81 protein-coding genes are annotated in these 94,291 nt (G+C 71.5%); 37 read left to right on the top strand and 44 right to left on the bottom strand.

What is annotated here, in order from left to right:
• Positions 1-297: 297 nt before the first annotated feature.
• Both I2501_RS35510 and ahcY read right to left on the bottom strand, forming a co-directional pair.
• Positions 298-918 (bottom strand): hypothetical protein, encoded by a 621-nt coding sequence (locus I2501_RS35510; RefSeq protein ID WP_196198307.1) that lies wholly within the window; start codon positions 916-918, stop codon positions 298-300.
• A gap of 81 nt (positions 919-999) precedes the next feature.
• Complete coding sequence (ahcY, locus tag I2501_RS35505; RefSeq protein WP_196198306.1) at positions 1,000-2,448, bottom strand: adenosylhomocysteinase; 1,449 nt, start codon at positions 2,446-2,448, stop codon at positions 1,000-1,002.
• A 316-nt stretch (positions 2,449-2,764) separates the two neighbouring features.
• On the opposite strand from ahcY, the gene I2501_RS35500 reads away from it, so the two are divergent.
• The 3 genes from I2501_RS35500 to I2501_RS35490 all read left to right on the top strand — a co-directional run bounded on the left by I2501_RS35500 (position 2,765) and on the right by I2501_RS35490 (position 5,161).
• Entirely contained in the window at positions 2,765-3,790 is a 1,026-nt protein-coding gene (locus I2501_RS35500; RefSeq protein WP_196198305.1) for a heavy metal-binding domain-containing protein, read from the top strand.
• A gap of 94 nt (positions 3,791-3,884) precedes the next feature.
• On the top strand, positions 3,885-4,715 hold the full coding sequence (locus I2501_RS35495) for a heavy metal-binding domain-containing protein (protein ID WP_215910262.1): 831 nt from the start codon (positions 3,885-3,887) through the stop codon (positions 4,713-4,715).
• A 53-nt stretch (positions 4,716-4,768) separates the two neighbouring features.
• The gene (locus I2501_RS35490; protein WP_196198304.1) at positions 4,769-5,161 is read left to right on the top strand and encodes a hypothetical protein; all 393 of its coding nucleotides are present in this window, start codon (positions 4,769-4,771) and stop codon (positions 5,159-5,161) included.
• Positions 5,162-5,311: 150 nt separating this feature from the next.
• On the opposite strand, the gene manA is transcribed toward I2501_RS35490, so the two are convergent.
• The 5 genes from manA to I2501_RS35465 all read right to left on the bottom strand — a co-directional run bounded on the left by manA (position 5,312) and on the right by I2501_RS35465 (position 10,238).
• Positions 5,312-6,520 carry a mannose-6-phosphate isomerase, class I gene (gene manA / locus I2501_RS35485; RefSeq protein ID WP_196198303.1) on the bottom strand — a complete coding sequence of 403 codons (1,209 nt, stop codon included), beginning with the start codon at positions 6,518-6,520 and terminating at the stop codon, positions 5,312-5,314.
• A 5-nt stretch (positions 6,521-6,525) separates the two neighbouring features.
• Complete coding sequence (locus I2501_RS35480; RefSeq protein ID WP_196198302.1) at positions 6,526-7,827, bottom strand: SIS domain-containing protein; 1,302 nt, start codon at positions 7,825-7,827, stop codon at positions 6,526-6,528.
• Positions 7,824-8,000, bottom strand: a complete 177-nt coding sequence (locus I2501_RS35475) for a Trm112 family protein (RefSeq protein ID WP_196198301.1) — start codon at positions 7,998-8,000, stop codon at positions 7,824-7,826. The genes I2501_RS35480 and I2501_RS35475 overlap by 4 nt, the downstream gene beginning before the upstream one ends.
• A gap of 270 nt (positions 8,001-8,270) precedes the next feature.
• On the bottom strand, positions 8,271-9,662 hold the full coding sequence (locus I2501_RS35470) for a phosphomannomutase/phosphoglucomutase (protein ID WP_196198300.1): 1,392 nt from the start codon (positions 9,660-9,662) through the stop codon (positions 8,271-8,273).
• A 210-nt stretch (positions 9,663-9,872) separates the two neighbouring features.
• Entirely contained in the window at positions 9,873-10,238 is a 366-nt protein-coding gene (locus I2501_RS35465; protein ID WP_196198299.1) for a DUF3499 domain-containing protein, read from the bottom strand.
• Between the two features lie 211 nt (positions 10,239-10,449).
• Here I2501_RS35465 and I2501_RS35460 point away from each other — a divergent pair, with 211 nt between their 5' ends.
• Positions 10,450-10,926 carry a metallopeptidase family protein gene (locus I2501_RS35460; RefSeq protein WP_196198298.1) on the top strand — a complete coding sequence of 159 codons (477 nt, stop codon included), beginning with the start codon at positions 10,450-10,452 and terminating at the stop codon, positions 10,924-10,926.
• 101 nt (positions 10,927-11,027) lie between these two features.
• Here the strand turns inward: I2501_RS35460 and I2501_RS35455 are convergent, their stop codons facing one another.
• From I2501_RS35455 to I2501_RS35445, 3 genes are all read right to left on the bottom strand, one after another.
• Entirely contained in the window at positions 11,028-12,653 is a 1,626-nt protein-coding gene (locus I2501_RS35455) for a DUF5719 family protein (protein WP_196198297.1), read from the bottom strand.
• Positions 12,654-12,656: 3 nt separating this feature from the next.
• Positions 12,657-16,730 (bottom strand): glycosyltransferase family 2 protein, encoded by a 4,074-nt coding sequence (locus tag I2501_RS35450; protein ID WP_196198296.1) that lies wholly within the window; start codon positions 16,728-16,730, stop codon positions 12,657-12,659.
• Positions 16,731-17,068: 338 nt separating this feature from the next.
• Positions 17,069-17,341 carry a WhiB family transcriptional regulator gene (locus I2501_RS35445; RefSeq protein WP_196198295.1) on the bottom strand — a complete coding sequence of 91 codons (273 nt, stop codon included), beginning with the start codon at positions 17,339-17,341 and terminating at the stop codon, positions 17,069-17,071.
• A 631-nt stretch (positions 17,342-17,972) separates the two neighbouring features.
• On the opposite strand from I2501_RS35445, the gene I2501_RS35440 reads away from it, so the two are divergent.
• The 6 genes from I2501_RS35440 (at position 17,973) to I2501_RS35415 (ending at position 23,417) form a co-directional block, all read left to right on the top strand.
• The gene (locus tag I2501_RS35440; RefSeq protein ID WP_196198326.1) at positions 17,973-18,452 is read left to right on the top strand and encodes a cysteine dioxygenase; all 480 of its coding nucleotides are present in this window, start codon (positions 17,973-17,975) and stop codon (positions 18,450-18,452) included.
• 160 nt (positions 18,453-18,612) lie between these two features.
• Positions 18,613-19,410, top strand: coding sequence for a response regulator transcription factor (locus I2501_RS35435; RefSeq protein ID WP_196198294.1), 798 nt, complete (start codon positions 18,613-18,615; stop codon positions 19,408-19,410).
• On the top strand, positions 19,397-20,572 hold the full coding sequence (locus I2501_RS35430) for a sensor histidine kinase (RefSeq protein WP_196198293.1): 1,176 nt from the start codon (positions 19,397-19,399) through the stop codon (positions 20,570-20,572). Before I2501_RS35435 ends, I2501_RS35430 begins: the two co-directional genes overlap by 14 nt.
• Before the next feature lies 1 nt (position 20,573).
• A complete protein-coding gene (locus tag I2501_RS35425; protein ID WP_236047836.1) occupies positions 20,574-21,047 on the top strand; it encodes a cupin domain-containing protein in 474 nt (157 codons plus the stop codon).
• Between the two features lie 46 nt (positions 21,048-21,093).
• Complete coding sequence (gene cofD, locus I2501_RS35420; RefSeq protein WP_196198292.1) at positions 21,094-22,077, top strand: 2-phospho-L-lactate transferase; 984 nt, start codon at positions 21,094-21,096, stop codon at positions 22,075-22,077.
• A complete protein-coding gene (locus I2501_RS35415; RefSeq protein WP_236047833.1) occupies positions 22,074-23,417 on the top strand; it encodes a coenzyme F420-0:L-glutamate ligase in 1,344 nt (447 codons plus the stop codon). The genes cofD and I2501_RS35415 overlap by 4 nt, the downstream gene beginning before the upstream one ends.
• A gap of 203 nt (positions 23,418-23,620) precedes the next feature.
• On the opposite strand, the gene I2501_RS35410 is transcribed toward I2501_RS35415, so the two are convergent.
• Complete coding sequence (locus tag I2501_RS35410; protein ID WP_408022813.1) at positions 23,621-24,619, bottom strand: DNA-3-methyladenine glycosylase family protein; 999 nt, start codon at positions 24,617-24,619, stop codon at positions 23,621-23,623.
• 74 nt (positions 24,620-24,693) lie between these two features.
• Between I2501_RS35410 and I2501_RS35405 the strand changes: the two genes are divergently transcribed.
• The 3 genes from I2501_RS35405 (at position 24,694) to I2501_RS35395 (ending at position 27,505) form a co-directional block, all read left to right on the top strand.
• On the top strand, positions 24,694-25,458 hold the full coding sequence (locus tag I2501_RS35405) for a TIGR03089 family protein (protein ID WP_196198291.1): 765 nt from the start codon (positions 24,694-24,696) through the stop codon (positions 25,456-25,458).
• Between the two features lie 150 nt (positions 25,459-25,608).
• Positions 25,609-26,721 (top strand): LCP family protein, encoded by a 1,113-nt coding sequence (locus tag I2501_RS35400; RefSeq protein WP_328806848.1) that lies wholly within the window; start codon positions 25,609-25,611, stop codon positions 26,719-26,721.
• A gap of 145 nt (positions 26,722-26,866) precedes the next feature.
• Positions 26,867-27,505 carry a LytR C-terminal domain-containing protein gene (locus I2501_RS35395; protein WP_196198289.1) on the top strand — a complete coding sequence of 213 codons (639 nt, stop codon included), beginning with the start codon at positions 26,867-26,869 and terminating at the stop codon, positions 27,503-27,505.
• Positions 27,506-27,553: 48 nt separating this feature from the next.
• On the opposite strand, the gene I2501_RS35390 is transcribed toward I2501_RS35395, so the two are convergent.
• The 3 genes from I2501_RS35390 to I2501_RS35380 all read right to left on the bottom strand — a co-directional run bounded on the left by I2501_RS35390 (position 27,554) and on the right by I2501_RS35380 (position 30,449).
• Positions 27,554-28,576, bottom strand: coding sequence for a glycosyltransferase family 2 protein (locus tag I2501_RS35390; protein ID WP_196198288.1), 1,023 nt, complete (start codon positions 28,574-28,576; stop codon positions 27,554-27,556).
• A 57-nt stretch (positions 28,577-28,633) separates the two neighbouring features.
• Positions 28,634-29,434: a ZIP family metal transporter gene (locus tag I2501_RS35385; protein WP_196198287.1), complete on the bottom strand. Its 801-nt coding sequence runs from the start codon at positions 29,432-29,434 to the stop codon at positions 28,634-28,636.
• Positions 29,435-29,705: 271 nt separating this feature from the next.
• Positions 29,706-30,449, bottom strand: a complete 744-nt coding sequence (locus I2501_RS35380) for a GntR family transcriptional regulator (protein ID WP_196198286.1) — start codon at positions 30,447-30,449, stop codon at positions 29,706-29,708.
• 244 nt (positions 30,450-30,693) lie between these two features.
• Here I2501_RS35380 and I2501_RS35375 point away from each other — a divergent pair, with 244 nt between their 5' ends.
• From I2501_RS35375 to I2501_RS35335, 9 genes are all read left to right on the top strand, one after another.
• Positions 30,694-31,857, top strand: coding sequence for an ABC transporter substrate-binding protein (locus I2501_RS35375; protein WP_196198285.1), 1,164 nt, complete (start codon positions 30,694-30,696; stop codon positions 31,855-31,857).
• On the top strand, positions 31,854-32,738 hold the full coding sequence (locus I2501_RS35370; protein WP_196198284.1) for an ABC transporter permease: 885 nt from the start codon (positions 31,854-31,856) through the stop codon (positions 32,736-32,738). The genes I2501_RS35375 and I2501_RS35370 overlap by 4 nt, the downstream gene beginning before the upstream one ends.
• A complete protein-coding gene (locus I2501_RS35365; protein ID WP_196198283.1) occupies positions 32,726-33,649 on the top strand; it encodes an ABC transporter permease in 924 nt (307 codons plus the stop codon). Before I2501_RS35370 ends, I2501_RS35365 begins: the two co-directional genes overlap by 13 nt.
• 87 nt (positions 33,650-33,736) lie before the next feature.
• Entirely contained in the window at positions 33,737-34,906 is a 1,170-nt protein-coding gene (locus I2501_RS35360) for an ABC transporter ATP-binding protein (RefSeq protein ID WP_196198282.1), read from the top strand.
• 185 nt (positions 34,907-35,091) lie between these two features.
• Positions 35,092-35,766 carry an HAD family hydrolase gene (locus I2501_RS35355; protein WP_328806847.1) on the top strand — a complete coding sequence of 225 codons (675 nt, stop codon included), beginning with the start codon at positions 35,092-35,094 and terminating at the stop codon, positions 35,764-35,766.
• Between the two features lie 33 nt (positions 35,767-35,799).
• Positions 35,800-36,126 (top strand): DMT family transporter, encoded by a 327-nt coding sequence (locus I2501_RS35350; RefSeq protein WP_196198280.1) that lies wholly within the window; start codon positions 35,800-35,802, stop codon positions 36,124-36,126.
• A gap of 206 nt (positions 36,127-36,332) precedes the next feature.
• On the top strand, positions 36,333-37,757 hold the full coding sequence (locus tag I2501_RS35345) for a nucleobase:cation symporter-2 family protein (protein ID WP_328806846.1): 1,425 nt from the start codon (positions 36,333-36,335) through the stop codon (positions 37,755-37,757).
• 11 nt (positions 37,758-37,768) lie between these two features.
• Positions 37,769-39,094, top strand: coding sequence for a UDP-glucose dehydrogenase family protein (locus I2501_RS35340; protein ID WP_196198279.1), 1,326 nt, complete (start codon positions 37,769-37,771; stop codon positions 39,092-39,094).
• 59 nt (positions 39,095-39,153) lie between these two features.
• Positions 39,154-39,564 carry a CoA-binding protein gene (locus I2501_RS35335; protein WP_196198278.1) on the top strand — a complete coding sequence of 137 codons (411 nt, stop codon included), beginning with the start codon at positions 39,154-39,156 and terminating at the stop codon, positions 39,562-39,564.
• 107 nt (positions 39,565-39,671) lie between these two features.
• Here I2501_RS35335 and I2501_RS35330 read toward each other — a convergent pair whose 3' ends face one another.
• The 7 genes from I2501_RS35330 to hemA are packed head-to-tail and all read right to left on the bottom strand — an operon-like array spanning position 39,672 to position 50,880.
• Positions 39,672-41,015, bottom strand: a complete 1,344-nt coding sequence (locus I2501_RS35330) for an MFS transporter (RefSeq protein ID WP_196198277.1) — start codon at positions 41,013-41,015, stop codon at positions 39,672-39,674.
• 58 nt (positions 41,016-41,073) lie between these two features.
• On the bottom strand, positions 41,074-44,493 hold the full coding sequence (locus tag I2501_RS35325; RefSeq protein WP_196198276.1) for a S41 family peptidase: 3,420 nt from the start codon (positions 44,491-44,493) through the stop codon (positions 41,074-41,076).
• Positions 44,490-46,478 carry a phenylacetate--CoA ligase family protein gene (locus tag I2501_RS35320; RefSeq protein WP_196198275.1) on the bottom strand — a complete coding sequence of 663 codons (1,989 nt, stop codon included), beginning with the start codon at positions 46,476-46,478 and terminating at the stop codon, positions 44,490-44,492. Before I2501_RS35320 ends, I2501_RS35325 begins: the two co-directional genes overlap by 4 nt.
• 27 nt (positions 46,479-46,505) lie before the next feature.
• On the bottom strand, positions 46,506-47,810 hold the full coding sequence (locus tag I2501_RS35315) for an ATP-grasp domain-containing protein (protein WP_196198274.1): 1,305 nt from the start codon (positions 47,808-47,810) through the stop codon (positions 46,506-46,508).
• The gene (locus I2501_RS35310; RefSeq protein ID WP_196198273.1) at positions 47,807-48,769 is read right to left on the bottom strand and encodes a 3-oxoacyl-ACP synthase III family protein; all 963 of its coding nucleotides are present in this window, start codon (positions 48,767-48,769) and stop codon (positions 47,807-47,809) included. Before I2501_RS35310 ends, I2501_RS35315 begins: the two co-directional genes overlap by 4 nt.
• Entirely contained in the window at positions 48,766-49,611 is an 846-nt protein-coding gene (locus tag I2501_RS35305) for a TauD/TfdA dioxygenase family protein (RefSeq protein ID WP_196198272.1), read from the bottom strand. The genes I2501_RS35310 and I2501_RS35305 overlap by 4 nt, the downstream gene beginning before the upstream one ends.
• 60 nt (positions 49,612-49,671) lie before the next feature.
• On the bottom strand, positions 49,672-50,880 hold the full coding sequence (gene hemA, locus I2501_RS35300) for a 5-aminolevulinate synthase (protein WP_196198271.1): 1,209 nt from the start codon (positions 50,878-50,880) through the stop codon (positions 49,672-49,674).
• Positions 50,881-51,348: 468 nt separating this feature from the next.
• Between hemA and I2501_RS35295 the strand changes: the two genes are divergently transcribed.
• On the top strand, positions 51,349-51,852 hold the full coding sequence (locus I2501_RS35295) for a luciferase domain-containing protein (protein ID WP_215910261.1): 504 nt from the start codon (positions 51,349-51,351) through the stop codon (positions 51,850-51,852).
• A gap of 181 nt (positions 51,853-52,033) precedes the next feature.
• A complete protein-coding gene (locus I2501_RS35290; protein WP_196198270.1) occupies positions 52,034-52,201 on the top strand; it encodes a hypothetical protein in 168 nt (55 codons plus the stop codon).
• 44 nt (positions 52,202-52,245) lie between these two features.
• Here I2501_RS35290 and I2501_RS35285 read toward each other — a convergent pair whose 3' ends face one another.
• Positions 52,246-55,194 carry an AfsR/SARP family transcriptional regulator gene (locus I2501_RS35285; RefSeq protein ID WP_328806845.1) on the bottom strand — a complete coding sequence of 983 codons (2,949 nt, stop codon included), beginning with the start codon at positions 55,192-55,194 and terminating at the stop codon, positions 52,246-52,248.
• 288 nt (positions 55,195-55,482) lie between these two features.
• Here I2501_RS35285 and I2501_RS35280 point away from each other — a divergent pair, with 288 nt between their 5' ends.
• On the top strand, positions 55,483-56,466 hold the full coding sequence (locus I2501_RS35280) for a LuxR C-terminal-related transcriptional regulator (protein ID WP_196198268.1): 984 nt from the start codon (positions 55,483-55,485) through the stop codon (positions 56,464-56,466).
• Between the two features lie 22 nt (positions 56,467-56,488).
• Here the strand turns inward: I2501_RS35280 and I2501_RS35275 are convergent, their stop codons facing one another.
• Positions 56,489-57,163, bottom strand: coding sequence for a monooxygenase family protein (locus I2501_RS35275; protein WP_236047832.1), 675 nt, complete (start codon positions 57,161-57,163; stop codon positions 56,489-56,491).
• 83 nt (positions 57,164-57,246) lie between these two features.
• On the opposite strand from I2501_RS35275, the gene I2501_RS35270 reads away from it, so the two are divergent.
• Entirely contained in the window at positions 57,247-57,921 is a 675-nt protein-coding gene (locus tag I2501_RS35270) for a MerR family transcriptional regulator (protein ID WP_196198267.1), read from the top strand.
• A 7-nt stretch (positions 57,922-57,928) separates the two neighbouring features.
• On the opposite strand, the gene I2501_RS35265 is transcribed toward I2501_RS35270, so the two are convergent.
• The 4 genes from I2501_RS35265 to I2501_RS35250 form a co-directional block, all read right to left on the bottom strand.
• On the bottom strand, positions 57,929-59,566 hold the full coding sequence (locus I2501_RS35265) for an amidohydrolase (protein ID WP_196198266.1): 1,638 nt from the start codon (positions 59,564-59,566) through the stop codon (positions 57,929-57,931).
• Between the two features lie 177 nt (positions 59,567-59,743).
• Positions 59,744-60,934, bottom strand: a complete 1,191-nt coding sequence (locus I2501_RS35260) for a dipeptidase (protein ID WP_196198265.1) — start codon at positions 60,932-60,934, stop codon at positions 59,744-59,746.
• 5 nt (positions 60,935-60,939) lie between these two features.
• Entirely contained in the window at positions 60,940-61,479 is a 540-nt protein-coding gene (gene purE / locus I2501_RS35255; RefSeq protein ID WP_236047830.1) for a 5-(carboxyamino)imidazole ribonucleotide mutase, read from the bottom strand.
• Positions 61,476-62,645, bottom strand: coding sequence for a 5-(carboxyamino)imidazole ribonucleotide synthase (locus tag I2501_RS35250; RefSeq protein WP_236047870.1), 1,170 nt, complete (start codon positions 62,643-62,645; stop codon positions 61,476-61,478). The genes purE and I2501_RS35250 overlap by 4 nt, the downstream gene beginning before the upstream one ends.
• Before the next feature lie 232 nt (positions 62,646-62,877).
• Between I2501_RS35250 and I2501_RS35245 the strand changes: the two genes are divergently transcribed.
• A complete protein-coding gene (locus I2501_RS35245) occupies positions 62,878-63,393 on the top strand; it encodes a GtrA family protein (RefSeq protein ID WP_196198263.1) in 516 nt (171 codons plus the stop codon).
• 252 nt (positions 63,394-63,645) lie between these two features.
• Here the strand turns inward: I2501_RS35245 and I2501_RS35240 are convergent, their stop codons facing one another.
• Positions 63,646-64,896, bottom strand: a complete 1,251-nt coding sequence (locus tag I2501_RS35240) for an ATP-binding protein (protein ID WP_196198262.1) — start codon at positions 64,894-64,896, stop codon at positions 63,646-63,648.
• A 14-nt stretch (positions 64,897-64,910) separates the two neighbouring features.
• Positions 64,911-65,585: a response regulator transcription factor gene (locus tag I2501_RS35235; RefSeq protein WP_196198261.1), complete on the bottom strand. Its 675-nt coding sequence runs from the start codon at positions 65,583-65,585 to the stop codon at positions 64,911-64,913.
• Positions 65,586-65,749: 164 nt separating this feature from the next.
• Between I2501_RS35235 and I2501_RS35230 the strand changes: the two genes are divergently transcribed.
• Positions 65,750-67,243 carry a peptide MFS transporter gene (locus I2501_RS35230; protein ID WP_196198260.1) on the top strand — a complete coding sequence of 498 codons (1,494 nt, stop codon included), beginning with the start codon at positions 65,750-65,752 and terminating at the stop codon, positions 67,241-67,243.
• Between the two features lie 281 nt (positions 67,244-67,524).
• Positions 67,525-69,045, top strand: a complete 1,521-nt coding sequence (locus I2501_RS35225; RefSeq protein WP_196198259.1) for a peptide MFS transporter — start codon at positions 67,525-67,527, stop codon at positions 69,043-69,045.
• Between the two features lie 117 nt (positions 69,046-69,162).
• Here the strand turns inward: I2501_RS35225 and I2501_RS35220 are convergent, their stop codons facing one another.
• From I2501_RS35220 to hutU, 8 genes are all read right to left on the bottom strand, one after another.
• Complete coding sequence (locus I2501_RS35220; protein WP_328806844.1) at positions 69,163-70,602, bottom strand: hypothetical protein; 1,440 nt, start codon at positions 70,600-70,602, stop codon at positions 69,163-69,165.
• A 3-nt stretch (positions 70,603-70,605) separates the two neighbouring features.
• Entirely contained in the window at positions 70,606-71,916 is a 1,311-nt protein-coding gene (locus tag I2501_RS35215) for a neocarzinostatin apoprotein domain-containing protein (RefSeq protein WP_196198258.1), read from the bottom strand.
• Positions 71,913-72,905 carry a COG1470 family protein gene (locus I2501_RS35210; RefSeq protein WP_196198257.1) on the bottom strand — a complete coding sequence of 331 codons (993 nt, stop codon included), beginning with the start codon at positions 72,903-72,905 and terminating at the stop codon, positions 71,913-71,915. Before I2501_RS35210 ends, I2501_RS35215 begins: the two co-directional genes overlap by 4 nt.
• A gap of 90 nt (positions 72,906-72,995) precedes the next feature.
• Entirely contained in the window at positions 72,996-73,793 is a 798-nt protein-coding gene (locus tag I2501_RS35205) for an LPXTG cell wall anchor domain-containing protein (protein ID WP_328806843.1), read from the bottom strand.
• Between the two features lie 159 nt (positions 73,794-73,952).
• Entirely contained in the window at positions 73,953-75,110 is a 1,158-nt protein-coding gene (gene hutI, locus I2501_RS35200; protein WP_196198256.1) for an imidazolonepropionase, read from the bottom strand.
• 143 nt (positions 75,111-75,253) lie between these two features.
• Positions 75,254-76,648 carry a formimidoylglutamate deiminase gene (locus tag I2501_RS35195; RefSeq protein WP_196198255.1) on the bottom strand — a complete coding sequence of 465 codons (1,395 nt, stop codon included), beginning with the start codon at positions 76,646-76,648 and terminating at the stop codon, positions 75,254-75,256.
• The gene (locus I2501_RS35190) at positions 76,639-77,883 is read right to left on the bottom strand and encodes an allantoate amidohydrolase (protein ID WP_408022812.1); all 1,245 of its coding nucleotides are present in this window, start codon (positions 77,881-77,883) and stop codon (positions 76,639-76,641) included. The genes I2501_RS35195 and I2501_RS35190 overlap by 10 nt, the downstream gene beginning before the upstream one ends.
• 7 nt (positions 77,884-77,890) lie before the next feature.
• Positions 77,891-79,561 (bottom strand): urocanate hydratase, encoded by a 1,671-nt coding sequence (gene hutU / locus I2501_RS35185; protein ID WP_196198254.1) that lies wholly within the window; start codon positions 79,559-79,561, stop codon positions 77,891-77,893.
• A gap of 176 nt (positions 79,562-79,737) precedes the next feature.
• Here hutU and I2501_RS35180 point away from each other — a divergent pair, with 176 nt between their 5' ends.
• The gene (locus I2501_RS35180) at positions 79,738-80,175 is read left to right on the top strand and encodes a DUF6325 family protein (protein WP_196198253.1); all 438 of its coding nucleotides are present in this window, start codon (positions 79,738-79,740) and stop codon (positions 80,173-80,175) included.
• Between the two features lie 20 nt (positions 80,176-80,195).
• Complete coding sequence (locus tag I2501_RS35175) at positions 80,196-80,507, top strand: SHOCT domain-containing protein (protein WP_196198252.1); 312 nt, start codon at positions 80,196-80,198, stop codon at positions 80,505-80,507.
• A gap of 25 nt (positions 80,508-80,532) precedes the next feature.
• Here I2501_RS35175 and I2501_RS35170 read toward each other — a convergent pair whose 3' ends face one another.
• From I2501_RS35170 to hutH, 4 genes are all read right to left on the bottom strand, one after another.
• Complete coding sequence (locus tag I2501_RS35170) at positions 80,533-81,507, bottom strand: hypothetical protein (RefSeq protein ID WP_196198251.1); 975 nt, start codon at positions 81,505-81,507, stop codon at positions 80,533-80,535.
• Positions 81,508-81,572: 65 nt separating this feature from the next.
• Positions 81,573-82,319: a GNAT family N-acetyltransferase gene (locus I2501_RS40870; RefSeq protein ID WP_196198250.1), complete on the bottom strand. Its 747-nt coding sequence runs from the start codon at positions 82,317-82,319 to the stop codon at positions 81,573-81,575.
• Positions 82,320-82,330: 11 nt separating this feature from the next.
• Positions 82,331-83,326 carry a MurR/RpiR family transcriptional regulator gene (locus I2501_RS35160; protein ID WP_196198249.1) on the bottom strand — a complete coding sequence of 332 codons (996 nt, stop codon included), beginning with the start codon at positions 83,324-83,326 and terminating at the stop codon, positions 82,331-82,333.
• Positions 83,327-83,489: 163 nt separating this feature from the next.
• The gene (gene hutH, locus I2501_RS35155; RefSeq protein ID WP_236047828.1) at positions 83,490-85,076 is read right to left on the bottom strand and encodes a histidine ammonia-lyase; all 1,587 of its coding nucleotides are present in this window, start codon (positions 85,074-85,076) and stop codon (positions 83,490-83,492) included.
• A 137-nt stretch (positions 85,077-85,213) separates the two neighbouring features.
• On the opposite strand from hutH, the gene fdhD reads away from it, so the two are divergent.
• Entirely contained in the window at positions 85,214-86,032 is an 819-nt protein-coding gene (gene fdhD, locus I2501_RS35150) for a formate dehydrogenase accessory sulfurtransferase FdhD (protein ID WP_196198314.1), read from the top strand.
• A 320-nt stretch (positions 86,033-86,352) separates the two neighbouring features.
• On the opposite strand, the gene I2501_RS40865 is transcribed toward fdhD, so the two are convergent.
• Positions 86,353-88,083: a GGDEF domain-containing protein gene (locus tag I2501_RS40865; RefSeq protein WP_328806842.1), complete on the bottom strand. Its 1,731-nt coding sequence runs from the start codon at positions 88,081-88,083 to the stop codon at positions 86,353-86,355.
• A gap of 214 nt (positions 88,084-88,297) precedes the next feature.
• Here I2501_RS40865 and I2501_RS35140 point away from each other — a divergent pair, with 214 nt between their 5' ends.
• Positions 88,298-89,020 (top strand): WXG100-like domain-containing protein, encoded by a 723-nt coding sequence (locus tag I2501_RS35140; RefSeq protein WP_196198247.1) that lies wholly within the window; start codon positions 88,298-88,300, stop codon positions 89,018-89,020.
• A gap of 89 nt (positions 89,021-89,109) precedes the next feature.
• Positions 89,110-89,718, top strand: a complete 609-nt coding sequence (locus I2501_RS35135) for a DUF4291 domain-containing protein (RefSeq protein ID WP_196198246.1) — start codon at positions 89,110-89,112, stop codon at positions 89,716-89,718.
• Positions 89,719-89,761: 43 nt separating this feature from the next.
• On the opposite strand, the gene I2501_RS35130 is transcribed toward I2501_RS35135, so the two are convergent.
• Positions 89,762-90,922, bottom strand: coding sequence for an adenylate/guanylate cyclase domain-containing protein (locus tag I2501_RS35130; RefSeq protein WP_196198245.1), 1,161 nt, complete (start codon positions 90,920-90,922; stop codon positions 89,762-89,764).
• A gap of 157 nt (positions 90,923-91,079) precedes the next feature.
• Entirely contained in the window at positions 91,080-91,940 is an 861-nt protein-coding gene (locus I2501_RS35125; RefSeq protein WP_196198244.1) for a biotin--[acetyl-CoA-carboxylase] ligase, read from the bottom strand.
• Positions 91,941-92,088: 148 nt separating this feature from the next.
• Between I2501_RS35125 and I2501_RS35120 the strand changes: the two genes are divergently transcribed.
• The 3 genes from I2501_RS35120 to mmpB all read left to right on the top strand — a co-directional run bounded on the left by I2501_RS35120 (position 92,089) and on the right by mmpB (position 94,275).
• Entirely contained in the window at positions 92,089-93,684 is a 1,596-nt protein-coding gene (locus I2501_RS35120; protein ID WP_196198243.1) for an acyl-CoA carboxylase subunit beta, read from the top strand.
• A 41-nt stretch (positions 93,685-93,725) separates the two neighbouring features.
• Positions 93,726-93,932, top strand: coding sequence for an acyl-CoA carboxylase subunit epsilon (locus I2501_RS35115; protein ID WP_196198242.1), 207 nt, complete (start codon positions 93,726-93,728; stop codon positions 93,930-93,932).
• 217 nt (positions 93,933-94,149) lie between these two features.
• Positions 94,150-94,275 (top strand): morphogenic membrane protein MmpB, encoded by a 126-nt coding sequence (gene mmpB, locus I2501_RS40415; protein ID WP_268927034.1) that lies wholly within the window; start codon positions 94,150-94,152, stop codon positions 94,273-94,275.
• The last annotated feature ends 16 nt before the right edge of the window (positions 94,276-94,291 follow it).

Here is a 94,291-nt window from a genome sequence, read left to right as displayed (position 1 = left end):
GAGCGGCACAGCATCCGCCGGAATGAGCGGACCCGTGCACAGCGTCCTCGCTGAAAATTTGTTCTCAAAAGTAACTGGCGTTGACTTTTGGCACGCTGTTGAGTTCTCAAGGAACGGACGCTTCCTTTGAATTCCCTCTCGGGCTTTCTCCGGGCGCTTCCTTCGTTTTCTACTCTATCAGAACTTTTCAGTCCCGATTTCGCAGTCCCCGTCAATCGGATTTCCGATTCTCTGGGGGGTTTGCCGCCCCGCTCAGCGGGGCAACTCGAAGAACGTTACGTGGCCGTACGGCCCGAGTCAAATCCAGGGACCCGGAGGGGTGTCCAGCTCCTCCAGCTCGACGCCGGGCGCTGCCAGGACGACGTCGCCGCCCAGGTGGACCAGGCCCTCCTCCCCCGTCTCCAGGTCCGCGACGCGGAAGCGACGGACCGTCAGCGGCCCGCTGTCGGTGGTGTGTGCTTCGATGCTTTCCAGGGTCCAGCCCTGGTCCAGCGTGCGGGGGGCCAGCACGGGTTCGGTGAAGGAGACGACGCGGACGCGTGCGGAGGAGCCCTCCGACAGCGCCAGCATCCGTGCCGTCGCGATGAGGAACGCCGGCGAGCGGCCGGTGAAGGCGTGGGCCTTTTCGTTGCCCTCGCTCGTGAACGAGAGATCCCGGTCGTCAGGGTGCGTACGCACCCAGGTCAGCCCGGCGAGGGCACCGCCGCGCACCTGCCAGCCGTTGCGGCGCAGTTCCAGTCGGGCCGGGCGGGATCGGGAGTCGAGAGTCAGGTCGACGGAGCCGTCCAGCGTGCCATCCGTCGTGAAGGTCTGAGCTGTGTAGCGCCAGCCGGAGGGTCCGGCGGCGCAGCTGAAGCGCTCGTCACCGAGGGGGGTGTCGTCGTGCGTGTCGTGGAACGAGTAACGGCCGCTGGGCATGGGACGAGCCTATGCGCCAGCGGCCGCTGGAAGATCCTCGCTACCGCCTATCGGGATGCGGTACGTCGAGTGGTGCGCCGATCAGTAGCGGTAGTGGTCCGCCTTGTACGGGCCCTCGACCTTGACGCCGATGTAGTCGGCCTGGTCCTGGGACAGCGTGGTGAGCCTGACGCCGAGCGCGTCCAGGTGGAGGCGGGCGACCTTCTCGTCGAGGTGCTTGGGCAGCGTGTAGACGCCGACCGGGTACTCCTCGGGCTTGGTGAACAGCTCGATCTGGGCCAGGGTCTGGTCCGCGAACGAGTTGGACATCACGAAGGACGGGTGGCCGGTCGCGTTGCCCAGGTTCAGCAGGCGGCCCTCGGACAGCACGATGAGCTTCTTGCCGTCCGGGAAGGTCCAGGTGTGGACCTGCGGCTTGACCTCGTCCTTGACGATGCCGGGGATCTTCGCCAGGCCGGCCATGTCGATCTCGTTGTCGAAGTGGCCGATGTTGCCGACGATGGCCTGGTGCTTCATCTTGGCCATGTCCTTGGCCATGATGATGTCCTTGTTGCCGGTTGTGGTGACGAAGATGTCCGCGATCTCGACGACGTCGTCCAGCGTGGCGACCTGGTAGCCGTCCATCGCCGCCTGCAGCGCGCAGATCGGGTCGATCTCGGTGACGATGACCCGGGCGCCCTGGCCGCGCAGCGACTCCGCGCAGCCCTTGCCGACGTCGCCGTAGCCGCAGACGACCGCGACCTTGCCGCCGATCAGCACGTCGGTGGCCCGGTTGATGCCGTCGATCAGCGAGTGGCGGCAGCCGTACTTGTTGTCGAACTTCGACTTGGTCACCGCGTCGTTGACGTTGATCGCCGGGAACAGCAGGTCACCGTCACGGTGCATCTCGTACAGACGGTGGACACCGGTGGTGGTCTCCTCGGTCACTCCCTTGATCTCGGAGGCGACCTCGGTCCACTTCTTCGGAGTCTCCTTGAGGGTGCGGTTGAGCAGCTCCAGGATGATCCGGAACTCGTCGCTGTCCGCGGTGGACGGGTCCGGCGCGGCACCCGCCTTCTCGAACTCGACACCCTTGTGGACCAGCAGCGTCGCGTCGCCGCCGTCGTCCAGGATCATGTTCGGGCCGGAGTGGCCCGGCCAGGTCAGCGCCTGCTCGGTGCACCACCAGTACTCCTCCAGCGTCTCGCCCTTCCAGGCGAAGACGGGGATGCCCTGGGGGTTCTCCGGGGTGCCGTTCGGGCCGACCGCGATGGCGGCGGCCGCGTGGTCCTGGGTCGAGAAGATGTTGCAGGAGCACCAGCGCACGTCGGCGCCCAGCGCAGCCAGGGTCTCGATCAGGACGGCGGTCTGCACGGTCATGTGCAGGGAGCCGGTGATGCGGGCGCCGGCCAGCGGCTGCGCGTCGGCGTACTCCTTGCGGATCGCCATCAGACCGGGCATCTCGTGCTCGGCCAGCTCGATCTCCTTGCGACCGAACGCGGCAAGCGAAAGGTCGGCAACCTTGAAGTCACCGGCGTTGAGGGACGTCACGCTGTATCTCCATCACGTCGAGGTAGTGGGAGGCGACGGTCCGGAACCCAGGCGCGGCCCGATGCGCGGGCACACCAACACGGACATACCGAAGGGGCCGCCGGATCCGGGAACCCGAATGCGTGCCTCAACCGTATGACCGTTTGTTCCGGACCAGTGCGTCGGAGGCCCTCTCTCCCTCGGCGTGCCCGAGCCTGGAGCCCGGGACCTGCCGACCGCCATCAGCAGCGACGTCTGGTTCTTGAGACGAATCTACACCGTGCGTACATTCCGAGGGGCGCAAAGTGTTCGCGAGGTCGGGCAGGAGTGGGACGGGATGACGGTTCCCTGGAACGGCGGCGGGCTACCACCCGCTGCGGCCGAGCGAATGGCCGAGGTGAGAGGCAGCGGGACGTGGACGTCCGCCCTCTCCACCGGCGAGTTCGCCTCGGTGAAGTCGGTCGGCTTCGAGCCGGTCGGGCAGGTGATGGGGTCGGCGGTGTTCCAGATCGCACGCAGCGGTCGGTACTGGGGCTACCACGACTGTCTCTACAGCGGCGCAGGGTTCGGCTTCAGCTACGGCAACCGCGGCGACGCGCCGGTCGCCCTGTCGGGGCAGGGAGCTCCCTCCCGGCAGCTGGTCGGCGTCTTCGACCAGGCCCGCCGTACCGCGCTGGGCCGGATGACGGCCGAGTGCTCGGCGCTGGGCGGTGACGGGGTGGTGGCGGCGGAGCTCACCATGGCGCCGTTCCCGAACGCGCCCAACTGCCTGGAGTTCAAGGTGATCGGCACCGCGGTGCGGGCGCAGGGCAATGTCCGGCCGCGACACCCTTTCACCTGCCACCTGGACGGCCAGGGGTTCGCCAAGCTGGTGAGTGCAGGGTGGGTCCCGGCCGAACTGCTCGTCGGCATGTCGATCGGGGTCCGACACGACGACTACCGCACACAGTCTCAGCAGTATTCGTGGCAGAACACGGAGATGACCGGTTGGAGCCGACTGATCCACGCGATCCGCGCCGACGCGCGCCAGCAGTTGCAGCTGCAGGCGTCCCGGATGGGCGGTGACGGTGTGATCATGGCTGCCGGTGATCTACGGGTCTGGCGGGAGTCCTGCATCCGTGCGGCCAACCGCAACAACTCCGAGCAGGAGGACCACGTGGCCGAGGCCACGATGATCGGCACCAGCATCGCCCGGTTCCGCACCGGCGACCAAAAGCCGCGCACCCTCTCGGTCATGCCGCTGGGCAAGCGTGGCGACCGGCTGCGCCAGCGGCTCGCCGCAGTCGCGTCGAGCCCGTACGGGGACCCGAACGAGTACCGGCGGCTGGCCGACGAGCTGAGCGAACTGGGGGACCAGGGATGATCCCCACCGCGTTCGGCAGCAAGAGCAAGCGCGTCTCCGACAGCAGCGTTTTCAGTTCCGGCAACACTTCCAGTAACCCGTGGGGAGCCGTCCGATGAGCACGACCGATCCGACCGCGCAGGGCGTGCCCGCCGACGCGATGCGCCGTCTTGCCGAGCTTCAGCCGGGCAAGGCGGGCTCGATCTTCACCAGCGACCTCTCGGTGAACGAGTTCCTGTTGGTACGCGAGGCCGGCTTCAAGCCGATCGGCCTGGTGCTCGGCAGCTCGATCTACCACGTCGGCATCCAGTTCGGCCGCTGGGGCAAGAACCAGGAGCTGGAGACGCTGAGCCAGGCCATGTACCACGCTCGTGAGCTCGCCATGACCCGTATGGAGGCCGAGGCCGCCGCGCTGGGTGCGGACGGCATCGTCGGCGTCCGGCTCTCCGTCGAGGCGCGCGAGTTCGGCAACGACATCGCCGAGTTCATCGCCATCGGCACGGCGGTCAAGGCGGACCACGCGCCCCCCGGCGGCGGCACCTGGCGCAACAACAAGAACCAGCCCTTCACCTCGGACCTCTCCGGCCAGGACTTCTGGACGCTGATCCGGGCCGGCTACGCCCCGCTGGGCATGGTCATGGGCACCTGCGTCTACCACATCGCACACCAGCGGATGGGCGCGGTCTTCTCCAACATCGGCAAGAATGTGGAGATCGAGCAGTTCACCCAGGCTCTGTACGACGCGCGTGAATTGGCGATGGCGCGGATGCAGTCCGAGGCCGAGGCGCTGCACGCCGAAGGCGTGGTCGGGGTTCAGCTGAACGCCCACAACCACCGCTGGGGCGGGCACACCACGGAGTTCTTCTCGATCGGCACGGCGGTCCGCCCGCTGCGTCCGGACCACGAGATCGAGCGGCCCACCATGGTGCTCAGCCTCGACGGCTGACGCCTCGGGCGAGAACGGGCCACGGTGACGAGAAGCGAAGAGGGACGAGACATATGAGTGAGATCGAGCTGCTGGCGGCGGCGCTGCGCCGGGACGCGGCGGATCTGGACATCTATGCCCAGGTGCTGACGGGCTCCCTGGCGGACGCGCTGCCGCCCGGCTCGGTCGAGCTGAGCCACAAGCGATCCATGTCGGACCGGATGTCCGGCCGCCCCGGGAAGGTGGAGAAGTTGGAGGTCTCCCTGGACGACCGCCGGCTCATCCTCACCCTGGCCCACGGCCGCCCGGTGGGCGAGGTGGCGACGATCGTCCGGGGTGTGGTGCTGTCGCGTAAGCAGGTTGCGCTGGACGAGTGGGTCCACGAGCTGGCCACGGCGGTGGCCGCGAGGGCGCAGTCGGACGCGCGGGCGAAGGCAGCGCTGGAGAAGCTGGTCCTCGGGCTCTGAGTCTTCGGTGGACGGGGCGTTGCAGACGTCCCGGGGCGCGGGGAACTGCGGGAGACGCCACCCGCAAGCGGATGGCCCTGAACGTTCGGGGCTCTACCTGCGTGGGTGGCTTGTCGCGCAGTTCCCCGCGCCCCGGGGGTTGCAACTACCTCACAGGGTGACGGTCGCGCGGAAGATCGTCGTCGCGGAGCCGGTCGCTGTGACGGCCGGGTTGTCCGCGGGGATGAAGCAGGACTGGCCCGGGGAGAGGGTCAGGCGCTGGCCCGCCGCGTCGGTGAGGGTGGCCTCGCCCGACGTGCAGAGCACGATCTGCGGGGTGCCCGTCGGCAGCGGCCACTCGCCCAGCTCGTAGCGGGAGAGGCGGAACTCGTCTATCGGGACCGGGTACAGCTGCTCGCCCGGGTTGCCGGGCACGCTCTCGGACGGGACCACGCTCGGATCGGTCGCCTCGAAGCGGACGACCGCGAGCAGCTCCGGCACGTCGATGTGCTTCGGCGTGAGACCGGCGCGCAGCACGTTGTCCGAGTTGGCCATCAGCTCCACGCCCAGGCCGCGGAAGTACGCGTGCGGCACGCCCGCACCCAGGTAGATCGCCTGGCCGGGGCGGAGTACGACGTGGTTGAGCAGCAGCGCCGACAGCAGGCCCGGGTCGTTCGGGTAGTAGTCGGCCAGGGCGGCGTAGTCGGCGAATGCCACGGCTTCGGCTTCGTCGGACGCGGCCTCCGCCGCCAGGCGGCGCAGGGCCTCGGCGGTCTCGGCGACGAGCGCCGGGACGGAGGCCTGATCGAGCGTCAGCACCAGGGTGAGCGCCTCGCGCAGAGCCTCCGGCTCGGGCTTGGCGCGCAGGACATCGGCCACGGGCCGGAGGCCTGGGACGCCGAGACGGTCCAGGAGCGCAGCCGTCCGCTCCGGGCGGCGGAAGCCGCAGACGCCGGTGAACTCGTCGAGCGCGCACAGCATTTCGGGCTTGTGGTTCGCGTCCCGGTAGTTGCGCTCCCGGGCGCTCAGCGGGATGCCTCGGGCCTCCTCGGCGGCGAAGCCCGCCTGCGCCTGCGCCAGGTCCGGGTGGACCTGGACGGAGAGGGGTTCTCCGGCGGCGAGGACCTTGAACAGGAACGGCAGCGTCGGACCGAAGCGGCGCACCGTCGCCGCGCCCAGCTCGCGCTCCGGGTCGGCCGCGATGACCTGGTCCAAGGTCTGCGCGCCGTGACCGCGATCGACGCCGGAGGGCGCGCCGGAGTGGGCGCCCATCCACAGTTCCGCCTGCGGGTCCTCGGTCGGCTCCGCCCCCAGCAGCGCCGGCAGGGCGGTGCGCGAACCCCAGGCGTACGGACGGATGGTGGTGGCGAGGCGGTCCATGCGGGTCAGTTACCTTCGGTCTCTGCGGCCAGTCCCAGGTAGACGGCGGCGAAGTCGGTGAGGGCGATGAGTTCGGCCAGGGCCTCGATCGGATCGGCCCGGGTCGAGGTGAGTTCGCGCAGCCCGACCTGGTGGTCGGCGGCCAGTCGGTGCGCCCGCGCCACGGTATGCCCGGCCGCCGGTGAGCCGCTGTCCGGGAGGTGATCGGCGAATGGATCCTCGGTGACGTCCCAGGATCCTTCCGCCTCGGGTGCGGACGCGGAGTCCGCGCTGCCGTTACCGGCGCGTGGGGTGCGGCGGAGCAGGAGCACCTCAAGGCGCAGCGCGCTCTCGTCCTCGACGCGGTCACGGAAGAAGTCGTCAGGGCCACCGCCTGCGCCCAAGGTGCCCGTGAACAGGCCGCGCTGGGTGGTGAGCGCCTCCGGCAGGGCTCCGGTCAGCGCCGGGCGGGCGGCGTGGTCGGCGAGCATCGCCGCGAAGCGGCGCGCGGCTGCGGCGGCGCAGTCCCCGTCGCTCCACAGCAGCGGCAGTGCGGTGGCGAGCCGTGCGGCCAGCGCCTTGGCGGGGTTGCCGTAGGTCTCGGCGGCGGGTCGGCAGCGCACGGCGACCTCGTCGAGCCGGTTCGCTGCGGCCTGGAGCGCGTCGGACGCGATCGGCACGACGCCGGTCCGCTGCGCCAGGGCGAGGAGCGGGGCCAGCAGGCCCCAGAAGTCCGACGGGTCCTCACGCGGGAGGTCGTCGTCCGGGCCGTCGCCGTAACCGTCGAGGGCCGCCGCCAGACCGGGCGTGTAGGGCAGCGGCATTCCGCGCGCCTGCACGGCCGCCTCGGCGAGCCGGGACCCGGCGGGCGCGATCGAGACGATCGAGCAGCCGCGCTGGTACGCGCGCTCGACCAGGGTGATGAGCCCGGGGACGCTGCCGACCGACGCGGCGACGACCAACAGGTCGGACGGGCCGACCCAGCCCGGCAGCGCCCAGTCCAGCCCGAGGGTGAAGTCGTCGCTGCGGGTGACCGGGTACATCATCGCCGGGTCCGGCTCGGCCGGTCCGGGGCGCAGCACCAGCACCGGGCAGGCGCTCCCGCCCAACCCGGCCAGCACGTCGCCCGCGAGGGCTGCGGCGCCGTGTCCGGCGACCAGGACGGCCCGTGGCCGCCCCTCCGGGCGCAGCCCGGCCAGACCCGCCTCCTCGGCGAGCCGAAGGCCGGTACGCACCCGCGCACCGGCGGACGCCAACGCGAGCAAGGCGCCGCGCGTGTCCACGCGGGCGAGCTCGTCTGCGTCGTCGAGCAGCCGCTCGTCGATCATGCGGGTCGTCGGGCCTCGTCCACGAGGAGCACCGGGATGCCGTCCCGCACCGGGTAGGCGAGACCGCAGGTGCTGCTGGTGCAGAGCAGTTCCGCCGCGTCGGCGTCCTCGCGCAGGGGTGCGTGGCACGCGGGGCAGGCGAAGATCTCGAGCAGGGCGGGTTCGATGCTCATGTCGCTGGCGCTCCGGGAGTCGATGAGGGTTGCTTCGGCAAGCAGCGTACTTGCCCCGACGGGGGCTGCGGACCCCGCCTGCGGAAGGACATGTGCAGGCGGGGCAGTTGCACTTTGCCCAGGGGCGCGGGGAACTGCGCGAGACACCACCCTGTGCGGATGGCCCTGCGCGTTCAGGGCTCTACCTGCGTGGGTGGCTTGTCGCGCCCGCGCGGCAGAGCCGCAGAGCCTCGCGCCCCTGAAAGTGACAACGACCTGCGGCGTCAGCCGTCAGGCGCGGACGATGGCCAGGACCTCGTCGCGGAGCTTCGACATCGTGACCTCGTCGCGCGCCTCGACGTTGAGGCGCAGGAGCGGCTCGGTGTTGGAGGCGCGGAGGTTGAACCACCAGTCGGCGCCCGCGACGGTCAGGCCGTCCAGCTCGTCGAAGGAGGCGCCCTCGGCGTCCGCGTACGCGGCCTTGACCGCGGCGACGCGCTCGGACTGGTCGGCGACGGTGCTGTTGATCTCGCCGGAGCTGACGTACCGGTTGTACACGGCGGTCAGCTGCGACAGCGGCTGCTCCTGCCCGCCCAGTGCGGCCAGCACGTGCAGCGCGGCCAGCATGCCGGTGTCGGCGCGCCAGAAGTCGCGGAAGTAGTAGTGCGCGGAGTGCTCGCCGCCGAAGATCGCGCCGGAGTTGGCCATCTCCTGCTTGATGAACGAGTGGCCCACGCGGGTGCGGACGGCCTGGCCGCCGTTCTCGGCGACGATCTCCGGGACGGCCCAGGAGGTGATCAGGTTGTGGATGATCACCGGCTCGGTCTCGCCCGCTGCCTTGGCCTTGGCCAGCTCGCGGACGGCGACCAGCGCGGTGATCGCGCTCGGGCTGACCGGGTCGCCGTTCTCGTCGACGACGAAGCAGCGGTCGGCGTCGCCGTCGAAGGCGAGGCCGATGTCGGCGCCGACCTCGCGGACCTTGACCTGGAGGTCGACCAGGTTCTTCGGGTCGAGCGGGTTGGCCTCGTGGTTCGGGAAGGTGCCGTCCAGCTCGAAGTACATCGGGACGATGTCCAGCGGCAGGCCGCCGAGGACGGTCGGGACGGTGTGGCCACCCATGCCGTTGCCCGCGTCGACCACGACCTTGAGCGGGCGGATCGAGGTCAGGTCGACCAGGCCGCGCAGGTGGTCGGCGTAAGCCTGCAGCTCGTCCTGCTGGCTGATCGTGCCCACGGTGACGGACGCGTCGGCGGCCGGGACGGTGACCTTGTCGTCCGCGCCGATCCAGGACTGCACCAGCTCGCGGATCTCGACCAGGCCGGTGTCCTCGCCGACCGGGGCCGCGCTCTTGCGGCACATCTTGATGCCGTTGTACTGGGCCGGGTTGTGGCTGGCGGTGAACATCGCGCCGGGCAGGTCGAGCTTGCCGCTGGCGAAGTAGAGCTGGTCGGTGGAGCAGAGACCGATCTCGACGACGTCCGCGCCGCGAGCGGCCGCGCCCTCGGCGAAGGCGCGGGCCAGGCTCGGCGAGGAGGGACGCATGTCGTGACCCACCACGATCGCGTCGGCGCCGACGACCTCGACGAACGCGGCACCGAAGGCGCGGGACAGCTCCGCGTCCCACTGGTCCGGCACGACACCCCGGACGTCGTACGCCTTCACGATCTGCTTCAGGTCACGCACTGCGGTTCTCCGCCATTCTGTGGGTGGTCTGTGTGCCTCGGGCGCGTCTCCGTGCCCCTGGCCACGGCCCGTGTCCGTGGGCTAGGCACGATACCGGGTACGGGTGAGCAAAGGGTTAGCGGCGTGTGACGGGACGTACTGGACGGCTGCTGACGGACGTGACGGGCGACGCTGGGGCGCGCCCAGCGCCACGTCCCCGTTCAGTCCCGATCAGTCCTCCGGCGTGCGCAGCACCCGGAGATGGCCTCTGCGGCCGACCTCGGTGGGATCCGCCTCCGAGCCGCCGTCCTGGCGGCGCGCCGGCGGGCGGGCGACCTCGCGCACCGCGTTGGCCAGCGCCTCCAGGTCATCCCCGGACGGGCGGATCGGGCCGGAGTCGATGGTGAGCCGGACGACCTCCCAGCCGCGCGGGGCGGTCAGGCGCTCCGAGTGCTCGGCGCAAAGGTCGTAGCAGTGCGGCTCGGCATAGGTCGCGAGGGGGCCGAGGACGGCGGTGGAGTCCGCGTAGACGTACGTCAAAGTCGCCACCGCGGGACGGCCGCAGGCGGTGCGCGAACAACGACGGACAGGGCTCACGACGTTGGACGGTACCGCACTCCTGACCGGGCCGCGAAGACTCTGCCCCGGATCAGCTCCCGTGTCGTCCCGGAGGGGTTCGTTCCGCCACGTTCACCCGGGCTCACCAGGCCCTGCACAGGTCTTCGGCGGCCTCCGCCGACGACGGCCGGGCGCACCGACTGCGCCGTGCAGGCATCACTGTCGGTGGCAGTGGATACGCTTGGTGGTGATGGAGAGACCACCCGTATCGACCTCGACCCCGCCCGCTGCCACGTCGCCGCGTCGCCGCCGCGACCGCCACGGCCGGGGCATGCGCGGGCCGCTCGCGCCTCGGCAGGTGCCGATCGCGCTGAGCCGCTCGGAGCTGTTCGACGACTATGTGCGCGAGTCCGTGGAACGGCTGGAGCGGCGCTGGCCACAGCTGGAGGAGGTCGAGTTCGCGGTCCAGGACGTCCCGGCGCCGCTGCCGGGCGAGCCCGAGCCCGCGATCGACGACGTACGGGCGGACGAGGTGCCGCTGGGGCGGCTGATCGCGGCGGTCAGCGGCACGCCCGCGCGGATCGTGGTGTACCGGCGTCCGGTGGAGATCCGGGCCAAGGGCCGCGACGAGCGGGCGGCGCTGGTGCACGACGTGATGGTGGAGCAGGTGGCCGAGCTGCTCGGGGTCGAGCCGGAGGCGGTCGACCCGCGCTACGGCGAGGAGTGACGGGCGAACGCCCGCGTTGACGACAGTGCCCCCGCGCGGTGGAAACCGTGCGGGGGCACTCCAGGCGACGACCGATCCTGCGGTCGGCGGACGACAGTCCGCTACTGCACCAGGATCGCCGCGTTGCGGATGACGGTCGGGACGAGCACGGTGCTGCGGTCGTCGGGGATCTGCTGGATCGTCAGCCCGTCCCTGTCGTTGATCTCACGTGCCGCGTAGACCGGGCCGCCCGAGGTCGGGGTGACGGTCACGCCGAAGGGTCCGCTGCCGCCCGGGGACTGGAGCTGGACCGAGACGGTCGAGCCCGCCGGGATCTGGACGGTCTTGGTGGCCGGGGAGCCGCTGCTCCCGATCGAGGTGACGGTGACGCCGGCTGCCCCGTTCGGCGCGCTGAGCAGCAGCGTGTTGCCGGAGGCGTTGCCGGCGACGGTGCCGCGCTGGGTGATCGGCGCGACGCCGGCCAGGTAGGCGGTGTCGTTCGAGTTGCCCGTGCTGATCCCGGCCACGAAGGGGACGGCGTCGCCCTTGGGGTCGGTCGGCGTGAGCTCCAGCATGCCGCCCTGACCGCGCGTCAGGTCGCCGAGCGAGAAGCTGCTGAGCGTGCCGGACTTGATGTGGACGGTCTCGTGCCCGGCCGGGGTGATCAGGCCGCTCTGCGAGGCGAGCTGGACCTTGAGGTCGGCGTCCTGGCCGCCCGGGACGTAGACGTCGAGGTTGTACTGGTGCAGGTCCCCGGGCAGGCCCGGGAGGTAGGCGCTGCTGCCCTGGGTGGTCGCGGGGACCCAGTCGGCGCCGGAGTTGGTGTCCATGTGCAGCGCCGCCGCGATCTGGCCGCTGCGGACCATCACGTGGACGGCGAGGTCCTGGCCGCCGTTGCCGGGCTGCACCAGCGTGGACAGCAGCAGCGAGGTGCTGCCGTTGCCCGGGATGGAGATGTTCGACGCCGCGGTGGAGGTCACCTCGCCGTTGGGGCCGAAGACCTGGATGTCGGCGTCCGCCGCGTCGGCCTGCGGGTTGGAGAGCTCGACGTAGCCGGTGCTGCCGTTGTTCGAGTCGGCGCCGACGAACCAGAAGTCCGTGCCGGGGTGGGTGCACGAGATGCCGGAGAGCGAGCCGGAGGCGACGGTGTTCTGCTGCACCGAGAAGCCGGGGGCCAGCGCGCCGTTCGCCGTGCCGACCATCGCGGGCGCGTTCTGCCCGGACGGCGCCTTGGCCGTCGTGCCGCCGCCGGTCTGCGTCTGCTGCGCGATCGGCGGGCTGGTCACCCCGGCCGACGGCGAGGCCGACGCGTTCGGCGCGGCGGAGGCGGAGCCCGAGGCCGAGGACGATCGGGACGCCGAGGACGACGGCGAAGAGGACGAGGACGACGAGGCGGACGACGACGCGCTCGGTGAGCTCGAAGCCGACCCGGAGCCCGGCGCGCTCAGCGGGGCCAGCGCCGCGCCCGCAGCGGAGGACGCCCCGCCGGAACCCGAGCTTCCTGAGCCCGAGCCACCGGCACCGGAGCCGCCGGAGACCGCGCCGGGCACGGCCAGACTGTAGAGGCTGCTGCCCGACTGACCTTGCAGCGGCGGCGGGCAGACCACGGTGGTCTGCGAGACGGCCGTGGCGACGCTGCTGCCGCTGGCGGCGGCCTCGCCCTTGGGCGGGTGGATCTCGGCGATGCCCAGGGTCAGCGCGAGCACCCCGAGCGCGCCCAGCAGGGACTGGGTGGTCCGGTTGATCATCTGTCAGTTCCCCTGGTCCTGGCCGTGGCCGTGCTGTCCGCTGGAGCCGCTCGGTCCACCGGTTCCCCCGTCGCCGTTCAGCCACGGGTCGTCGGGCTGGAGCGAGCCGAACTGACCCTGCGCGGCGCCCGCGTCGTGCCAACCGTAGGACTGGTCCGGAACACCCTGACCGTCGGGTCCGCCAGGCGCGCCCTGCGGGTAGTAGCCCTGCTGGTCGAAACCTGGCTGCTCGAAGCCCGGTTGCTCGTAGCCCTGGTGGCCCTGCCCGGGGGCGTAGCCCTGCGTGCCGTAGCCCGCCTGCTCGTAACCGGGCTGCTCGTACCCCGACGGCTGCTGCTCGTATCCGGGCTGCTGGTCGTAGCCCTGCTGTTCGTAGCCGTAGCCCGGGTGAGGCTGGGCGGACGGGTCGCCGTAGTACGGCTGCTGCTCCTGGTAGCCGCCCTCGTAGGACGGGTCCTGGTAGCCGCCGCCCTGCTGCGGGTAGCCCTGCTCGTACCCGTCGGGCTGCCCGCCGGAGGCCACACCCGCGCCGCCGACGCCGGCGAAGACGTCCTGCTGGGCGGCCGACTCGTCCGTGCCCGAGGTGGCGTCCGCGGCTTCCGGGGAGCCCGGGGCCTCCTGGCCCTCGGCGGCTGCCGCCAGGCGGCGGGCCCGGCGGGAGCCGGGGACGACCGGCTGCTCCCCCGACGCACCCGGGCCGGCCGTGGCCGCGGACGCGCCGAGGCCGACACCGGAGGGCGCGAGCGGGTCGTCGCCCTCCTCGACGCCGTCGTCGTCGACGGCGCGGCGGCGGCCGGGAAGGGCGAGCACGACCAGCGCCAGGGCGAGCACGCACTGCGCGACGACCCAGGCGAGGTGGATCGGGTTCTCGCTGTAGCTGACGGACAGCTGCCCGCCGGAGGCCGGCAGCGCGAAGCCCTGGGCCCAGCCGTCGACGGTCTGCGGGGTGAGCGCCTGCCCGTCGAGGCTCGCGTGCCAGCCGGAGTCGGCGCTGTCGGCGAGCCGCAGGACCCGTCCCTGCGGACCGGCCGGGATGGTGGTGTCCACGTCGACGGGACCGGTCGAGACCGTGACGTCCGGGCTGCCCTGACTGCGGATCACCACCCGCGAGGTGGTCTCCTGGACGCGCCACAGGCTCGCCTGCTGCTGCTGGTTGACCCGGGCCAGACCGGGCGTCGCGTCCAGGGTGCCGCTCAGCGTGCCGGAGACCGGGGCGAGCACCTCGATGTACTGGACCGCGAAGTCGGTCAGCCCGGTGACCTCGTTGCCGCCGGAGCCGGCGACGAGGCCGCCGACCAGCTGGTCCAGGGCGGTCGTGGCCGCGGAGGTACCGGCCGCGTCGGCGACCTCGGTGCTGCCGACGGTCGGGCCCGCGCCGCGCACCAGCGCGTAGGAGGCGACCTGGCCCTGGTCGCCCATGCGGATCACCAGGGTGCGGCTCTGGTCCGAGCTCTGGGCCTCCTGCACGATGAACGCGGGGACGAGTCCGCCGCTGCCGCGCTGCAGCGGTCCGTCGGCGCCGCGCAGCACCCACCAGCCGGCGGCCGCGACGGGCGCGAGGGCCGCGGCGACGACAACCAGGGCGGCGACCGGCTGACGCCAGCCGAAGTTGATCGCGGCGACGCGCTCACGGGCGTGGTCGGCGCCGATGGCGGCGGCGGCCAGCAGTGCGATGCCGGTGATCAGCGTGGTCGGACCGGCCCAGGCCTGGACCGCCGTCTGCCCGGGGCCGGGCACGACCGAGACCGTTCCGGCGAGGGCGGTGCCGAGCATGCCGACGGCCGCCGCGCCCCAGGCCGCGACGACCGCACGACGGCGGTCTGCGCGCAGCAGGGCGGCCAGCGCGGCGAGCACGACGCCGACGATCAGCAGCCCGGGGACCGTGCCACTGCCGCCCGGGTCGAGCGTCAGCAGGTCGACCGGCGTGGCCGGGGTGCCGACCAGGCCGGGGATGCCCGCCTCCAGCAGGAACCGGCTGGGGTGGAGGAAGAGCGAGAGCGACCAGGGCGCCAGCACCAGCAGCGGAGTTCCGACGATGGCGACCACGCGCGGGCCGAGGCGGCGCAGGGCGTCCGTGCCCTGCCCGAAGGCCCCGCCGCGCAGGAACGCGGCCAGCAGCGCGCCGCCCGCCAACAGCAGGCCGAGCAGCCAGGCCAGCGGCACGAAGGCGGTGCCGAGGGTCAGCGTGAACGCGGCGACCCAGGCGCTGCGCCAGCCGGGCCGACCGCCGCGCGCCGCGGTCTCCCGGCGGATGCCGAGGCCGACGGCGATCGCCGCGGCGCGGGCCAGCGGCGGCAGCAGCACGGCGAGCATGGCGGTGCCGATCCGGCCCTGCGCGATCGCGCCGGTCGCGGCGGGAAGCAGTGCGTACCCCGCGCTGGCCCAGGCCCGGACCAGGCGGGAGTCGATCAGCGGGCGGGAGACCAGGTAGGCGGAGACGCCCGCCAGCGGCACCGAGAGCAGCAGGATCACGGTCATGGCCAGACCGGGGTTGCCGAAGGTGATGCTGGAGAGCGCGGCCAGCACGCCCAGGTAGGGCGGCGCGCTGCCGGCCGTGCCGACGCCGTCGGCCTGCCAGCTGGACGCGAACTGCTGCCACAGGTCGGTCGCGCCGCCCGGGGTCGGCAGCAGCGAGCCACCGTAGAGGGCGCCGGTGCCGAGCAGGTTGCGGCAGGCGATCAGGGACAGCACCAGCAGCCCGGCGAAGAGCACCGGCGCGGGCTTGCGGGCGATCCGCTTGACCGTGGCGAACTGCTCGATCTCGAGGATGTCGTTGTCGTCGTCGATCGGGCCGGACTCGACCGCGCCGTGACGGCTGGAGTAGGCCTCGTTGGCGCGGTTGCCGCCGAACTCGGCGATCAGGTTCTCGATCGCGGCGCGCGAGGTGGCGCCGAGGGCCGGGAAGAGGGTGCCGTCGTCCAGCGCGTCCGCGGCCCGGGTGCGCCGCCTGCGGGCGCGTCCGGTGAGCAGCGAGCCGAAGCGCAGCATCACGTGGCTGAGCCCGGCGATCTCGTCGACGGCGAGGCCCGGGGTCTTGCCCAGGGTGTAGCCGAGGGCGCGGACCAGCGTGCTGAGGGTGATCCGCAGCAGCAGATACGGCATCAGCACCGCGCTGGAGTTGGCCAGCAGCGTGTACACCGCGCCGGCCTTGTCGATGCGGTGCGGGCGGTCCGGCTTGGCGCAGTCGATGGGACGGCGCTCGCGGCTGGCCGCCTCCGCGTGGCGGAGTATGGCGTCGGGTGCGACGACGGTGCGATGCCCGGCGGCGGCGACGCGCCAGCACAGGTCCACGTCGTCACGCATCAGCGGCAGCTGCTTGTCGAAGCCGCCGATCTGCTCGAAGACGTCACGGCGGATCAGCATGCCCGCGGTGGAGACGGCGAGGACCGGACGGACCTGGTCGCGCTGGCCCTGGTCCTGCTCGCGCCGGTCCAGGCCGGTCCAGCGGCGCCCGGAGCGGGCGATGGAGACGCCGACCTCCAGCAGTTGGCGCCGGTCGTACCAGGAGCGCAGCTTGGGGCCGATGACGGCGGCGGTCGGCGTGGTGTCGGCGACCTGGAGCAGCTTGCGCAGCGCGTCCGGGTGCGGCTCGCAGTCGTCGTGGAGCAGCCAGATCCACTCGACCGGCTCGGTGCGGCCGGCGCCGCGCATCTGCTCGTCGGCGAGCTCGTCGTGGTGGCCGAGCGGGTCGCCGAACTGGTCGTGGCCGACCTCGTCCGGGTCGAGCGGGTCGTAGCCGTGCTCGATGGAGTACGGCAGGTGCTCCGCGTACAGCGGCGACAGCCCGCGCACGGTCTCGTTGACGGCGGTGCCGAAGCCGGTGCGGCGGCCGTACTGGAGGACGGCGTCGGAGCCGAGGGCCTCGGCGAGCAGGCGTGGTGTGGCGTCGGTGGAGCCGGTGTCGGCGGCGATGATCCGCTGCACCGGGCGGTCCTGCTCCAACAGACCGCGCAGCGCCCGCGGCAGCCAGCGTGCGCCGTCATGGGCGACGAGCACGGCGGTGACCAGGTGGCGCGGGTAGGCCGGGGCACGCCCGGCGCCCGGTTGCCCCACGGCCTGGTGGGAATAGGCAGACATCGCTTGTGCGGACCCCGGTTCGCTTCGCTTCGCTGATGGCACGACGCGGGCGCGCGTCAGGCGCTCCGCTGGCGGACCACACTAACGGGTTGCTGTGGGGTGCGGTGCGGGCTGTCGGGCACTGGACCCTGTCAGCCGCGGCTCACCTGCGACTCAGCTGCGCGTGAACTGCGATGTCATCCCCCGATGCTGCGGTACGTGTACAGGTGTACGCGTTCCGCGCTCCCCCGCCCGATTCCCGGGTGACACCGCCTCAGCAGCACCGCCCGCACGCACCGTCATGCTTCGAGCTGACGTGCGATATGCGGAGGAATCGGGCACCTCTTGTTGAAACCGGGTCAGACCACGGCCTTCTTCAGGCGGCGGCGCTCACGCTCGGAGAGACCGCCCCAGATGCCGAACCGCTCGTCGTTGGCGAGCGCGTACTCCAGGCACTCGTTGCGCACCTCGCACGCCAGGCAGACCTTCTTGGCCTCGCGCGTGGATCCGCCCTTCTCCGGGAAGAAGGACTCGGGATCCGTCTGAGCACACAGCGCGCGCTCCTGCCAGCCGAGCTCCTCCTCGCCCACTTGCTCGTCGCCGACGACCAACAGATCAAAGAGCTCGCTCATCCGCGCGCCTCCTACCCCTCGTGCTTCGTGCATCCCCGTGATGCGTCCGTCGTCTGATGTGACGCTTGGACACGGGTGAAATTACATGTGCGTTCTTTCGCCGCCGTCAAGCTGTGGTCTGGTATTGGGCCAAGGATTCACTCCCCGGAACCAAGCGATCACCATAAGTGTGCAAATCCGGACAAACCGGAATACCAGGCACTGGATCACACAAGGCCTGATGGGGAGCGTCGAGGGCGGCGTTCCCGCCCTTATGTCACTCCAAACCCAAGGGAACCCCAATCCGTCAATCGGGTGATCCAGCCCCATCCGCCCCAGGTTGAACCTCGCGACACGCCCCGGCAGGCGAGTTGACAGAGGCGGTCTTGACAAGGTCTCCTTGCACCATGTCTGAGCACCGCGCCGCGTCGAGCCGTCTCCACGGCTCGCTTCGCCGTGCCGCGAGTGCGCTGTGTTGTCGCTGTAGCTAGGGCCCGACTCTCTCCCCCAGCCGCTACAGCCTTCGAAGGACACCACAGCCGTGACGTCTTCCGTCTCTTCCTCCACGCTTTCCACACGTTCCTCCCGTCAGGCCTCCGCCGGGGTCTCGGCGGGGACCGCCGCCGTGCTGCGGCCCGCCTTCCCGGACGGGCTGAGCGACGTGAGCATCGCCGGGGACCCGCTGGCCTGGCCGCATCTGGCGCCCGCGCCGCTGACCCACCCGACCACCGTCGGCGACTTCGCCGCCCTCGCCCGCAAGGTCGCCGCGGACCGTGAGCGCTGGGAGCCGCTGGTCCGCTACGACGCGCTGACGCGCTGGTACGCGCGGCTCTCGACCGGGCCCGGCTACGAGGTCTGGCTGCTGAGCTGGCTCCCCGGCCAGGGCAGCGGCGCCCACGACCACGGCCGCTCCTCCGCGGTGATGACGGTGCTTCAGGGCGAGCTGACCGAGCGGTCCCCGCGCACTCCCGGCGGTCCGGCCGACGCCACCGCGCGGACCCTGGCCGCCGGTTCGCAGCGCGTGATCGCGCCCGGCTACGTGCACCACGTGGTGAACGACACCCTGGAGCCGGCCGTCAGCCTGCACGTGTACTTCCCGGGCCTCACCGAGATGAACCCGTACCAGGGCTGAGCCCGGCGCTTCCCGGCGCCTCCGGCCCCTCCTCCCGCGCTCTCTTCCCGGCTCTTCCCGGTCTCTGGCGACTCCTTACGACTCCCTGCGACTCCTTACGGAACGCGAACGCTGCCGCCGTCCGGGGGATCTTCGGCCCGGGACCTCCTACCGTGGAAGGGTGACCGAACCATCCGACGTCCCCGGCCTGCCCGCCCCCGTCGCCCGGCGCGTGCTCGTCGTCGACGACGACCCGACCGTGTCCGAGGTCGTCGCCGAGTACCTGCAGCACGCCGGATACCTGGTCGACCGCGCCGAGGACGGCCCGACCGCGCTGGAGCTGGCCGCCGTGCTGGGCCCCGACCTGATCGTGCTGGACCTGATGCTGCCCGGCATCGACGGCCTGGAGGTCTGCCGCAGGCTCCGTGCCGAACCCGCGACCGGCGGCATACCGGTGGTGATGCTGACCGCCAAGGGCGACGAGCACGACCGGATCCTGGGGCTGGAGCTCGGCGCGGACGACTACGTCACCAAGCCGTTCTCGCCGCGCGAGCTCGTGCTGCGGGTCCAGTCCGTGCTGCGCCGCAGCGCCGGCGGTCCGCTCGCCGGGGCGACGCCCGACGACGGCAGCCGCCCGCTGCTCGCGGGCGACCTGCGGATCGACCCCGCCGCCCGCCGCGCCTGGCGCGCCGACCGCGAACTGGCACTCACCCTGCGCGAGTTCGACCTGCTCGCGTTCCTGCTGGCGCACCCCGGCACCGCGTTCGGACGCGAGGAGCTGATGCGCCGGGTCTGGGGCTGGGACTTCGGTGACCTGTCCACAGTGACGGTGCACGTCCGCCGGCTGCGCGAGAAGATCGAGGACGACCCCGCCGCACCACGGCTGATCACCACCGTCTGGGGCGTCGGCTACCGTTTCGACCCGGCCGGAGCGCCCGGCCGGGCTGCGGAGACGGTGGTGCCCGATGCACAGCAGTGACGTGTTGGTGGTGGCCGGCTACGCGGCCCTCGGCGCGGCCGTGGCCGGGCTGCTGGGCTGGCCGGTCGTGCTGCTGCTGCGGCGGCGTTCGCTGTCGTGGTCGCTGTTCGTCGTCGCGCTGGTGACCGTGCTGGCGGTCACGGCGGCGACCATCGCGGTCGCGCAGGCGATGTTCCTCTCCCGGCACGACTTCCTGGTGGTCGTGGTCGTGCTGTGCATGGCCTCGCTGGTCTCGCTACTGGTGACCTGGCTGCTGGGCCGCCAGGTGACGCTCGGCAGCGCGCAGTTGCAGCGCGCCGCGCGGACCGTCGGCAGCGACGAGGGGTTCACCGCGCCCGTCGGCCCGTTCAGCGCCGAACTGGCCGCGCTGGGCGCCGAACTGGCCGCGACCAACGCCCGCCTGGCCGAGTCGCGGCAGCGCGAGCGCGCGCTGGAGGCGTCCCGGCGCGAGCTGATCGCCTGGATCTCGCACGACCTGCGCACCCCACTGGCCGGTCTGCGCGCGATGGCCGAGGCGCTGGAGGACGGCGTCGCCGACGATCCGCAGCGGTACCACTCCAGGATCCGCACCGAGGTCGACCGGCTCACCGGGATGGTCGACGACCTGTTCGAACTCTCCCGGATCCAGGCCGGCGCGCTGACGTTGACGCTCTCCCGCGTCTCCGCCTACGACCTCGTCGACGAGGCGCTCGCCGGGGCGTCCCCGTTGGCGCGGGAACGCGGCGTCCAGCTGGTCGGCGACGGCGTCGCGGCGGTGCCGGTCGACGTGGACCCGCGCGAGATGACCCGCGTCCTGGCCAACCTGCTGGGCAACGCGATCCGCGCGACCCCGGCCGACGGCACGGTCGCGGTCGCCGCCCACGCGGACGACGACCGGGTCGTCCTGTCCGTCACCGACACCTGCGGCGGCATCGCGGAGTCCGACCTCCCCCGCGTCTTCGAGACCGGCTGGCGCGGCGCTCCCGCCCGCACGCCGGTGACCTCGACCCCCTCCGGCACCGCCTCGGGCGCGGGCCTCGGCCTCGCCATCGTCCGCGGCATCGTCGAGGCCCACTCCGGCCGCGCCTCCGTCCGCAACGTGCCCGGCGGCTGCTGCTTCGAGATCACCCTGCCCGCCGCGAGGACCGTCGCCATGCCGGTACCGGTCACCGGTGGCCAGTGACATGGCAGGCAGCATGCGCGCGGAAGAGCTCATCGAGTCCCTCGCACTGGAGCCGCACCCGGAAGGGGGCTGGTTCCGGCGGGTCTACACCAGCCCCGTGCCTCACGAGACCACGGGCGGGACGCGGCCGAGCGCGACGTCGATCTACTACCTGATGACGGACCGTCAGCCGAACGGGCGGCTGCACCGGAACCGCAGCGACATCCTGCACTTCTTCCTCGAAGGCGACCCCGTCGAGTACCACACCGTCGACCCGGACGGTCGGCTGCGAGTGCAGACGCTCGGCGACGGGGAGGTGCGGCACCTGCTGGTGCCGGGTGGGTGGTGGAAGGCGTCGCGGGTGCCGGAGGGGGCGCGGTACGCGCTGGTCGCCGAGGTGGTGACGCCCGGGTTCGACTTCGCCGACCACGAGTTCGCGCAGGAACAGGACCTGCCGCAGGCGCACCGCGCCGCGCTGCGCCGGTTCGTCGGGTGAGGGCTGGTGCTCCGTCCCCGCTGCCGCGCCTGCGAGGATAGGCGGCATGCGCATCACGGTACTGGCCGGAGGAATCGGCGGAGCGCGCTTTCTGCGCGGACTCAAGGCGGCGGTCGGCGAGAACGACCAGATCACGGTCATCGGGAACACCGGCGACGACATCCACCTGTTCGGGCTGAAGGTCTGCCCCGACCTGGACACCGTGATGTACACGCTCGGCGGCGGCATCCACGAGGAGCAGGGCTGGGGTCGCGCGGACGAGACCTGGTCGGTCAAGGAGGAGCTCGCCGCGTACGGGGTCGGGCCGGAGTGGTTCGGGCTGGGTGACCGGGACTTCGCCACGCACATCGTGCGGACCCAGATGCTCGGCGCGGGATATCCGCTCAGCGCCGTCACCGAGGCGCTCTGCGACCGCTGGAAGCCCGGCGTGCGGCTGCTTCCGATGTCCGACGACCGCGTCGAGACCCATGTCGTCATCGAGGACCCCGAGCAGGACGGCAAGCGCCGCGCCGTGCACTTCCAGGAGTACTGGGTCAAGCTCCACGCCGCCGTCCCCGCCCAGGCGATCCTGCCCGTCGGCGCGGAGACCGCGAAGCCCGCGCCCGGTGTGCTGGAGGCCATCGCCGAGGCCGACGTGATCCTCTTCCCGCCGTCCAACCCGGTGGTCAGCATCGGCACCATCCTCGCGGTCCCCGGTGTGCGCGAGACGATCGTCGCGGCCGACGCCCCCGTCGTCGGCCTCTCCCCCATCATCGGCGGCGCGCCGGTGCGCGGGATGGCCGACAAGGTGCTGGAGGCCGTGGGCGTCGAGACCGGGGCCGCGGCCGTGGCCAAGCACTACGGTCCGGGCCTGGTCGACGGCTGGCTGGTGCACACCACCGACACCGACGCGGTGGCCGAGGTCGAGGCCGCCGGGATCACCTGCCGCGCGGTGCCGCTGCTGATGACCGACGTCGACGCTGCGGCGGAGATGGCCCGCGAGGCACTGACGCTGGCCGAGCAGGTGCGCGCCGACCAGGCGGGCTCATGAGCGGCGGGCTCATGAGCGGCGGGCTCATGAGCGGCGGGCGCGTCGAGATCATCGGCGTCGACGGGCTGCCGGAGGTCGCCGCCGGGGACGACCTGGCCGAACTGCTGCTCCGCGCCGAGGGGTTCGCGCCCGTCGACGGGGACATCCTGGTCGTCACCTCGAAGGTCGTCAGCAAGGCCGAGGGCCGGCTGGTCCAGGCGCACGACCGCGAGGCGGCGATCGACGCCGAGACCGTGCGCGTCGTCGCCCGCCGTGGCCGGACCCGGATCGTCGAGAACCGCCAAGGCATGGTGATGGCCGCCGCCGGGGTGGACGCGTCCAACACCCCGTCAGGGACCGTGCTGCTGCTGCCCGAGGACCCCGACGCCTCGGCGCGGGCGCTGCGCAAGCGCCTGCACGAGCTGACGGGACGTCGGATCGGCGTGCTGATCACCGACACCTTCGGCCGCCCATGGCGCAACGGCCTCACCGACGTCGCGATCGGCGCTGCGGGCGTCACGGTCCTGGAGGACCACCGCGGCCGGTTCGACAGCCACGGCAACGAGCTCGCGCTCACCGTGACCGCCCTCGCCGACGAGCTCGCGTCGGCGGCCGACCTGGTCAAGGGCAAGACCTCGGGCCGCCCCGTCGCGATCGTGCGCGGCCTCGGACACGTCGTCACCGACCCGGACCAGGACGGCGACGGCGTCCGCGCGCTGATCCGCCCGGCGGCGGAGGACATGTTCCGCCTCGGCACCTCGGAGGCGATCCGCGAGGCCGTCACCGGCAGGCGCACAGTCCGCGCGTTCACCGACGAGCCCGTCGACCCCGCGGCCGTCCGCCGTGCGGTCGCTGCGGCGATCACGGCTCCGGCGCCGCACCACACCACTCCGTGGCGCTTCGTCCTCGTCGAGAGCGAGGACGCGCGCACGCGGCTGCTGGACGCGATGCTCGCCGCCTGGAACCGCGACCTGGTCGACCTGGACGGCTGGGACCCGGAACGGGTCGCCAGGCGCGTCCGCCGCGGCGACGTGCTGCGCAACGCGCCGTACCTGGTCGTCCCGTGCCTGGTCATGGACGGCTCCCACGTCTACCCCGACGAACGCCGTGCGGCGGCGGAGCGGGAGATGTTCGTGGTGGCGATGGGCGCGGCGGTCGAGAACCTGCTCGTGACGCTGGCGGGTGAGGGGTACGGCTCGGCGTGGGTGTCGTCGACGATGTTCTGCCGCGACACGGTCCGCGAGGTGCTGGGCCTTCCGGCGGAGTGGGACCCGATGGGCGCGGTCGCCCTCGGGCGGGCTGCCGACGCGCCGAAGGCGCGTGAACCACGGGATCCGGCGGACTTCCTGACGGTGAGGTAGCTGCAACTCTGGGGGCGCGGGGCTCTGCTGATGTGCGGCTCCGCCGCGTGGGCGCGAGCAACCACCGATGAGCGGATGGCCCTGCGCATTCGGGCTCTACCTGCGTGGGATGGGGGTCCCCCCGGCCGGAGGTTGGGGGATTGTCGCGCCCACGCGGCGGAGCCGCATGCCAGCAGAGCCCCGCGCCCCTGAGGTGAGTGCACCTACCTGTCGCGGAAATCCAGCGGCGCGTACCGCGGGGCGCGGCGGGGCGCGGCCACGTGCATGGTGTGGAGGAGGCGGCAGACGCGGTAGCGGTGGGGACGGTACGGCTCCAGCAGTTCCAGCATCACCGCGTCGTCGCTGCGCTCGCGTCCGGCGAGGGCCCAGCCGACCGTGTTGGGCAGGTGGAGGTCGCCGACGGACACCGCGTCCGCGTCGCCGTTGCTGCGCTGGAGCGTCTCCGCCGCCGTCCAGACGCCGATGCCGGGGATCGTGGTCAGCCGGGCCTCCGCCTCGGCCGGGGGCATCGCGGAGGCCTCCTCCAGGCGCGGGGCGACCCGCGCCGCGCGGACGACCGTCGCGGCGCGCTTGCCGTCGACGCGGGCCCGGTGCCAGGCCCAGGACGGGATCATCGCCCAGTCCCGCGCCGCCGGGGGCGCGTACATGTGCGGCGGGACCTCCGCGCCGCCCGGGGCGGGCTCGCCGTAGGCGCGGAGCAGCGTGCGCCACGCCTCGTACGCCTCGCCGGTGGTGACCTTCTGCTCCAGGATCGCCGGGACCAGCGACTCCATGACCAGCCCGGTGCGGCCGATCCGCAGACCCGCGTGCCGCGCGTGCGCGTCCCGCAGCAGGCGGTGGCCGTGCGGGTCGAAGGTGGACGGGTCGTCCTCCGCGCCGAGCCAGCGCGGGACCGCGTCCAGCAGCCAGCTCCCACCCGCGCCCCACGCGGTCGCCTCGACCGCGCCCTCGGCCGGGCGGGTGCGCAGCCGGAGCGTGCCGACGCCCGCCGGGGTGCGCGAGACTCGCCACAGCGCGCCCTCGCGGTCGCGACGGTAGGAGGGGTCGAGGGGGCCACGACGCAGAAAACCGAAGGTCAGGGACAGGTCGAGCGGTCCCTCCGGCTTCCACAGCCGCGTCGCGCCGGGGGTCGCCCCGGCCGTGCCACATGTGGTCCCGCGCGTTCGCGCAGGCGCTCCGGTCCCGCTGTTCACCTGAGTCAGGCTACCCGCACGGAAAGTTCGACGGCGGGGGTCTGGTCTCTTCACACCGGTCACGCCGTAGGCTGGGCACCACCATGAGCCAGACACCCTTCAGCGGCGCAGAGACCCCCGCCGATCTGCTGCGCTCCCTTCTCGAAGCCGATCCCGCCCGCCCGTTGATCACGTACTACGACGACGCCACGGGCGAACGTGTGGAACTGTCCGTCAAGACGTTCGACAACTGGGTGGCCAAGACCGCCAACCTGCTGCAGGACGAGCTTGCCGCCGCACCCGACGACAGGGCCGCGCTGCTGCTGCCCGCGCACTGGCAGACCGCGATCTGGATGTTCGCCTGCTGGTCGGTGGGCCTGCTGGCCTGTCCCGGCGGCGACCCGGCCGAGGCGCAGCTCGTCGTCAGCGGACCCGACCACCTGGAGGAGGCCCTGGCCTGCGAGGGCGAGCGCGTCGCGCTGGCGCTCCGCCCGTTGGGCGGGAGATTCCCGCAGTTGCCGACCGGCTTCCTGGACTACGCCGTCGAGGTCCCGGCCCAGGGCGACCGCTTCGTCCCGTACGCCCCGGTCGACCCGGACCGCCCGGCACTCGAGATCGACGGCGAGCAGCTGAGCGGCTCCCACACCGTCTCCCTGGCGGCCGAGCAGGCACGGCAGTTGGGCATCGGGCCGGACGACCGGGTGCTGAGCATGCTCTCCTACGGCGACTGGGACGGCCTTGCGGGCGGGCTCCTCGCCCCGCTGGTCGCCGGCGCGAGCGTGGTGCTCTGTCGCAACAGCGAGAAGCTGCACCCGGACAAGCTCGCCGGCCGCGTTGCGGAGGAGAAGGTCACCCGGACCCTCGGCTGAGTGCTGGGGGCGTTGCACGTCCACCTGCAACGTCCCCCGCGCTCGGAACTGACTCGGTGTCACCCGAGTGGGTCACCCGAGAAGTGCCTCGCCGCCCGCAGGGTGATGATCGATGGACGGCTTCATCGATCTCATGACCCGGGGGGCTCCGTGCCGGACGGTCCGATCCGCACGCCGCGCAAGCGGATCCTGCGCCGGCTCGCGGTCGGGCTCGGCCTATTGCTGGTCGTCGCCGCGGGCGCGGCGTGGATCGGGTACGCCGCGCTGAACTCCAACATCCGCACGGACTCGACCACCGGGCGACTCCTCGGGCCGGACTCGTCGCGGCCGACGCAGGCGAACGGCGCGCAGAACATCCTGGTCATCGGCTCGGACTCGCGCGCGGGCGCGAACTCCGCGTACGGGAGCTCCGCCGGGGCGCGGTCGGACACCACGATCCTGCTGCACGTCGCCAGGGACCGGCGCAGCGCCGTCGGCGTGAGCCTGCCGCGGGACGCCATGGTCGACGTGCCCGCGTGCACGCTGCCGGACGGTCGGGTCACCGATCCCTACTTCGGGATGTTCAACTCGGCCTTCGAGAAAGGCGGAACGGCCTGCACGATCCGTACCGTCGAGGCGCTGACGGACATTCGGATCGACCACTTCGTCGTGGTCGACTTCGCCGGGTTCAAGAAGATGGTCGACGCGATCGGCGGGGTGCCCGTCTGCCTGAGCGCGCCCGTCAGCGACAACGACGCGAACCTGGACCTCCCGGCCGGACGGCAGACGCTCAACGGCGAGCAGGCCCTCGGCTACGTACGCGTGCGGTACGCCCTGGGCGACGGCAGCGACACCGCGCGGATGGGGCGTCAGCAGGACTTCCTCTCCTCGATGGTGCAGCAGGTGGAGAGCTCGGGGGTGCTGCTCAACCCGACCCGGCTCTACCCGCTGCTCGACGCCGCGACCTCCGCGCTGACCGTCGACCCGGGGCTGAACTCGCTCGACAAGCTCTACGGCCTCGCCTCCAGCCTCTCCGACATGCCGTCGGACCGGACCACCTTCCTGACCGCGCCGCGCGAGCCCTACGCGTACGACCACAACCGCGACCAGTTCAAGCAGCCGGACGCCAACCAGCTCTTCGAGCAGCTGCGCAACGACCAACCGGTCTCCGTCACACCGGCCAGTCCCGCGTCGGCGGACGGCATGTCGCCCGCGACGCCCGCGTCCCCCGCGGCGACCTTCACCGGGCGTACCGGCTCGCAGGACATCTGCGCCGCGTCGTAGGCCCAGCGTCTTAGGCCCGGCTCGTAGGCCCGCGTCACTCCAGCGGGTGAGGGGTGCCGTCTCGGCACCGGTTGCGTCAGTGCCTCCCGCTACGCTGGGCGCCGCAGGCACGGGGCAGCAGGGCTGGGCAGGAACGGAGCGGGACGTGGGGACGCGGGGCAAGGGCCGACGAGCCGACTCGTCGCGCGCCCGCACACGCTCCAGACGGGCCTCCGGAGGACGCGCCGGGTCCCGTCGGGGCGCGCATGGCGGGCCCTGGCTGGCCGCTGCGGCCGGGTTCCTGGCGCTGATGGTGATCGGCGGCTTCCTGCTGCTGCACGGTGCCGGCAAGCCCAACGCCGCAGCCGCCATCGACGCGAGCGGGACCGCGGCGGCGACTCGGGCAAGCAGCCCAACCGCCGCACCGTCGCCCACCTGCACGCCGGAGCCCGCCGACGCGGCGTTCGCGCACACGGGGTCCAAGGCGCAGCCGATCAACGTCCGGGTGACCGTCCTGAACGGCAGCGGCACGTTCGGACAGGCGGAGGCCGTGCTCAGCTGGATGCAGAACACCGCGAAGTTCCTGCGTACCAGCAACGGCGGCCCGGCACCGCACAACCAGCCGCTGACCTCGCTCGTCTACGCGCCGAACCACGTCGACCAGGCGCGCACGCTGGTCGCCGCGCTGGGTCTGCCCGTCGCGTCCCTGCACGGGAACGGGACGTCGACGGGGCTGCGTGACCCGATGGTGCTGACGCTCGGCGCGGACTTCCACGGCGTCGGCAAGGAGTTCACGGCCTGCTGAGGCCGAGCGTGCGGAGCCTGAGCGTGCTGAACCTGCCGAGCGGCAGGCTCAGTCGTGCTGCGCGGCCGTGCTCGCGATGACGCGGTTCGCCAGCGAGCGCGGGCTGGTGAGGAAGCCCCAACCCCAGGACATGTGCATGGTGGCCAGGGCGACCGGCAGTTGGGCGCGGGCGGAGGCGGACAGGCCGCGGCCTTCCTTGACCGAGCCGAGCAGGATCGCCGCCGCGTAGCCGCCCGGCAGCACGAACGCGACCGGCGTCAGCGCGACCCCGGCGACCAGGCCGACTGCGCAGCCGAGCAGGGCCGCCGGCGGCGCGAGGTAGCGGAGGTTGACCGAGCCGCGGTGGTAGCGGGTGACCACGCGACGCCAACGCCCGTAGTCCTTGTACTGCTTGGCCAGGGCGCGGACGCTCGGACGCGGACGGTAGGTGACCTTGAGGTCCGGGGTGAACCAGATCAGCCCACCGGCCTGCCGGATGCGGTAGTTGAGCTCCCAGTCCTGGGCCCTTATGAACTCCACGTTGTAGCCGCCCTGTTGCTCCAGCACCTTGCGCCGGAACACACCCAGGTAGACCGTGTCGGCCGGAGCGGCCTCGCCACCGGTGTGGAAGGCGGCGTTGCCGACGCCGATCCGGGAGGTCATCGCGGCGGCGACCGCCTTCTCCCACTCGGTCTCGCCCTCGGCGTTCATGATCCCGCCGACGTTGGCCGCGTCCTTCTCGTGGAGCAGTCGGACGGCGGTGGCGATGTAGCCGGGGGTGAGCAGGCCGTGCCCGTCCACGCGGACCACGATCGGGAAGCGCGAACCCTCGATCGCCGCGTTGAGCCCGGCGGGGGTGCGACCGGTCGGGTTGGGGACGGTGCGGACCTCGCGGGAGGTGCCCGCGGTCTCGGCGACCAGCGCGGCGGCGATCTCGTCGGTGTTGTCCTTCGAGGGCCCGAGCGCGATCACGACCTCGACGTCACCGGGGTACTCCTGCTCGAGAATCCGCTCCACGGCGGTGCGCAGGTGCCGGGACTCGTCGAGCACGGGCATGATCACGGAGACGGCGGGGTAGGGCGTGTGGTCCATAGTGGGCCCACCGTACAGCGCCTGCCTGTGACGTCACCAACCTCGTGCGGGGAAGCTTCAGGCCCCTGCCGCGGTGACGACGGCGTCGGTGACGAAGCCCGCGATCACGCCCCCGAGGATGCCCCAGGTGACGAGCTCCTTCATGGCCGCCTTGCGGGCCACCGCGAGCAGCTCGATCACGACGTAGAGGATCGAGCCCGCCGCCAGGGTCAGGAAGCCGATGGAGAGTGTGTCGTTGACGACCGACTGCCCCACGAGCGTGCCGAGGAAGGTCGGACCGCCACCGATCAGGCCGAGCACGCCGAGTCGGCCCCAGCTCGGTCGGGTGCCCTCCGCCGCCAGCGGGGCGACGATGCCGAAGCCCTCGGTCGCGTTGTGCAGACCGAAGCCGATGATCAGCAGCACCGCCAGCTGGAGCTGGCCGGACGCGGCGCTGTTGCCGATGGCAAGGCCCTCGGCGAAGTTGTGCAGTCCGATGCCGACGGCGATCATCAGCGCCAGCATGTCGAAGCGCGACCGCGTGCTTCCGCCGTCGGCGGGACCGCCCGCGGCGGTGGCCTTGCGGGCCATCAGCCGGTCGAAGTAGACGAGGCCCATCAGGCCGACACCGAAGCAGCCGAAGAAGACCAGGCCGTTGCCGGTCGCCGAGGCGTAGTGGTGGTCGCCGAGGGCGCTGTCGATCGGGTCCCACGCGTGGGTCAGCACGTCCCAGAGCAGGAAGACCAGAATGCCGATGGCCACGGCGTTGAGCAGGGCCCGCGTCCGCGGGAGGGGAGCTTTGAGTCGTCCGACGGGGAGACCGAGGTAGATGGTGAACCCGGCGACGGCACCCAGCAGGGTGATCTCGGTCGTGGACATGCGGGCCCTCCCGACGGCAGCACGACGCAGAGCGGAAGGCGCCTGCGGCAAGTAAGGCTAACCTAAGCCTTTCTGCCTGCCCAGGTTGTTGCACTATCCAGGGGCGCGGGGCTCTGCTGATATGCGGCTCCGCCGCGCGGGCGCGACAAGCCACCCACGCAGGTAGAGCACCGAACGAGCAGGGCCATCCGCTCATCAGTGGCTTCTCGCGCAGTTCCCCGCGCCCCTGCCTGTTGCAACTGACCCATCTGCAAAGACTGTTGTCGTCGGGTCAGCTCTGGCCCGACTGGCGCGCCAGGGGGTTGGAGCCGATGGAGTTGGCCACCGCGAAGCTGACCGTGCCGGAGACGTAGCGGTCGTCGGACCACTCGATGGGGCGGCCCGCCGGGGTCGTCGTCATGCGGCGGATGCGCAGCAGCGGGCTGCCGCGACGGATGTCGAGCAGGCGGGCGTCCTCCGCGCCGGCTGCGACCGCGTCGATGACGTGCTCACCGTAGGCGAAGATCATCCCTATGTCGTCGTAGAGCGCCTGGACCACGGACTCGCACTCGGCGGGGAGCCGCTCCACCGCGTCGGCCATCCACTGCGCGTAGACGTTGCGCTCCAACAGCACCGGCTCACCGTCGAGTCCGCGCACGCGCAGCACCTGGAGGACCTCCTCGCCCGGCGCGATCTGGAGTCGCTGGGCGTCCTCGACCGTGGCCGGGCGGCGGAACTGGTGGATGACCCGGCCGGTGGCCGTGTGCCCCATCGCCTTCGCCCACTGGGCGAAGCTGCGGAGTTCGGCGAAGCTCTGGCTGCGGCGGCTGCCCAGAACCACCCGGCGGGCGCCCTGGCGGGAGCCGATCCGGCCCTCCGCGGTCAGCGCCGCGACGGCCTGGCGGACCGTGCCGCGTGAGACGGCGTAGCGGGCGGAGAGCTCCGTCTCGGTGGGCAGCATGCCGCCCACCGGGTACTCCCCGAGATCGATGGCCTGCCGCAGCGCGTCGGCAATCTCCTCGTGCCGTGCTGCCACAGTGCGCTCCTCAGTCCGTCCTCGTTCGACCCGTCAATCTACTGCCGTCGTATTCGGGCCGGCGGCGTGATCGTACCGTTACGTGCGCGACCAGCGAAATGCCCATCCAGAGCAGAGGAATCCGATGGGCAATGGCATGCGGGCGTTGATGTCCTGTTAACCATCCAGTCACCAAGCTCGGGCGTACTGTCATCGACTTGTTCGGACAAGTGATTAGCAACTGACGCCCCCTCAGGAGCCCAACGTGACCTCCACCCCTGCCCGGGCCGCCGCGCTTACCGGCGTACTGGTCGCCTCAGCCCTCGCGCTCACCGCCTGTGGTTCCGCAGCCTCCGTCAACGGCGGCAGCGGGTCCTCCTCTGACTCGGCCAAGGCCTCCACCGCCACCTCCGTCTCGGACTTCGGTGGGATGAACCAGCTGATCGCCGCCGCGAAGCAGGAGGGTCACCTCAACGTGATCACCCTGCCGAGCGACTGGGCCAACTACGGCACGCTGATGGCCGAGTTCACCAAGAAGTACGGCATCCAGATCAGCGACGAGAACCCCGAGGGCTCCAGCCAGGACGAGATCAACGCGATCACCACGCGCAAGAGTCAGGACCGCGCGCCCGACGTCGTCGACGTCGGTGGCGCCTTCGCCCTCACCGGCCAGCAGCAGGGCCTGTTCGCGCCGTACAAGGTCGCCAACTTCGCCGAGATCCCGGCCGGCCAGGCCGCCACGGACGGCAGCTGGTTCAACGACTACGGCGGCTACATCTCCATCGGCTGCAACGCCGGCAAGGTCAAGGAGTGCCCGAAGACCTTCGCCGACCTGCTCAAGCCCGAGTACAAGGGCATGGTCGCGCTCAACGGTGACCCGACGCAGGCCAACGCGGCCTTCTCCGGCGTCTACGCCGCGGCGCTGGCCAACGGCGGTTCGCTGAGCAACATCCAGCCGGGCATCGACTTCTTCGGCAAGCTGAAGAAGTCCGGCAACTTCAACCCGGTCCAGTCGACGCAGGCCACCGTCGAGTCGGGCGAGACCCCGATCAGCATCGACTGGGACTACCTGAACGCCGGCTACGCCGCCGAGTTCCAGTCCAAGGGCATCAACTGGCAGGTCAACGTCCCGACGGACGGCCTGTACGCGTCCTACTACAACCAGGCCATCAACAAGTGGGCGCCGCACCCGGCGGCTGCCCGCCTGTGGGAGGAGTTCCTCTACTCCACCGACGGCCAGAACGGCTTCCTCGGCGGCTTCGCCCGCCCGGTCCTGTTCGACGCCATGAAGAGCGCCGGCACCCTGAACGCCTCGCTGGCCGCCAAGCTGCCCGCCGTCTCCGGCACCGCCCCGATCCCGTCGCAGGCGCAGATCACCGCCGCCAAGGCTGTCGTCGCCTCCAACTGGTCGAAGGCCATCGCCGGGTGAGCACCGCTCCCCTGAGCGCGACGCCCGTCCGCCGCCGCCTGCGCAAGGCGGCGGCGGGCCGGTTCGCCGTCCTTCCGCTGCTGCTCTTCGTCGCCGTGGCCTTCGGGGTGCCCGCCCTGGCCATGGCCTACGGTGCGTTCACCACCTACAACCCGGGCAAGCCCAGCCAGTACACGATGGGCAACCTGTCCGCCTCGCTGCAGGGCGGCTACCTCGACGCGCTGATCGGCAGCGTCAAGCTGTCCGCGCTCGCCGCGCTGATCGGCGTGGTGTTCGGGCTGCTGCTGGCGCAGGCCGTGGTCACCTCGCGGTTCCGGCTGCTGCGCCACGCGGTGCTGAGCGCCTCCGGCGTGCTCGCCAACTTCGGTGGCGTGCCGCTGGCCTTCGCGTTCATCTCCACGCTGGGCAACGCCGGTGTGCTGACCACCCACCTGCACCTGGACCAGCACGGCTGGAGTCTCTACTCCTTCAACGGCCTGACCATGGTCTACCTCTACTTCCTGATCCCGCTGATGGTGCTGAGCGTCATCCCGTCCCTGGACGGCCTGCGCCGCCAGTGGCGCGAGGCCGCGCAGAACAACGGCGCGACGACCTGGCAGTACTGGCGTCACGTGGCGCTGCCGGTGCTCTTCCCCTCGCTGCTCGGCGGGTTCGTGCTGCTCTTCGGCTCGGCCTTCGCCGCCTACGCGACCGCCGCGGCCATGGTCGGCGCGAGCGTCCCGCTGATCACGCTGCAGATCGCCACCGCGCTCAACGGCAACGTGTCGGCCGACGCCACCAACGTGGCCCTGGCCATGAGCCTGGACATGGTGGTCATCGCCACCCTGGTCATGGTCATCTACCTCCCCCTGCAACGCCGGAGTGCCCGATGGCTGGTGTGACCGTCCCCGCCCCGTCGACCCAGACCGGCCCGGTCGGCGCAGGCGACGCCCGCACCCCGGGCCGCCCGCGACCGGGCGTGCTGGCCCGGCTCGGCCGCATCCGCTTCGGACGCGCCGCGGTGCTGCTGATCGCGGGGCTGTACTTCCTCACCCCGATGGTCTCGACGCTCTGGTTCACCGTCGACAACTCCCCCTCGGGCTTCAGCCTCGACGCCTACAAGCAGATCTTCAGCGTTCCCGGCCTCTGGCCCGCGCTGCAGCTCTCGCTGCTGCTGGCGGCCGGCACCATCGTGCTGGTCTACCTGCTGCTGGTGCCGACCGTGGTCGCCGTCCGGCTGGGCAGCCCGAGGCTGCGCACCGTCGTCGAGTTGACCTGCACCCTGCCGCTGGTGGTCCCGTCGATCGCGCTGACCGCAGGCATCACGGCCGTGCTGCGCTGGTGCAACGACAACCTGATGCCGACGCCGTTCTACAAGACGTTCGTGCTCGCGCAGAGCGCCAACTTCCCTGTGGTGCTGCTGCTCGCGTACGTGGTCATGGCGCTGCCGCTGGCCTACCGCACGCTGGACGCCGGGGTGCGCGCCCTGGACGTCCGCACGCTGCTGGAGGCCGCGCAAAACAACGGCGCGAGCCGGGCCCGCGCGATCGTCACCGTGATCCTGCCGAACATGCGCACCTCCCTGCTGAACACCGCGTTCATCACCCTGGCGCTGGTGCTCGGCGAGTTCACCGTGGCCTCGATCCTCGGCTACGTGCCGTTCGCGGTCTGGATCGTCAACGGCAACAGCGCCGGGCAGGGCCCGGTGACCGTGGCCGTCTCCATCGTCAGCCTGCTGCTCACCTGGCTGCTGCTGCTCGTGCTCTCCGCCGGTGGCGGTCGCCGCAAGGCCGGCGCGAACGAGAACAACTGACGAACGCGCACAACCGACCAGCACCGCACCCCCACCGAGCTTGCACCACCGCCCCAGCTTCGCCTCCGAGGAGTTTCAGGAGTGTCCATGACCACCGACCCCGCGCCCGCGACGTCCGTCGCTGCCGTGCCGTCCCCTGCGGGGCCGACGGACGGCACTGCTGCCACTTCGGTTTCCAGCAAAGCACCCGCCACTGACAGCGCCGGCAACTCCACGGGCGCGACGGTCCGGTTCGTCGGCCTGCGCCGCACCTTCGGTGCGACCACCGCGCTCGACGGCCTCGACCTGACCGTCAACCCGGGCGAGTTGGTGGCCCTGCTCGGCCCCTCCGGCTGCGGCAAGACGACCGCGCTGCGGATGCTGGCGGGCTTCGAGACCCCGGACTCCGGACAGGTCCTGGTCGACGGCGAGGACGTGACCCGCATACCCGCGCATCGCCGTGACGCGGGCATGGTGTTCCAGTCCTACAGCCTCTTCCCGCACCTGAACGCCCGTGACAACGTCGCCTTCGGCCTGAAGATGCGCAAGGTCGGCGCGGCGGAGCGCCGCAAGCGCGCCGACGAGCTGCTGGAGCTGGTGGGTCTGCCGACCCACGGCGACCGCTACCCGCACCAGCTGTCCGGCGGCCAGCAGCAGCGCATCGCGCTGGCGCGCGCCCTGGCCCTGCGCCCCCGCGTGCTGCTGCTCGACGAGCCGCTGTCCGCGCTGGACGCGAAGGTCCGCGAGAACCTGCGCGAGGAGATCCGTCGCCTCCAGCAGGAACTGGGCATCACCACGCTGTTCGTGACGCACGACCAGGAGGAGGCGCTGTCCATGGCCGACCGCGTCGCCGTCATGCACGCGGGCCGCCTGGAGCAGTGCGACACCCCCGCCGAGCTGTACGCGCGTCCCGCGACGGCGTTCGTGGCGGAGTTCGTCGGCACGATGAACCGCATCCCCGGTGTCGTGGACGCCGACGGCAAGACCGTCGAACTCCTCGGCCAGCGGCTGCCCGTGGAGGCCGGCGGCGAGGTCCGCGGGGACGCGGACGTGCTGATCCGCCCGGAGAACGTCGTCGTCACTGCGGGCGGCGGGCAGGGCGCGATCATCACCGCCAGCATGTTCCTGGGCGCGAGCACCCGTCTCACCATTCAGCTGCCCGACGGCACGTCGGTCAAGGCGGACCTCTCCACCCATGACGCGGCGGGGCTGCCCGCGGGCACGGGCGTGAGCGTGAGCCTGCCGGAGCGGGCCGTCCTGGTGGACGCGCGCCGCTGAGTTGCAACTTCCTTAGGGGCGCAGGGAGAACTGTGCGGCAAGCCACCGAGGCGGTGAGTGCCCGAACGCGCAGGGCCATCCGCACAGGGTGGTTCTCGCGCAGTTCCCCGCGCCCCTGAGGTGTTGCAACATCCCCTTTGCCCGTATCTGTAACCCAATCCTCCCTATACGAAAGGCGGAGCCTCGTGCCCAGCCGCGCCACCCTGCAGGCCGTTCTGTTTGACATGGACGGGACCCTCGTCGACACCGAAGGGCTGTGGTGGCAAGCGGCAGCGGACGAGGCACGGACGCTCGGGCTGACATTGGGAGACGACGACGTCCCCGACGTGCTCGGCCAGGCCGTCGCGCACACCGCCGCGTACCTCTTCCGTGCGAGCAACGGCACGCGCAGCGAGGCGTCGATCGCCAGTGGGCTGGACCACCGCTTTGTCGAGCTGGTCGCGCAGCAGGTCGTCCCGCTGCCCGGCGCGCTGGAGCTGCTGGACGGGCTCGCGGACGCGGGCATCGCCACCGCGCTGGTCTCCGCCTCGCCGCGGCACGTCGTGGACCTCGTGCTGGACGCGCTCGGGCGGCGTCGCTTCGTGACGTCGTTCGCCGCCGGGGAGACGCCGCTGACCAAGCCCGCGCCGGACCCCTACCTCGCCGCCGTGAGCGCGCTCGGCGCCACGCCGGACTCCTGCATCGCCGTGGAGGACACCCCCACCGGCGTCGCCTCCGCCGAGGCCGCCGGGGTGGCCGTCGTCGCCGTGCCGTCGCTGACGCCGATCCTCCCCGCCCCAGGGCGCGCCGTGGTGCGCAGCCTGCTCGACGTCGACCTGGCGCTGCTGCAGCGTCTGCTGGACGACACCGCCGCCGCCTGAGGCCCGGCGCCGACGGGGAGGTAGTTTCCGATCATGCCTGCACTGTTCCTGGCTCTCGCCATCAGCTCGGAGATCTGCGCCACCGTCTCCCTGAAGTACACCTACGGGTTCACCCGGCTGCTTCCGAGCATCGTCGTGATCCTCGGCTACGTGGCCTCGTTCGCGCTGCTCAGCCAGGCACTCAAGCAGATCCCGGCGAGCACGGCGTACGCGATCTGGTCGGGTGCGGGCACGGCCGTGGTCGCGGCCATCGGGTTCGTCTTCCTCGGCGAGGGCGTGAACCTGTGGAAGGTGCTCGGCATCGCACTGATCATCGTCGGCGTCGTCGCGCTCAACCTCGGTGGCACCGCGCACTCCTGACCCGACCCGACCTGCGCCCGACCTGCCCGAACCCCCGGCCCGAGGCCGGGGGTTCGGTGTTTTTCCATGCCCTTGGACGATCATCCAAATGATGACACATTCTGTTGACGCGCCTCTTGGGCACACCTACGTTTTCCTTCAATCGAAAAGCGGATACCACATCGCGGAATTTTGCCTCGCCCTGGCCACCCCCATGGAGGTCCCGAGTGCCTGCTTCTCCCGCCTCTCCCGCCTCTCCCGGCGATCCCGCTCCTCCCGCGCCCCACCCCGTCGACGAAGTCCTGTCCCCACCCAAACTCGTCGCCTACGGACTGCAGCACATCGCGGCGATGTACGCGGGCGTCGTCGCCCCGCCCCTGATCGTCGGCACCGCCTGCGGGCTTTCGGGCACCGAGCTCACGCTGCTGATCGGCGCGGCTCTCCTCACCTCTGGCCTGGCCACGCTGCTGCAGACGCTCGGCGTCTGGCGGGTCGGCTCCCGGCTGCCGTTCGTCAACGGCATCAGCTTCGCCAGCGTCGCCCCGATGCTGTCGATCGTGAAGCAGTCCCATCCCGGTCAGGCGCTGCCCGCCATCTACGGTGCGCTGCTGATCGCCGGTGCGGCGACCTTCTTCGTCGCGCCCTGGTTCGGCAAGCTGAACCGCTTCTTCCCGCCCGTGGTCAGCGGCACGGTGATCACGCTGATCGGGTTGTCCCTCTTCCCGGTCGCGGCCGGCTGGGCCCAGGGCGGCAACGCCTCCGCGCCCGACTACGGCTCGGTGGCGAACATCGCCCTGGCGGGCGTGACGCTGGCGGTGGTGCTGGTCCTGAACCGGTTCCTCAGCGGGTTCCTCGGCTCCATCTCGATCCTGCTCGGCCTGGTCGCCGGAACGCTCCTGGCGATCCCGCTGGGCAAGAGCAACTTGGGTGCGATCAGCCACGTCCCGGTCTTCGCGGTCCCGTCGCCGTTCCACTTCGGGGCGCCGACCTTCCAGGCGGGCGCGATCATCTCGATGCTGATCGTGATGCTCGTCTCGATGACCGAGAGCACTGCCGACCTGCTCGCCCTCGGCGAGATCGTGGAGCGCCCGGCCGACGCCCGCACCATCGAGGGCGGCCTGCGCGCCGACGGCGCGGCGACCCTGCTGGCGGCCTGTCTCAACGGCTTCGCGACCACCGCCTTCGCCCAGAACATCGGGCTGATCGCGCTCACCAGAGTGCGCAGCCGGTTCGTGGTGGCGACCAGCGGCGTGATCCTGATCCTGCTCGGCCTCTTCCCCGTGGCCGGCGCCCTGGTCAACGTGGTGCCGCAGCCGGTGCTCGGCGGCGCCGGGCTGGCGCTGTTCGGCACGGTCACCGCGAGCGGCGTCCGGACGCTGACCGGCGCCAAGCTGGAGGAGAACGGCAACCTGCTCACCGTCGCCGTCGCGCTCGGCTTCGGCGTGCTGCCGATCGCCGCGCCCACCTTCTACGCCCACTTCCCGCAGCTGGTGCAGACCGTGATGAACTCCGGGATCAGCGCGGGCTGCCTGGTCGCGATCGCCCTGAATGTCTTCTTCAACCAGCTCGGACGACGCAAGCCCACAGCACCTGCACAACTTCCGCTGGTGGCCGACATCACGCCCGACCGGGCCGGAGCACCGACCGGGTAGAGTCCCGGGCCATGAGGATCACCGTCATCGGAACCGGATACCTGGGCGCGACCCACGCTGCCTGTATGGCCGAGCTCGGCTATGAGGTGCTGGGCCTGGACATCGTCCCGGAGAAGATCGCGACGCTCTCCCAGGGGCGGTCCCCGATGTACGAGCCGGGCCTCGACGAACTGCTGCAGAAGCACGTCGTCTCGGGCCGGCTGCGGTTCACCACCGACTGGGCGGAGGCCGGCGCCTTCGGTGAGGTGCACTTCGTCTGCACCAACACACCGCAGCGCAAGGGCGAGTTCGCCTGCGACATGTCCTACGTCGAGGCCGCCTTCGACTCCCTCGCGCCGCACCTGCGCGAGGGAGCGGTGGTCGTCGGCAAGTCGACCGTCCCGGTCGGCAGCGCGGCCCGGCTGGCCGAGCGGATGGCGTCCGGCGCACCGGCCGACATCGCCGACACCATCGAGCTGGCCTGGAACCCGGAGTTCCTGCGCGAGGGTTACGCCGTGCAGGACACCCTGCACCCGGACCGCCTGGTGGTCGGCACCCGCAGCCCGCGCGCCGAGGCGGTGCTGCGCGAGGTCTACGCCCCGCTGCTGGAGGCGGGCGTCCCGATGGTGGTGACCGACTTCGCCACCTCGGAACTGGTCAAGGCCGCGGCCAACTCCTTCCTGGCGACCAAGATCTCCTTCATCAACGCCATGGCCGAGGTCTGCGAGGCCTCAGGCGCGGACGTGGTCCAGCTGGCCGGGGCGCTCGCCTACGACGAGCGGATCGGCGGCAAGTTCCTCAACTCCGGCCTGGGCTTCGGCGGCGGCTGCCTGCCCAAGGACATCCGCGCCTTCATGGCCCGCGCGGGCGAGTTGGGCGCGGACCAGGCGCTGACCTTCCTCCGCGAGGTCGACTCGATCAACATGCGCCGCCGCTCGCGGATGGTCGAGCTGGCCCGCGAGCAGCTCGGCGGCGGCTTCCTGGGCCAGCGGATCGCCGTTCTCGGCGCGGCCTTCAAGCCCAACTCGGACGACGTCCGCGACTCCCCCGCGCTCAACGTCGCCGCCCAGATCCAACTCCAGGGCGGCCAGGTCACCGTCTACGACCCCAAGGCCATGGACAACGCCCGCAAGCTCTTCCCCGGCCTCTCCTTCGCGCCGACCGCGCACGAGGCCGCGACCGGCGCCCACGTTGTCCTCCACCTGACCGAGTGGCAGGAATTCCGCGACCTCGACCCGGCCGAGCTGGGCCCCCTCGTCGCCGAACGCCGCATCCTCGACGGCCGCAACGTCCTCGACCCGCACAAGTGGCGCTCCGCGGGCTGGACCTACCGCGCGCTGGGGCGCCCGGGGGAATAGCCCGCGCCGCTTCTGGTTGACGTGGGTGGAAGGCTCACGGACGACAGGAGTGCGACGGCATGGACGGCGACGCGGAGACGGTGCGCAGGATCCTGACCGAGTCCGGGGACACCTGGGCCGTGGTCGGGCTGTCGAACAACCGGAACCGGGCCGCGTACGGCGTGGCCCAGGTGCTGCAGCGGTTCGGCAAGCGCGTCGTGCCGGTGCACCCCAAGGCCGAGACCGTGCACGGCGAGCAGGGCTACGCGAGCCTCGCGGAGATCCCGTTCCCGGTCGACGTCGTCGACGTCTTCGTGAACTCCGCGCTTGCCGGGGCCGTCGCCGACGAGGCCGCTGCCGTCGGCGCGAAGGCCGTCTGGTTCCAGCTCGGCGTCGTCGACGAGGACGCCTACGAGCGCACGCGCGCGGCCGGGTTGGAGATGGTGATGGACCGGTGCCCCGCCATCGAGATCCCGCGTCTGCACGACTGACCGGCGGCCGGACGACAGCGTCCGCACGTCGGGTCCGCGCATGCACGAAGGGCCGGCGTCTGCATGACGGTGTGCAGACGCCGGCCCGTCGTGGACCACCGGGAGAGTCACGCCTCGGGCACGTCCCGGAGCTTGCGCAGCGGGGAGAAGACCACGAACAGCACGGCCGCCCAGTCGCCGAGGGCGGCGACCGTCATCACCGGCCGGACGCCGAAGTAGGTGCCGAGCACGCCGCCGAGCGCGGCGCCCAGGGGCATGGTGCCCCACATGATCCAGCGCACCGAGGCGTTCATCCGGCCGAGCAGGGCCGGCGGGCAGATGGTCTGCCGGTAGGAGACCTGCGAGGTGTTGTAGAGCACCCCGATGACCATCAGCAGCGTGAACCCGACCGCGACCAGGATGGTGGACCAGCCGGGCTGGGCCAGCGGGATGAGCAGACCGGTCCAGCCGAAGAGCAGCGCGGGGACCCAGATCAGTCGGGCCGTTCCGATCGCCTTGCCGAGGCGGTTGGCGACCAGACCGCCGATCAGGCCGCCGACCGCCGAGCCCGCCATGACCAGGCCGATGACCCACGGCGCGGCGTGCAGGACACGCACCAGGAAGACCATCTGCAGCGCCATGGTGATGGAGCCGAAGAAGTTGGAGACGGCGGTGGAGGCGACCACCTTGCGCAGGATGGGGTGCCCCACGACGAAGCGCAGGCCCTCGATGATCTCCGCCCGCAGGTTGCGCTTCTCGCCGGTGACCGGGGTCGGCTTCTCCTCGGGGGTACGGATCAGGAACAGGCTCAGCGCGGAGATCGCGAACGAGCCGGCGTCGGTGACGATGGCCCGCGCCGCGCCGACCAGGGAGACCAGCAGGCCGCCCAGGCTGGGACCGACCAGCTGGGCGAAGGACTGCGTCGTGCCCAACTTGCCGTTGGCGTCCACCAGTTCGTTCTTGCCGACCAGAACCGGCAGGTAGCTCTGATAGGCGATGGCGAAGAAGACGCTCAGCACGCCGGTGGCCAGGGCCACGACGTAGAGCTGCCCCAGGGTCAGCAGCCCGGTGGCGGCGCCGATCGGGATCGAGGCCGTCAGCACCATGCGGCCCAGGTCGCACCACATCATCAGGCGGTGCTTCGCCGCCCGGTCGACGATCGGGCCGGCCGGCAGCGCGACCAGGAGGAAGGCCAGTGTGGAGGCCGCGGTGAGCAGGCCGACCTGGAAGGTCGTCGCGTGCAGCACCAGGACGGCGACGAGCGGCAGCGTCAACTGCGTGACGCTGGAGCCGATGTCGCTGATCGTCTGCCCGCCCCACAGCAGCATGAAGTCCCGGTGGCGCCAGAGGCTTACCGCCCCGGGAGTCTCGTGCGCCTGCTCCTGTACGGGTTCCTGCGCCTGGACGGGTTCCTCCCGTACGGGTTCCTGCACCTGTTCCTGCTGCGCCTGCTCGACTGCTTCGATCGTCATGTCTGCGGACCTTCCGGGGCGTCTGTCGGCTCGTCTGTGTTCTTTCGGGAGCAAGCTCTCATCGGGCGCTCCCGTTTCGATCCCGCCCGGTTCCCCCTTCGTCGGCACGGCCCGTCGGCGCGGACGGGCTCGCGGAACGACCGTCCTTCAGGTCGGCCAGGGCCCTTCCCACTGCGGCTTCGAGCTGGGGGTCCCTTCCGGCCGCCCAGTCCTGCGGGGTGATGCCGACCTCCAGGTCCGGCGTTACGCCGTCGCCCTCCAGCGCGAAGCCGGGGCCCTCGAACCAGAAGGCGTGCTTCGGATGGGTCACCCGCGTCCCGTCCACCAGGGTGATCGGATCGTCCATCCCGTACACCCCGCCCCAGGTGCGCACGCCGACGACGGTGAGGCCGTGAGCGGCCTGGAGCGCGTGGACGGCCATCTCGCCGTCGGAGCCGGTCTGTTCGTCGGCGAGCACGACCACCGGCCCGAGCGGTGAACCCGAGGGATAGCTGGCCGGCGTCCCCCTGCGGGAGACGTCCCAGCCGATGACGCGGCGGGTCAGCCGCTCGACGACCAGCGGCGAGATATGTCCGCCGCTGTTCTCCCGGAAGTCCACGACCAGTCCCTCGCAGGCGAGTTCCGCGCGCAGGTCGCGATGGAACTCGGCCCAGCCTCGGGACATCATGTCCGGTATGTGCAGGTATCCCAACCGGCCGCCGGACAGCCTGCGCACCTCGGCGCGACGCGTGCGGATCAGGTCGTGGTAGCGCAGGACGGCCTCACTGCCGGTCGGGAGCACGACGATCCGCCGGTCCCCGTTCGCGCCACGGAGCGTCAGTTCGACCGGTTGGTCGGCCTTCCCGAGCAGCTGCGGAGCAGGCCCCCGGTGCGGGTCGACCGGGCGGCCGTCGACCTCCGCGATCCGCTCGCCCGGCTGCACCCGCAGACCCGGTGCCAGCAGCGGGGAGCGCGCGGCGGCGACGGAGGACTCGCCGGGCAGCAGCCGGTCGATCCGCCAGGTGCCGTCCCCGTGCGCGGACAGGTCGGCGCCCAGGAAGGCCGGAGCCCCGACGTGGCGCGTCGGGGCTGACGGGGCTGACAGGGCCACCGGGGCTGTCGGGGCGACCTCCGGTCTGGGAAGTACGTAGGCGTGCGAGGCACCGAGTGCGCCGTGCAGCTCCCACAGCAGGTCCACGAAGTCGTCGTACGAGCCGAGCCGGTCCAGCAGCGGCCGGTATCGCTCACGCTCCGCCGCCCAGTCCACCCCGCACAGGTCGGCGCTCCAGAAGTTGTCGCGCATCAGGCGCGAGGCCTCGTCGTACATCTGGCGCCACTCGGCGACCGGGTCGCAGGTCACCCGCACCTGGTCGAGCGGCACCTCGGCCTGCGCCTGGCCGGTCAGGTCCAGCATGGCCAGGCTCGGGCCCGACCGGACGGCGATCCGGCTGCCGTCGGCCGAGACCGCGTAGGCGTCGACATCCTCGTGCACCACGGTCGCGACGCCCCAGGAGAGATCGAAACGGGCCAGCGCGGTACGCCGTCCTGGCGTTCCCGAGCCCGCCGTCGACTCGCCGAGGTTGCCCGCGCCGCCCGTCGTCTCCGTCCAGACCACGCCGCCGCGCACGGCGCGCAGTTGGGCGAGGTCGCCGGCGGCCACCGGGAAGGCCACCACGCGGTCGGCCATTCCCTCCAGGTCGAGCTCCAGGTCCATGGCAGGGTCAAGGGCAGGAGCCGTGACCGTGCCTTCGGCGGGCCCGGGGCCGAACGGTGACAGGGTGTCGGCGGAGAGCGTCGCCAGGTAGGGCCGCACCGTCGGCAGGAATGCCATGTCGAACTGCTGCGCGTCGTAGTGGGGGTCGAAGGTGCGGTTGGACAGGAAGGCGAGGTGGAGGCCGTCCTGGGTGAACGCGGGGCAGGTGTCGTTGAAGCGGTCGCCGGTGACCTCGAAGATCCGACGGTCGCCCACGCGAGCCAGCCGGACGGACGATCCGTTCGCGGGCGTGGAGCCGTCGGACGGGGACCAGAGTTGCGACCAGGCCAGCAGGGCCGAGTCCGGGGAGAAGACCAGCCCGGCGGGCGCGCCGTTGGCGGTGGACGCGAGCTCGGTCACGGTTCCGGATCCGAACTCCACCAGCAGCACCCGGCCGTCGTCGGCGGCCACGGCGCAGTGCCGCCCGTCCGGGGCGACCGTCAGCTCCTGGACCCGGCCGAGCTCCCCGACCGCCAGCCGTCGCGGCTGCTGCGGCTGCGGCTGCGGCTGCGGCTGCGGCTGCGTGTTCAGCTGCCCGACGGGCGCCGCACCGAACACCGGCAGCAGCTCCAGCCCGTCCTCGCCGCCCGCGTCGGTGACGCAGAGGACCGCCGTCGCGTCCGGGAGCTCGACCGCCAGCCGGCCGCGGACCCCTGGGGCCGCCAGCAGCTCGTGAGCTGGGGCGTCGCCGACCGGAACGCGCTGGACGCTGCCGCGGACCGTCGCGATGACCGTCCCGCCGGTGGCGTCCAGGGAGAAGCCCTCCAGCGCGTCCTGTGCGGTGACCGTGCGCGGCTCGCGTCCCGACGGGGTGCCGTCCAGCACCACGTCCAACCGCACCGGCACGGACTCCGGCGATCCGAGGGATTCGAGCAGCCAGAGCTCGCCCGCGCACTGGTAGACGACCCGGGTTCCGTCGGTGGTGGCGTGCCTGGCGTAGTGCCCGCCGTGGTCCGTGTGGCGGCGCAGGTCGGAGCCGTCGCGGGAGGTCGAGTAGAGGGCGCCCACGCCTTCGTGGTCGGAGAGGAAGGCGACGCGATCGCCCACCCACATCGGGTTGACCAGGTGCGGACCCACCTCGGCGAGGAACTCGGCGAACTCCCCGCCCTGCTGAGCCTGACTCTCGGGTGCCTGACCCTGCGGAGCCTGACTCTGCGACACCCGGCCCTGCGGTGCCTGCCAGATCCGGCCGCCCATCCCGCCGCGGTACCGCTTCCACCAGGCCGGCTCCCGGTACAGCGGGGTGCCGACCAGTGCCGCGCCGTCGGCGGCGAGGGCGAGGTCCCCGGCGGGGCCGTACGGAAGCCGCCGGGCAGGGGCGTCCAGCGGTACGGCGTACGCCCAGGTCCGCATCGTCGGGTGCTGACTCGGGCGGCCGAGCACCAGGACCTCGGAGGCCGACAGCCAGCCGCGGACCGCGGTCAGGGTGTCGCCCCAGTACGTCAGCCGGGTGACCGCACCGCCGTCCACCGACGCGGCGTACGCCTCACGGCGGGCCGTCTGCCCTGCGCCCCCGCCGCTGTCGCGGGTCGAGGTCCAGGCCACCCGGCGGGCGTCCGGACTCAACCGGGGGTGCTGGACCGGCACCCGGTCCGAGGTGAGCCGTCGGGCCTGGGCGCGGCCGGTCGCCGCCGCGTCCAGGTCGGCCAGCCAGACGTCGTCGTCGGCGACGAAGGTGAGCAGGTTCCGCGCGAGGTGCGGATGGCGGAGATAGGGACGCCCGCCGCCGTCGATGCCGCCGCTCATGCCGTCACCAGCCGGCGGTCGATGACGGTCTTGATCTTGCCGCTAACGGCGTTCCGCTCGATCCCGCCCTCCGGGCAGTGCTCGACCGTGAACTCGAAGACGTCCAGCGAGCCGTCGAAGCGGTGGTCGCTGTCCAGCGTCTTGATCTCACTCATCAGGTGCTCGCGCACCTCCCGGACGTCCAGCGGCTGCGAGGACTCGATCCGGATCGCGATGCTCTCCCGGCCTTCGTTCGACTCGACCACCAGCTGCACCTGGGACGGCTGGTACCGGGCGAGGGACTCGACCACCTCGGTGTGGGTCACCGTGGCGCCCTTGACCTTGATCAGACCGTCGGCCCGGCCGAGGTACTCCAGCACCTGGCCGGAGACGCCGCACGCGCAGTCCTGCTCGACGATCCGGCCCAGGTCGCCGATCCGGTAGCGGATCAGCGGCCCCTCGAACTTCTGCAAGGTGGTGATCAGCAGCTCGCCGCACTCGCCGGGCGCCACCGGGGCGCCGTTCTCGTCCACCACCTCGATCAGGTTGTAGTCGGGGTTGACGTGGTGCAGGGTGCCGCCGAGCGCATCGCACTGGTAGCCCAGCTGTGCGCCGTCGTTGGCCGCCAGGACGCTGGTGATGACCTCGGTGCCGAGCTGCTCGCGCAGCCAGCTCTTGTCGGACTCCGACATCGCCGTGCCGCCGTAGAGGACCTTCTGGATCCGCAGCTGGGGCCGGCGCGCCTTGGCCTCGCGCAGCAGCGGCATGATCAGCACCGGCAGGCCGAGCAGCGCGTTGGCCGAGAAGGACTGACAGAGCATCAGAATGTCGTCCACGGAGACGTTCTGAGCGGTCGAGTAGCACTCCAGCGGCATCCGGGAGAGCTCGCACAGCGTGGTGCTCAGACCGCCGTACAGACCGCCGCCGTACAGCGTGTTGATCAGACGGTCGCCGGGCGCCAGGCCCATCGCGTAGAACAGCGGGGCCGCTTCGCGGATCATGTTCTCCCAGTCGGTGCGGGAGTACGCGATGTAGCGCGGGGCTCCGCTGCTCGCGCCGCTGCGCAGCACCTCGCCGGTGCGCGGGCCGGGGCTGGACAGGTCACGGCTGGTCGGCAGCGAGTGCGCGTCCAGGGCCGCCTTGTCCAGGATCGGCAGGGAGCCCAGCTCGGACAGGCCGCCGACCCGGGGCAGATCGCGGTAGTAGGGCGTGTGCCGCGCCTGCTGGACCAGGTAGCGGAGCTTCGCGTCCAGCCGCGGCTGCTGCTCCTCGGCGTCCATGCCGCGGGCGGCCGAGAGGGTGGTCCCACGCCAGTACACACGGTGGCTGAGCCCGTGGGTCCACTCGGCGCGGCAGTCCCCGATCAGGACGGTCGCGGCCAGCGGGTCGTCCTGCACGGCGGATTCGGCGGCTCCAGCGAGTTCGCCGGTCAGCCGGGTGCGCAGCACGGTCGCACCGGCGGGCTCTACGGTCGCGGCCGTCTCGTCGGTCGCGTACAGCTCGGCGTCGAACCAGCCCGGCAGCGTCGCGTTGCCGGGAAGGACCGGCAGCAGGTCGGGGACCCGGACCGGCGATCCGGCGACGTCCGCCTGCGGGCCGAGGATCTCGGCCTCGGGCAGCGGCACCTCGGCGCGGCGCAGCAGCGCCACCAACTCACGCCAGAAGTCGGCTCGTTCGGTCCGGATGACCACCTTGTTGCCGGTCGCCCAGCCGAGCAGCAGGCCGCGCAGGGTGTTGCCGGCACGGTGGTCGTCCAGCACCACGGTGCCCACCGGCGTGAGCTCGTAGACGTCGTTGCCGTCGACCACGCTCTGCCAGGGGTACTGGCTGAGACCGCCGAACAACTCGTCCAGTCCTGCACCGAGTTGCACGCTGTCGAAGAACCGGGACAGGCCGGTCAGCCCTGCCCCGTCGAGCAGTCGGGCGAGCGCCGAGTCGGGTACGGCGGCGAGGTCGCACTCGGCGTGCTCCACCGCGAGGAGCAGGTCGGTCGGGAAGTATCGCATCGTTGGTCTCCTGGCTGGACCGCGAACTCAGGCGCGGGACAAGGCCGGTACGTCGGGGGCGAGGGCGGGAGCGGGGATGGTGGCCGTGAGCAGCGCAGGCGCTGCGGGCGTTGCAGGCGTCACGGGTGCTGCCGGCGTCACCGGCGCAGCGGGCGTCGCGGTTCCGACGCGGATGGCCCGGGCGCACTCGGTCAGGAAGCTGCCGAGCTCGGCGGAGTCCGCCGAGGAGGCCTCGATGAACACCGGCACCAGCCACTCCTGGTAGGTGATGTGGTCCGGCAGCGGCGCCCCGGGGGCGAGGGTGTGCAGGACGTCCACCGCCGGGTGCGTGCGCAGGTGCTCCGGGATCTCGATGCGGTGCTCCGCGTCCGCGCCCAGGTGGTGCCCCGGGAAGCAGAGCCAGCCGTGGTAGCGGCCGGTCGAGGGGACCGGCTCGGGCCGGGGCAGGCCCAGTCGGATGGCGATCTCGTGCGCCGGAAGGTGGACGCCGGTGTGGCCCAGGTGGGCCTGCAGGACTCCGGCGCCGCCCATCCGGTTGGCGACCTCCAGGAAGACCAGCTCGCCCTCCTCGGTCTCGAACATCTCCAGGTGGATCGCGCCCTCGGCGATCTCCAGCGCCTCGACCACCTGGGCGGCAAAGGCGAAGTGCCGCTCGTCCTGAGGCAGTTGGTACGAGCCGAGCGGCTCGCCCTCGGCGAAGTCGACCGGACGGTTGACGTACCGGCTGACCACCAGCTCCAGCAGCCGACCCTCGCCGACCAGTCCGTCGGCGTGCAGGATCGCGCCCTCGATGTACTCCTCCAACTGGTAGTCCTTCGGGTTCTCCAGGCGGTGGTAGGCCACCAGGGCCTCGCGGGCGGTGTCGTGGATGGTCACCCCCTCGCTCGACGCGCCCTGCCGGGGCTTGACGACGGTCCGCCCGGACCAAGGCAGCGGCCGGCAGGACGGCGGCGCGGCCACGAACCGCGGGTAGCGGATCCCGGACTCGGCCAGCGCCTCCTTCATGGCGACCTTGTCGCGGACCCGCTCCAGCTGTCCCAGCGAGGGGCCGTCGAGCCCGAGGTGCTGCCGGATCTGCCAGGCCTGCAGGATGCCGAACTCGGAGAGCGAGAGGACCTTCTGGTAGCCGTCGGCCCGCGAGGTGCGCCGGGTGACGCCCTCAACGAGATCCTCGTCCGCGTCGAGCTCGATCCGCCGCGCGGGCAGGTCGGCGGGGAGGTCGGCCATGCGGTGCGGGTGGCCGATGTAGGTGACCTCGTGCTCGGCGTGGTCGATGCCGAGCCGGTAGTCGATCTTCCGGTAGGGGACCTGATGTACGACGAGGATTTTCATCCTTGGAACTCCAATGCGGTGATTCCCCAGGTGAAGCCCATGGCGCTGGTGGCCAGCAGGAGCAGGTCGCCCGGCCGCAGCAGCCCCTGGACGCGCAGCTGCTGGAGGGCGATCAGCGTGTCGGCCCCGCCCATGTGGCCGAGCCGGGAGTAGTTGAAGACGCTCTTCTCTGCCGGGAAGTCGAGCTCGCGCAGCAGCCGCTCGTGCATGTCCCGGTCGCCCTGGTTGATCAGGAGGTAGGCGACCTCGGACAGCTTCCGGCCGAGCCCGTCGAGCGTCTCCTCGATCAGGTCGGTGAAGTTCCGCACGTACGCCTCGGCCAGCCCCTTGCGGTGGGCCCCTCGGCGGATGCGGACCCGGCCTTCCTCGTACTCCCCGGCGTAGTAGTCCGACCAGCCGGGGTCGGTGCGCATCGCCGAGTGGAGCAGCAGGAACGGGCCCCGGGAGCCCGGGGCGACCAGCACGGCCGCCGCCGCGTCACCGAAGTTGAACAGCGCCTTGGACTGCGGGTCCGAGTAGTCGACCATGCGCGAGAGCTGGTCGGCGACCAGGACCAGCGCGTGGCCCGTGCCGCGCAGTTCGAGCTTGTCGCCGGCGATCTTCAGGGCGGTCATCCCGCCGTTGCAGAAGTTGGAGACCTCGAAGCAGTGCGCCCACTCGATCCCCAGCCCGTGCGCCACCTTGGCGGCCGGGGACCAGAACGGGATGTCCCACTCCCCCGAGCCGGCGTAGACGACGTAGCGGATGTCCGACGGCTCGACCGTGTTCCGGTAGAGCACCTCGCGGGCGGCCCGCAGGGCCATCTGCCAGGAGAGCTCGTGCTCGTCCAGCGCCGGGAACCGCTCGGCATGCGTGATCTTCAGGATGTCGGCGGTCGGTACCCCGGAGGAGGCGTGCATGCCCGCCACGCTCACCTGCCCTCCGGGGTAGCCGATCCCGAAGTCGACGATGCCGCTCACGGCCGCCGGGTTTCGATGCTGACGCGGTGCACGGTGCGCGAGGCGCCCGGCTCGACCTCGGTGGCGATGTGGTACGTGGTCCGGGTCTTCCAGATGACCAGGTCGTTCGGGGTCCACTTGTGGGTGTAGACGTGGGTCTCGTCGTGGATGAGGCCGTCGAGCATGGTGAAGAAGGCCTCGTTCTCGTTCGGGTCGAAGCCCAGCACCGAGTCCATGTACTCGCGGGAGCCGTAGACGTACTCACGGCCGGTGTACTCGTCCTTGCAGACCACCGGGTGCTCGACCTTGGGGTGCTCGATGTCGATCAGGGCCTTGAACTCCGCCACCGACAGGCCCACGTGCTCCTGGCGGATGCGCAGCCGCTTGCCGACCGTGTGCAGGCCGATCCGGTCGGACAGCTTGGCCTTCCACTCCTCGGGCATGCGGTCGTAGACGTCGGCGGCGTTGGCGAACTTGGTGTGGCCGCTGGTGCCGGGCACGTTGACGCCGTGCAGCATGGTGTAGGGCGCGGGGTCGGCCACGAAGGACGAGTCCTGGTGCCAGAAGTTGCCCACCCGGGCGACGCCGATCGGCTTCTCGTCCTTCATCTCGTTCGAGGAGATCATGATCTGCTCGAACTCGGGGTGGCGGTACTTGCTGATCAGGAACGGCACCGGCTCGCCCAGCCGGGCGGCCAGGTCGATCTGCTGCTGCGGCGTCAGCTCGATGCCGCGGACCACCACCAGCTCGCGCTCCTGGACTCCCTGGACGAGCTGCTCCCATACCTCCGGGCGTACCAGGTCCTCGTAGCTGGCATCGCTCAGCTCCAGGCCGATGAAGGGGGTGATCTCGTTGACGTTCACGGTTCCTCCGTCTTGCGTGCGAGTGGTTCGTGTGAATGGTTCGTGTGAGTGGTTGCCGCGTCAGTTCTCGTGCAGGCACTGCTGCATGGAGGCGGCGAAGTGCGTGATCTGCGCCTCCGTGCGGAACGGGCCGACGGTGACGCGGAAGCGCTCGCCGCCGCGGGCCACCGAGGGGAAGTTGATGGGCTGGACGTAGATGTCGTGCTTCTCCAGCAGGGCGCGGGACACCCGGCGCACGCGCTCGCCGCCGGGCACCATCACCGGCACCAGGTGGCTGTCCGCGTCGATGAAGTCGATGTCCCTGCTGCGCAGTTCGGCCTTCATCAGCGCGGTCTTGCGGTTCAGCTCGGCGCGCATCCCGGTCCCCGCCTGGACGAGCTCCAGGCTGCGCAGGGTGGCGTCCATGGCGGCCTGCGGCATCGCCGTGGTGAAGATGAAGCCGGGGGCGTGCGAGCGTACGTAGTCCAACGCGGCGTCGGGGCCGGCCACGTAGCCGCCGACGGTACCGATCGCCTTGCCGAAGACGCCCTGGACGAAGGTCGCCCGGTGGTCGTCGAGCTCCTCGCTCAGACCCGCGCCGGTGGCGCCTCGGACGCCGATGGAGTGGGTCTCGTCGAGGAAGGTCAGCGCCTGGTACTTCTCCGCGAGATCGAATATCGCGGAGGCCGGGGAGACGTCGCCGTCCATGGAATAGACGGATTCGAAGACGATCAGCTTCGGACGGTCAGGGGCGTACCGCGCGAGCTTTTCCTCCAGGTCCACGAGGTCGTTGTGCGCGAACACCTCCTTGGTGGCCCCGGAACGGATGATCCCCTCGATCAGCGAGCGGTGGTTGAGGGAGTCCGAGAAGACGACCATGTCGTCGATCGCGGCAATCAGCGTGCTCAGCGTCTCGAAATTGGCCACATAACCGCTGGAGAAGGTGAGCGCACGCTCCTTGCCGTGCCAGGCGGCCAGCCGGCGCTCCAGCTCGACATGGGTCGTGCTGGTGCCGGCGATGTTCCTGGACCCGCCGGTCCCGGTGCCGTGCAGGGCGGTGGAGGCCAGCTGCGCCCGGATGACCTCCGGGTTCTGGCTCATTCCCAGGTAGTCGTTGCTGCACCAGACCTCGATCTTGCGCCCCTGGTACATGGTGTGACCGGGGTCGGCGGCGAGGTGCCCGACCGGCAGGAACTCCCGGTAGAGCTCGCTCTGCTTCAGCTGCTCGATGCGCTCCTCGAAGGAATCGAAGACCGTCGGCTGCCGGGTCTCGAAAGCGGTGATTGTCATTCTGTCCCCTCCACGGCGCACCTTGCCGGATCCAGCATGAATCCACTGACGAATGCGCGACTGAATGCGTGACGAATACCGCAGGAAAGGGATCCACCGGAGTTCTGGGCCGGTTTTCCGCTGTTCCCGCCGTGCTTTCCGGTATTCATCCTGACCCATGGCCGACGCCGGATCCAAGCGATTCCGCTGGCACGATCTCGCCAGTCGTCCTCACGCCAGCGCCGACGCCGTACCGCGCCCCGTACCGCCGCCCGCACCGCCGCTGCCGAGGCGCCCTCCAGCCGCGTCCTGCCGCGTTACGGAAGGTTTGAGACCGTACGGGTGATGTGTCAGGCTTCTGCCTGCTCAACCCTGTTGAGCCAGGGGGACATGGTCGGGAATCAGATGGGAACCGCCGGTGCCAGGTTGCCGGGAAGACATGTACGCGCGGCTGCGACGCACAGCGCCCGCCGGATGGGAGTACCCCCTGTGAATCTGCCCGAACTGGACCCGCCCGAGCTCGATCCGGCGGAGTTGACGCTGCCCGAGCGCTCCGGCCCGCCGCCGCTGGTGTCGCCCGACGACCCCGTCGAGCAGGTCACCCAGCCCGCTCCGAGGCACCTCCAGGAGGAGCTGCTCCAGGTGCTGGAGACGCTGCCGGGGGTGGAGATCCGCCCGTCTCTCGTCTGCGTTCCGGGCACCAAGGCCGGTCATCTGACGCCCACTCTGGCGCACGGGCCCGTCCAGGCCTTCCTGGCCGGTACCGAGTTCGCACATCTGCACCCGGTGTACGACGGCAGCCTGCACCTGATGCTGCCGCCGTCGGCGGTCGACGCCGTGGTCACCGCAGGCTGGGGCATACCCGCCGGCCCCACCGGTTCGGTGCTGGTCTACGGACCGCGCGACGACGCGGAGGCCGAGGTCGCCCGGCATCTGCTGCTGGCCGCGTACCGGTACGCCTGCGCCGAGCCCGGTGGCAGCCGACCGAGCTGAACCCGCGGCGAACGAAAGCGCACGAATCCCCTCAACCGGCCGCCGGTATCCGCGAATTGGGCCGGAGGCCCGGCTTCCGCAGGGATACTCGGGCGCGCGGGATCGCTAAGGGAACGGATCGGGAACGGGTGCGACGAGCCTCGAGGTGTCGGACCAACCGCCACTCTCAAGGGGTAGAAGCATGCGCAGCAAGCTCATCGCACTCACCGTCGTCGTCTGCGGTCTCCTCGCCCTCGTCCTCTGCCAGGCCATGCCGGGTGCGGCGGCCTCCCCGACCCACCGCCCGGCCGGGGCAGTGACGTTGGCGGACGACAACCCGATCCCCAACACCACCCCGGCCGGGGCGTGACCGCCGCCTCGGGAACTCCGGGCGAAGCATGCCGACCGCGCACGTCAAGCCAGGCGGCGGCACTCCTCAGGAACGCCCATCGCGGCGAACAACTCGTCCGCCCGGCCCCGGTGTTCGCGGGCCTGGGCCGACTCCCCCAGGGCCTCGGCGCAGGACCCGAGCCCTTCGAGCGCGTAGGCCATCTCGATCCGGAACCCGGTCTCCTCGGCCAGTCGCAGCGCCTGTCCGTGCCGCGTCTGGGCCTGGACGTGCTCGCCCAGGGCCTGGTGGATCCGGCCCAGGATGTTCTCCACCGTGGCCCTGCGTGCGGTCGACCCGCTCGTCCAGACCAGGTCCAGCGCGCGCAGCCCGTAGTCGTAGGCCTCCGACGGTCGGCCCGCCCGCAGGTGCGCGTCGGCCAGCCGGGCCAGGACCAGTGACGCGTTGCCCGGCCGGTGCAGGGACCGGTGCAGTTCCTGGGCGTTCGCGAGCACGGCCAACGCCTCGTCGTACGCCCCCAGGCCCAGATGCGCGTTTGCGAGGTTGACCAGGGCCAGCGCCTCGTTGTCCACCTCACCGAGCTTGTGGTTGATCTCGGCGGACGTGCGCGCCGCCTCGGCCGCCGCCGGGTACTTGCCGAGCAGCGCGCTGACCGAGCTGATGCTGATCAGCGTCGCCGCCTCCTCACGCGGACTGCCCAGGGCCTGGTGCAGCAGCAGCGCCGCCTCCAGGTCGCGCAGGCCGTCCGCGTACCGGCCCAGGCTGTTGCGGAACGCCCCGAGTCTGCTCCGGCAGGCGGCCTCCCCGTGCCGGTCGCCGATCTCCACGGCGATCTCCAGCGCCTGCTCCAGCGCGTCGACGCCCTCCTGCACCCGGCCGAGCTGCCACAGCGCGACCGCGAGATTGGTGAGGCTCAGCCGGAGCAGCAGCCGGTCCCCCAGGCGGCGCGAGGCCGCCACCGCGAGCTGACCCGCTTCGAGCAACTCCTCGGCCCGGCCCTGCATGTGCAGGAACGAGGCGAAGGCGCGCGGCAGATAGGCGCAGTGCCAGTCCAGTCCCCGCCGGGCGGCCAACCGGACGGCCGCGAGCAGGTTGCGGTGTTCCCGCTCGAACCAGGCCAGGGCCGCGTCCGAGCTGGCGAAGACCGGCAACGCGGCGGTCGGGGCCGGGAGTTCGATGCCGAACTCGACCCGGCCCGGGAACGACACCTCGCAGGCGGCCTCGACCGCGAGGACGTAGTTGTCCAGCAGTCGCCCGACCGCCAGGCCGTCCTCGGCCGCCGTCTCCGCCGTGCACAGGCTGTGGGCGAAGCTGCGGACCAGGTCGTGGAAGGTGTACCGGCCCAGCTCGTGCTGCTCCAACAGGTGGGCGTCGAGCAGCAGTTCCAGCAGTTCCTCCGCCTCGAAGGTCGGCGTCCCGAGCAGGGCCGCGGCGGAGTGCACGTCGAGGTCGCCCGGGTGCAGGCTCAGCAGCCGGAACGCGTTCCGGCTCTCCCCGTCCATGGCGAGGTAGGACAACTGGAGCGTGGCCGCCACGCCGCGGCTGCGTGAGGCCAGTTCGTCCAGCTTCCGGGCCTCGTCGGACAGCCGGTCCACCAGGTACTGGATGGTCCAGCGCGGGCGGTGGCCGAGCCGGGCCGTCGCGATCCGCAGCGCCAACGGCAGCCGACCGCAGAGCTGCGCCAACTCCTCGGCCGCCGCGGGCTCCGCGGCCACCCGCTCCGCGCCGAGGGTGCGCTCCACCAGCGCCAGGCTGTCCGGCACGGAGAGCACACCGATCGACAGCGCCCGCGCGCCGTCCAGATCCACCAGCCGGATCCTGCTGGTGATCAGCACCATGCACTTCGGGGAGGACGGCAGCAGCGGACGCACCTGCTCCGCGTCGGCGGCGTTGTCGAGCAGGATCAGCAGTCGGCGCTGGGCCGTGGTCATCCGCCACAGCGCGATCTTGCTCAGCAGGTCGTCGGGGATCCGGTCGCCGGGCAGGCCCAGGGACCGCAGCATCACGTCGAGCACCTCGCTGGGCTCGCGCGGCCGCTGCCCCGGCGTGAAGCCGTGCAGATCGACGCTGATCTGCCCGTCCGGGTACAGCTCGGCGAGCCGGTGGGCGGCGTGCACGGCCAGCGCCGTCTTGCCGCTCCCGCCCATGCCGTCGATCGCGAGGATCGGGGTGCCCTGGGTCGCGGGCTCCGCGACCGCCGCGAGCAACTGCTGCAGCTCCTCGGTCCGGCCGGTGAAGTCCTGGACGTCGTACGGCAGCGAGCACGGGGCCGGGGCGGCCTGAGCCTGGGCCTGAGCTGACTGCGCGAGAGCACGCTGCTCCGCCGTGGCGGGGCCGGACGGGGTGGGCTGGCGCGGGGCGGCGAGCTCGGGGCTCGCCTTGAGGATGCCCTCGTGGAGCGCGCTCAGCTCAGGTCCCGGGTCGATCCCGAGTTCCTCAGCGAGCAGCGTTCGCACCCGCTGGTACTCCTCCAGTGCCTCGGCCTGCCTGCCGGAGCGGTAGAGGGCCAGCATCAGCTGTCCGCGCAGGGTCTCTCTCAGCGGGTTCTCCCGGGCCAACTCCCGGAGATCGCCCACCAGTTCCGCAGCCTCGCCCAGGCCGAGCTGGAGCTCGAAGAGCAGCTCGACGGCGGTCAGCCGCCGCTCCTCCAACGAGGTCGCGGCACCCTGGAGCAGCATGCCGCCCTCCCCGGCCAGCAGTCGGCCCCGCCACAGTTCGAGCGCCGCCCGGAGCTGGTCGACCGCGTTGCCCGGCAGCCCCGCGGCCACGGCCTCCCGGGCGCGGCGCAGGCGCACCCCGAACAGGCTCAGATCCACCTGGTCGTCGTCGACGGCGACGCGGTACCCCGGACCGTCGGTCACGAAGACCGCGGCCCCTCCGGGTATGCGCTGGCGCAGATCCGCGACGATCTTCCTGATCTGGTGCGCGGCCGTGGCCGGAGGCGCGTCGTCCCAGGTGATCTCCACCAGTCGCGCGACCGGAACGACCCGGCCGGGCTCCAGGAGGAGGGCCACCAGCACCCGCTCCTGCAACGGGCCGCCCAGGCGAAGTCGCGCCTCCCCTGCCCAACACTCAAGCGAGCCAAGAATGTTGAACCGAATTCGAACGTGCTGGGGATCGACCCGCATGCTCATTCCCTCGTTCCCGCGCATAAGCCCAGGTCGGGCCGCTGCCGGTGATCCTACGGAACCCGGTGTCCAGGGGGTACCGGATCGGGAGGGGACCGGGAACAGGGGTGCCCATGCTGGGACGGTCAACAGGCGCGTCCTCGCCTGACATCCCTCGGCCACCGGAGACGAGAAGTGCTGAACCTCCCGCACCTGGATGCGACGTCCGTCACCGTCTATCGGGCTCACGTCGCCCACCCCAGTGCCACCGAAGAGCAGCTCTGCGCGATGCTGGGCGTCCCGCTCGACGAGCTGCGGCGCGCGCAGCGCCAACTGGAGACGCTGAACCTGCTGCGCCCGGCGCCGAACGGCCTGTGGGTAGCGGTCCACCCGGAAACGGCCTCCGACCTGCTGCTCTCCGAGGCCGAGCGGGTCCTGATCGAGCAGCGCACGGCGATGGCCAGCGCCCGCGCCCGTCTGGACGCGCTGACCGGCGACTATTTGGACGCCCTCCGGGACCGTCCGGTCAACCGCGGCGTCGAGAGCGTCGAGGGCCAGGAGGAACTGCGGGCGGTCATCGAGGAGTTGACCCTCGGCTGCCGCTCCAGCGTGGACGCCATGGTCCGGATCAGCGACCAGGCCGACCGGGAGTTGCTGCCGGAGATGCAGCTCGACCTCGCGATGCTGGCGGGCCGCGTGCGGGTGCGGACCCTGATGCAGCGCTCCGGGCCGGGGAACCTGGGGGCCAAGTACCTCCGGGCGATCTCGACCGCCGGCGCCCAGGTGAAGAGCCTGACCGTGCTGCCCGCGTGCATGCTGGTCTTCGACGGCGCGACCGCGGTGCTGCCGCTCGGTCCCGGCGGCGCGCCGGGCCACGGCGTGGTGATCCGCGACCCGGCGGTCCTACAGTTGCTCACGGAGCTGTTCGAGCAGCACTGGGAGCAGGCGAGCGACGTCGCCGACCTTGCGACGGCGACGTCGGACGCGGGGCCGACCGACATGGAGCGCGCGGTGCTGCGGATGATGGCGGCGGGCAAGAAGGACGAGGTGATCGCACGCCAGGTCGGCGTCTCGACCCGTTCGATCAGCCGGGTGATCGCCGCGTTGATGCAGCGTCTGCAGGCCGACAACCGCTTCCAGGCGGGCGTCCACGCCACCGCCAACGGATGGCTGGCGTGACTCCGCCGGGCACGGCCGGTCGCTATCGGGTTCCCGCCTCCCGGCGGCTGATCAGCGTCTCCACGGCGGCCTGCCGCTCCTCCTCGGTGGTCGCGGCGAAGGCCGGGTCCTCGCCGCGGTCGTAGCCGTGGCCGCCCTCGCGGGAGACGGCGGGCTGGAGGCCCATGATCGCGCCCAGGCCCGTCGGCGGCATGTCCCCGTAGAGGCACTGGTAGCCGCCCGCGCGCACGGAGAGCATCTCGTGCCAGATGCCGACCGCGCCCTTGCCCGCGAAGTACCGCTTCCAGAAGGCGGTTTCGGCCGGACGGTGGGCGCGCTGCGCGTCGTGCGCGAAGGCGCGGATGTCACCGGCGCGACGCCAGTACTGGATCACCATCACCTGGCCGACGGTCGGGCCCAGCAGCAGGCGGTAGCCGAGGAGCCCGCTGTCCGGGTCGCGGGAGAGGTCGCGCAGCATGCGCGGCATGGCCATCAGCACCGGAGCCCAGTGCCGCACCGCGAACCAGCGGTTGACCCGCAGGCCGATCAGCAGGATCGCGACCGGTTCGTCGTTCTCGGCCAGGTACCGCCCGCGCAGCGGAGCGCGTCCGTGCTCGGGGGTGTGCTCGCGTCCGGCCTCGGGGGTGTGGGGCCCTACCCTGGTCCATTCGGGGCGGGCCACCAGACGTATACCGTTGACGAGGTCCATTCCGTCCATGGATGGATAGTGACACTATCCTACACGCCTGTCGAGATGTCGGACGCAGTGTCGGACGAGATGTCAGAACGGAGCAAAGCCAGGTGCAGCTCTCGGAGTTGAGCGAACGCAGCGGGGTATCCGCGGCCAGCGTCAAGTACTACCTGCGTGAAGGCCTGCTCCCGGCGGGCACGCCCGTCAGCGCGCGCAAGGCCGAGTACGACGACGACCACCTGCGCCGACTCCGGCTGATCCGGGCGATGCTGTCGGTCGGCGGGATGTCGGTGAGCCAGGCCCGCGACGTCCTCGCGGTCGCCGAGGACCCCGCCTTCGGCCGCCACGAGCGGCTCGGCATCGCCCAGTACCTGCTGCCCCCGCAGGTCACCCCGCCGGACCCTGCGCCGGACGCGGCGGCGCACGCCGCGTGGACCGCTCTCCGCGCCGAGATCCTCGCCCTGCTGCGGGACGAACTCGGCTGGCAGATCACGGAGTTCGCCCCGGCCCTGGACACCCTCACCCGCGCCCTGACCACCCTGCGCGACCTCGGCTACCGCGCGGACGTCGCGTTCCTCCAGCGCTACGGCGAGGCGCTGCGCCCGATCGCGGAGGCCGAGTACCAGGTGATCGAGGAGATCCCGCAGGTCGAGGAGGCGATCGAAGCGACGATCGCCTACACCGTGCTCTACGAACCGGTGGTGCTGGCGCTGCGCCGACTCGCCCACGAGGACGTCTCGGCCCGGCTCCACCCGGGCACGCCCAACCCGGGCACGCCGGACTGACGTAGCGTCAGCCTGCCGCGTAGACCCGCTCGCCGCCGACGAAGGTCTGCTCGACCGTCGTCGCACCGATCTCGTCGGCGGGACCCGCGTACGGGTCGCGGTCGACCACGACCAGGTCGGCCAGCGCGCCCGGACGGATCACGCCGGTCTCGTCGAGGTGGTTCACATGGGCGCTGCCCGCCGTGTACGCGGCCAGCATGGTGGTGAGGTCGATCCGCTGCTCGGGGAGGAAGACCTCCCGGTCGTCCCCGTGGTTGACCCGGTTGACCGCGACGTGGATGCCCTGCCATGGGTCGGGCGTGCTCACCGGCCAGTCGCTGCCCGCCGCCAGCGTCGCGCCCGCGCGCACCAGGTCGCCGAACGGGTACTGCCAGTCGGCCGACTCCCCGCCCAGGAAAGGGATGCAGAGCGCGTCCAGCTGCGGCTCGTGCGCGGCCCACAGCGGCTGCAGGTTGGCAATCGCGCCCAGCTTCGCGAAGCGCGGCACGTCGTCGGGGTGCACCACCTGGAGGTGCGCCAGGTGGTGCCGGTTGTTGCCACGGCCGTTGGCGTGCAGCGCGGCCTCGACCGCGTCCAGCGCCTCGCGCACGGCACGGTCGCCCAGCGCGTGGAAGTGCACCTGGAACCCGAGCGCGTCCAGCTCGATGACGTACGACCGCAGCGCGACCGGATCCACGAAGCTCAGGCCGGAGTTGTCGGTGGTGCAGCCGCAGGCGTCCTTGTACGGGACGGTCATCGCGGCGGTGAAGTTCTCGGCGATCCCGTCCTGCATCACCTTGACCGACCCGGCCCGGAACCGCCCGGCCGTCAGCTTGTCGCGCCGCGCGACCAGCTCCGGGATCTGCTCCGCGCCGCGCTCCCGGTCCCACCACAGCGCGCCGTTGACGCGCGCGGTCAACTGCCCGTCGTTGGCGGCGGCGAGGTACGCGTCGGAGACGTCCGGCTGGCCGTTGAACACCCCGAGGATGGCGTCCTGCCAGGCGGTGATCCCGAGCGAGTGCAGGTACGCCTGCGCGCGCAGCAGACCCTTGACCCGGTCCTCGACCGTCGCCTTGGGGACGACCCGGGCGACCAGGGCAGTCGCGCCCTCCTGCAGCATGCCGCCGGGCGAGCCGTCCGGCTCGCGCTCGATCCGGCCGTCGGCGGGGTCCAGCGTCTGTGCGGTCAGCCCGGCCAGCTCCAGGGCACGGGTGTTGGCCCAGGCGCCGTGGTGGTCCCGGTTCAGCAGGAAGACCGGCCGGTCAGGCACGATCGCGTCGAGCTGCGCACGGCTCGGCAGCCCGCCCTCGAACGCCTCCATCGCCCAGCCAGCCCCGGTGATCCACGGCCGCGTCGGATGCGCGTCGGCGTACGCGGCGATCCGGCGGGTGTACTCCCCCAGATCGGTCGCGCCGGAGAGGTCGCACTCCCCCATCTCGACGCCGCCGTACACGGCGTGGACGTGCGCGTCCTGGAACCCGGGCAGCAGGGCGCGTCCGCGCAGATCGACGATCTCGGTCCCGGGCCCGACGAGCTCCCGCAGGTCGTCCTGCCCGACCGCGAGGATCCGCTCCCCCCGCACGGCGACAGCGCTGGCGCGCGTCCGCGCGGAGTCCATGGTGAGCACGGGGCCACCCACGAAGAGGACATCGACGTCGTCAGGCATGCGTTTCCCCTGTCACCAGCAGTGTCAGGTTGCATGTTAACTCTTACCTGGCGACCGCTCAGATGAGGCCAGACGCATATGCCAGAGAATGCACAAGGTAGTTGCACAACCAGGGGCGCGGGGCTCTGCTGACATGCGGCTCTGGCTGTGCAACTACCTGCGGCAGCGAAAGCTCACCTAACCGTCGAGTTGACCGATCGTCGCGATCGACGGCGTCTCGAACCGGAGCTCGTGTGCCACCCTCTCCGCCTCGCGGAGCACGCGGACCGCGTTCTTCCACGTCAGCTTCGCGAGGTCGTCACGCGACCACCCGCGTCGCAGCAGCTCCGCGATCAGATTCGGGTAACCCGACACGTCCTCCAGCCCCTTGGGCGTGAACGCCGTGCCGTCGTAGTCGCCGCCGAGGCCGATGTGGTCCACGCCCGCGACCTCGCGCATGTGGTCCAGGTGGTCGGCGACCGTCGCCTCCGTCGCGACCGGTCGCGGGTTCGCCGCCTCGAACTCGGCCTGGACCGCAAGCCCCGCCGGTGACAGGTCGAGATGGTGGAAGCCGTGCGCGACCATGTTCGCGTCGGCCGCCTTCGTCCAGGCAACCGCCTCCGGGAGGACGAACTTGGGCACGAAGGTCGCCATCGCCACGCCGCCGTTGACCGGCAGTTGGGCCAGCACGTCGTCGGGGATGTTGCGCACGTGGTCGCAGACGGCACGCGACGACGAGTGCGAGAAGATCACCGGCGCCCGCGTCACCCCCAGCGCGGACCGCATCGTGTCGGCGGAGACGTGCGAGAGGTCGACCAGCATGCCGAGGCGGTTCATCTCGCGGACGACCTCCTCGCCGAAGCGGGTCAGGCCGCCGGCCTTCGGCTCGTCGGTGGCCGAGTCCGCCCAGGAGAGGTTGTCGTTGTGGGTGAGCGTCATGTACCGCACGCCCAGCTGGTACAGCGCACGCAGCGTCGCCAGCGACTCGTCGATCGAGTGGCCGCCCTCCGCGCCCATCAGCGAGGCGAGCCGGCCGTCCGCCCGGGCCTGCTCCATGTCATCGGCGGAGAAGGCCAGTTCCAGCTGAGCCGGATAACGGGCGACCAGCGCGCGGACGCAGTCGATCTGCTCGAGCGTCGCGCTGACCGCCTTGTCGCCCGCGAAGTCGCTGCGGACGTAGACGGACCAGAACTGCGCGCCCACGCCGCCCGCCCGCAGCCGGGCCAGGTCGGTGTGCAGGTGCTCGCGCTGGTCGGTGGCGATGTCACGCTGCGCCAGGTCGTAGTGGACCTGCTCGCGCAGCTTCCACGGCAGGTCGTTGTGACCGTCGACCACCGGGTACTCGGCGAGCAGCTGTCGTGCCTGCTCCAGCAGTTCCGCGTCCGCCACGGCGCTCAGCCCCCGAAGCCGAAGCTGGCGGCACCGGCGACCTTGGCCCGCAGCTTGCGGCCCTTCTCGGTGGCCTGCTCGTTCAGCTCCTGCTGGAAATCGGCCATCCGCCGGGCCAGGTCCGGGTCGAACGCCGCGAGCATCCGCACCGCGAGCAGACCCGCGTTGCGCGCTCCGCCGACGGAGACCGTCGCCACCGGGACGCCGGCCGGCATCTGCACGATGGAGAGCAGCGAGTCCATGCCGTCCAGATACTTCAGCGGCACCGGGACGCCGATGACCGGCAGCGTGGTGACGGAGGCGAGCATGCCCGGCAGATGCGCCGCACCGCCCGCGCCCGCGATGATCGCCTTCAGTCCGCGACCGGCGGCGGCCTCGCCGTAGGCGACCATCTCGCGCGGCATCCGGTGTGCGGAGACGACGTCCACCTCGTAGCGGATCTCGAACTCCTCCAGCGCCTGCGCTGCGGCCTCCATGACCGGCCAGTCGGAGTCCGAACCCATCACAATGCCGACAACCGGCTGTTCGGTCATCTGCTCGGTCATTCCGTGATGTCCCCTCGAAGGTAGGCGGCGGCGTGCCGGGCACGCTCCCGGACGTCGTCCAGGTCGTCGCCGAAGACTGTGACGTGGCCCACCTTACGGCCGGGCTTCACATCCTTGCCGTACATGTGGATGCGCAGTCCGGGGTCACGCGCCATGCAGTGCAGGTACGCGCTGTACATGTCCGGGTAGTCGCCGCCGAGGACGTTGACCATCACGGTCCACGGCTGACGCGGACGCGGGTCGCCGAGCGGCAGGTCGAGCACGGCGCGGACGTGGTTCTCGAACTGCGAGGTGACCGCGCCGTCGATGGACCAGTGGCCGGAGTTGTGCGGACGCATGGCCAGCTCGTTGACCAGCACGCGGCCGTCGCGCGTCTCGAAGAGCTCGACGGCGAGGTGGCCGGTGATGTCCAGCTCGCCCGCGATCCGCAGCGCCAGCGCCTGGGCCTCGGCGGCCAGGTCCGCGGAGAGGTTGGGCGCGGGCGCGATCACCTCGTGGCAGATGCCGCCGACCTGCACGGACTCGACGACCGGGTACGCCACGGCCTGCCCGTGCGGCGAGCGGACCACGTCGGCGGCCAGCTCGCGGACGAAGTCGACCTTCTCCTCGGCGAGCACGGGCACGCCCGCGCGGAACGGCTCGGCGGCCTCGGTCTCGTCGGCGACAACCCAGACGCCCTTGCCGTCGTACCCCCCTCGGGTGGTCTTCAGGACGACCGGGTAGCCGCCCACCCGTCGCCCGCCACCACCCTTGTCCGAGGCGCTTCGCGCCGCAGCTTCACCCTCGTTCGCGAAGGCGGTCACGTCGGCCGGGTCGCTGACCAGGCGGTGGCGCGGGCAGGGGACGCCGAGGCCGTCCAGCTTGGCCCGCATCAGGCCCTTGTCCTGCGCGTACACCAGCGCGTCCGGGCCCGGCCGGACCGCGAAGCCCTCGGCCTGGAGGGTGCGCAGGTGCTCGGTCGGCACGTGCTCGTGATCGAACGTGATCACGTCGCAGCCCTCGGCGAAGCGCCGCAGCGTGTCCAGGTCGCGGTAGTCACCGAGGACGACGTCGCCCACGACGAGCGACGCGGAGTCCTGCGAGGTGTCCGCCAACAACCTGAAGCGCACGCCCAGCGGGATCGCCGCGTCGTGTGCCATCCGGGCCAGCTGCCCGCCACCGATCATGCCCACCACGGGAAAAGTCACAGGGCAAGGATATCGGGCCGGGCCGGGAGCCCGATCGCCCAGGTCCGGGGCGGTTCCCGAGCCGATCCCACCCCGTCCCAGGAGGTGCGGTCAAGGCAGAGTTCCGTGAGGATTTAACAGGAGAAGTATTTGTCACACCGGTGACCGGACTATCGTCGTGTTCGGTAGCCGCGCCGTTAAGAGGGCGCCGAGTAGAGACGGACCCCGAGACATGACCGCATCCCCTGTCAGTGGCGGACGCACGTCGAACGCGCTGCGCCGCGTGGCCGCCGAGGCGGCCAAGTTCGGCATCGTCGGGATATCGGGCGTCGTGATCCAGCTGATCGCCTTCTCGATCCTGCTGGACTTCATGCAGACCGTCCGTGCCAACGTCGTCGCGACGCTGATCGCCATCGCGACCAACTACGTGGGCTACCGCTACTGGGTCTACCGGGACGCGGACAGGAAGACGCGGTCCCGCGAGATCACCCTGTTCCTGATCTTCAGCGGCATCGGCCTGGTGGTCCAGAACGTCGTCCTCTACGCGCTGGTCTACGGCTTCGGCTTCCACACCAAGCTGGAGAACATGGTCTGCAGCATCGTGGGCATCGGCGTGGCCACGGTCTTCCGCTTCTGGGCGTACCGCACCTTCGTCTTCAAGACCGTCCAGCAGGCGGAGGAGGCGGTCGAGGCCGCCGAACAGATCCTCGCCGCGGAGCAGGTCAAGCGCCAGCCCGCCCGCCACTGAGCTGAGCGCTCCGCGCGGCGGGAAGTTGCAACTTCCTCAGGGGCGCGGGGCTCAGCTGATATGCGGCTCCGCCGCATGGGCGCGACGAGGCGAGCACTTCGCTCACGCAGGTAGTTGCACTACTCAGGGGCGCGGGGAACTGCGCGACAAGCCACCCACGACGGATGGTCCTCAACGGTCAGGGCCATCCGCACAGGGTGGTTTCTCGCGCAGTTCCCCGCGCCCCTTGCGTGCTGCGCCTACCGCCTCTGCCTAGGCCGCTTCCTCGTGCCGGGCCAGGAAGAGCGCGAAGACCGGGGGTCGCTGCGAGAGCAGCTCCAGGCGGCCGCCGTCCGCCTCGGCGAGGTCGCGGGCGACCGCGAGGCCGATGCCGGTGGAGTTGTGGCCGCTGACCGCGCGTTCGAAGACGCGGGCGCCCAGTTCGTCCGGGACGCCCGCGCCCTCGTCCTGGCACTCGATGACGACCTTGGTGTCGCGCACACGGGTGCGCAACGTCACCGAGCCGTCGCCGTGCATCAGCGAGTTCTCGATCAGCGCCGCGATGACCTGCGCGACCGCGCCCGGCGTGCCGACGGCCCAGAGTCCGGGCGGGCCCTCCAGATAGAGCTTGCGGCCGTAGCGGCGCAGCGCCGGACGCCACTCCTCGGCCTGCTGCTTGATGACCTCGTCCACGTCGAAGGCGACCGCCGAGGTGTTGCGCGACTCCCTGCTGTTGGTCAGCAGCCGCTGGACGACGTTCGTCAGCCGCTCGACCTGGACCAGGGCGATCGCGGCCTCCTCCTTGACCGTGTCGAGGTCGTCCGTCTCGATGATCTCCTCCAGCCGCATCGACAGCGCGGTCAGCGGCGTGCGCAGCTGGTGGGAGGCGTCGGCGGCGAGGCGGCGCTCCGCCGTCAGCATCCGGCCGATGCGGTCCGCGCTGCGGTCGAGGACCTCGCCGACGCGGTCGAGCTCGGGGAGGCCGTAGCGGCGCTGCCTCGGGCGCGGGTCGCCGGAGCCGAGGCGTTCCGCCGTCTCCGCCAGGTCGAGCAGCGGGCGGGTGATCCGCTTGGACTGCCACAGCGCCAGTGCCATCGCCGCGGCGATGGTCAGCGCCGCGACGCCGACCAGGAGCAGCAGCATCCGCAGGATCGACGAGTTGACGGGGCCGCGCGCCTCCTGCACGAGCACGGACTCGCCGTGCGGGCCGTGCTCCGTCGCCGTGACCGGGTTGTCGCCCGCCGGGGGCTTGCCGAGCGTGATGGTGGAGCTGTCGGCGAGCTGGACCACGGCGTAGCGGCCTGCGCCCTGGTCGTTGAGCCCCGTGAGCGAGGCGGCGTCGATCGGCTCCTTGGCGACGTACCGGTTCTCCACCACGCCGACCATGTGCAGCGCCTCGGTGCGCACCGCGTCCTGCGCCGCGCTCTCGATACTGCGCTTCTCGACCAGCGCCAGCGGCACGCTGAACAGAGCCACCGTCACGAGCACCACGGCGAGGATGGAGTTGAGCAACCTGCGCTTCACGTACGAGGTCCTGCCTAGCCCTTTTCGAAGCGGAAGCCGACGCCGCGCACGGTGGTGATGTAGCGGGGGCTGGCCGCGTCGTCGCCCAGCTTCTTGCGCAGCCAGGAGATGTGCATGTCGAGGGTCTTGGTCGAGGTCCACCAGGTGGTGTCCCAGACCTCGCGCATGATCTGCTCACGCGTCACGACCCGGCCCGCGTCCCGGACCAGGACGCGGAGCAGCTCGAACTCCTTGGCGGAGAGCTGCATCTCCTCCTCGCCCAGCCAGGCGCGGTGCGAGTCGACGTCGATCTTGACGCCGTGCGCGCCGGTGCTCATGTCGGCGGTGCCGCGGCGCAGCAACGCCCGGACCCGGGCCAGCAGTTCGGCCAGGCGGAACGGCTTGGTGACGTAGTCGTCCGCGCCGGCGTCCAGGCCGACGACGGTGTCCACCTCGTCGGCGCGGGCGGTCAGCACCAGGACCGGGAAGGCATGGCCGTCGGCGCGCAGCCGACGGGCGACCTCAAGGCCGTCCATGCCGGGCAGGCCGAGGTCGAGCACGAGCAGGTCGACCGCACCGCCGGTGCCCGCGGTCTCCAGCGCCGAGGGGCCGTCCTCACGGACGATCACCTCGTAGCCCTCGCGACGCAGGGCGCGGGCGAGCGGCTCGGAGATGGCGATGTCGTCCTCGGCGAGCAGTACACGCGTCATGGCTCGATCGTAGTCCGCCGAGCGGCCCCGACCCGCTTCCATCGAACGGAGGACCGTACGCCGCCTTGCAGGGCCATTGCGGGGTCACTGCCCTACCGTCGACAAAAGCACTACAGAAACGATCAATACGGGATGAATGCCCCCGGGGAGAGGCGACGCAGCGCATGGCTCAGGACGTGGCGCCACCGACGGACCGGCACGCACACCGGAGCTTCTTCGGTCATCCCTGGGGGCTGGCGACGCTCTTCACCACCGAGATGTGGGAGCGGTTCAGCTACTACGGCATGCGCGCGCTGCTGGTCCTCTATCTCACCGCCTCGCACGGCGACGGCGGCCTCGGCTTCTCCAAGAGCACCGCGACCGCCATCTACAGCGTCTACGTCTCGATGGTCTACCTGCTGACGCTGCCCGGCGGCTGGGTGGCCGACCGGTTCTGGGGGCCGCGGAAGACCGTCGCCGTGGGCGGCGGCGTGATCATGATCGGGCACTTCCTGCTGGCGCTGCCCGCCACCGCGTCCTTCTTCGGCGGGCTGGTCTTCATCGCGATCGGCTCCGGGCTGCTCAAGGCCAACATCTCGACGATGGTCGGACAGCTCTACAGCGGCCCGGAGGACCCGCGCCGGGACGGCGGCTTCACCATCTTCTACATGGGCATCAACCTCGGCGCGTTCGCGGCGCCGTTGGTGATCGGCACCGTCGGGCAGCGGGTCAACTGGCACCTGGGCTTCGCGCTGGCCGGGATCGGCATGGGCATCGGCCTGGCCATCTACCTGATCGGCATGGGCACCCTGAGCCCGCACAGCTCCGTCGTGCCCACCCCGCTCGGCCGCGAGGCGAAGCGCAGCGTGCTGCTCAAGGCGCTGTTCTGGCTGGCGGTGGCCGTCGTCTTCTACGCGATCGTCGGCGGCACCGGCCACTACACGATCAACTGGGTCACCATCCCGCTGACCGTCATCGGCCTGGTCTTCCCAGCCTGGATGCTGTGGAAGATCAAGCACGACCGGGACCTCTCCCCTGCGGAGAACTCGAAGATGACCGGCTACATCTGGTTCTTCGTGGCGGCGGCCGTCTTCTGGATGATCTACGACCAGGGCGGCTCCACGCTCAACATCTTCGCCACCGACAACACGGCCAACAGCCTGCTCGGGGTCCACTTCCCGTCGAGCTGGTTCCAGTCGCTCAACCCCCTCTACATCATGGCGCTGGGCCCCGTCTTCGCCTGGATGTGGCAGTGGCTGGCGGCGCGGAACCGGGAGCCGGAAACGGCGACCAAGTTCTCCCTCGGCCTCTTCCTGGTCGGCGCGTCCTTCGCCGTCTTCCTCGGGGCGCTGGCGGCGGCGAGCGGCGGGAACAAGGTGACGCCGCTCTGGCTCTGCGTCGTCTACCTGGTCCAGACGGTCGGCGAGCTCTGCCTCTCCCCCGTCGGCCTCTCGGTCACCACCAAGCTGGCCCCGGAGAAGTACGGGAGCCAGATGATGGGCGTCTGGTTCCTCGCGGTGACGGCCGGCGACTGCACCACCTCCCTGGCCACCACGGCGGGCGCGGACCTGAACAGCCGCGGCTACGTGGCGGCGGAGGTGGCGCTGGCGGTGGTGGCCGGCATCGCGATCCTGCTGAACCGGCACAAGATCCGGCACTACCTGGGCGAAGTGCGCTGAGCATTACCACGCGGAGGGGTCCGACGGTGGGACCTGAGAACCACGTCACAGTAGGGAACCGAACACGCCCTGACGCCGAGTCGCATATTCAGCCATTCAAGGCCTGTTTTCATCGATGAATCACAGGTGAACGAACCCGAAACCGATGGATTTGCAGCTGTGGTGCCCGGAATCCGGAATCGGGCATAGCCCTCAATCGCCCTGATCGTCGTCAAAGCCAGTCAAACGCTGACCTACAGTGGTCCGAATCCTGTTGTACGACTGGCAAGGAAACCCCGCCGATGTCGCCGATACCTGCCGAGGTCGCCGTCGAGGCCGCGTCCGTTGCTCGGGAAACCCCCAGCCGGAAGACCTTCTTCGGACACCCCCGTGGCCTGTCGACGCTGTTCATGACCGAGATGTGGGAGCGCTTCAGCTTCTACGGCATGCGCGCGCTGCTGGTGCTCTACCTGGTTGCCCCCCATTCCAAGGGCGGCCTGGGTCTGGGCGCCGCGACGGGCATGGCGATCTACTCGATCTACAACGCCATGGTCTACCTGCTGGCTCTGCCCGGCGGCTGGATCTCCGACCGCTTCTGGGGCGCGCGCAAGACCGTCATGATCGGTGGCGCGATCATCATGATCGGCCACTTCCTGTTGGCCGTGCCCGCCGAGTTCTCCTTCTTCATCGGCCTGGGCTTCATCGCCGTCGGTTCCGGTCTGCTCAAGGCCAACATCTCGACGATGGTCGGCCACCTGTACCCGGACAAGAACGACCCGCGCCGGGACGGCGGCTTCACGATCTTCTACATGGGCATCAACCTGGGCGCCTTCGCCGCGCCGCTGGTGATCGGCACCGTGGGTCAGAACGTGAACTGGCACCTGGGCTTCGCCCTCGCCGGTGTCGGCATGGCCCTGGGCCTGATCAACTACATCGTCGGCGGTCGCCACCTCAGCGAGCAGAGCAAGATCGTCGCCTCGCCGATGCCGCGTGCCGAGCGCATGTCGATGCTGCGCAAGGCGGCCTTCTGGCTGGGCCTGGCCGTGGTCTTCTTCGGCGCGGTGGCCGTCAGCGGCCACCTGACGGTGAACTGGTTCATCTGGGCGCTGACCCTGGTCGGCCTGATCATCCCGATCGTCGTCTTCGCCCGCATCCGGCGCGACAAGGACCTGAGCGGGGACGAGCGCAACAAGCTCTCCGGCTACATCTGGTTCTTCGTGGCCGCGGCGATCTTCTGGATGATCTACGACCAGTCCGGCTCGACGCTGAACCTGTTCGCGACCAACAACACCGCGAGCAAGCTCTTCGGCTTCAACTTCCCGAGCACCTGGTTCCAGTCGCTGAACCCGCTCTACATCATGGCGCTGGCCCCGGTCTTCGCCTGGCTGTGGGTCTGGCTGAACCGTCGCGGCAAGAACCCGAGCACGGCCGTGAAGTTCGGCATCGGCTCGGTGCTGATCGGCGCCTCCTTCGTGGTCATGATGATCGCGCAGGCGGCGGCCTCGGGCGGCCACCTGGTCACCCCGCTCTGGCTGGCCCTGGTCTACCTGGTGCAGACCGTCGGTGAGCTGACGCTCTCCCCGGTCGGCCTGTCCGTCACCACCAAGCTGGCGCCGAAGAAGTACGCCAGCCAGATGATGGGCATCTGGTTCCTCGCGGTCACCGCGGGCGACTGCGTCGCCGCCGTGCTCCAGCAGCTGCTCGGCAACGCGTTCCTGAGCGACACGTCCTTCGCCATCCAGGGCGTGGCCGCCGCGCTGGCCGGTGTCGCGATGTTCATGTACCGCAAGAAGGTCCGCGCACTCATGGGCGACGTGCACTGACCACGTGCACTGACGCTGACGTACTGACGCGCTGACGCGCTGACGCGCTGACGTCGAAAGGGTGGGTCCCCGGTCGGGGGCCCACCCTTTCGCGTTGCCGTGACGGCCGGGAGTCGCTCAGCGCTGGCGGCGCAGACGACGCCACGGAGTGAGCACGAAGACCGCCGCACCGAGCAGCAGGATCGTGCCGCCGACCAGACCCAGCGCCTGGTACGGGGCGTTGCTGCCACCGGTCTCGGCCAGCCCGCCGCTGGTGCCGGCGCTACCGGCGGACCCGCTGCTGCCGCTGCCGCCAGTCGCGGCGGCCCCACCGGAGCTGCCCGAGCCGGAGCTGCCTCCGGAGGCGCTGCCGCCGGTGATGCCGCCGGAGCCGGCCGCGGTGACCTGGAGCGTGAGCGAGGGCGCGGGCGCCGGGCTCGGGGTGCAGGTGGTGGTCGTGCCGAGCGCGCTGATGGTCAGCACACCCGTGGCGAAGGTGACCTTGCCGGTGTGCCCGGGAGTGTAACTACCGGTCATGTCACTCGGCTTGATCGGTGTGTTGGCCGGGATCGCGGCGGAGTTCGCCGGGCCGTTCAGGGTCAGCGTCCCGTTGTCCGCGCCCGCCACGGCGACGGTGGTCTTCGGCGTCATCGACCCCGCCGGGAGCGCGACCGGCGAGGAGGAGACGCCGGAGGCGAAGGACTCGGTGAGCTTGTAGGAGCTGCCGGACTTCACCGCGCTGATGGTGATCTGCGGCTTGGCGCTGACGTTGCCGATCGGCGTGACGCACGCGTAGTCGACGGTCTCCGGGGTGCCGGGGAAGGACGTCCCGCCGCCTCCGGTGCCACCGGTCGAGCCGCCGCCGGTCGTGCTGCCGCCGGTGCTGCCACCCGTGTTGCCGCCGGTGGTCGTCCCACCGGACGTTGTCCCGCCGCTGGTCGTGCCGCCCGAGGTCGTGCCGCCGGTGCTCCCGCCCGTCGTGCCTCCGGTGCCTCCAGTGCCTCCCGTAGTGCCTCCGGACGTGCCTCCCGACGTCCCCCCGGTCGTGCCGCCGCCCGAGCCGACCTGGAGGGTCAGGCCGGGGCTGGGCGTCGCGTCGGGCGTGCAGGAGGTGTTCGTCGACATGACGTTGACGTTGTAGTCCTTCGGCGTGAAGGTCACGCTCCCGGCCGAGGTGAGCTTGATCGTCGCCGTCATGTCGGAGAGCACCATCGGCGAGTTCTTCGGGATCGGCGGGTTGGTCCGCGTCCCGGTCATCGCCAGCGTGCTGCTCTGGGCACCGCCGACGGACAGATCGCCGGTCGGCAGCACGGAGTTGGCGGCCAGGTCCACATAACCCGGGTTCTGCGAGGCGGCTTGGACGAAGTGCCAGGTGATGTTGACCGTGTCGCCCACGCTGGGGCTGGCGTTGGAGCTGGAGATCGCGACGACCGTGGTGCCGTGCACCGCGCCGCCGATGGGTGGGTTGCAGGTGGTGGCGAAACTGTCGTCGGCCGCGGAGGCGCTGGGCGCGCCCACGATCACCGAAGCGCCGACCAGGGCCATGATCAGGCCCCCGGCCAGCCGGATCCTCTTCACGTGTCAGTGGTCCTTTCCGCTCGGGGTGGTCGGACCAGGGGTGCGGGCCTGGGGTGGTGCGGGCTGAACTGGTGCGGACTGTTGCGGTGCGGGCTGTTCGGGTGCGGGCTGGGGCTCGGAGGCCACCACCGTTCCCGGTGCGAACCAGGGCAGGGTGGCCTCTCGCGACGTCGGTGCGGCCTGCGAAACGGTCGGGGCGTAGCTGGGCGGCAACGGCACCAGGATCGGCGGCAGCACGGTGGTCTCGGCGTTCGGATTGACGACCTCGCTCGGCGGGACCGCCGACATCGGCGCGGGCACCGGCACGCGGCGCGGCGCGGCCACGTGGCGCGGCGCGGGAGGCGTCACGAACGGACTCCCGGACGCCGACTGCTCGTCGGGCCGCGGGTCGCCCGCGCGGCGGCGGCCGAGGTGGGCGCGTCGCCGTTCCCGTGCGCGCTGGGTGACGTCGGGCCGGACCCGGTCGAGCACAGCGAGGCCGATCCGGAAGAGACCGACCGCGACCACGACGAAGAGCAGCACCCAGAAGACGTCGACGCCCCACGCCACCGGCAGGTTCAGGTGCTGGGTGGTGAGCGTGCGGCCCTGGTAGCTCAGGCCGACGAAGTACTGGCCGCTCGCGCCGGAGTCGAACTGGACCGGCAGGTCGATCTCCTGCGGCTTGTCCGGTTCCAGCGTCCCCTGCCACGGCGCGGCGCTCCAGTCGGGCGCCAGCACCGAGTGCCAGGTGCCGAGTTGGAACTCGGGGTTGCTGATCGGACTGCCGCCCATGTCCGCGACGACCATCCGCAGCGTCCGGTTCGGCGGCGAGCCGAACCAGTTGAGCAGTCCGTTGCTCCCGCTCAACGAGGCGCTCAGCATGACGAGTTGTCCGGCCCCTGCGGCGTTCGGCGGGATCGGCGCGGTCGGCGCGCCCATCACGTCGAACGGCGTGTTGACGCTCTGCTGGTTGCCCATCACGGCGCTGACGTGGATCACGCAGGGGCACGGCTTGGGCGGCGTGGCGACGGCCAGTTGCTGGGAGAACTGCCCGTGGGCATCGGTGGTGACGGCCCGGCCGGTCGCGTTGGCGCAGTCGTCGGTGCCCGCGACGGCGTCCTGGCCGCAGAGCAGCACGGTGAGCAGCGCGGAGGCGGGCCACCCGGAACCGGTGACGGTGATGGTCACGCCCGGCTTGGCGGCCGCGGGCACGGCGGTGGCCGTCGGGTTGCTGCTGCTGCCGTCCGCGTGGGCCGGTACGGCCCAGAGCCCGAGCAGCACCACGCAGAGCAACGCGACGAGTCGCTCGGCCCAGTTCAGCTGACGATACGTCATGCTGCCACCCCCGTCGGCCTCCGGCTTGCCTCACGGACGCGACGCCAGGCGTCGCCCGGGCCTCGGTGGATCCGTCGCCGTCTGGCCCGCCACCAGAGCCAGGACCCGCCACCGGTGACCACCAGGACCAGCAGCAGCACCAGCGCCCACGGCAGGACCAGATACCCGAGGCTTCCGTTCGCGGTGGCGCCGGTGGCGCTGTCCGTCGCCTTGACCGCGATCGAGACGTTGTCGACCAGCGCCGGACCGGGCAGGGCCTGGGTCAGCCGCACCGACTGGCCGGGCAGCAGGTCCCTACCGGTGTCTGTCAGTGGGCGGTGATAGACAGAACCGAACCAGCCGGACTCGGTCATCTCGACGCGGGGGTGGAGCGTCACGTTCCCCTGGTTGGTGAGCGTGTAGTGGAGTGAGGACCCTCGAACGGTGACGGACGTGACGGCGAGCGCGGGCAGGGAGACGCCGGTCACGCTGAGGTAGATGCGCACGGCAACAGCGCCGCTGCCCGGCTGGGCCGTGGTCGGCACCACCGTGATCGTGCCCGGATGGTCGCCGGGCTCGGCGGTGACGGGGAGCGAGAGGGTGAAGGGGATGTCTGCCCGGGTCCGGGGCGGCACCGTCAGCTTGGTGGTCGCCAGGGTCAGCCAGCTGCCGACGCCGGCCATGGTGCCGTGCAGTTGGAAGGTGATCGGCTTGGTACCGAGGTTCTCCACGGAGACGTGGTCGCTCAGCGTCCGACCGGGCGCGGATTCGAGGTAGAAGTACTGCCGGTCGCCCGGGCCGGGCGTGGTCACACCGGGCGGCGGAGTCGGAAAGACGGCCCACCCTCCGTTGGCGCTCGCGCCTGCGGCCGACGCCGTCCCCGCAGCGCCCAACAACAGCGCGCTGAGCGCCAGCAGTGCGGTGAGCACGGCCGCCACGGGCGCGGCACAGGCTGACGCGTCGAGGGTCCGCCGCGGTGGCGGCGGCACGGCGGGCGGGGATTGCGGCATCGGTCAGCCTCCCTTGCGGGAGCCCGGGGTGGTCGGCCCCGAGCCCCTTGGAACACACGATCCGTCAGATGGGGAACCAGGGTTGGCCACTCACATGCGGGCGCCGCCGCGCGCGGGTCGGTTGCGTCGGGTGAGCCACAGCGCGCCGGAGACGCCGACGAGCAGCACCGTGCCGCCGAACAGGCCGAACGCCACGGCGTCGTCCGCCGGACCGGTCTGCGGGAGAGTGCCGCCGGTACCGCCGGAGCTGCTCGACCCGCCGGTGGACCCGGATCCACCCGTGCTGCCGGAACCGCCGGTGCTCCCGGAGCTGCCGGAGCTGGAGCCGGAACCGGACCCGCCGCTGCTGCCCCCGGACCCAGAGCCCGAACCGCCGGACGCGCTGGTCACGTTGAGCGTCAGCGCGACCGGCGTTCCCGAGGCGGTGCAGTTCGTGGTGGTGCCGAGGGCGGCGATGACCAGCTTGCCCGGGGTCAGCGTCACCGAGCCGTTGTGGTGCGGGGTGTAGGCCCCGGTCATGCTGCCCAGCTTGATCGGGGTGTTGGCGGGGATCGTCTGCGCGTTGCCGCTGCCGTGCGCGACGAAGCTGCCCTGGTCGGCGCCGCCGACGTCGACGGTGACGCTGGGCACCATCGAGCCCGCGCCGAGCGCCACCGGACTGGACGAGACGCCGTTGGTGAAGGTGACCGTGACGTTGTAGTTCGACCCGCTGGCGGTCGCCTCGACGTCGACCTGCGAGGTCGCCGACTTGGTCCCGATCGGCGACTGACACACGTAGTTGACCGGGACCGTCGACGCGTGTGCCGGTGTGGCCACCGTCGCCGCCATGCCGAGGGCGAGCAGGCCCGCTGCCGCCGCCCCCCTGGTGATCCTCCTGCTGCCGCTCACGCTCGCCCTCCTCCGGACCGTGCACCTTACTGACTAGTCGTCAGATTTGCCGACGGTACGGCAGGCACACATCAGGGGGAAGCCTCGTGCAGCGACCTTCTCAGGGATCGGTGTGAACGTCTGGGAAGGCCGAGGTGTGCGAGCGGAGCAAAGGGCGCGTCAGACCACGCGCACGCCCCCCTGCCAGACGGCGCTGACCAGCGGGACGCCCGGGCGGTAGGCGAGGTGGACGTGCGACGGCGCGTCCAGCAGCACCAGGTCGGCACGGGCGCCGGGCGCCAGGTGGCCGATGTCGGTCCGCCGCAGCGCCCGGGCACCGCCGAGGGTGGCCGCGACCACGGCCTCGTCCGGCGTCATCCCCATGTCGCGGACGGCGACGGCGATGCAGAACGGCATGGAGCTGGTGAAGCTCGATCCCGGGTTGCAGTCCGTCGACAGCGCGACGGTCGCGCCCGCGTCGATGAGTCGGCGCGCGTCCGGGTAGACGGCGCGCGTCGAGAACTCCGCGCCCGGGAGCAGCGTCGCGACGGTGGTGTCCCGGGCGTCGGCCAGGGCCTTCACGTCCGCGTCGGAGAGGTGGGTGCAGTGGTCCGCGCTCGCCGCGCCGAGCTCGACGGCGAGCTGCACGCCGGGGCCCTCGGTCAGCTGGTTCGCGTGCACGCGCGGGACCAGCCCACGGGCCGCGCCCGCGGTCAGGATCGCCCGCGCCTGGTCGCCGTCGAACGCACCGCGCTCGCAGAAGACGTCCACCCAACGTGCGTGCGGCGCACAGGCGTCCAGCATCGGCCCGGTCACCAGGTCCACGTACCCGGCCGGGTCGTCGGCGTACTCGGGCGCGACGACGTGCGCGCCCAGGTAGGTCGTCTCGGCGGTGTGCGCACCGGCGATCCGCAGCGCGCGCGCCTCGTCCTCGACGGTCAGGCCGTAGCCGGACTTCACCTCGACGGTGGTGGTGCCCTGCCGCTGCATCTCCTTGACGAACCGCACCAGGTTGGCGTCGAGCGCCTCGTCCGAGGCGGCCCGCGTGGCGGCGACGGTCGTCCGGATGCCACCCGCGGTGTACGCCTGCCCCGACATCCGCGCGTTGAACTCGGCGGTGCGGTCACCCCCGAAGACGAGGTGCGAGTGCGAGTCCACGAACCCGGGAATCACGGCCCGCCCCCCGGCGTCCACCCGCGCGTCCGCGTCCGGCGCGGCAGCGGCGGAACCGACCCACGCGACCCGCCCGTCGTCGACGACCACCGCGGCGTCGGTGAGCGTCCCGAGCTCGGGATCGTTGGTGAGCAGGCTGCCGATGTTGGTGATCAGGGTGGTCATTTCGCTCCTTCGGATCGACCCTCAGGGGCGCGGGGAACTGCGCGAGAAACCCACCCTGTGCGGATGGCCCTGCGCGTTCGGCGACTCACCGCACAGGGTGGCTTGTCGCGCAGTTCCCCGCGCCCCTGGATGTTGCAACGTCCCTATTGCCTCAGTGCGGAGATTGCCTCGTTCAAAGCCCGCCCCGTCTCCGGGACGGAAACGTGCACGCCGTCCCGGACCACGACGCGCCCGCCGACGACCACGTCCCGCACCTCGGACGGGCTCGCCGCGAAGACCGCCGTCTCCACGCCCAACTCCGGCGGCTGGCCCGCCGTTCGGGGCGCGTCCAGCGCAACCGTGCAGAAGTCCGCGAGCGCCCCGCGCTCCAAGCGGCCCGCGTCCGCCCAGCCGAGCGACGCGTGGCCGTCCTCCGTCGCGGCGCGGAGCAGCGCCTGCGCCGTCCAGTGGCCGCGCTGCTGCGTCGCCAGACGCTCGTTCAGCTCCAGGGCGCGCGCCTCCTCGAAGAGGTCGATCACCGCGTGGCTGTCGGAGCCGAGCGAGATCGGGCAGCCGCCGTTGGCCAACTGCCGGGCCGGGCCGATGCCGTCCGCCAGATCGCGCTCGGTGGTCGGGCACATGCAGATGACCGTGGAGGTGTCCGTCAGCAGCCACTGGTCGTCCGCCGTCAGGTGGGTCGCGTGGACCGCGGAGGTCCGCGGGCCGAGGACGCCGTGGCGGGCGAGCAGCTGGGTCGGCGTCATGCCGAACCGCGCCAGGCAGGCCTCGTTCTCGGCGACCTGCTCCGAGAGGTGCACGTGCAGCGGCGCTCGCCGCTCCTTCGCCCAGGCGGCGACCGTGCCCAACTCCGTTGCGGGCACAGCCCGCACGGAGTGGATCGCGGCGCCGATCTTGGCGTGGTCGCGCTCCTTGAGCAGTGAGACGCGGTTGGCCCAGGCCTCCGCCGTGCCGTCGCTGAACCGCTCCTGGTGATGGTTCGGCGGCTCGCCGAACCCGCTGGAGAGGTAACAGGCGTCGAGCAGGGTGATCCGGATCCCGGCCCGCGAGGCCGCCTCGATCAGCGCCTCGCCCATCGCGTTCGGGTCGGCATAAGGGGCGCCGCCCGGCTGGTGGTGGACGTAGTGGAACTCGCCGACCGCGGTGATGCCCGCCAGCGCCATCTCGGCGTAGACGGCGGTCGCCAGCGCGAGGTAGTTGTCCGGGTCGAGCGCGTCGGCCGCCCGGTACATGGTGTCGCGCCAGGTCCAGAAGGTGCCGCTGCCGACCTGCACCGCACCGCGCAGCGCGCGGTGGAAGGCGTGCGAGTGCGCGTTGGCGTGGCCCGGCAGCGCCAGGCCGGTGAGGACGGTCGCACCGGCGGGCGCGGGCCCGCTGTCCGGGGTGAGCGCGCTGATCCGGCCGGTGGCGTCGACGTCGATGCGGACGTCTTCCTCGACGGCGGGCATCGACGCGCCCTCGCGCCGCAGCCAGGCGTGCGGGGCCCAGAAGACGGCCGCTGCCGCACCCTCACTCAACGCTGCCCCCTCACTCACCTGCATGACATAGCCTCCAGGACCTTGGCCAGCGCGGCGACGCCAGCCAGGCAGTCGGCCTCGTCCGCCGTTTCCGCGGGCGAGTGCGAGACGCCGGTGGGGTTCCGTACGAACAGCATCGCAGTCGGGATGGCGGCGGAGAGGATTCCCGCGTCGTGGCCCGCGCCGGTCGGCAGCACCGGCGTGTCGGCGCCGAGGACGGAGACCAGTTGGTCCCGCAGCGGCGCGTCGAAGTCCACGACCGGCGTGTACGACTCGCGTACGACCTCCGCGCGCACCCCGTCGCGCTCGGCGCGCTCGCGGGCGGCAGCGCCGATCTCTTCGACCAGCGCCGTCAGCGTCGCCTCGTCCGCGGCGCGCGAGTCCAGCCAGCCGCGCACCAGCGAGGCGATCGCGTTGGTGCCGTTGGGCTCGACGCTGACCTTGCCGAAGGTGGCCAGCGCACCCGCGAGCCGGGCCTTCTTCCGGGCCGCGAGCACGGTGTTGGCGTAGGTGAGCATCGGGTCGCGCCGGTCCTCCAGACGCGTGGTCCCGGCGTGGTTGGCCTCGCCGTGGAAGTCGAACCGCCAGCGGCCGTGCGGCCAGATCGCCGAGGCGACGCCGACCGCGTGCGGGGTCTCCGCCAGGTGGCGGCCCTGCTCGACGTGGAGCTCGACATACGCGCCGACGCGCGCCAGCCGCGCCTCGTCCCTGCCGATCGCGGCCGGGTCCTGCCCGGCGGCGGCCATGGCGTCCGGCAGCCAGACGCCGTCGGCGTCACGCAGCTTGAACGCCTGATCCTGCGTCAGCACACCTGCGGTGAGCCGGGATCCGACGCAGGCGACGCCGAACCGGGCGCCCTCCTCGTCGACGAAGTTGGTCAGCGCGATGGGCTTGGTCGGGCGGACGCCCCGAGCCAGCAGCGCGTCGAGCGCGGCGAACGAGGAGACCACGCCGAGCGGCCCGTCGTACGCGCCGCCGTCCGGGACGGAGTCCAGGTGGGAGCCGGTGACGACGGCCCCCTCACCCTCGGGATCCCCGTACCAGGCCCACTGGTTGCCGTTGCGGTCCACCTCGTAGGTGAGACCGCGCTTGCCGGCCTGCTCCTCGAACCACGCGCGGCACTCCGCGTCGGCGCTGGTCCAGGCGTGCCGGCGGTAACCGCCGGACTCCTGGAACCGGCCGACGGGCAGGAGCTCGTCCCACATCCGGCGGTAGCCGTCCGCGGCGTCGCCGAGCTCCTCCTCGTACGCCTTCGTCATCTGACCGTCACTCACCCTCGCGCATCGGGATGCGTACATCGCGCTCGTCGGCGACGTCGGCGGCCAGGTCGTAACCCGCGTCGACGTGGCGGATGACGCCCATGCCCGGGTCGTTGGTCAGCACCCGACGGATCTTCTCCCCCGCGAGCTTCGTCCCGTCCGCCACCGACACCTGACCCGCGTGGATCGAGCGGCCGATCCCGACACCGCCACCGTGGTGGATCGACACCCACGAGGCGCCCGAGGCCACGTTCACCATGGCGTTGAGCAGCGGCCAGTCCGCGATCGCGTCGGAACCGTCCAGCATCGACTCCGTCTCGCGGTACGGGGAGGCCACCGAGCCGCAGTCCAGGTGGTCGCGGCCGATCACGATCGGCGCGGACAGCTCACCCGAGGCCACCATGTCGTTGAACCGCTCACCGGCCTTGTCCCGCTCCCCGTAGCCCAGCCAGCAGATCCGCGCCGGCAGGCCCTGGTAGTGGACCCGCTCCTGCGCCATCTTGATCCAGCGGTGCAGCGACTCGTTCTCCGGGAACAGGTCCAAGATCGCCTGGTCGGTCTTCGCGATGTCCTGCGGGTCACCCGACAGCGCCGCCCAGCGGAACGGGCCCTTGCCCTCGCAGAACAGCGGACGAATGTAGGCCGGGACGAAGCCGGGGAAGTCGAACGCCCGGGAGTAGCCCGCGAGCTGGGCCTCGCCGCGGATCGAGTTGCCGTAGTCGAAGACCTCGGCGCCCTTGTCCTGGAAGCCGACCATGGCCTCGACGTGCTTGGCCATCGCCTCACGCGAACGCTGCGTGAACTCCTCCGGCTTCTCGGCGGCGTAGGCGGCCATGTCGTCGAACGCGACACCGATCGGCAGGTACGACAGCGGGTCGTGCGCCGAGGTCTGGTCCGTGACGATGTCGATCGGCGCGTCCATCGCCAGCAGCGCCGGCACCAGCTCCGCCGCGTTGCCCAAAAGGCCAATGGAGAGCGGCTTGCGCGCATCGCGGGCCTCGACCGCCAAGTCCAGGGCGTGCTTGAGGTCCTTCGCCTCCACATCCAGGTAACGGTGCTCGATCCGACGCGAGATACGGGAGGGGTCGCAGTCGATGCAGATCGCGACACCGTCGTTCATCGTCACCGCCAGCGGCTGGGCACCACCCATCCCACCCAGACCGGCGGTCAGCGTGATCGTCCCGGCCAGCGTGCCGTTGAACCGCTTCGCGGCGACCGCCGAGAAGGTCTCGTAGGTGCCCTGCAGGATGCCCTGCGTTCCGATGTAGATCCACGAACCGGCCGTCATCTGCCCGTACATGGTCAGACCCAGCGACTCCAGACGACGGAACTCCTCCCAGTTCGCCCAGTCACCCACCAGGTTCGAGTTCGCGATCAACACACGCGGCGCCCACTCGTGGGTCTGCCACACACCCACCGGACGCCCCGACTGCACCAGCATCGTCTCGTCGCCCTTGAGCGTCTGCAGGGTCCGCACCATCGCGTCGTACGAACGCCAGTCACGGGCCGCCTTGCCCGTACCGCCGTAGACGACCAGCTTCTCCGGATGCTCCGCAACCTCCGGATCCAGGTTGTTGTTCAACATCCGCAGGGCGGCCTCCTGCTGCCAACCCAAAGTGCTGAGCTCCGTGCCACGTGCGGCACGGACCGTACGAGGGCCGCTCTGCTGCTGCGCCATGGGTTCCGTCCTCCCTGGAGGTCGTGATGCTGAGGTCCTGGATGGATCCATTCAGATTTCTTGATGATGAAGATAGCCGTTCATCCAGCTCGCCACCAGAGGGCAGCTGTCCGTTATGACTGGCTTATATAGGTTTGGCACCTATGCTGACACGGACCAACCGAGAGGAGAGCTCCGTGGGACCCGTGGAATTCCTGGTCCTCGCCTTCCCCGGGGAGCAGATCGGCCCGGACGTCGTCGCCCCGCTCGGCGCCCTTCGCCGCGCAGGCGGGGTCCGGCTGATCGACTCGCTGGTGGTCACCAAGGCGGGGGACGGCACGATCAGCGCCTCGGAGCTGATCGACCACGAGCACCTGCGCGCGGTGCTGCCGAAGTCGGGCGCCGCCGGCCACACCGGGGACCTGGTCAACCTGATGGGCGAGGAGGACGCCGCAGAGGCGGCGGAGCTACTGGAGCCGGGCTCCTGCGCGCTGCTGCTCCTTGTCGAACACGTCTGGGCGGCGGAGGCGGCCGAGGCCTTCCGCGCCGCGAACGGCCGCGTGGCGGCCTCGGTCAGGATCCCGCCGGAGCACGTGGCCGAGGCCCGGCAGGCACTCGCGAAAGCGGAGGGGTGAGTACGGTGTTCATGCGACCGATGCGACCGGCACACCGGGTGGTCGTCCGCCCGGTGGGATCCCCACTGCTGCGCGGCGCCCTCGTCGGCGGCGCGGCCTACGCCGCGGGCAGGTCCCGCGCCCGCGCGCAGGCCGACGAAGCCGCCCAGGACCAGGCGATCGCGGACCTCCAGAGCCGACAGGCAGCGGCTGCTCACCAGCCGCCCGCGCCCGCAACGCCACTTGCGGCGGATGACGTGGCGTCAAAGCTCGCCCAGCTCGGCACGATGGTGCAGCAAGGACTGCTGACCCCGGAGGAGTTCGCGGCAGCGAAGGCGAAGCTTCTCAGCTGAGGCGGGGGCTCTGCGGGCGGGGGCGCTAGCTCAGGGCGCGCCTGCCCCGCCGCGCCGCCACCGTGAGCATGCCGCAGCCGGACACGGTTCCAACGCCCCACAGCACGGCCAGCGGCACGAGCGAGCCCCGGGTGCCGAGAGCCGGATGGAAGGGCTGATCCTCCCCGCCGGGCAGGTAGACCATGGTCACCGGCGAGCCGTCCGGCCCGGGACAGGCGCCCGTGGAGCGCAGGTCGTCGTACGAACCGTCCGGCTGCAACACGGTGCACTGGAGGTACTGCGTGCCATGGCTGCCGGTCCCCGTCCACTGCGAGTCGACGCTGCCGACCCCCTGCTGCCCGAAGCCGAGCAGCACCGCGTTCGACGCGCCCACGCCGGCCAGCACGAACGCGAATGTCGCCGCCACGTACAGCCGTCGGACCTCCCGGGCCACCGGCACGCGCCGGTGGAGTGGAGCGACGACCGCGAACCATCCCAGGATCAGCCAGACCGCGCCGATCACCAGGCCGACACCTATGTCCATCGCGGCCACGCAACTGGTGAAAAAGACCGCAACGAGAGCGAGGAGGGCCCAGCCGCACCACCACACCCCTCCCGAAACGGGCTTCCCGCCACGGGACTTCCCGGGCTTGCCCGGCTTGCCCGGCCGCGACGAGGTAGCGCCGGTCTTCGCGCGCGGGTCCTTGCTGTGCAGTCCGCGCGCCCGCAGCGCCGCCTCGAACTCGTCGGCGCTGTGCGAGGTGATCAGCCGCGACGCCTCGCCCGCGCGGGAGATGTCCTGGACGGACGCGGCCTGCGGGTAGGCGTCGGTGAAGCAGATCAGCACACTGACGGCCAGCGAGCGCCCGTACCCGTCCCGCACCCCCAACCGCCGCAGCTTCTTCACGTCGAACCCGGCCCGCGCCAGATCCCGCTCGTGCTCCGGCGTCAGCGCCGGCAGATGCGCCTCGCGCCACGCGCGCGCGTCCGCCTCCGGATCGCCGTCACGGTCCTTTCCCATTGCGTCCCCCGTCCCCGTTCAAAACGACGCCCGACGCCCCCCGGGCGTCCGACAACTCAGGGACTCTAGTGCAGGCCCTGGCTCCGGGTGAACGCCGCCGCCGCAACCTCGCGGTAGCGGAGGCCGAGGCGCTCGTAGACGCGGCGGGCCGGGATGTTGTTGTCCTCGACCATCAGCGCGACCGCGTCGTGGTCGGCGAGGCCCGTGCGGGCGAGGGTCGCGCAGAGCGGGAGGGCCAGGCCCTTGCCACGGGCGGGCGGGTCGACGGCGATGCCGCTGAGGAGGGCGACCTGCGGGGAGGCCCAGGCCAGGGCGCCCACGGCGAGGAGGCGGCCCGCGTCGTCACGGAAACCGGCCCAGTGGCTGACACCGCTGACGCCGGGCCGGGCGTAGGAGATGGGGTAGGCGCGGTCGAGAATGCCGTCGATCGCCTCGGCGTCGTCGTCCGTGAGCGGCTCCGCCAGCACCTCCGGCGGGGCCGTCTCGCGCGCGTCCATCCAGCCGAAGCGTCCGACGACCTCCAGGCCGGGGACAGCGGCGGCGACCGCCTGGATCACCGGCCGCTCGCCGAACGGGCGGAAGCTGCACGGCAGTTGGGGCAACACCTCGCGGGCGAGCGTGGCCGCTGCCTCCGGGGAGCGAGCCCAGACGGCGGCACGGTCGCGCGTCGAGATCGAGGGCGCGGCGGAGATGACCGCCTGGTCCCCCGCCCAGGCCCGGCCGCCGCGCATGCCCTGCGCGGCCCAGAGCACCAGCGGGTCGCCGTCCGTCAAGGAGACCAGTTCGTCGACGGAGAAGATCTCCCGGCTCACGCCGAGCCCTCTCAGCCGAGGAAGAGGCCGCGGCCGGCGGCCTGCTGCTCGAAGTCCTCCAACCGCTGGACCGAGTCCGGCAGTTCGTCGCACATGGCCTGGAGCAGCACCCGGCCCAGCATCATCGGGGCACAAGCGGTGTCGAAGACGAGGCTCGACCCGACCGCCGCGGGCAGCAGCAGGTCGGAGAGGGAGGCGACCGGCGCGAACGCGCTGTCCGCGACCGTGACGACGGTCAGGCCCGCGGCCTTGGCCGTGGTCAGCGCCTCCATCAGCTCGCGCGGGTGGCGCGGGAGCGCGAAGCAGATCAGGGCGGTGGCTCCGGCGACGCGGGCCTGTTCGATGCGGTCGAGCAGCATGCTGCCGCCCTCGTCGAGCAGGCGGACGTCCGGGTGGACCTTGGCGGCGAAGTACGCGAAGCCGTTCGCCTGCGCGGAGGCCGCGCGCAGGCCGAGGACGACCAGTGGCCGGGAGGCGGCCAGGATCCTCGCCGCCTCCAGCACCGGCTCGGGGTCGGCCAGCACGGAGGCGAGGTGCTGCAGGTTGGCGATCTCGGTGAGCACCGCCTGCTGCTGCTCGTTGCGGACCACCTCGCCGGGCGTCTCGCGGGCGCCGCCGCCCGCCGCACCGGGCGTCTCGCCGGGCTCGGTCAGGCCGAGCTCACGGAGCTGGCGGCGGAGCGCCGGGTAGCCGTCGAAGCCGAGCGCGACGGCGAAGCGGGTGACCGAGGGCTGGCTGACACCGGCCAGCTCGGCCACCTCCACGCTGGAGAGGAACGGCGCCTCGGCGGCGTTCCTGACCAGGCAGTGGGCGATCCGACGCTGCGTCGGGGTCAGCCGGTAGCCCTCGAACAGCTTGAGCAGCCGACTGGACGGACCGCCCGACTGGACGCCCGCCGGGACGTCGGACGCCTCGCCGAGGGTCTCGTCCAGCTTCTCGTCCGGTTTCCCTTCCGGCCTCTCGTCCGACGCCAGGATCTCGGCCGCCTGAGACGGTGTCACGCTCATGTGGGCCTCCAGCAGCCGGCCGGGATTTCAGTAGGTGCCGACTCTGCATGAACGCATGCAAAGTCGGCAAGTCCCTTCTCACCTGGCGAACGACGGGCGAAAAGGGGGTGTGAGCAGGTCCGATCATGTGCGATCAGCGCCGGTCGGAGCTGATCGCACATGATCATGCGAGCGGGCCGGTGACCTGCTCGACGGCCTCGACCAGCGCGCCGCTGCGGACGAACTGGTACGCGGCCTCCAGGTCGGGAGCCAGGAACCGGTCCGAGCCCGGACCGCCGACGCCCGCCGTACGCGCCGCCGCGACAGCAGCGGCCGTGGCCGGGGCCAGCGGGCTCTCGCCCTCGCCGGTGTGGCTGTAGGTGCGGATCTCCAGGGCACGGGCCGAGGCGACCAGCTCGACGGCGAGCACGCGGGCCAGGTTGTCCACGGCCTGCCGCAGCTTGCGCGCGGCGGACCAGCCCATGGAGACGTGGTCCTCCTGCATCGCCGAGGACGGGATGGAGTCCACCGACGCCGGGACGGCCAGCCGCTTGTTCTCGCTGACCAGCGCGGCCTGGGTGTACTGGGCGATCATCAGGCCGGAGTCGACGCCCGGGTCGTCCGCCAGGAACGGCGGCAGGCCGTGCGAGCGGTTCTTGTCCAGCAGCCGGTCGGTACGGCGCTCCGCGATCGAGCCGAGGTCGGCCGCGGCGACGGCCAGGAAGTCCAACACGTAGGCGACGGGCGCCCCGTGGAAGTTGCCGTTGGACTCGACGCGGCCGTCGGGCAGCACGACCGGGTTGTCGACGGCGGCGGCGAGCTCGCGGTCGGCGACGAGCTGGGCGTGGGTGAGCGTGTCCCGGCCCGCGCCCGCGACCTGCGGCGCGCAGCGGATCGAGTACGCGTCCTGGACGCGCGGCGCGTCGTCCTGGTGGTGGCCGGTCAGACCGGAACCCTCCAGCACCTTGGCCATGTTGGCGGCGGACGCGGCCTGGCCCGGGTGCGGGCGGATGGCGTGCAGCTCCGGCTGGAGCACCTTGTCGGTGCCGAGCAGCGCCTCCAGGGACATGGCGGCGGTGATGTCGGCGACGGTGAAGAGGCGGCCCAGGTCGGCGATCGCCATCACCAGCATGCCGAGCATGCCGTCGGTGCCGTTGATGAGGGCCAGGCCCTCCTTCTCGGCCAGCTCGATCGGCGTGATACCCGCCTCGGCCAGCAGCTCGCCCGCGTCGCGGACCTCGCCGTCCGGGCCGTAGGCGAGGCCCTCGCCCATCAGCGTCAGCGCGCAGTGCGAGAGCGGGGCCAGGTCGCCGGAGCAGCCGAGCGAGCCGAACTCGTGGACCACGGGCGTGATCTGGGCGTTGAGCAGCGCCGCCATCGTCTCGGCCACGACCGGGCGGACGCCCGTGCGGCCGGAGGCGAGCGTCTTCAGGCGCAGCAGCATCAGCGCGCGGGTGACCTCGCGCTCGACCTGCGGGCCCATGCCCGCCGCGTGCGAGCGGACCAGCGAGCGCTGCAGCTGGGCGCGGAGTTCGGGGCTGATGTGCCGGACGGCGAGGGCGCCGAACCCGGTGGAAACCCCGTACACCGGGCGCGGTTCGGCGGCCAGCGCGTCGATCCGGGCCCGCGAGGCGGCCATCTCGGCCACCGCGTCGGCGGAGAGCTCGATGCGGGCGTTGCCGCGGGCGACGGCGATGACGTCGGCCGGGCCGACGTTGGCCTTGCCGATGACGACCACGTTGTCGGCGTTGACGACGTTCTGCATATCCATATGCGAAATCACACCATGTGAATGACGCCATGACAACCGGGGGTGGGAGACGGTGCGGCGACAACCCGATCAGGCCCTCCCGCCCGCCGGGTACGGTGGAGCCGACAGTGCCGATCGAGCGACCGGAGGGTCCGCACATGGGCCGGGTGACCGAACGCCGCCGCGTGGTCCGTCTGCGCGACGGACGCCGTGACACGCGTCCCGACGCGCTGGCCGCGGAGGAGCCGCTGGAGATCCGCGTCGGCGGCCGCTCGCTGGCGATGACCATGCGCACCCCGGGCGACGACTTCGACCTGGTCGCCGGCTACCTCGTCGCCGAGGGCGTGGTCGCCTCCGGCGAGGACCTGCCGACGCTGCGCTACTGCGCGGGCACCAACGCGGAGGGCGAGAACACCTACAACGTCGTCGACGCGCGCGTCGCGGACCCGACCGCCGTCCCCGTCTCCGCGTACCGGCAGTTGCTCACCACAAGCGCGTGCGGCCTCTGCGGCGCGGAGACGGTCGACGCGGTCCAGAAGCGCCTGCGGTACGACCTGGCGGCGGACGATCTCAAGATCACCGCCGACATGCTCTACTCCTTCCCGGACGCGCTCCGCACCGGCCAGCGCGCGTTCGCCACGACGGGCGGCGTCCACGCCGCCGGACTGTTCACGGCAGAGGGCCGCCTGCTCTGCGTCCGCGAGGACGTGGGCCGCCACAACGCGGTCGACAAGGTCATCGGCTGGGCCCTGCGGGAGGGCCTGCTGCCGCTGCACCGGCACGCACTGATGGTCAGCGGGCGCGCGTCCTTCGAACTGGTCCAGAAGGCGGCGATGGCGGGCATCCCCCTGCTCGCCGCGGTCTCCGCACCCAGCGCGCTGGCCGTCGACCTCGCGACGGAGACGGGCATGACCCTCGTCGGCTTCCTCCGCGACCGCAGCGCGAACGTGTACGCGGGAGCGGACCGGATCGCCTGAGGGTCGTTGCACTACCCAGGGGCGCGGGGCTCTGCTGTTCGCTCCCGCAGGAAGTTGCACTACTCAGGGGCGCGAGGCTCTGCTGATGCGCGGCTCCGCCGCGGGGCGCGACCAGGTGGGCCGATGCTGCCGCGGGTGGTTGCACTATCAGGGGCGCGGGGCTCTGCTGATGTGCGGCTCCGCCGCGTGGGCGCGACAAGCCACCCTGCGAGGTAGAGCACCGAACGCGCAGGGCCATCCGCATGTCAGTGGTTTCTCGCGCAGTTCCCCGCGCCCCTGAGGAAGTGCAACTTCCCCGCCTGCCATAGGAACCCTCAACCTCACGGCGCGCTGACAGGCCCCGAGATCGCGACAGCGACCAGCGCCCGCAACGTCGGGCCCACCGCCGTCAGGGAGAGGGTCGACTCGTCCGCGAAGAGTTCCAGCATCCAGCCGCCCGCAGGGTTGCTCCCTCCCGCCGCGGCCATCGCGCGGTAGCCGCCGACGACGAGGACCGCCTCCTCCGCCGGGTCGTTGCCAGGCACGCCCGTGCGCATGCCGAAACTGCCGCCCCTGATCGCCTGAGCGGTGAGCGGATACGCGCCGAGGTCGAAGACCGCATCCGGCGCCTCGTTCATCGCGCGCTGCACCTGGGCGCGCGTGCTGCCGGGGCCGCGGGTCATCCTGCGGATGCCGTACCGGACGGTCTGCATCTGCGTCGTGCCGGGCGGCACGTAGGAGACCCACCACGCCACCGCGTCCAGCAACTGCGCGGCCGTCTCGGCGACAGCCGTAAGGCGGGCGACCGTGTCGGCGGTGTGGGGGTGCTCGTCCAGCACCGCCAGTGCCGCGGAGAGGAGTTGGCCCGGATCCGCCGTGTGCCGCGCGCCGCGGAATCGGCGGCGTTCGGTGCGGCGGTTGCCGCCGGGCCGCGTGCCGCTGTCGGCGAGGCTCATCGTCGGGTCGGGCAGGCTGCCGCGTCCGGCGACGACCGGCTGCGCCGCCGGGCCCGACTTGGCCCGGTACTGCGCGGCGTCGGCCAGCCGGAAGAGGCGGTCGGCGGTGGTGACCGGGCCGATCGGGTCGCCGGTCGAGGCCACCCCGCAGGCCACGCCCTCGCCCTGATCGAGCGTCAGCGCCTGCGCGCACAGCTCCTCGGCGACGCGGACCACCTCGTCGGCGCCGGGACCGGCTGCGACCAGGCAGAACTCGTCGCCGCCGAGCCGTCCGGCGACCGAGCCGGGCAGCATCGCCCCGCACAGCGACAGCTGGTTGGCGAACCGTTCCAGCAGGCGGTCGCCGAACTCGTGGCCCTTGTCGTCGTTGACCCGCTTGAGGCCGTTGACGTCGCAGACGACCAGGGAGACGACGGTGCCGTCGGCGCGGTGCTGCTCCAGCGCCTCGTCCAGGCGGGTGTCGACGGCGCGGCGGTTGGCCAGGCCGGTCAGCGGGTCGGTGAAGGCGAGGCGGCGGACCTCCTCGAACCGCTCGCTCTGCGCCAGCCCGGCGGAGATCTGCGCGGCCAGCAGGGTGCCGTAGGCGGCCTCGTCGGCGTCGAAGACCGGCTTGCCCTCGACGCGGGCGAGGTAGAGCTCGCCCCAGGCCCGGCCGCCGAGGACGATCGGCGCCACCAGGCAGCAGGCCCGGCCCCGGCGGCGCAGCGACGCGGCCCTGGCCCGGCAGTCGGGGCCGTTGGCGACGCCGCCGTCGGCGCTCTGCACCCAGGCGCGTGGCAGGCCGTCGGGGGCGAAGTCCTCGCCGAGCCCGCGTTCGGCGAGGTAGCGGGCGATCTCGGGGTACTCGCCGAGCGGGTAGGACTCGTTCTCCGGCAACTGCTCCTCGCCGGGGGCGAGCAGGCCGTCGTTGACCAGCACCCGCAGCTCGCCGCGCTCCCGCTCCCAGATCGAGATCGCGGCGAAGTCCGCGTCGATCGCGGCCCGCGCCCGACCGGCCCCGACCTGCGCGGCGTGCCGCGCGTCCGGTGCTCCGGCCATGGCCTGCGCCAACCCGACCACCGCGCGCAGGCGCAGATCGGCCAGGGGCGGCGCGGGGGCTTCTTCACTGGCCTGCACGGTGCTCGCTCCTCGCGCTTCGCTGCTTCGCCGCTCCATCGGACACAGCGTAAGGATAAAACCGACATATCCCATGCAAGCACCACAGGGCACACAGAGTCATCCGGCGCTCGAATTCTCCCGCCCCGCATGACAGACCCGGCTGCTACCGTGACGAAGAGCCGACGCTGCTCCGACCGGGTCACGGGGGACCCGACGATCAGGGGGGATCCGCATGGCAATCGAGCTGCCCGGGGAGGTCGTCTCCTTCCTCCAGTTCATCGGGGTCAACTGGCCCCAGATCAACGAGGACAAGGTCCGCGAATTCGCCTCCCACGTCCGCGAGTTCGCTCAGAACATCGACGACACGCACCAGCAGGCGACGTCCACGATCAAGTCCATGGGCCAGCACTACCAGGCGAATTCGTACGAGCTGCTGGTCTCCAAATGGGCCCACCTGTCCCAGAGCCACATGTCCGATCTGCTCGACGGCTGCAACGTCCTGGCCACCGCACTCGACGCGGGAGCGGACTACATCGTCGGCATGAAGATGGACTGCATCGGCGAACTGATCGGTCTCGCCGCGAGTTTCGTCGCCGACCAGGCCGCCGCTGTGGCCACCCTGGGCCTCGCCGAGGCGGCCGAGGCGCTGATCGTCGAGGCCGCGGAGCAGGCCGTCGACTACCTGGAGCAGCAGCTGGTCCAGTACATCATCGCCCAAGTCGTCCAGGCCGCGCTGACGCCGCTGCTGGGCGTGATCGAGAAGGCCGTCGCGGGCATGACCTACTCCGCCCTGGAGGACATGCTCGGCGTCTCCGGCTCGGGCGCGGGCGACGGGTTCATGATCCACCCGGAGAACCTCTCCACCCACGCCCAGATGTTCGCGGTCCACGCCGAGGCGGTCCAGACCCACGCCCAGAACCTCTCGGGCAAGCTCCAGGGGATGAGCTTCGAGTAGCCGGCAAGCAGCGGACGGCGGCGCCGGCACGAGGTCCGACCTCGGAAACCGCTCGACGCATGCTCGGCCGGAGTGCTTCGCTTCTCGTCATGGAAACCGTACGACCCCTGCGACAGATCCGAGCCGCCCACGACGACGACACCCTGACCGTCTATCAGGCCTATCCGCCCGCCATCGCCGACGCCGCGCTCGCCGCCGGGACGTTCGTCGCGCCGTTCAAGCGGGAGCGGATGACGTGGATCAAGCCGTCGTTCCGCTGGATGATGTACCGCTCCGGGTGGGCCGCAAAGCCGGACCAGGAGCGGGTGTTGGCGGTGCGGATCCGCCGGGGCGGGTTCGCCTGGGCGCTGGCGCACGCGTGCCTGAGCCACTACGACCGCGACCTGCACGCCTCCGCCGCCGCGTGGAAGGAGCAGCTGCGCGTGAGCCCGGTGCGGATCCAGTGGGATCCGGAGCGCTCGACCAACCAGCAGGAACTCCCCCACCGCGCCGTCCAGATCGGCCTGACCGGCGAGGCGGTCCACCGCTACGTCGACGAGTGGATCGTCTCGCTCACGGACGTCACCGACCTGGCCCACGAGACCCACGCCCTGGTGCGCGCCAGCGAGACGGCAAAGGCGGACGCCCTCATCCCCGCCGAGACCCCGTACCCGCTCCCCGAGCTCCTCCGCGCCCGGATCGGCGCCGACGAGGGCTGAGACAAGGGCTGAGACGAGGGCTGAACCGCCGGCCCGCGGAGCCTCAGGCCCCCGGCGCGCGCCGGGTGAGCAGCCACGGCTCGACCAACCCGAGGCCGCGGACCGGCCTGCGCCACATCGGCTGGAGCGCGAAGCGGTACTCCGCGTCCGGCAGCGGCGGCTGGATCGGCTCCGGGAGCGGGGTGACGCCGACCGAGGAGATCTCCTGGAGCGCGTCCGTGCCGGAAGGCTCGGCGGGGGCGACCGCGCCCTCGCGCTGGAGCGCGCGAGCGAGTTCCTCGTCGCAGAGGACGGCGTCCTTCGGCGCGATGGAGGTGAGCCGCGACGCCAGGTTGACCGTCGTCCCGAAGACGTCGCCCATGCGGGTGGTGACCGTGCCGAAAGCCATGCCGACCCGCAGCGCCGGCATGGAGTCGTCCTTGCCGAGCATCTCCACCAGCGCCAGCGCGATGTCCGCCGCCGTCGCGGCCTCGTCGGCGACGAAGAGGATCTCGTCGCCGAGGGTCTTCACCAGCCGCCCGCCGCGACCCGCGACCAGGTCGGCGCAGGTGGACTCGAAGTTCTCGACGAGCTCGCCGAGCTCCTCGTCCTCCAGCCGACGCGACAGCCGGGTGAAGCCGACCAGGTCCGCGAAGCCGACCGCGAGGCGGCCGCTCTGCATCTCCTCGTCGTTCTCCGCCTGGACCACCCGTCCGGTGACGGCGGCCAGCTGACGCCGCCACACGTAGATCAGGAACTGCTCCAGCTCCGGCAGCAGCAGCTCGACCAGCGGGTAGGCGATCTCCGCACGCGTCAGGCCCGGCTCGGACGCGGTGGTCAGGTGCTCCAGGAAGGTGTCGATCTGCCACTCGGCGAGGCGCGCCGTGGTCTGGCCGGTGGAGCGGGCGACCTGGATCGCCATCTGCTCACTGAGCAGCCCCGCCTCGACCAGGCCGGCGAGCCGCCGCAGCGCGATCACGTCGGACTCGGTCAGCGCGCGGGACTGACCGATGTCGGCGAAGCCCATCGCGCGCCAGAACCGCGAGGCCAGCTCCATCGAGACACCGGCCGCCCGAGCGGCCTGGTACGGGGTGTACTGCCGCTCGGAGTCCAGGATCAGCTGCTCCAACTGCAGCGCCACCGAATCACGGTGCTGCTGCTCGCCGTGATCCTCCCGCTCCCGGTCGCCCACCTGTCCGTCCCGTCCGTCCTCGCGACCCGCCATGCCTACCTACGACAGGCGTGTCCTTGCTCACACCTCGCTCAGTGATACTCGCACGGAATCCGTCATTCCGGGGCATCCGCCCCGGTGGACGCCGTGCAGGGCGGGCCCACCGACCACACGTCGACCCGCCGCACGCCCCGGCGCACAGGCCTCGCGCTCACGCCCCGCGCACGTGGATCACGTCGCCCGCGCTGACCGCGTGCTCCGCGCCGCTCGGCTCGCGAATCACCAGACGGCCCAGGTCGTCCACGTCGACCGCCTCGCCGACGATCTGCTTGTCGCCCGGCAGCAGCACCCGCACGTGCTTGCCGATGGTCGCGCACTGGTCCAGGTAGGCATCGCGCAGCCGCGTCGCCGACGGGTCGCCGCCGTCCGCGCACCACTCCTCGTACAGCTCGGAGAAGGTGCGCAGCAGCTCGCGCAGCAGGATCTCCCGGTCCGTCACCTGTGCACCGGCCAGCGCCAGCGAGGCGGCCGTCGGGACCGGCAGCTCGTCCTCCCGCAGCGTGACGTTGACGCCCATGCCGGCGATCACCGCGCGGCCCTCGTCGGCGAGTTCGACCAGGATGCCGCCCGTCTTCCGCTCCTCCCGGTGGCCCGCCGGGCCGACCGGGACCAGCAGGTCGTTGGGCCACTTGAGCCGCACCTCGCACTGCGCCGCGCGGCTCAGCGCACTCGACGCGGCCACGCCGACCAGCAGCGGCAGCCAGCTCCAGTTGTCGCGCGGCACGCCCGCGTCACCCGGACGGAGCAGCATCGACAGGAAGATCCCGGACCGGGCCGGGGCGGACCAACGCCGGTCGAGCCGGCCCTTGCCGTGCGTCTGCTGCTCGGCGACCAGCACCGCGCCCTCCGGCGTGCCGCGCGCGGCGATCTCGGCCAGGTCGACATTGGTGGAGCCCGTCTCGGCCACCACCACCAGGCTGTTCCAGAGCGCGCCGAGCCGTCCCGGATCACGGTTCAGCTGGGCGGCGCGCAGCGGCGGGCGGTCAAGATCGTTCCAGGGGGATTCGGTCACGGCTCAAGCGTATGACCCCTGTCACTCGCCATATCCGAGGCAAGCCGTCGTGGCTAACCTACTGATCGGAAACCCACCCGTTGGTACCGCGCACAGGCCTCCTCGGCCAGGGCCCGGTACTACCCCTCCTGACGGGAGCCGCCCCCCTATGTCCTCCGCCGACCACGCGAACGCCGACGTGGACATCCACACCACCGCCGGCAAGATCGCCGACCTGCGTCGCCGTATCGACGAGGCGGTGCACTCCGGCTCGGCGCGCGCTGTGGAGAAGCAGCACGCCAAGGGCAAACTGACGGCCCGTGAGCGAGTGCGGCAGCTGCTGGACGAGGGCTCCTTCGTCGAGTTCGACGAGTTCGCGCGGCACCGCTCGACCAACTTCGGGCAGGAGAAGAACCGCCCCTACGGCGACGGCGTGGTGACCGGCTACGGCACCGTCGACGGCCGTCAGGTCGCGGTCTTCGCACAGGACTTCACCGTCTTCGGCGGCTCGCTGGGCGAGGTCTTCGGCGAGAAGATCGTCAAGGTCATGGACTTCGCGCTGAAGACCGGCTGCCCGATGATCGGCATCAACGACTCCGGCGGCGCGCGCATCCAGGAGGGCGTGGCCTCGCTCGGCCTCTACGGCGAGATCTTCCGCCGCAACGTGCTGGCCTCCGGCGTGATCCCGCAGATCTCGCTGATCATGGGCCCCTGCGCGGGCGGCGCGGTCTACTCCCCCGCCATCACCGACTTCATCGTGATGGCCGACCAGACCTCGCACATGTTCATCACCGGCCCCGACGTGATCAAGACCGTCACCGGCGAGGACGTCGGCATGGAGGAGCTGGGCGGCGCGCGCGCCCACAACAGCAAGTCCGGTGTGGCGCACCACATGGCCTCGGACGAGAAGGAGGCCGTCGAGTACGTCAAGGCGCTCCTCTCCTACCTGCCCTCCAACAACCTGGAGGAGCCGCCGTCCTTCCCGGAGGAGGCCGACCTGGCCACCACCGCGGAGGACGAGGAGCTCGACTCGATCATCCCGGACTCGGCCAACCAGCCGTACGACATGCACAAGGTGATCGAGCACATCGTCGACGACGGTGAGTTCCTGGAGACGCAGTCGCTCTTCGCGCCCAACATGCTGACCGGCTTCGGCCGGGTCGAGGGCCACGCGGTCGGCGTCGTCGCCAACCAGCCGATGCAGTTCGCCGGCTGCCTGGACATCGACGCGTCCGAGAAGGCCGCGCGCTTCGTGCGGACCTGCGACGCGTTCAACATCCCGGTGCTGACCTTCGTGGACGTCCCCGGCTTCCTGCCCGGCACCGGCCAGGAGTGGGACGGCATCATCCGCCGCGGTGCCAAGCTGATCTACGCCTACGCGGAGGCCACCGTCCCGCTGATCACCGTGATCACGCGCAAGGCCTTCGGCGGCGCGTACGACGTCATGGGCTCCAAGCACCTGGGCGCCGACCTCAACCTGGCCTGGCCGACCGCGCAGATCGCGGTCATGGGCGCGCAGGGCGCGGTCAACATCCTGCACCGCGGCACGATCGCCGCGGCGGACGACGCGGACGCGACCCGCGCCCAGCTGATGCAGGAGTACGAGGACACGCTGCTCAACCCGTACGTCGCGGCCGAGCGCGGTTACATCGACGCGGTCGTGCTGCCGTCGGAGACCCGCCAGCACGTGGTCAAGGGCCTGCGCGCGCTGCGCAACAAGCGGGAGGTCCTCCCGCCCAAGAAGCACGGCAACATCCCGCTCTAGGTCTGCGACGCGTCGGAAGACGAGGGAGAGGTACCTGCGCGATGTCCCCCATCCGCGTGCTGCACGGGCAGCCCAACCCCGAGGAGATCGCCGCCGTCCTGGCAGTGGTCTCCGCCCGGGCGGCGCAGACATCTGCCGCCGCCCCCACGGACGAGACCACGGCGTGGCGTGACAAGGCACGCCGCCTCCAGGCTCCGCCCAAGCCGGGCCCGAACACGTGGCGGACCTCCGCCTGGGCGGGCCACTGAGGGAAGTTGCACTATCTGGGGGCGCGGGGAACTGCGCGAGCAACCAAGGATGAGCGGATGGCCCTGATCGTTCGGGGCTCTACCTCTCGGGGTGGCTTGTCGCGCAGTTCCCCGCGCCCCTGAGGAAGCTGCATGGTTACGCCCTGGTTAGAAGCACTCCAGGCAATTGAGTAGGAATACTCATGCGTCGTTCCAGCCCGTTCCACACAGTGGAGGTGTGCTCTGGTCAGACCCACCCGACGACTCGCGGTCGGAGACGCTCTTCGTCCGCGCGCTGCTGCGGCGGGCCGGGATTCTGATCGCTGTCTGCGCCTCGCTGGCGCTGATCGTGGTGATGGTCTGAGCACCCCGTGCGCCGC

The sequence above is a fragment of the Streptacidiphilus fuscans genome (genome assembly GCF_015690355.1).
Lineage (GTDB): Bacteria > Actinomycetota > Actinomycetes > Streptomycetales > Streptomycetaceae > Streptacidiphilus > Streptacidiphilus fuscans.
The sequence above is the reverse complement of the archived record's forward strand: the minus strand, read 5'-3'. Positions and strand labels throughout refer to the sequence as shown.

Excerpts from the sequence above, each read along its gene's own strand:
- I2501_RS35290 (WP_196198270.1), top strand. The coding sequence starts at position 52,034 with ATGCGCAGCAAGCTCATCGCACTCACCGTCGTCGTCTGCGGTCTCCTC.
- I2501_RS35360 (WP_196198282.1), top strand. The coding sequence starts at position 33,737 with ATGACCACCGACCCCGCGCCCGCGACGTCCGTCGCTGCCGTGCCGTCC.
- I2501_RS35495 (WP_215910262.1), top strand. The coding sequence starts at position 3,885 with ATGAGCACGACCGATCCGACCGCGCAGGGCGTGCCCGCCGACGCGATG.
- I2501_RS35315 (WP_196198274.1), bottom strand. The coding sequence starts at position 47,810 with ATGAAAATCCTCGTCGTACATCAGGTCCCCTACCGGAAGATCGACTAC.
- I2501_RS35215 (WP_196198258.1), bottom strand. The coding sequence starts at position 71,916 with ATGACGTATCGTCAGCTGAACTGGGCCGAGCGACTCGTCGCGTTGCTC.
- fdhD (WP_196198314.1), top strand. The coding sequence starts at position 85,214 with ATGGGCCGGGTGACCGAACGCCGCCGCGTGGTCCGTCTGCGCGACGGA.
- I2501_RS35475 (WP_196198301.1), bottom strand. The coding sequence starts at position 8,000 with ATGAGCATCGAACCCGCCCTGCTCGAGATCTTCGCCTGCCCCGCGTGC.
- I2501_RS35445 (WP_196198295.1), bottom strand. The coding sequence starts at position 17,341 with ATGAGCGAGCTCTTTGATCTGTTGGTCGTCGGCGACGAGCAAGTGGGC.
- I2501_RS35160 (WP_196198249.1), bottom strand. The coding sequence starts at position 83,326 with ATGAGCGTGACACCGTCTCAGGCGGCCGAGATCCTGGCGTCGGACGAG.
- I2501_RS35415 (WP_236047833.1), top strand. The coding sequence starts at position 22,074 with ATGAGCGGCGGGCTCATGAGCGGCGGGCTCATGAGCGGCGGGCGCGTC.
- I2501_RS35120 (WP_196198243.1), top strand. The coding sequence starts at position 92,089 with ATGTCCTCCGCCGACCACGCGAACGCCGACGTGGACATCCACACCACC.
- I2501_RS35385 (WP_196198287.1), bottom strand. The coding sequence starts at position 29,434 with ATGTCCACGACCGAGATCACCCTGCTGGGTGCCGTCGCCGGGTTCACC.
- I2501_RS35350 (WP_196198280.1), top strand. The coding sequence starts at position 35,800 with ATGCCTGCACTGTTCCTGGCTCTCGCCATCAGCTCGGAGATCTGCGCC.
- I2501_RS35510 (WP_196198307.1), bottom strand. The coding sequence starts at position 918 with ATGCCCAGCGGCCGTTACTCGTTCCACGACACGCACGACGACACCCCC.
- I2501_RS35135 (WP_196198246.1), top strand. The coding sequence starts at position 89,110 with ATGGAAACCGTACGACCCCTGCGACAGATCCGAGCCGCCCACGACGAC.
- I2501_RS35450 (WP_196198296.1), bottom strand. The coding sequence starts at position 16,730 with ATGTCTGCCTATTCCCACCAGGCCGTGGGGCAACCGGGCGCCGGGCGT.
- I2501_RS35130 (WP_196198245.1), bottom strand. The coding sequence starts at position 90,922 with ATGGCGGGTCGCGAGGACGGACGGGACGGACAGGTGGGCGACCGGGAG.
- cofD (WP_196198292.1), top strand. The coding sequence starts at position 21,094 with ATGCGCATCACGGTACTGGCCGGAGGAATCGGCGGAGCGCGCTTTCTG.
- I2501_RS35225 (WP_196198259.1), top strand. The coding sequence starts at position 67,525 with ATGTCGCCGATACCTGCCGAGGTCGCCGTCGAGGCCGCGTCCGTTGCT.
- I2501_RS35490 (WP_196198304.1), top strand. The coding sequence starts at position 4,769 with ATGAGTGAGATCGAGCTGCTGGCGGCGGCGCTGCGCCGGGACGCGGCG.
- I2501_RS35325 (WP_196198276.1), bottom strand. The coding sequence starts at position 44,493 with ATGAGCGGCGGCATCGACGGCGGCGGGCGTCCCTATCTCCGCCATCCG.
- I2501_RS35175 (WP_196198252.1), top strand. The coding sequence starts at position 80,196 with ATGCGACCGGCACACCGGGTGGTCGTCCGCCCGGTGGGATCCCCACTG.
- I2501_RS35340 (WP_196198279.1), top strand. The coding sequence starts at position 37,769 with ATGAGGATCACCGTCATCGGAACCGGATACCTGGGCGCGACCCACGCT.
- hutH (WP_236047828.1), bottom strand. The coding sequence starts at position 85,076 with ATGGATATGCAGAACGTCGTCAACGCCGACAACGTGGTCGTCATCGGC.
- I2501_RS35335 (WP_196198278.1), top strand. The coding sequence starts at position 39,154 with ATGGACGGCGACGCGGAGACGGTGCGCAGGATCCTGACCGAGTCCGGG.
- I2501_RS35250 (WP_236047870.1), bottom strand. The coding sequence starts at position 62,645 with ATGATCGGTGGCGGGCAGCTGGCCCGGATGGCACACGACGCGGCGATC.
- hutI (WP_196198256.1), bottom strand. The coding sequence starts at position 75,110 with ATGACCACCCTGATCACCAACATCGGCAGCCTGCTCACCAACGATCCC.
- I2501_RS35330 (WP_196198277.1), bottom strand. The coding sequence starts at position 41,015 with ATGACGATCGAAGCAGTCGAGCAGGCGCAGCAGGAACAGGTGCAGGAA.
- I2501_RS35195 (WP_196198255.1), bottom strand. The coding sequence starts at position 76,648 with ATGCAGGTGAGTGAGGGGGCAGCGTTGAGTGAGGGTGCGGCAGCGGCC.
- I2501_RS35245 (WP_196198263.1), top strand. The coding sequence starts at position 62,878 with ATGACCGCATCCCCTGTCAGTGGCGGACGCACGTCGAACGCGCTGCGC.
- I2501_RS35405 (WP_196198291.1), top strand. The coding sequence starts at position 24,694 with ATGAGCCAGACACCCTTCAGCGGCGCAGAGACCCCCGCCGATCTGCTG.
- I2501_RS35275 (WP_236047832.1), bottom strand. The coding sequence starts at position 57,163 with ATGGACGGAATGGACCTCGTCAACGGTATACGTCTGGTGGCCCGCCCC.
- hutU (WP_196198254.1), bottom strand. The coding sequence starts at position 79,561 with ATGGCGCAGCAGCAGAGCGGCCCTCGTACGGTCCGTGCCGCACGTGGC.
- manA (WP_196198303.1), bottom strand. The coding sequence starts at position 6,520 with ATGGACCGCCTCGCCACCACCATCCGTCCGTACGCCTGGGGTTCGCGC.
- I2501_RS35460 (WP_196198298.1), top strand. The coding sequence starts at position 10,450 with ATGGAGAGACCACCCGTATCGACCTCGACCCCGCCCGCTGCCACGTCG.
- I2501_RS35170 (WP_196198251.1), bottom strand. The coding sequence starts at position 81,507 with ATGGGAAAGGACCGTGACGGCGATCCGGAGGCGGACGCGCGCGCGTGG.
- I2501_RS35265 (WP_196198266.1), bottom strand. The coding sequence starts at position 59,566 with ATGCCTGACGACGTCGATGTCCTCTTCGTGGGTGGCCCCGTGCTCACC.
- purE (WP_236047830.1), bottom strand. The coding sequence starts at position 61,479 with ATGACCGAGCAGATGACCGAACAGCCGGTTGTCGGCATTGTGATGGGT.
- I2501_RS35190 (WP_408022812.1), bottom strand. The coding sequence starts at position 77,883 with ATGACGAAGGCGTACGAGGAGGAGCTCGGCGACGCCGCGGACGGCTAC.
- I2501_RS35140 (WP_196198247.1), top strand. The coding sequence starts at position 88,298 with ATGGCAATCGAGCTGCCCGGGGAGGTCGTCTCCTTCCTCCAGTTCATC.
- I2501_RS35390 (WP_196198288.1), bottom strand. The coding sequence starts at position 28,576 with ATGGACCACACGCCCTACCCCGCCGTCTCCGTGATCATGCCCGTGCTC.
- I2501_RS35115 (WP_196198242.1), top strand. The coding sequence starts at position 93,726 with ATGTCCCCCATCCGCGTGCTGCACGGGCAGCCCAACCCCGAGGAGATC.
- I2501_RS35230 (WP_196198260.1), top strand. The coding sequence starts at position 65,750 with ATGGCTCAGGACGTGGCGCCACCGACGGACCGGCACGCACACCGGAGC.
- I2501_RS35425 (WP_236047836.1), top strand. The coding sequence starts at position 20,574 with ATGGCAGGCAGCATGCGCGCGGAAGAGCTCATCGAGTCCCTCGCACTG.
- I2501_RS35210 (WP_196198257.1), bottom strand. The coding sequence starts at position 72,905 with ATGCCGCAATCCCCGCCCGCCGTGCCGCCGCCACCGCGGCGGACCCTC.
- I2501_RS35500 (WP_196198305.1), top strand. The coding sequence starts at position 2,765 with ATGACGGTTCCCTGGAACGGCGGCGGGCTACCACCCGCTGCGGCCGAG.
- I2501_RS35365 (WP_196198283.1), top strand. The coding sequence starts at position 32,726 with ATGGCTGGTGTGACCGTCCCCGCCCCGTCGACCCAGACCGGCCCGGTC.
- I2501_RS35480 (WP_196198302.1), bottom strand. The coding sequence starts at position 7,827 with ATGATCGACGAGCGGCTGCTCGACGACGCAGACGAGCTCGCCCGCGTG.
- I2501_RS35455 (WP_196198297.1), bottom strand. The coding sequence starts at position 12,653 with ATGATCAACCGGACCACCCAGTCCCTGCTGGGCGCGCTCGGGGTGCTC.
- I2501_RS35430 (WP_196198293.1), top strand. The coding sequence starts at position 19,397 with ATGCACAGCAGTGACGTGTTGGTGGTGGCCGGCTACGCGGCCCTCGGC.
- hemA (WP_196198271.1), bottom strand. The coding sequence starts at position 50,880 with ATGACAATCACCGCTTTCGAGACCCGGCAGCCGACGGTCTTCGATTCC.
- I2501_RS35320 (WP_196198275.1), bottom strand. The coding sequence starts at position 46,478 with ATGCGATACTTCCCGACCGACCTGCTCCTCGCGGTGGAGCACGCCGAG.
- I2501_RS35235 (WP_196198261.1), bottom strand. The coding sequence starts at position 65,585 with ATGACGCGTGTACTGCTCGCCGAGGACGACATCGCCATCTCCGAGCCG.